The following is a 93663-nucleotide window of genomic DNA, read 5'->3' on the forward strand; positions in this document are numbered from 1 at the left end:
CGACGCGTCGGGCCGTCCCCGCAAACCGGCCACCTGACGACCGGTTCCACCGGTAGTCACCGACCGAGCACGCCTCCACGTGAGTGGCAACGCTGTCGCGTCGGCGGCTGACCGCCGCCGACAGCGAACGCTTCCTCTTTTCCCAGCGTTACTTGCTCGCTACCAACGGCTCATCAGGACAGACTGGTGAGCTCAGATCGGGTTAGCTGACGACGCCTTGTGAGGTACTGAGACTGAGTTCGTCACTACTTCTTGTCTGTTGGGGACTGACTTTTCACAGATTCCGTAGCAGTTTCCAGTACGTCCAGCTACAACAAAAACGTTCGATTGGTCATCCAGACTGGCCTCAATACAGTGGTTTTCTTCGCCAGAGTGTCCGCTCAACCTCCGCCTGTTCGCTCCTTGGTTCCGACTGGAGTCGGAACACTCGTCACTCACGGGAAAGCAGGGGTATGCGCTCGTATCTCTATCACTATCTCAATTTCGTGCAGTCGTAGTCGAAGGTGACTTTGCTCGAACCGCATACACACTTGACGTACGATCTATGCGAGTCATCATAGTTGGCGCGGGACGCGTCGGTCGTAGCCTCGCCGAACAACTGGTGGGCCGGGGCGAAAGTGTCGTTATTATCGATACCGACCAGCGAACCGTTGAAACAGCGCGGAGTGCTGGGTTCACTACCCATCACGGTGATGGAACTGATACGAGTGTCCTTCAGAGTGCTGGAATTGAGAATGCTAAAACTGTCGCCGCAACGACGGCCAACGACGATGTGAACTTGCTCATCGCGCAGCTCACAAACTCTAAATTCGATGTCGAGACTGTCATTGCTCGCGTGAATACGCCAGATAATGTCGAAGCGTTCGAGGAGCTTGGCGTCCGCGCAATCTCGGCGAGCGATGCGATCGCTCAGGAGATGGATAACGCGATTGAGCGACCTGCACTATCGGAATGGATGACTGATCTCGGCCGGGATAAAGACGTTCAGGAGATCGAAGTTACGGCGGAGTGGTTGATTGGGAAATCAATCCGTGAACTTGATGAGTTCCTTCCGGATGGTGTCCTGGTCGCGCTCGTCAGCTGTGATGGTGATGCACAGATTCCCAAACCAGATCTGACGCTGCAGCACGGTACCCGCTTAACATTCGTTGGTCAACGGGATACTGTTCGCAGCGCGATTGCACAGTGCCACCCTCAGTGAGCGTTCGCTGAGGATGGAAACACAACGAGGAGTCTCCCTTTTCGCTTTACTGGACCCCTCGATAGAGGATGTACACGACGAACACCCCGAGATATGCAATCGCAAGCGTCTCAGTGACGAGAGACCGATTCAGAACGATAATCAAACCAATAATGAGGGGACCAAGCAACAGCAGCGAATCGAAGATGCGGTCATCGGCACCAGCTTCGAACACAGAGGAAAGAACCGGAAGACTGTCCAGTTTCATTGGTAGAGTCCTCCACGCTTGAAGATTGTTCGGAGCATCACGAGTACGGGAATGATCTCGAGCCGCCCGATCCACATATGGAAGAGAAACACGATCTTTCCAATCGTCGGGAGTGACTCAGGCCCCGTAATTCCCGACGAGAGACCCACGTTCCCCTGTGCGCTAGCTACCTCGAACACGACGTTGGCGAGTGAATACTCTCCTGACGGGAGCGTGAGAAGTAGTATGAAGGTACCGACGACCAGGAAGGTAATCCAAAGGACGACGATGATTGCTGCCTCCATAAATTCGCGGCTCGCTTCATCCTCATTCAGTCGCCGGCCGTTAATTTGCAGTCGGCGCACGGCAGTCTCGGGGTAGAAGACATCCGCAATCTGATACCGAATTCCCTTCGCGAGCGTCAGTCCACGAATGAGTTTGATGCCGCCGGCAGTTGATCCAGCAGCACCACCAACAAACATCCCGAATGTGACCGTCAATTGAGCGTACGAGGGCCACCGGCCAAGTGCAACATTGGTCGAATCGACAGCCGTCTGGAATCCGGTACAGGTGGCAGCCGAGACGAACTGGAACAGGCCATAGCGCAAAGCAGCGAAGGGTGTCCCATAGGGACCAGCGTAGTAGAGGAAGCCCCACAACAACGCCGACCCAATACTCATATAACCAAATACCCACCGCGTCTGAAGATCCGAATAGAAGTTTCGGAGATCCCCTCGGAGGATGAGATAATGTACCGGAAACGCGATGCTGCCCAGCAGCATAACCGGAATCAACACGAAGTCGATCAGGGCGCTATCGTAGGTCGCAATCGAGTTGTCTGTAATTGAGAACCCACCGGTTGCGAGGCCGGTCATCCCGTGATTGATCGCTCCCCAGATCGGCATCCCCGCGAGCCACAGCGCGAGGATAGAAACGAACGTGAACAGAATGAAGATCCACCAGATCGTCCTAACCGTCGAGACAATGCTTGGGTGAATCTTCTCCGAGCGAGCCTCGCTTTCATAAAGCGTCAGTGACCCGCTCCCAGGGCGTGAGAGAATCGCTGTCGTCAAAACGATCACTCCGACCCCACCGACCCATTCGGTGAACGTCCGCCACCACTGGAGTGTGCGTGGGAGCACTTCCTCATTGTCGGTCATCGTGAGTCCTGTACCCGTGAAGCCACTCATACTCTCGAAGACGGCGTTGAGCGGCTCGGTAAACGCTGCCAGAGTCGCTGTCTGAGCGGGTGTTGTAAATCCTGATACGCCGAGTTGGACGCTCCAGGCAATCAACAGGAATGGCAACGAGCCGAAGAGGCCAACGGAAAACCATCCTAACGCGGCGACAATCATCCCGTGGAACCGGCTCGGTGCTTCAGCGTCCTTGAATCGTCGATAGAGCAGCCAGCCAATTCCTAACGGAATGATAGCGGAGACCAGCAATGCCGGGAGCGCATAGTACTCTCCCCAGAGGAGAGGTACAGCGAGCGAGACTAGCATCAGCCCGCCAAGCGCTTCCAAGATGCGACCGATATCTCGGCCGACAGTTGCAATGGCTCCGTTCATTCGTTCTCCGTATTTGCGATCAGAGTTTCCGAGATGTTCTCGGAATTCGACATTGTCAGCCTACTGGGAGTGATCTTCATAGTGTCCAAAGATGTCCGTAATCTCTGGATCAGCACCGACACCAGAGTACACTGTCAGCAGGTCGCCTTTCTTGATGGTTGTATTCCCGCGAGGAGTGATCGGTTGATCATCGCCTTCACGTTCGATCGCAACAACGAGCATCTCGGCAGTAATCAGTCCCTCCTGTGTAGCTTCTTGGAGCGTCTTCCCTGCGATAGGTGCCTCTTCGGTGACCTCGATTTCGAACACCTCTGCATTTTCACCAATACGCATATAATCGACAATTGCCGGCCGCGCTACAGCCCGGTAGAGATACTCAGCAATGAGCTGTTGAGGGTTTTCCATTGTGTTGACACCAATCTGTTTGAACAACCCCATATGCTCCGGGTTGTGGACGACCGAGAGGATCGCAGGAATTTCGAACTCTTTTGCGAGCAGGCAGGTCATCACGTTCGTTGCATCTTGATCAGTCGTCGAGATGAGTGCGTCAGCCCGCTCAGCACCAGCATCCTCTAGCGTTTCTTTTGTTGTGGCGTCAGCATTCAATACCAAGCAATCAAACTGATCTGCAGCCTGATTCGCGCGCTTTTCATCGCGCTCGATAGCGACGACTTCGTTTCCAAACTGCGTCGCAATATCAATAAGCGGTGTGCCAATATCTCCGGCGCCGATGACGATGATGTACATAGTGGTTAGACCTCCAATCTCCGCATCAGTGCTTCACGAATTGACATCGGAGATTCCTCCTCTCCGCGTGCCATCACGACCGTTTGCGATAGTTCTGCGCCGATTTTCTCCGGGAGCGATCCAAATACAGCCTGCGAAACCGTCCCCGAACGTGTCGCACCGACGCAGACCGTGTCGTATTCCTGAGCGACCTCGATAATAGCCTGTTCGGTATCTTCGGCAACTTCCACTTTGGTATCGTACGACATATATTCAATTCCGGCGCGTTCAGCTAACTCGGCAATCACTGCTTCACCACGCTCAGTTGGCGAGAGGTCTTCATCACTGTCGTTCTCGGGAGATTGCACATTAAGCAGCGTCAGCGAGGCATCATCAGCTGCAGAGACGAATTCGGCAGCACGCCGGGCTGCGACCGGCGCGTGTGGGCCCTCGCCAGCGAGCGCAATAATATCCCCTTCTCCGCGCCCACCTTCGGATCCGAGCTTTACCAGCGTCGCATCACACGGGGCACGTCCAATGACAGGATCGATTGTCGATCCGAGGACGTGCTCACGCCGACTTCGCGTCCCTTGCCAGCCAAGAAGGACGTGATCGGCGTTTTCTTCTTCAATCACATCCAGAATGACGGACCCAGCACTTCGCCCCGCAATTGCCCGGGTTCGGAGCCCGATATCGAGTTCAGATGCGATATCGCGGGCAGAATCAAGCAATGCCTGCTGTCGCTCAACCCGTTCCTCCTCGAATGTTAGATCCTGAGAGAGCGACGTCTGGGGTGGAACCTCAATGACGTTCACGGCGATTACCTCGGCGCGTTCGTCTTCGTGAGCGTGTGCGCTCGCTGCTGCCATTTTGAGGAGATCGCGTTCGGTCTCCGGATTCGCGACCGGGACGACGACGCGATAGCGACCTTCGCCGCCTTCCATTGCTTCTGGTTCAGGAGCAATTGCTTCACCGACCAAGCTCGCACTGAGTGCCCGATTGCGTGCATATCCGAAATACCAGAGCACACCGAAGACGACGATAACAGTACCGATAGCCTGGACAATAAAGTTCATTTGTACCAGAATCACAAGACAGGACACGAATCCCAGAATTGGCACAATAGGATACAGACCTATCGGGATCTTGAACGACGGATCGTACGCATCTGGGTTTGCCCGGCGCAACACGACGACAGCAACGTGGACGAGGGCGTACGTCACGAGGTACATAAAACTCGCCACCTCGGCGAGTGTTCCGACCCCAACGCCGACCGCGATCAGGACGAGCGTGATAATTCCCGTAACCGTAATCGCCCGGTACGGCGTCCGGAACCGTTCGTGAACCTCGTTGAGCCAGTTGACGAGGATCCGATCACGACCCATCGCGAAGTTGACTCGAGCAGCTGAAAGAATGCTGGCATTCGCACTCGAAACCGTCGCAAGCACAGCTCCGACGATCATTACCAGCGCTCCGATTGCCCCCATAAATTCGGTCGCAACGTCGGCAACCGGAATCTGGGATGTCGCAAGAGCTTCAATCGAAAGCGTTCCCGTCGAAACGAACATCACGCCCACGTACATCAGCGTCGGCGTTACCACGGCTGCGATCATCGCGAGCGGAAGGTTTCGGCTCGGGTTTTTGATCTCCTCGGCACTCGTCGCAATGACCTCGAAGCCGATGAACGAAACATAGACTGTTCCGATCGTCGCTGCAACTGCGGGCCACCCATTAGGGTTGAATTCACCGAGCGTCGGCCCACTGATGATACCCAGAGCGAGGAAGGCGAGAATAAGTCCAACAAGCGATAGGACGATGACGTTCTGGAGCGCACCGGTTTCTTTGACGCCATAGTAGTTGACGCCAGTCAGCAACGCTGCCATTACGAGTGCTGCGACAGTAATGCCGATCTGCCCCCAGCCAGCAAGGAACCCAATGTACTGGCCGAGTCCCGGCAGAAGGTATTGGCCGAAGCCAATCATATAGAATGCTGAAGCGAACGTCAGCCCAGCCCACATCCCCCAGCCGACGATACTTCCGAAGAATGGGCCGAGCGCTCGATTGACGTAGTAGTAACTGCCGCCTGCTTTCGGCATTCCGGTCGCCAATTCCGAGAGGGAGAGAGCCGCTAACAACGACACCAACCCTCCACCGAAGAAGGAGACCATACTAGCGGGACCGGCCTGCTCGGCAGCGATGCTTGGAAGAACGAAAATCCCTGCACCAATCATTGTCCCGAGACCGATCGTGTAGGCCTCGAGGAAGCCGAGATCACGGGCGAGTTCTTGCTCGGTCTCACTCATACGATACCACCAGTGTTACGCGCGTCGCTACGTGTATGCATATTCAAATTAGCTCTCCGATCATTTGTTTTCGGTCTCTTCTGGGAGTGCAATAACGGGCAGATCTGCCTCCGTAATCAGTTTGAGCGCCGTGTCACCGGACAAGAACTGGACGAGACGGTTTCCACCACGAGGACGAAACGCGATAGCGCTGGCATCCACATCCGCTGCGACGTCGAGGATCGCAGCAACGACATCTCGACGGTATGCAGTTTCGGTGTCAATCTCCGGGATGGTTCCACGAAACGCACCATATGCCTCCGAAGCCCGTTGTTCAGCCTGTTCGAGAGGGAGCTTGTCGGGAACTCCTTCTCCTTTCTCGATTACGTGGACGACGGTTACGTGGCCATAGTCATAGTCATCGAGTATCTGGGCCGTTTCACGTGCATCCTCTTCGTCTACAACCGGGACGAGAAGACGCTTTGTCAGTGACTTTGTCATCGCTTACTCCTCCGTCTCAGACTGGGTGATGTGCTTATTGCCACAATGAGGGCAGACAGATGCATTTTTATCGAGGTGGGCCCCGCAGGAATCACAGCGAATTTGTTCCGAATTATGGACATCTCCGAGGTACGCCCAGTGCAGTGATTCTGTTCCATCTGGCTGCGGTTCTCGGTGGACGTGGTATAGTGAGACAATATCCGTGTTAACTCCAGGACCATCCGGATTCGGCGGATGCTTACGCACGAGTGCGTACACTCCATAGTTCTCAATTTGGAGGACCTCTCCAGCCGCGGTCGCCTCAATTTCCTCTTCGATGGGGACACGAAGCGCGTCAATACGGCGTTCAACGTACGAGAGAACGGCTTTCAGCTCAGGGGGTTCTAACGAGTCGATCCGTTGGATTAGCGCCTCAGGTAAGGTATCCGGTACCTCTGGTTCATCGTGCGGATCACTCATACTTACATCACCATTGTTCAAAAGCAACCTGGTACTTGTCTAGTGCACGACGCAAACCATATGAGTACTGCCATAAGTACGGTATGGACGTACTTTCGGTGAAGGATGCAAGTTGGCGGATGGTTCTGTGGCTCGGACTAGCCCGTGTACCGATCCCAATTGACGTTGCAGCAAGCGTGAACTGTGAGACCATATTGGTTGCCATACTACGATAAGATAAATATTCTCCGTTTTTACAAACGATTCAGTAGGTGAAGTGGAGAAATGTTTCTATTCGTTCTTCTAGTGTGTTACGGATTCTATCGCGGGTATAGCGGACTTCTGGCTATCAAATTCTTGCTAGAATCGGAAACTGTACCAGAAATTAATCAGACACCAAACAGTAACTTAAAAGACGATACGGACCTAATCCTAGCGTATAAGTATGTCTCTTCAGATCGATACCGTCGACGAACGAATTCTGTATTATCTGTCGCAGGAGGCCCGCCACACATCTGCACCTGATATCGCGGAGAAAGTCGATGTTTCAGCGCCGACTGTGCGGAATCGAATTCGTCGTCTCGAAGAAGCGGGCGTAATCCAAGGATATCATACCGATATTAATTATCAGAAGGTTGGAGGACGGCTCACGAACCATTACGTCTGCAGTACGGGATCTCGTGACCGGGAGGAGATGGCCCAACGAGTCCTCGATATACCAGGCGTGATAAATATCCGCGAGATTATGTCTGGCAAAGGCGATCTCCGGATTACAGTTGTTGGGACAGATACCGACGATCTCACGCGAATTGCACAGGAAATTACATCACTTGGTATCGAGATTGACGACGAGGATCTAATCCACCGAGAGTATTTTCGCCCCTATTCCCCCTTCGGCCCTCGTGATGAAGAGTTGGCATCACCAGTCACTGGTGTCGCAGGGCTTGCTGGCGATGCAGATGTCATTGAAGTTATTGTCAGAAAAGAAGCGCCAATTGCGGAAAAGACGCTCCAAGAAGCGAACGAAGAGGGACTCATTCCTTCAGATGTGTTGGTCGTCAGAATCAATCGTGATGAAGGAACTATTACGCCAACAGGACAGACCGTGATCAAAGAGAACGATTTTGTTACAATCCACTCCCGGTCCGGGGTTACTGAAGAGACGTTGACTACGTTCACTGGCCAGTGATCCGTTACAGTGGTAGCGAGGCGAAAGCCCATCCCTTCACAGTAGATGCCGAAGTTCGGAAGGGAGTCACTCGGTGACCTCCTCCACGGCCTTCAGGCCGTGGCATCCGGCCACTGGATGACCGGCCTGCCGAAGCAGGACGTTACGGTTCCAACCCGCACTCAGAGGGAACCGGCAGCATACCGGCGAAACTCTCGTTTTCTCTCTCGCTGTAGGGCTGTGGCCCGGTCACGCAGGTCGTTCGAAAATCGGAGATTTTCGTGATCACGAGAGACGGAGTCTCTCGGACGACCCCATCGGAATCGACGTCATTGCCGTGTGACGAACAGACCGCGTTCGTCACCGCCCCTTGTCTGTTGGGGGCCAGCGTCTCACCGATTCCGTAGCAGTTTCCGGTATGGTGGGCCACGGCAAAACTTTCGGTCGGTCACCCAGTCCGACCACAGTCCGGTGGTTTTTCCCACAGAGTGTCCGCTTGATCCCCGCCTGTTCGCTCCTTGGTTCCGACTCGGCGTCGGAACACTCTCGCCTCGCGGAAAGGGCGGGGGTTTCGCCTCGAATAGCAGATAAGTGAGGTAACGCTTGGAGAAACAAATAATTCAACTCTTGCGGTATTTTACCTGTCTTAAGAGAAAGGTAATATGGAACCTTCGTCATCTCGTACTGCCCGAACTGCGGGTGCTCTAGAGAGAGGCCTCAAAAGATCCGTCTTCATCGGTATCCGAGGGATGCTTGTGGCCGGGACAGTGGCGGTTGGCTACCTATTCATCGGCAGTGTACTCACTGTTATAAATAGCCCGCTGGCACCAGATTCCTTTTTATCTATCGAGAGTGATCCATATTATATCTCTCAGCAGCTATCGTCTCGATGTTCATCGTCCAAGCGTTTCAGACGGACCCTTGTGGGGTCGAAGCCTCTCGCGGACGCTCCCGCAGTACGCGGAGAACGAAGTTTCAGACGGACCCTTGTAGGGTCGAAGCCTGCTCGGCTGAACCGCAGTTCGGCGCGATCGAGGGTTTCAGACGGACCCTTGTAGGGTCGAAGGCGAACCACGACGCGATGATGGAGTGGGTCAAGCAGGTTTCAGACCCTTGTGGGGTCGAAGTGAGTACGACGCCGACGACGGAACTGTTAGAATGGCGACCACAGTACCGGGCACGCAATGATCGTGGCTCGCTCCCGTCGATGTTCCGCACCGAGCCTGGCAAACGGTTCAGCTACGTGCCCGAGCATCGTTGTGATCTGCCCGTGTTCGGCGGCATCTATCGGATTTTTCGTGAACTCAACGGGCTGTCCAAGAGTGCTCTAGCTGCCGGAAGAGACACGTCCCGACGACGAGGATCCCGGCGATAGCCATCAGCACCCCCAGGGCGGGACGATCAGAAAGAGAAGTCCAGCGAGTCCGATATCAATCAGACCAATGAGTGCCGGATAAGTGACTGATGCATCATCCTAGTTGATAATAGTTGTAGGATCACCAAAAGGCATACAAATCTCAAACAAGCGTTGTATCTATCGAGCGCGCTGGGTGGACTCCGAACAGAACTGGGTGGCGGACACAACGGGTTGCTGACTCCGTTCCACTGATGGAGACCACAGAGCGAATACTGTCTGTAGAGAATTATAATATCTTATATACCATCATTCAGACGTGTAAATGATAGCCACGTCACACGGGAGTGGAAACCCTCCATCCAACCACAACACGGCGTGGCATCGCAGCTATGAAAAGGAAGCTTTGCACCGCCCTGATAGTCGCATCGCTTCTCGCGAGCGCAGTTCCTGCGGTCGCGTTGACGTCGAACCCAAATATACAGACGGTCACGCCGGACCCGTCTCTCCAGCCCGGCGGCGTGAACGAACTCGCCTTCCAGTTGGTGAACGACGGCGAGGGTGCCGAAGACGGCACGCGCGCGGCACATAACGTTCACATCCGACCGCGAGATGCTGGTCCGATCGAAGTCGAGACCGAACAATTGTACGTCGAACAGTTGCCGGACGGGACGCCCGCCGAACTCTCGTTGAAGCTGAACGTGCCCTCGAACGTCAACAGCGGTACCTACCGGATTCCGCTCCGCCTCTCTTATGAGTATGATAACGGCGCGGGCAATGACGTCGAGCGGGAGACCACGATTTACCTTCCAGTTCGTGTCGAGTCCGGTCCCCGGTTCGACGTCGTCGACACCGCTTCTACGGCCACCGTGAGCGGGCAGGGAACGCTCGAGGTGACGGTCAAGAACGTCGGCGACGACGCTGCCTACGACTCAGAGCTGACACTCTCGTCGTCGGCACCCGACGTCTCAGTCGGCTCCAACAAGTCGAGCACGCAGTTCGTCGACGTCTGGGAGCGCAACGAGAACCGTACGTTCGAGTTCGACATCGGACTTCGGGACAGTGCTTCTGCGGGGAGCTATGCGCTCTCGTCGCAGATCGACTTCGAGAAGTCCGACGGTACCACCGGATCGACCCCCTCGCTGACTGTGCCGCTTCGCGCGCACTCCGAGATGACCTTTGAGATATCGAACCTCAACAGTTCTCTTCGTGTCAGCGAGGAGGGGGCCGTCACGGGGACGATCACTAACACGGGCCCGATGCCCGCCGACAACGCGGTCGTGACGTTACAGGATCCCGGTCCGACGATCACGCCGGTCGAGGACTCCGTCGCTGTCGGCTCGCTCGACCCGGGCGAGTCAGCGGCGTTCTCGTTCGAGGTCGAAGTCGCGAGTAGTGCCTCCGCAGTGCCGCAGCAGTTCGATTTCGGCGTCAGCTACCGCGATCAGGACGACACCGCGCGGCAGGCCGAGGCAGTCCCCAAGCGAGTGATGATCAGCGAGCAGTCGCCCGAGTTCGACGTCGAACCGGTCAACGGGACGTTCGGCGCGGGCTCCGGCGGCGAGTTCGAGGTGACGGTGACGAACACCCGCGACTATGCGGTCTCGGACGTCTCCGCGAAGATCTATATGAACTCGCCGCTGTCGTCGTCCGACGACGAGGCGTTCATCGGTCGCCTCGAACCCGGTGAGTCCGAGACGATGGTCTTCCAGCTCAGCGCCGACGGCGACGCGACAGCGAAGACGTACCCGGTGAAGATGGACTTCCAGTACGACGACGAGGACGGCGATACGATCATCTCCGATACGTATCAGGTCCCCGTCGAGGTGATGAGTAGCTCCGGCGGTGGACCGCCGATCGTTCCGATCGCCGGTGTCGTGATCGTGCTCGTCGTCGCCGGCGGGGGCCTCTACTACCGCCGACGGGGGTGACCAATGATAGTCGACTTCCAGCGCTTCATCGACTGGGCGGATTACAACATCGTCAACCGCCCAAAAAAGGTAATGCTGGTGTTCCTCGTCGTGACGCTGGTCTTCAGCGCTGGGCTGGGAAGCATCTCGACGGAGTCGGGGACACAACAGTTCGCCGAGGACATTCCCGCCGCGAATGCGCTCGATCGCATCGAAAATGAGTTCATCCCCGTGTTCGGGCCCGAACCGGGAAGCACCCAGCTCGTCCAGCGGAGCACGAACGTCCTCTCGAAGCAGTCGTTGCTTGCGATGCTGCGATCCCAGGCGGCACTCGAAGAGCGTGACGATATGCACGTCTCAGAGACGTCCTCCGCCGCGGCCACGATTGCACAGACCATCGACCCGTCGGCGACGACGCTTGACGAGCAGATCTCGGTGCTCGAGCACGCGACGCCGACCGAAATTCGGCGGGCCATCCGTGACAATGCAGACAACCCGGAATTCACTGGCACGCTGAGCAACGATTTCAATCGAAAGGCGGCGTCGGCCTCGGCGACAATCGGCGTCGTCACGCACGATCTGCCACAGGACGTGGGTGGCGGCACTGGCCAGTCCGGCGAAAGCCCGATGACGTCGATCCAGAATCAGGCCCAGCGGATCATCGACGCCGAACTGTCGGCAGACGTTACAGCCTTCGGCAGCGGGACGATCGCCGACGAGTTCAGCACGGTCATCTCCGACTCACTGTTGATCGTCACGCCGGCGGCCGTGATTCTCATCGTCGGATTCCTGATTGTCGCCTACCGCGACCTGCTGGATCTCTTCCTCGGGGTAATTTCGCTCCTGATGGCGGTGATCTGGACCTTTGGATTCCTCGGTCTGGCGGGGATCCCGTTCAACAATATTATGATCTCGGTCCCGCCGCTGCTTCTGGCGGTCGGGATCGACTTCGGAATTCACGCGATCAACCGCTACCGGGAGGACCGCGCAACCGGATTAGACGTCGAAGAAGCGATGACGGTCGCGACCGATCAGTTGCTGGTTGCGTTCTTCATCGTCACCGGCACGACAGTTATCGGCTTCCTCTCGAATCTGGTCTCTGCACTTCCGCCAATCCGTGACTTCGGTCTCGTCGCGGGCGGCGGCATCATCTTCACCTTCCTGATCTTCGGTATCTTCCTGCCGGCAGCGAAAGTGTGGCTCGATCGGAACCGCGACAGTTGGCCAGTGCCAACCTTCAGCCAGAAGCCCCTCGGCGAGGAAGGCTCGAGTCTGGGACAGGTGCTCTCTGTCGGCGTCCTGTTCGCGCGGAAGGCTCCGGTCATCGTCCTCGTCGCCGGCTTGATATTCAGCGCAGGCGCGGCAGGCTACGCAACCGGCGTCGACACCTCCTTCTCCCAGGAAGACTTCCTGCCGCCGGAAGAGGTCTCTCCGTTCCTGAAGTCACTCCCCGAACCGTTCGCGCCCAGCGAGTACAGCGTCGTTGCGACGCTGAATTTCCTTGAGGACGAGTTTACGCGGTCACAGGGGGGGTCGGTAACGATATATGTGGAAGGGCGATTGGAGAACGACGCCGCCCTCGAGCGCATCTACCGCGCAGGAAAGAACCCACCGGAGGAGTTCGTCAGCGCAACTGACCGCCGCCCGGAGTCGACGAGCATCGTGACGATCATCCAAGACTACGCGGACCAGAATCCCGAGTTCGCCGCGCTGGTCGAGCGGAACGACCGCAACGACAACGGCGTGCCCGACGATAACCTCGCGACGATCTACCGCGAACTCGAACAGTCGCCGGTCGGCGATCGGGCTTCGCAGTATCTCGCCGGCGACCACCGGAGCGCCCGCATCGTCTACTCAACGACCGCTGACGCCTCCGATAGGGAGGCCACCGCGGCCGCCCGAGAGGTCGCAAAGCGGTTCCGATATGACGCGACCGCGACAGGCAACACCATCGTGTTCCAGCAGGTCTCGGACCTGATATTCGAGTCCGCGATCACTAGCCTCTCGATTGCGCTCGGTGCGACTGTCGTCTTCCTCGTCTTCGTCTACTGGATCCTGGAGGGGTTGCCGTCGCTTGGGGTCGCGAATCTCGTTCCGATCGTCGTCGCGGTCGCAGCCGTTGCCGGGACGATGCGAGTGCTCGGGATCTCGTTCAACTCGTTCACCGCGACGATCCTCTCGCTGACGATCGGTCTGGGGATCGACTACTCGGTGCACGTCGTCCATCGCTTCATCGACGAGCGCCGCGAACGGCCGTTGTTCGAGGCGCTCGAGCGCACCGTCGTCGGAACCGGTGGGGCACTTCTCGGCAGTATGGCGACGACGTCGTTCGGTATCGGCGTCCTTGTCCTCGCGGTGCTCGCAGTGCTCGGTCAGTTCGGCGTGCTGACGGCGATTTCGATCATCTACTCGTTCCTCGCCTCGCTGCTCATCTTACCGTCGGCGCTCGCGGTCTGGGACTACATCGTCAACGACGATCCCAACACGGCGCTTGGGCCCCGAACCGACGACAGAACTGCGACCACCGCAGATGAACCGCTCGACGGGACCGAGGGCGCGGGAGGAACAGTATGAGCACGGCGGTCGACACTGACATCTCCGAGCACGAGGCGGTCGAGTCGCTCGAACGACTTGGGTTATCGAACTACGCGGCGCAGGTATTCGTCGCGCTTCAGTCCCTCAACGTCGGCACGGCGAAACAGATCCACGAGGAGACGGATGTGCCGCGCTCACAGGAGTATGGCGCAGCCGAAGAACTGGCCGACTTCGGCCTGGTCGAAATACAGAAGTCGACGCCGAAGCGCTACCGACCGGTGAGCCTAGACACCGCACGGGGGCAGTTCGCCGAGCGGCTGAAACGCGAAGCCGACCGTGCCTTCTCGTTCCTGAAAGCCCAGCGCGAGACACAGGTCGACGGCGAAATGCGCGGCGACGTGTGGATCACCCACGGCCGCGATCCGGTCCACCACCGCGTCGGCAACTTGCCCGTCAGGCGACGGAGACGGTACTCTTCGCTGCTCCATCGCCTGCACTGGTCCCGACGGAGCCCCCGGCGACCCTCGAGTCGCAGGCCGTCACCGCTCCGGTCCGCGTCATCTGCGAGAGTGCGGCCGTGAGAGAGCAATTCTCCGAGATCGACGAGGTCAGTGTCGCGAAGGCGATCGAGCGTCCCGTCGATCATTCCGGCCGAGTCCTCATCGTCGACGACCGCGTCGTGTTGCTCTCGGCGAGGCCACTCGATTCAGAAGGTGAAGAGACCGCGATCTGGTCGGCCGACACCGCGATGGCGAAGATCCTCTCTCGGGCCATCGAGAGTAGCATCGACCCGTTCATCGAGGGAGCGTTCAGTGAGGAGCAGCGAAGCGCCAGGGGCGACGCTCACAGCCCCGCTCGGGAATGAGACACTAACGCGAGACAAGTTCGCCGAACACACGCTCTTCGACTTTCCGGAGGTGTTCACCGACCGTTCCGGGAGAGATCTCGACGGCCTCACCGACGTCTGCAAGTGACGCCTGCCGGGGTGCAGAGTAATATCCCAGCTCTACGGCTGCCTCAAGCACTTCTTCTTGCCGGGAGGTGAGCACCCTACTGAGCGAGGACCCGTCCGCCTCATACGTTCCCATACTGAGGATTTCGAACGTGATTGAGTCCATTTCAGCAGCGTAGTCGGACAGAGTTCTGAATGTCTTCTCGGTTCCGAGGTACGTGATCTTCAGGTAGTCTTCGGGCGTGAAGCGTATCGGCGTGTCCATCAGCACGAACGACTCGCGTTGGAGTTCCAGTGCCCGACGAATCTCGTCGGTCGGTTCAAATTGGCTCACCGCCATCCAGCGGTTGTCGCCGGCGGTAAGATAATTAATCACGTATGGGGACGCCGCCATAATTTCCTCGTAACGCTCTTGACTGCCGCTTGCCTCGGCCAGCAGCAACACGGTGTCATCAGCGAGAAGATCGACGCGATGAATGGCCTGCCGCTTGATGGACGGTTCAGCTGTCAGTTCGTCTCCAAGCGGATGGAAGGCACCGCCATCATCCGGTTTGACTAACACCGTGAGATAGCGCATATGCTGCGTTCGAGAACGGATACCTAAATCTTCACTCACACCGCCCCGTGAATCGCCTCGGGGTCAAGCACCGAGGAACTCGCCTTGCTTATAAACACCAAGGAGAATGCCCGCGCCTTGTGTGGTCACTGTAACTGCTGAATACGAGCAAGTACAGTACTTGCTGGATATGCACGCTTTCGAGACGATTGAAACGGGGTTACGGCACTGCTTCACTCGCCGTCCGTTGGCTCGGCTATTGGATATTTACAACTAGCGCAGACCACTCTAGCCGGAGGAGGATGTCAACTGTAGAGTGCGGACGCTGGATCACAGTACCTCGACCACGACCCACCGGCAGGGCCGCCGGATAACCGCGCGGGTTGAGCACCGACGGCCGCTCTAGAGATCGGCGTTTGCGGGCGGAGCCTCCGTGGCGTACTTATATGGCCACACAGATGAGGCAGAGTGCCTACCGTCCTACACCGAAAACTGACGTCCGTGAACGATGCAGCAACAACAGCGCGTGACCGCCGACTCGGTCGGAGACACAGCGGTCACTGTTCTCCCCGACGACGCCGTCGTCAGCCGTGAATCGCACGGGAACATATCTGCGATCGTGATCCGGGCCGACCGCGTCCAGGCGGTCCTTTCGACACTTCGCTCTGCGGCGGGGTTCGACCACTGTTCGTGCGTGACCGCTCAAGAGTACGAAGACCGCTTCGAGACGATTTATCACCTCACGAGCTACGACGACAGGACCCGCGAGCTGGCAGTCGTGGTCCCTGCTCCGAAAGATAATCCGGTCAGCGAGTCGGCCGCGCCGGTCTACCGCACAGCAGAGTGGCACGAGCGGGAGGCCTACGACCTCGTCGGAATCGAGTATGCAGATCACCCAGACCTGCGACGGATTCTCCTGCCGGAGACGTGGCAGGGCCACCCATTGTCGATGGAGTACGATCAGACCCAATCACAGATCGTGACGCTGCGGGAGCACGTTAACCCGTTGCAGGAGGATCATCGCGAGGACGGAGCGGCGGAAACGATGCATATCAACATCGGGCCACATCATCCCTCCACTCACGGGGTGTTGCATTTAGAGGCGAGGCTCGACGGAGAGACAGTCGCCGAGGTCGAGCCAGATATCGGGTATATCCACCGGTGCGAAGAACAAATGTGCCAACAGGGCACCTACCGTCACCAGATTATGCCCTACCCCGACCGCTGGGATTGGGGAGGTGCGGGCTTGCTCAACGAATGGGCCTACGCTCGCGTCATCGAAGACTTAGCCGACATCGACGTCCCGGAGTACGCACAGGTCATCCGAACGATGAGCGCCGAATTGTCGCGGATCCTCTCGCATCTGCTCTTCACCGCTATGTATGCGTTGGATGTCAGCGGTGAATTCAACGCTACATTTATGTATGGCTTCCGGGATCGAGACGTCGTCCAAGACCTCCTAGAGGACCTGACAGGCCAGCGGATGATGTTCAATTACTTCCGGGTCGGCGGTGTCGCCTGGGATCTCCCCAAGCCCCGCGCGAAGTTCTTTGAGGACGTACGCGCCTTCACCAACGGACTCCCGCGGAAGCTTGCGGAGTATCACGACCTCCTGACCAGCAATGAGGTCTTCCAGATCCGCTGTGTCGACACCGGTGAGTTGCCACCGGAGGTGGCAAAGCAGTACGGGGTGACTGGGCCAGTCGCTCGCGGCTCCGGTATTGAGTACGACCTTCGGCGAGACGATCCATACGGGTACTACGACCAGCTTGAGTGGAACGTCGTCACCGAGGACGGCTGCGACAACTTCTCTCGGGTACTCGTCCGACTGCAAGAGATCGAGGAATCCGCCGCAATCGTTGAACAGTGTCTCGACCTTCTCGAGGGCTGGCCGAAAGCCGATCGGATCTGTCAGGCCAACGTGCCGCGGACGCTAAAACCATCTGGCGAGTGTTACCGGGCCGTCGAAGGCGCCAAGGGCGAACTGGGAATCTATATCCGCGCCGACGGCACGGAAACCCCTGCACGGTTCAAGATCCGCGGCCCGTCGTTCTCGAACCTGTCAGCACTGCCAGCAATGGCGGAGGGCGAGTACGTCGCCGACCTCGTCGCGACGCTCGGCAGCCTCGATACCATTATGGGGGAGGTGGACCGGTAATGCTAACTGCTCCGACGGTAGGGAAAGACGGCACCGACCAACAGGTGACCTGCATCGCGTGCGGCGAGACAGTCGCGCGTGACGACGCGCGGGAGTACGATAAACACGGAGACCGCTGGAGCCGTAAGGGGAAGGACTTCGAGTACCTCTGTAAGCCCTGCCACCGCGAGTGCTGTCACCAGAACCGCGACGGACTGGAGGAGACGCTCGTGGCGGCCGGCGCCGGCCAAACGGACCAGAAGACGTTCCTCCGACAGTTCTGCGAGCAGATGTCCGACGGCGCGGACCCGAACTGGAAGAAGTCATAAGGAAAACCACTCGCCCGAAAGAACGAATGCGGATGGGGCATCTCCGGAGTCCAGCGTCAAGGGCTATAGCACGAGGTGTTTGGGAAGCAGCCTCAGCGGAGAGCGCCGGTCACGCCAAGCACCTCCGCAATGATCCAGGCGACGAACAACAGATAACTGACGATCAGCGCGTACGCTTCGAGTTTTGTCAGCGAGAGGTCAGTTCGAAGGGCCGCAAAGAGCAGCACGGTCGCGAGGGTGAGCACACCCATCATCGGGACGGCCGTCGCAAAATCGATGACGACGCTGCCTGCGATGAGCACTCCGAGCGGGATCGCGACGAGCAGATCGAACGTGTTCGAACCTAATACGTTCGCGAGGCTCGTGACGCTCTTCCCCCTGCGGGCGGCGCGAACACTCACGAGGAGGTCCGGCAGGCTGGTCGCCGCAGCGACGATCGTCACCCCGGCGAGCAGTTCCGGAATCCCGAACGTGGTCGATAACGACTCGACGCTACCGACCACCTGTTCGACGGCGACGAGGATGACGGCGAGACCGGCGACCAGCGTGAGCCACTGTCGTTCGATCTGAATGTCATCCGTGAGATGTTCGGCATCGTGGTCGTTGACGTCTTGCCACTGGATGAACAGGTACAGGCCGTACAGGAGCAGCGGGAGAATAGCGAGCGGTCTCGTGATCCGTCCGAGGAGCGGCGGGCCATCGGGAACGGGAGCGTAGATAACAGCGAATGCGAACGTGACCACGAGCACCGACACGGCGATCATATAGAACTGCGCTTCCTTGTAGACGAGCGTCCGGTTCGTTTCGAGCGGTTCGTCCGACACGAGCGCCGAAAAGGCGGGGATCGCAAGGATGTTGAAGATCGCAGAGCCGACGATCGCGCCGACACCGATGTCGAAAACGCCCGAAAGGGCAGCGAAGACGACGCTCGAAAGTTCGGGGAAGCTCGATCCGACAGCGACGACGATCGACCCCTGAACGACCGCCGGAAGCCCGTAGTACATCGAGAGCCGCTCAGCCGACCCCTCGAGCCAGCCGCTACCCATCCAGATGAGCCCAGTCGCGACGAAGACGACGAAGACATCCACGACCGGCGTGTGAGGGAGGAGACCGAACAGTGCCATAGCGTCCGAACGAATTCCCGAGAGAGCGACGTGAACGTATCGGTCCGCGGTGGGAGCCCCTCCGCAGGGAGTCCCGCTCTATGGAGCGCGATAGAGCAGGTCGTACTGGTGGGCGACGTAGAGGAGTTCGCCGGCCGCGAGCTGGTCGCGCCGCGCGTCGAGCCAGACGTCGAGGGCGGGCACTGTCTGGTCCGAATCAGAGATCGTCTCCTCGACGAACCGGAGGATCCGCGAGAGGAAGTACCGCTCGTCGGCCGGGTACACGGCGTCGACGGGGCGAACGATCCAGTCGGAGCTTTCGATCGCGAGCAGATCACCGTCCCGTCGGCGGAGCAGATCCGCGAGGTGGCGACCGGCCCGGACATCACGTCCGGATCGCTCGTCGATCGCGGCGTGGTACGCGCGTTCGACCGCGTCGTCGGCGGGATGGTCCGGCTGGAAGATCGTGCCGCCGTCGAACGTGATCGGGAAGTAAGCGAGTCCCCCCGGGCTGAGCGCCGACTCGACGGCTGAGACGAGACGCGGTAGTGGAACCAGGTCGGCGAACGCCTGGGCGATGACGAGGTCCAGATCCGACGCGCTGTCGAGTGCGTCGAGCGCGTCGCCGGTCTCGAAGGAGACGGCGAGATCCGAGACGGTGAAGTCGGCCGCAGCGGTCATCTCGTCGCGCTCGGACACCGACGACACCGGTGACGGGCCAGTGACAATCCCGTAGCCCGCCCGCTGGAGCGCGGCCGGGCGGACCCGACGGGCGAAGGCGACGATGCACTCGTCGCTGTCGACGCCGCGATACCGGCCGGAGTCGAGCCCCCACGAGAGCAGGCGTGGGACGGTGACGCCCGTCCCACACCCGGCTTCGAGGATCCGCGGCTCCGCAGGAAGCGCGTCCAGTAACCGGTCGCGGACATACCGAGATAGCGCCCGCTCGTCGACGGACCGCTTCGATTCGAGATACCGGGGAAGCGCGTGCGTCATTCCTCGAGGACGCGGCTGTGACTCGCCCACGAGACGTCGTCTTCCCAGATCCGCACAGTCAGACTCGTTGGCGTGGGATCGTCGAGCGCCGCCGCGACGCGGTCGCCAAACAGGCGCGCGAAGTGCTCGATGCTCGGGTTCAGGCCCTCGAACTCGGGGAGGTCGTTGAGAAGCGCGTCCCCGTACCGGTCTTCGAGGTCGTCGAGGATGGCCTCGACGGCGTCGATGTCGACCAGGTACCCGTAGGCGCCGAGTTCCGGGCCTGCGAACCGGAGTTCGACCGTGAAGTGGTGGCTGTTGATCTCGCCTTCGGGCCCGGGGTCCGGGACGGTGAGATAGTGCTGTGCGATGAACTCCCGCGTGACAGTCAGTTCGTACGTGTCGTCGGTGGGTGGGGCCATTCGTGGAAGTGAGAGCTGCGGTTGTTACTGAAAGCCGTTCACGGATACGTGAGCAGTACCTGGAGGACGCCGTCGGCGCGCTCGTCGAGGAGGCGATACGCGTCCGGCGCGTCGGAGAACGGGATCCGGTGTGTGATGAGCGATTCGACGTCGAGGTCGCGAAGCCGGGACAGCGCCGTCTCCGCCCGTCGAGCGCGCGTCCAGCGACCGCGGGTTTCCGGCGCGAGCGTGCTCACCTGGCTCGATTCGACCGAGATCCGATCGCGGTGGAACGACGCTCCGAGATCGACCGTCGCCGGCTTGTCACCGTACCAGGAACCGACGATAACGCGGCTGTCGTAGCCGGCAGCCCCGACCGCGTCGTCGAGCGTCTCCGGGTGTCCGGAGAGTTCATAGACCAGGTCAGCACCGTCGCAGTCGGGCCCACGATCGAGGACGTCGTCGAGTTCGTCGGGCGCGACTGCGACGTCCGCCCCCAGGTGTCGAGCCCGCTCTCGCCGGCCCGGGATCGGCTCGACGGCAACGAGCCGCCCGAGTGGGAACGACGCCAGCACGCCGATCGTACAGAGGCCGACGACGCCCGCACCGAAGACGACGACGTCCTCACCGACCCGCGGTCGTCCGTCGAGAACCAGCGACGTTGCCGTCTCGACGGAGGGAAACAGCACCATCTCCTCGACGGACACGTCCTCGGGGACTTCGATGAGTTGCTCGGGCGCGATCGAGAAGTGCGTCTCGTGGGGGTCGAACGCGAAAACCGTTCGCCCGAGCCAGTCGTCGTCGACCGCCTCGCCGACCGAGACGACGTCTCCGACGGAGGCGTACCCGTACCGCAGCGGGAACGAGAGGTCGCCGTCGATCGTTTCGAGCGTTTCGTCGGCAGGGAGCTCTTCGGGGGCGTCGCCCCGATAGATGAGCAGTTCCGTTCCGGCGCTGACGCCCGAAACGCGCGTTTCGACTAGCACTTCGTCGGCGGCCATCTCGACGGACGTCTCCTCAATCGCCGTCTCGAACGGGCCGGTGAAGTAGAGAGAGCGTCGGTTCATCGTTGAGCGAGCAGAGAGGACACGCCGCATCGCCGGCTCACAACCCTGTCAGAGGTCCGGGAAGCCGCCCGACAGCCGGGCCGTCGGGAGAGATCGAGTGGGGTGATACCAGCAGATGCGAGCTATACGATTATCATACTATCGGCCGGGGAGAATCGCGTCACACACCGGACGAGCCGTAGCGATTCACCCGCGGCGGGAACTCGTCAGGGCCAGGAGAGCGGAAGCTACGAGGAGAACAGCCAGCAGTCCAGGGACGGCGCCGAAGCCGTCGCCGAAAGCGTCCGACCCGCCGGTCGTGGCTCCAGTTCGGTCATCTCCGTCAGCACCGAGGACGTCGCTCCCGCCATCGGCTGCCTCGATTGCCGGCGTGGTCTCGGTAGTGACGCGTGGGGCTGTCGTCGGGGTCCTAGAGCGAGGATCCGAGGTACCGGAGGGAGTCATCTGGGATTGCTCGACGACGACCAGTCCGGCGGCTGTCTCTTTGGTGCCCAGCGCGTCGCCGACGCTGAGTTCGTAGCTCCCGGACTGCTCCAACGAGACGGTCATCGTGACGTGCTCCGTCTCTCCCGGATCGAGCGTGACAGTCGGCCCGTCGGCGGTCCGTGATCCGTTGACCAAGAGTTCGAGCGACGTACTGCCCGTCGCGCGGCCGCGGTTCTCGATCGTGGAGGTCACATCGACGCTCGCGTTCGGCGCCACTGAGCCATTCGACACACTGGCGTTGGTGAACGTGATATCCGCTCGCGACGAATCGGAGGAACTGCCACCGCCGCCACCGCCACTGCTACTGCCACCGCTGCTATCGTCGTTATCGTCGTTATCGTCGTCACCGTCCGAGGAGTCAGGAGTCGGCGTGGTGGTCGCTGTCGTGGTCGAATTCGGTGTGGGGGCCGCTGTCGTGGTCGAATTCGGTGTAGAGGTGGCCGTCTCCGTCGGCGTTGGTGTTGCAGTCTGAGTCGGCGTCCCCGTCGAATCCTCGACGATCTGCACAGCTGACGGCGACCGGTACGTGGCCGGTGAGAAGGTGCCTCCGTCCCCGTCCGCGAATTTCGTATCGGCCGCGACGAAGGCGACCTCGCCCTCGGTGTCGGCGTTCTCGGTGAATTCGAACGTGATGGTGGCGAGGACCGGATCGTCGGTCGCCGCCGACCGGTACTGATTGAACGCGACCCAGCCTTGCTCGTCGTTCACGGTCGAGACGGGATCCTCGAAGTCGGACGTGCCCGCAACGTCCTGGACCTGGAGCACCGCAGGGTCGTAGGTGAGGTTCGTCTGGTAGCCTCGAACGTCGGAGGCGGAGGCCCACACAGTGAGCGTGACCGTCTCGCCGGGCTCACCCGTGATCGAGTCGGCGGGCGCATCGCCCGCTTCCTGACCGAGCGTCACCGACGAGTCGGGAGCCGATGCGGCGGGGGTGACGCCCGCCGCGACGATCAGGAGCCCAGCGACGCACACGACGACAACCGACACAGAGAGCGAGTCACGCATCCGCGATCAGCCCCCTCCGGCGCTGTCGGCAACGGTAACGATGTCCCCAATGTCCACGTCACCGTCGTCGTCGACGTCGGCCGCGTCTCGGTCGATAGTGACGTCGTCGCCGTTGACGTACTGTTGCATCCGATCGACGTCGTCGCCGTCGACGTCCCCGTCGCCGTCGGCGTCACCTGCGAGCGATCCGTCGGAGCCGTCGGCGGGCGGCCCGTCAGCGTCGTCTACGTACCGGACGGTCAGTGTCGGCGGCGTCTCGCCCTCCGCCGTCTCGAAGTCCCAGCCGTCGTCGCCGAGCGGGAGGAACGCCCAGCCGTAATTGGCGGCCCCGTCGGCCCAGCGCTCGACGCTGTCGGTGACGTCGATCCGTGTCGAGCCGGACGCGACGCTACCAGTTTTCGCATCGGGCGTCGTCGCGGCCTCGCTTCCGTCCGCCTGTATGCCGCCATCCATCGAAGCCCACGTGTCGTCTGCACGCCACTCCGAGAGCATCCGATGGACCGCTGCGCCGTCACCCTCGTCGATCGTCTCGACAGTCAGCGTTGCTGATTGGACAGTCGCCTGAGACGGAATCTGTCCGTCAGCGTCGCCGACGATGTCGTCGAATCGAAGGAGCGCCTGCGCTCGATTCTCCGAGTTCTGCGGGTCGTTGGTGTCGACAGTGATCGTTGACGCAGTCCGATCGCTGCTCTCAGGGTCGGCTTCACGGAGGTTCGTATCGACCGTGCCGTCGTAGCCGTCGACGCCTTGCTGGAACGACGTGCGCGTGTCCTCGCTGGCAGACGGATCGAACCGAGCGTCGAAATCGAGGTCGAACGCGAACTCGCTGTCGCCGCCGGTCTCGTACTCGCCGAGGCTCGGCGAATAGGTGCGGAACTGAATTCGGTCGGGTGTTTCATCGCCGCCTCCGGGATGAAACTGCACGAGCCGGAGCCACCCGGTGCCGCCGTCGCTTCGATCCTGGTAGTCCGCGACGACTTCGTAGACTGATTCGCCGGCCGCGTTCTCGGAGACCTGGTGGTACTCCCCGTCGTCTTCGTGCCAGTGGCCGTTCAGTACGAGGAATATCTGGGGATTCGGCTCGATCAGATCCTGCCACACCACCTCACCCGGGTTCCCTTCGCCGCCGTCGTCCTGGGAGTTGGTCGCGCGGCTACCGTCGTCGCGGAGGTACGAGTGCGTCGTGAGGATCGTCGGGCGGTCGGGGTAGTCGTCGAGGACAGACTGTGCCCACCCCAGCGGCGTGGCGTCGTCGTCGACAGTACCTGACGGTTCCCACTCCAGGGCGAGGTGAAGGAAGTCGTAGTCGCCGGCGGAAAACAGTTGATAGGAGTTGAGGCCCTCCGCTCGCGGCCCCGACCCGCCGTACCACGAATAGTCGTCGAACCGTGCCGGGCCGAAGTACGCGGCGTAGTTCTCGACCGAGGAGGATTTGTCGTTCGTCTCGGCCCAGTCGTGGTTGCCGGGCAGCGTCGAGTACGGGACGACGCCATCGAGTGTCGACATCGCCCCGTCGATGCGGTCCCACTCGTCCTCCTCGGAGCCGTTTTCCACCAGATCGCCCTCGTGTGTGACAAATCGGATGGACTCGCTGTCGACGTTGTCGGCGATCCAGTCCGTCTGATCGGTCGCATACGAGATCAGCCGCTCTTTCTCGGCGTACTTCTGGGTGTCGGGGATCGCGACGACGGTCCAGTAGTCGTCTGTCTGTCCCGCGGCTGGCGTCGGCTGGAGGGCCGCGAGTGCGCCGCCCCCGAGAGCGCCGAGAAGCGTCCGTCGCGAGATGCTGAACCGATCGGACGCGTTCGAGACGACACCCGGGCGAACGTCTGGACCGTCTACGGGGGGATCAAAATGGGACATACTGTCGCCACCAAACGAGAGAGAGACCCGTCGCTTCGCAAATAAGTATAGACCAGTTGTGTGCCCAGTAGGAACGCGTTATCGAGGAACGGAGACGTTACCGTGTGGTGTGGCGCTCGTTCCACGCGTGAGGTCGGTGCGGGAACACGCGTTTAGTCGGTTGCCTCGACCGTCCGGGCGGATTCGAGCGATCGGACAGTCTCGACGATAGCCCGGTCCAGCCCGTGTTCGGTCCAGTCCCGTTTCCGTGGGATCTGTGCCCGGTACGTCACCACGTCGTCGAACAGTTCACGGAAGATGTCGCGCTCGCTGCGGACGACCTCGTCGAGCGTTTCTACCATCGTGCCGCCCTCGACGAGCGAATCGTACGCGTGGAAGTACTCTCGGAGCCGGCCGTCCCACTCGTAGTTGCAGATGGCCGACGTCGCGGCCATCGCCGCCTCGGTCGAAATCCGCGCGGCGGAGACCGTCTCGGCGTTCGGCGCCGCCTCCAGAAACAGCACGTTGTCCACACTCGCTCGCTCGACGTCGTTCGCAGCGGAGTACAGCGTCGTGACGTCGACGAAGTCCCGGTCGTTATCGGCGAGATACGCGTTGTTCAGATACCCGATAGCAGTATGCGGGAGCGAATGGCCACGGCTGACACGCTTGTCGATGAACGCGTGGACGTCGTGGCGGAGCCGGTCCTGGAACGTGTCGTACTCGGGCTCGATCTCGGTGAACGAGTCGAGATTGTAGGGCTGGAGATTCACGCCCAGAGGGTACCCGCGGGCTGAACCATCCGCGCCGACCCAGAGGCGGTCGTCCGAGAGGAAGTCCGCCCCGTTGCGGAGCAACGCCAAGAGCGTGTTCGTCTTGCCAGCGCCGCGCCAGGCCGGGAACAGCGTGGTCTGTCCGTCCAGTGTGACGCCGGACGCGTGAATCAGCGCCTGTCCCTGTTCGATGCGTCGCCGGCGAATCTCGAACTCCATCGGATAGATCGAGTAGAACGGCTCGAACCCGGGCGTCACGCGGATTTGCTCCCAGCCCGGTTCGACCGCCATATAGTCACCGCGGTTGTAGACGAGGAACTCCTCGCCGGTCCACCCGTAGTGATCCGTCGGATCGCCGAGAACGGTCTCGGAGTCGACCTCCACGGGTGCCTCTTCGATGACGAGGTCGGGGTCACGGGACGGCGAATCGGTCAGGAACTGGTCGTACATCTGGCGGTACTGGGTCGATGTACGTCCACCGTCGCCGACGACGGCTACCAGCAGGTCGCCGAAAAAGTCGTAATAGCGACGTGTTCTGTGTGGTCGGGTCGCGCGTGAGTTTCTGTTTGAGTTGGTCATATGAACGTGCCTGTGGCGTCGGACGGTTCCACAGGGCCTCCCAGAAGGGGACGTACCTCACGGAATGGCATTGTTAAATGGAACGTAGTTCGTTCCAGGGAGGGTACCAGAAGACGGCGCTTTCGGCCGCCGATAGAGCCGGTAACAGCGGTCTCGAAGCGGGCGTATAAGCAAACCGTACCGTAGCCTTCGCCGATCCAACCAGAACGGTTTAGACCGAGCTTTCTGTACACTGTGACGTGGTCCTGGGCGTTTCCGAGTCGGTGATTCGAACACTCGCACTCGTGCCGGCAGAGTGGGTCGACCGGCAGTACGCTGTCTTCCTCTTCGCAGGCATTCTCCTGGCCGGGATCGGCACGGTCGTGGTGTTCGCCCTGGGCGTCGCCGCCTACGCGCGCCGCAGAGAGTTTCACTACCTGCTCATCACGCTGGCGCTCGGTGCGCTCGTCGTCCGGACGGGAATCGGTCTCGCGACGGTGTACGGACTTGTGCCGATGACGATGCATCACCTGCTCGGCCACGCGCTCGACTTTCTCGTCTCCGCGCTCGTGCTGTACGCCGTCTACAGCACGCGGTAAGCGGAGCGACCGACGAATCCCAGAGAGTGAGATTCGGCGACTGCGTTTTGTACGTCGATTCGATAGCTACGACGTCCAGTAATCGGTATCCGACGACGGCCATCTCGACTCACTACCTATGCAACACCAACGCCAGCGGATCGAACGCTACGTTACGGATCATCCCGGGACCCACTTCAGCGAACTCAGCCGCGAACTCGACCTGGCAGCAGGGCAAGTCCAGTATCACGTCCGGAAACTGCTGAAACGCGACACACTCGTGCAGAAGCAACTGTACGGCCGGACGCACTACTACCCCCCGACGTACGACGAGTGGGAACAGAGCGCGCTCGCGCTGCTCCGACGCGAGACGGCGCGGGAGATCCTCGTCACACTGTTAGAACGCGGGCCGTCCCATCCCGACGAGGTAGCTGCGGCCGTCGGCGTCGCGAGAGCGACGCTCGAACACCACGTCGACCACCTCACTGAGCAGGAAATCGTCGAGAAGGAGTACGGCCGAAACAACCGCGTGACGCTCTCGGTCGTCGATCCCGAAGCGACAGCGGACCTGCTCGTCGCGATCGAGCCGTCGCTCCCCGATCGGCTGGTCGATCGGTTCGTCGTCCTCCTCGACGACATCTTCGGTGAGTAAGCGGGGCCGAAGGGGCTCCGATTCTCGCGAGCGATCGCGACCAACTACAATGGCTGATAATGCGGGAGGCTGAACAGATGCGGGACCGCGATGCCGAACAGACGTAATCCCGCGAGGAGCGTGTGTGCGCCCAACAGCAGGAAAACGGCCCCCAAGAGCCGGTGAACGAGGCGTCGGCGTCGCGAGCCGATAGACTGGAACAACGTCCCGTAGAGGAACAGCGCGGGGAAGGTTCCGAGCCCGAGTGCAGCGAGCGAAATCGCGCCGAAGGCGGGGTCGGCCTGGCTGAACGCATAGAGGAACGCGGGATACAGCAGCGGACACGGGAGAAATCCGTGGACGAATCCCAACGCGAAGATGCGTTCGGAGCCGACCCACCGGTCGATGCGGGGAGACAAAAACGCGTGAATCCGTCGAAACAGTCGATCGAGGAGCGGGAGGTGATCGACGATCGCCGTGCCACTCCCAGTAAGATAGCCGACCCCCGCGGCGACGATTGTGAGTCCGACAGCGACGCCCGCGACCGCCCGGATCTCGTCGCCGAAGGGTACCGTCGTCGCGGCCGACGCGAACAGTAGACTCCCGAGCAGTCCAAACGCCGCGCCCAGGATCGTGTAGATCGTGACGCGCCCTGCGTTGAAAAGCAGGTGCTGGCGGACCGCATACAGCGAGAGGAAGTCGTCGTCGCGGGCGCTAGTGGGTCCGCCAGCACCGCCAGCGCGTCCACCGTCCATCCGATCGGCGTACATCGACACGAGCGGTCCGCACATCCCGAGACAGTGGCCGGTTCCGAACAGGCCGACGAGCACGAACAGGCCGAGTTCGACCGTGCGCGTCGTCGGCGGTTGGGCCCCCGGGGCGACGCACGTCCCCCCGGTCTGCAGGAGCGCGTCGACGATCACGCTTGCAGGACGGTCTCCAGATCCGACCACACGCGGTCGCCCGCCGGGTCGTTGCCGGTGTAGGCCCGTTCGACGTAGCCGTCGGCGTTCGCCAAGAGCAGGAGGCCGAGGTGGTTGTACATATACATACTGCTCTCGGTCTCGCTCGTCTTCTCGAAGGTGACGCCGTAGGTCTCCTGGACCACCTCCTTTGCGTGGTCGTGATCGTCGGGGCGGAGGAAGTGCCAGTTGCCGGCGTCGAGATCGACGTTCATCATCTCGGCGTACTCTTCGAGCCGCGCCGCGTCGTCGCGCTTCGGATCGAAGGTGACAGGGAGGAACGTGACGTCGTCGCCGTAGCCAGCTTCGATGGCGTTCGTCTGGACTTTTCGCATCGAGGAGATGAGGAACGGGCAGACCGTGTTGCAGTGGCTGTAGAAAAACGTCATTACGACGGCGGTGTCGAGGTCGCCGACCGAGACGCTTTGATCGGTAGTGGCCGCCGGGAGGGTGACGTCCGGGAGTTCCTGGCCGTAGGCCGGATACGGGAGGTTCGCACTGCGGATAGTCTGGTCGTCCGGCTTTCCGAGGACGGTGTTCCCACCGCCGCCGAAGACGCTTGAAACCCCGCCGAGACAACCAGCGCTCGCAGCGAGGCCGGCCCCGCCTGCCGTCGCAAGAAACGTGCGTCGTCGCATTGGATGCTACCACGTACTGTCCGATGAAAGGCCGTCTGGTACGTTCCTCGAATACCGGAGAGAGTCGCTGTGACACGGTATCACTGGGCCTGTCGAAGCAGGCCAGACCTGACAGAAGACACTTACGTTGGTCTGGAAATAGCAAATATATGAAACGTCGGAGCGTTCTGACCACGGCAGGGGTCTCCTGGCTCTTTCTCTCAGGGTGCATCGCGAGGAGTCCCGGCAGCTCTCGGCAGTCCGATTCATCCGAAGCGCCCACTGGGACCGCTCGCTCGGCTACGTCGTCCGCGGACACGACGGACGAGGAGCCGCCACCGATTATGGAGGGACAGGGTCCGGCCCGTGGCGAGAGCGACGTCGAACTCGAGGTCGAGGAAGTCGAAGACGACGAGGAGGTGACGTACGTCGAGGACGAACACGCGGTCCGGTACGTCGCCGCGTGGCGCTACACGAATCGAGACGAAGTCGACGAAGGCGAGCCGCCCGAGCGTGAACCCGTCTACGAGACGACGCCGTTCGAACAGTGGGCGAAGACGCAGTGTACCAGCGCCGCCGCACGAACGGCCGCCGAACACGTCAACGACCAACTCGAAACCGACGAGGTCGGCGGCGGCATCACGAGCGCCGTGGAGGGTAAAGACCTCGTCGCGGTCATCTCGGTCCAGACGATCCTCGATCGAGACGGCGATCCAGTCAGTGAGACCGCAGTTACGTTCGATGCACTCGTCGCAGCGACGCCCGCGAACGTCCGCGGGACGTACCGCTTGGACGCCGAAGAATACCAGATGACCGTACCCGTGTACGCACAGTACCGCGTACTCCAGCAGGAATGACGGACGGATTGGAGGGAAAGAAATGTCGACGAAATCGCATTTCAGGGGCCGAATCCGAGGAGGCCGAGGACGATGAGCGTGATCCCACCTAGTATCGCGAAGAAGGCGGTCATAACACACGAATCGTTCCTTTACAGGCTGCCAAGGCGAATGCCACGGGGATTGGCTCCCGGGCAATTCACCAATCAGCACGCTCGCTCTAGTGGTTGCTCCGCATACTCAGGCCGCGAAAGGGACGCCGTAACAGAAGTTCCGTGACGACCGCGTCCGAAAACTCACCAGAGCGCGTAGGCAGCGACAGCGAGAGCAACGACGGTCCAGCCGACGAGTGAGAGCACTCCGACCACTGGTTCGACCGCGGCGGTCGCCTCGACCGTCGCCGCGTCGAGGACGGTCGCGAAGACGAGTCCTCGATACGCGCCGCCAGGACCGAGTGCGACGGCCGTCGGCAGGCCGCCAACGTCGAGAAATCCCCGCTGCAGGGCCGCGAGCGCCCCGACGTCAGCGCCGACTGCCAGGACCGCCCAGAGACCGAGCGCCAGGCCGACGGCGCTCTTGGCACTGCGAGCGACTGCAGAGACGGCGAGTGCACCGGCCAGCGCGGCGAGGCCCAGAAGCGTCGCGACGGCGACGAACCGAGCGAACAGAAGCGGCGAGTCCGCACCGCGCTGGGCGGCGTAGATCGGCGACGTGCCGTCACCCGAGAGCACGACGAAGACGAGCGCGGGGAGCGCTGCTGCGGCGACGCCGAGCGCGAGGATCACGCCACGGCCGAGAAACGTCCCCAAAACGATCGACGACCGCGACGGCGGGAGCGTGGCGTGAACGGCCAGTTCTCCGCGTTCCCGATCGGAGACGAACACGCGATAGCCGATCGCGAATGCGAGGACGGGGACCAGCAGTTCGACCGGCGTGAGGAGGTCGACGACGGTCGGGACGTAGCCGGACGCGTGGCCGCCGCCGGCCCACGTGAATCCGAGCAGGAGGAGCGAAAAGCCGACGAAGAGGACGATCGTGCCCCGGTTTCGCGTGACGGTCTTGACCTCTCGACGGGCGATAGCGGCGACGTGGACCCTGTTGAGGGCGATTGCGCGTAGCGGGTCGACCGCACTCATACGGGTTCACCACCAGAGGCGCGACCGGGGTCAGCCGTCTCTCGACCGCTCCGAACGGTCGTCTCGCCGTCGACAGCGTCGTCGTAGGCCGTCGCGAACGCTGTTCCCTCGATCGGGAGTGTTCGGTCGGCCTGCAACCGCCCGCGGTCGAGGAGCAGCGCGCGGTCGGCGACGCGCTCTACGGTCGGCAAGTCGTGTGTGGCGACGACGACGCCGCAGTCCTCGCCGGCGAGCGTCGCACAGCTCTCGAAGACCCGTCTGGTCATCGTGCGATCGAGGCCGCTCGTGGGTTCGTCGAGGACGACGAGACCGGGGTCGCCGACGCCCGCGACCGCGACGCCGAGTAAGCGCAACATACCGCCGGAGAGCGCGCCGACACGTCGGTCGGCGACGTGCGCCAAGCCGACCCGATCGAGCAGTTCCTCGGGCGTCGGCCCGTCACCGACGAGCGCGTCGTAGTACCGGACCGTCTCGCCGACCGTCAGGTCGTCCCGAGGGCGGAACGACTGCGGGAGGTAGCCGACCGCGTGCGTTCCCTCCGTCACCGGATACGCGACCGTGCCGCTCGTCGGGGTCGCGACGCCCGCAAGCGTCCGTAAGAAGGTCGACTTGCCGCCGCCGTTCGGGCCGACGACAGCCGTCACCGATCCCGGATGGATCGACGCGGAGACACCGGCGAGTGCCGAGACAGGGCCGTACTCGCAGGCGACGTTCGAGGCGGTCACCACTGGGTTGTCCGTCATCTATCGAAGTTCGTGGTCACGAGTGAGTCGTTCATCATACGTTGAGAGTCATTTCGCGCGACCGCCAGCAGGTCGGGGTTCACGGGCGTGGCGGCCGGCCGCTGGTCGACAATGCCGCCGCTGCGCATCCCGGGGACGGTGCCGCGAAGTTCGCGGAGGGCGAGGAGACCGGGCGACTCCGAGAGGAGACGAGTTCCCGGCGCACCGTACCGTGCGTCGACGGCGCTCGTCGGGCGATACGGGCGATCGACGGCGTCGACTGGGCCGCCCGCCGCTCGCGCCCAGTAGTTCCCGCCCCCGGCGCTCGACCAGACGCGCGTCGCGCCACCGGTTGCATCCGCGGGCCGGTCGTTGTCCACGAAGTCGTTGGCGAGGACGCGGTTGGAGGCGACGATCCCGGTCGCGTCGGCCCCGACGCCGTTCCGCAGGAGGACGTTGTGTTCGTACAGCGAGCGCCGCGTTCCGATCTCCAGGCCGACCTCGTTACCGACGAGTCGGTTTCGCGCGACGTAGGAGTCGCTGCCGGCCGTGACGATCCCCCGACCCGAGTCACGAACGTCGTTGCCGACGAGCGCGTTCCCCGAGGGACGAGTCATCACGACGAGACCAGTGTCGGTATCGCGGGCGACGTTCTCGGCGAGCAGCGTCTCGGAAGTGAACATCAGGTGCGTCCCAAAGCGGACGTCCCGCATACGGCTGTCACGGACGACGAGGCCGTTCGACCGGTGGGAATAGACGCCGTCGAGCGTCCCGCTGAACGTCGAGTGCTGTACGACCGCCGACGTCGCTTCCATCGCCATCACGCCCATATAGCCCGCGCCGTCGGTCGCGGTTCCGTGAACGGTGACGTCCTCGACGAGCGTCTTGTTCGTCTGCCGGAGCAAGACGCCGTTCGACGGCGTCCGCACCGTGACGTCGGCAACCAGAGCCCCAGAAGTGTTCACGAACGCGACGCCGGCGTCGCCGCGGCCGTACGTCTGCTTGACGTGCGTGTCCCACGCCTCGCTCCCGTTACCGACGTCGATGGTCTCCGTGCCGACCTCTGTCACCGCGAGGCCGACGACGGCGACGCGGTCGCTCGTCACTGTAACGCCGGTCCCGTTCGACCCGGCCGAGACAACGGTTTCTGGGCCCGCCCCACGGAGCGTTATGGGGTGGTCGATCCGAACGCGTTCTCCATACGTTCCGGGTGGGACGTAGACGGTCGTATTCGGTGGCGCGGCGTCGACGGCGCGCTGGATGCTGGGTGCGTCCTCGCCGACGACCTGCGAGACGGGGCGGTCTGCGAGTGACCTGACCTCCGTAGCGGTCCGATTCGCCGCCTGGTCCCTGGATTCGACGGTCTCGGGCCACGAGCGTGTGCGAGACGGGCCGTCGATTCGATCGCGGACGGTCGCCCACGACCAGACTGTCGCGTCGGAACCGACGCGGTCGGCGAACTGCCGGGCGCCCGCCGCGTCGCTGAACGGAACGATGGCGCGCCCACGCGACTGCCCGGCCGAAGCGGAGCGCTCGGGGACGATCACGTAGTGTGCATCGGCCGCTGTGGTCCACCCCGGGCGGCCCGCAGTGGGGACCGGATACCCGGCGTCGCTCACCGTCGGCGACGTCCCGGCGAAGTCGCTGACGAAGACGCCGAGCGGCGGACCGAACCGCTGAGTGTGGCCCTCGCGACCGAGCGCGGCGACGAGCGAGCCGATACCGTAGTAGCCGACGACCGTCTCGAACTGGGCGTAGGAGACCTGCGCTTTCGGGACGACAGCCCCCGCAGCCTGTGTCTCACGGACAGTCTCCGCCGTCAGACCGGAGCTAGCTGTGGTGCCGAACGAGACGGGCTCGGGGTCGTGGGTCGCGTCCGCCACGAACGCGCCGCCGTACGCGGTCACAAGGATGAGCACAGCGGCGGCGAGGGCGGCGTCCCGACGCATCAGTTTACTCGAAGAAACTCGCGCGGTACTGCTCGGCGAGGTCGCGGTCGAAGGCGTCGAAGCCGACGACGTCCTCGGCCGTCAAGTCGTCGTACTGCTCGACGTACGCCGTCGCGTCGGCCTCAGTATCGAACGCCAGCGGATTGATCCGCATCGGGTCGTCGACTCGCTCTGAGTCCATCTCCAGGACGTAAGAGGCCGCGAGACCGTCGATCCAGTCGGTGGTGTCGTGGTCGTGGACGAACGCCGCCGCGATCGACGCATCGGCGTACGCCTCCTCGAAGTGCCCCGGATCGGCCGCGAACGACGCCATACAGCCGTTCGAGCAGAAGAATTTCGGCTCGGCGGACTCGTACTGGAGTTGGGCGTTGTAGTCCGGGAACTTCGCGGGCTTCATATTACAGACCGCACAGTTTGCGTCCTCGGGAACTTCGAGCGCGCTGAGTGAGGCTTCGCCGGTCTCGGTCGTCGTCGGTTCCGCGGTCGGCGTCGCCGTGTCCGTCTGCGTCGTGGTGGCCGTCTCGGTCTCCGTCGTCCCGCCGTCGCCAGTGCCGCTACAGCCTGCAAGCGCGAGTGTGAGTACCGCCCCGCCCGCACCGAGCGCGCGGCGACGAGTCAGTCCGTCGTTGTCGTGTGAATCTGACATAGACGAACGTAGCGTCGCTGCCCTGAAAGCCGATGTGGTAGGATCGTCGAAGACCGCCGGACGGAATCCGAGACGCCTATGTCGATGCAGTACCGAAGCGAGATATCGAAGCTGCTGTGCAGAAGTGTTAATCTATCTCTTATTTTTTAATAATCACTGTGAATTTAGCCCGGGTAAATAGCAGATGAATTAATAAGACGTGGATCCCACCGATCTAGTAATGACAGGTTCGGCGCGCGGCGGCCGGGACGCCGGTCGTCCGGATTCGCAGGACGAAGGCGGCGGACGAGAGGGTGGGGCGTCCGCGGGCAGCGACGGTGCGGCCGCGACGTTCGACGTCCCCGATATGGACTGTCCCTCCTGTGCGGGAAAGGTCGAGCGTAGCGTATCGAAACTCGACGGGATCGAGGACGTAGACCCCCGTATCGCGAGCGGACGCCTCACCGTCACCTACGACGCGGGCGCGACGACCGCAGACGACATCGAAGACCGGATCGAGAAAGCGGGCTACCGCGTCGAAGGACGCAGCGAGGCGACAGTCAGCCTCTCCGTGCCTGGAATGGACTGCGCCTCCTGCGCCGGAAAGGTCGAAAGCGCGCTCGACCGCGTCGAAGGAGTCGAAACACACGAAACCCGACCGACGACCGGGAGCGTGAGCGTCGCCTACGACGAGCGCGCGGTGTCGCCGGACGACCTCGTGAGCGCGGTCGAGGGTGCTGGCTACGAGGTCACTGACGCGAAGGGACAGGGCGGAGATACTGACGGTAGCGTGAGCGGCGACGAGCGCGGTCGAGACTCGATCTGGACGAGTTCACGCGCGGTGAAAACGTGGATCAGCGGCGTCTTCCTGACGATCGGCCTCGTCTTCGAATTCTTCCTCCCGGGATCGAACGCGCAAGTCGCGAGCGCGCTGGGAACGGAGTTGCTGCTCGCGGACGTGCTCTTTCTCCTGGCCGTCGCCACCGGCGGGCAGGCGATTCTTCGGAACGGCTACTACTCCGCGCGGAACCTGAATCTCGACATCGACTTCCTGATGTCGGTGGCGATTGTCGGCGCGCTGCTGGCGAGTCTGGCGTTCGGCGAGGCGCTGTACTTCGAGGCGGCGACGCTCGCGTTCCTCTTCAGCGTCGCCGAGTTGCTGGAGCGGTACTCGATGGATCGCGCCCGCAACTCGCTCAGAGAACTGATGGACCTCTCGCCGGACGAAGCCACGGTGAAGCGTGGGGACGGCACCGAGACGGTGCCCGTCGAGGCCGTCGAACCCGGCGACGTCGTCGTCGTACGCCCGGGCGAGAAGATCCCGATGGACGGCACGGTAGAGACCGGCGGAAGCGCCGTCAATCAGGCCCCGATCACGGGCGAGAGCGTGCCGGTAGACAAGACCGTCGGCGACGATGTGTACGCCGGGTCGATCAACGAAGACGGCTACCTGGAGATCCGCGTCACGGCGGCGGCGAGCGACAACACGCTCTCGCGCATCGTCGAGATGGTCGAGGACGCCCAGTCGAAGAAGACCGAGCGCGAGCAGTTCGTCGAGCGCTTCTCGGCGTACTACACTCCGGTCGTGGTCGCGTTCGCGGTCGTCGTCACGCTCGGGACGCCGTTCGTCTTCGGCGTCGGCTGGCCGACGGCCGTCGTCTACGGCCTGACGCTGCTCGTACTCGCCTGTCCCTGTGCGTTCGTCATCTCGACGCCTGTCTCCGTCGTGTCTGGAATCACGAGCGCGGCGAAAAACGGCGTGCTCATCAAGGGCGGGTCACACCTCGAAGCGATGGGCGCGGTCGACGTCGTCGCGTTCGACAAGACGGGGACGCTCACGAGCGGCGAACTCACCGTCACCGACGTCGTCCCGCTGAACGGGAACTCCGAGGCGGAGGTCCTCCGGTGCGCTCGCGGACTCGAAGAGCGCAGCGAACACCCGGTCGGGGAAGCCATCGTCGCCGCAGCGAACTCGGCTGGCGTCGACGGGCGCACGGTCGACGACTTCGAGAGTCTCACTGGAAAAGGCGTCCGCGCGACGCTCGACGGAACGCCCCACATCGCCGGCAAACCGGGGCTGTTCGAGGAACTCGGCTTCGACCTCGAACACGTCCACGCGACCACGGACGGCGGCGTCGTGACCCAGACAGCCCAGGAGATCTGCGAGCGCAACGACTGCGTCGACCTCCTCCACGGCACCGTCCCCGAGCTCCAGTCTGAAGGAAAGACCGTCGTTCTCGTCGGAACAGCGGACGAACTGGAGGGGGTCATCGCCGTTGCCGACGAGGTCCGACCCGAAGCCGAGCGCGCCGTCGCCCGACTGAAAGAACTCGGCGTCTCACGGACGGTGATGCTGACCGGCGACAACGAGCGGACTGCGCGCGCGATCGCCGAGCGGGTCGGCGTCGACGAGTACCGCGCCGAACTCCTGCCCGAGGAGAAGGTGGATTCGGTCCGGGAACTCATCGACACCTCCGAGGACGGCGGCGTAGCGATGATCGGCGACGGCATCAACGACGCGCCGGCGCTGGCGACGGCCACGGTGGGAATCGCGATGGGCGCAGCGGGGACGGACACGGCGCTAGAAACCGCCGACATCGCGCTGATGGCCGACGACCTCGCGAAACTTCCGTACCTCTACGAACTCGCGAACGACGCGAACGGCGTCATTCGACAGAACATCTGGGCCAGCCTCGGCATCAAGGCGCTCCTGGCGGTCGCCGTGCCGTTCGGCTACGTTCCGATCTGGTTGGCAGTGCTGGCGGGCGACGCCGGGATGACTGTCGGCGTGACCAGCAACGCGATGCGGCTCGCGCGGTTGCGGCCCGAAGGCGAGTAAGATGCTCCCTGGCGGCGAACACCGCTCGGATCGCTATTCCACGCGGAGACGGATGCCGATCCCATCAGTGTCGGCGATTTCGACACCGTCAGAGCGGTCGGTGACGGCGACACCTGCGTCCGCGAGACGCTCTCGAAGGGCCGCAAGCGCGTCACTACTCGGAACCACGATCTCGAACCACGCCAGTCCGCGGCCGCCCGCTGGCTCGGACCGTCCGTTCCACGTGTTGATCCCGACGTGGTGGTGGTAGTCGCCGGCAGCGACAAAGAGCGCGGCGTCGCTGTCGATCTGGACGCCGAGGCCGAGCGTCTCGACGTAGAACTCGCGGGCGGCCGAGAGTGACGTTGTCTCCAGGTGCACGTGGCCGAGATCGGTTCCAGCGGGTGCGTCCGCAGCGCTGTCGGACTGGGTGACGATGGCGTCGACGTCGAGAGGCAGCGTCGACATCTCGACCGTACCGTCGTCCGAACGCGGCCACTCCTCGCGCGGACGGTCACAGTAGATTTCGACCCCGTTGCCGTCCGGATCACTGAGGTAGAGCGCCTCGCTCACCAGATGATCCGACGCGCCCTCCAGCGTCCAGTGGTCGCGGACCCGTTCGAGAGCCGCACCCAGCGCTGTGCGCGATGGGACTCTGAACGCGGTGTGAAAGAGGCCGGCCTGCCGGTCAGTTCGCGGCGCGGCGTCGGCGTCGCGGAGCAACACCAAAAGCGGCGTGTCGTCGGCGCCGAGGGTTGCGCGCGTCTCGCCGCGGGACTGGACGGAGAGACCGACGACTGTCCGATAGAACTCGATCATCTCGTCGAGGTCGGCGACGCGAAGTGCGGATCGGCCGAGTCGGGTCGCGTCCGGGAGAGGTGTGGGTGAGGCGGTGTTCGTCATTCGGTATCAGTACGTCGAAGATGTGGCGCTTGAAGCGTTTCGGTGTCGGCGACACCACCCGAGAAGTTTCGTGCCGGGACGATCGATACGTGCAACCGCGTTCGGCACGTGGTACACCAGCGTTCAAACCAGCAGGGAGCCTACACCGAGTATGGCGACGCAGTTGACCGACGACGTGTGGCAGTTCGCGTTGCGCGGCGTCAACGCATATCTCGTCTTCGACGACGTGCCCACGCTGGTGGACGCGGGGACGCCCTTAGACGGGTCCGCGGTCCGGAGCGGACTCGATTCGGCTGGCGTCGAGGTGAGCGATATCGAACGAGTGCTACTCACCCACTACGACCTCGACCACATCGGGGCGCTCGCCGCGTTGACGCCGGAGTTAGACGCGACTGTGCACGCGGGACCGTTCGACGCAGACATTCTGACGAACCGGCGGTCGCCGCCCGTCACGAATCACAAGGGCGCGTTCCAGCGGCTCGCCAGCGTCTTCACGACCCATCCGTCACTCGACGTCGCCGCCGTCGACGACGGCGAGGAGGTCGGGACGTTCACCGCCTACCACACGCCCGGTCACACGCCGGGACACGTGGCGTACGTGAGCACCGAGCTCGACGTGGGATTGCTCGGCGATCTGGTCGCGGAATCCGACGGCGCGCTCGAAGCGTCCGGCTGGGCGATGAGTTACGACACGGCCCAGGTCCGCGAGAGCATCCGACGGCTTGCATCGGACGCACCGCCGTTCGAGGTCGCGTGTATGGGACACGGAACGCCGCTCCGGAACGGCGGCAGCGACGCGCTCGAGGCGCTCGCACAGCGGTTGTGAGTTCCGAAGCAAGACGTCACGGTGTGAGACACGAAGTGAGACGTGGCGTGACCGCCAACTTCAGAGCACGTCGAGGACGACGATAGAGAGGTACAACTGCCCGAGACCGGCAAGGACGAGGAGTACCCCGGCGGCCTGCTTCAGATAGCCCGCGTACCGGCCCGCCCCGCGCCAAGCGGTCACGCCGGCGTCGGTGAGCAGCGTCACGCCGACGAGCGGGATCGCGACGCCCCCGGCGTAGGCTCCGAGGACGACGAGGCCGCGCGCGGGTGAGAGCGCCGACGCCTGCGCGATCACGCCGAGGAACAGCGGAACGACGCACCCCGCCGCGGCGACCGCGTAGACCGCGCCGAAAACACCGAATCCGAGCAGCGACTCCGGGCGCTTCGGGAGTGGGATCGTCGGCGGCGTCCACCCCGAGAGGACCAACAGACCGAAGACGACCAGCATCGCGCCGATCAGCGGTTCGAACAGCGGCAACAACGAGGTGAGTCGCTGGCCGAGGGCGAACGCGAGCATCGCGATAACGCCGAGCGCGACGATTGCGCCCGCAGCGGCCGCGAGTCCCGAGACGAGCCCGGGCGTGTCGTCGTTCCGGCGGACGTAGTACCCGACGTATCCGGGCAGCAGCGGGAAGGCACAGGGCGCGAAGAACGTCGTCACGCCCGTGCCGGCGGCGAACGCGACGGTTCCGAGGAAGGCAGCCGACGTCACGTCTCTGAGAGGACGGCGTCGAGTTCGGTTCGGAGGTCCGGTGCGCGGGTCAGACCGGCGTCCTGCCAGCGAATGGTGCCGGCGGCGTCGGTGACGACGAGATACGGGATCCCGCCGGCACCGAGCGCCGCCATCAGGTCACTGTCGGGGTCGAGAGCGACGGTCCACTCGCCGTGGTGTCGTCGCCACCACGCCCGGATATCGTCGGCCGACAGTGTCCCGCCGATCCGCTCGTTGGTGACGGAGACGAACGCGACGCTGTCGCCGTACTCCTCGTAGACGGTCGAGAGTTCGTTCATCTGCTCTTTACAGGGCGCACACCACGTCGCGAACAGGTCGATTACCGTCGGCGTCTCGGGGACGGGAATCGCCGTCTCGCCGGCCTCTGATCCGCGAGCGTCGAGCGTCTCGAGGCGCATCGGGAGCCCCGAGTCGTCGCCACCTGTGCCCGGCAGGTCGCCGCGGAACGCCGCGACGCTGGCACCCGTGAGCCCGAGCCCGCCGAGCGCGGTCAGGAGCTGTCGGCGGTTCATCGGTTTCTGACGGTTTCGAGGTCGTCGATGATCTGTTCGGGGTCCGGCGAGTCGGTTCGGTAGGCCCGCTCGACGTAGCCGTCGCTGTTCACGAGGTAGGTCATCGCCGAGTGCGCGAACATATACATATCCATATTATCGGGGTGTGTCCGCTGGAAGTTCACGCCGAACTGCTCCTGCACCACGGCTTTCGCCCGCGCTTTCGACTCGGGCCTGAGGAAGTGCCAGTTGCCGGCGTCGAGCGCGACGTTCATCTCCTCGCCGTAGGTTCGGAGGCGTTCTGCGTCGTCACGCTGCGGGTCGAACGTCACCGGGAAGAACGCGACTGCGTCGGCGTACTCCTGTTCGAGAGAGTGCGCCTGGACGTTCCGCATCGACTGGATCAACACCGGACAGACCGTGTTGCAGTGGCTGTAGAAGAACGTCAGCAGTTGAGGTTTCCCGACGGACCGAACGGAAACTTCGCCGCCGTCGATTGGGTCCGGAAGCGTCGCGTCCGGGATGCGCTGCCCCCACGCAGGGTACGGGAGTTCCTCGCTCGTGTACTCGCGGTCCGGTTCAGGCAGGGCGACGTCGGGGTTCGAGTCCCCCAATCCGAGACAGCCCGCTGTGCCAAGCACGCCGGCGGTGGCCGCGCCGCGAAGGTAGGTCCGTCGCTGCATACTGATTGTCGTATCTCAGCGATACGGAGGCATAAGGCGAGTGGTCGTTCTCCGGCGCTGAAAACGGAGGGCTCGGGCTCCCGAGGAGGGCCGTGCGCGGCCGCTACTGGACCGACAAGTCGGTCACTGCAGCGCCGACGACGCCGACACCGTAGCCGGGGATCGACGCGTCGCCGACCTGCCATTCGGCGTCGTCGGGGGCGTCCACCTCGATGGGGTCGCCGCCGAAGTTGAGCACCCACGTGTGGCCGTCGCGCTCGGCGGCGCGGACAGTCTCCGGGAGCCGGTCGCTGTAAGCGACGCCGCCGCGGTCGAGGAGGTCGGTGACGAGCGCGTCCGCCAGATCCGACTCGGGACAGACGCCGCAGTAGGTGACCGAGCCGTCGCCGACGACGTGGTCGAGTACGGCTGGACGCCCACCGGCCGTTCCGGAGGTGTACTCACCGACCGCATCCGCTGTCTCCGGGCGGAGCCACTCGGCCCACGTCCGGTAGTCGTACGCGTCGCCGCGGTAGGTCAGCGTGGTGTCGACCGACTCGGGGAGACTCTCGTGTTGGTCGACGTGGCCGCCGACGAGCGACGCGAGCGGACCGGGTGCGAGGTCGGACTGGAGTCGGTTGCCCGGCAGTTTGTACCCCGAGCGCGGCCCCAGAAGCAGGTGTCCGCCGTCGTCGACGTACGATTCGAGTCGGGTCGCAAGCGACTCGTCCGCGAGGTGGAGCGTCGGTGCGACGACGGCCTCGTAGCCGTCGAGGTCAGTCGCGGGCTCGACGACGTCGACCTGTACGCCTCGCGCTCGGAGGGCGCGGTAGAACGCGCCGACGAGCCCCCAGTAGTCGAAGTCGGGGGCGTGGGGTTGCTCGGCGAGCGCCCACAGGTCGTCGTAGGAGAACGTGAGTGCCACGGGCGCGTCGACACCGTCGAGGTCGCCGAGCGACTCGAACTCCGTGGCCGCGCGAGCGGCGTCCTCGTAGCCGCGGTCGGGCGAGCCATCGTGCTTTCGCAGGCCGGCGTGGTACTGCTCTTGGCCCTGCCGACAGCGGCGCCACCGGAAGTACGAGACGACGTTCGCGCCGTGGGCGACCGCCTGGTGGGCCCACAGGCGCATCGCTCCCTCGCCGGGTTGCGGGCAGCGCGGCGGCCAGTTGACGTCACCAGGCTGTTGTTCCATCACCCAGAAGCCGGCCGGGCCGCGGTAGAGGTCGTGGTTGAGGCTCACCTGGTCGGGGTCGCCCGCGCGGAGGCGGTCCTCGGTGACTGATTCGGTATTTCGGTCCTGTGCGAAGCCAGTCGGATAGGAGTCCCAGGTGGCGAAATCTAGCGATTCAGAGACGCTGAAGGCGTCGAGGGTGTCGAAGTGGCCCATAAAGTTGTGCGTCACGAACCACTCGTCGTTCGCCTCACGGAGGACGTCCGCCTGCATCTCGTTGTAGTCGACGACGCTCGCGTTGGCGAAGCGCGCGTAGTCGAGCAGTCGCGAGGGGTGGTGTTCGGCCGCGGTGTGTCGCGGCGGCTGGAGTTCTGCGAAGGAGCCGTACTGCTGGCTCCAGAAGGTCGTGCCCCACGTCTCGTTGAGGTCGTCGACGCTCTCGTAGCGGTCGCGACACCACTCGCGGAACGCCGCGGCGCAGTCGTCGCAGTAGCAGCGGACGGTGTGGTGACAGCCGTACTCGTTGTCAGTCTGCCAGCCGACCACCGCGTCGACGTCCGCATAGTGCTCGGCCATCCGCCGAGCGACCCGTTTGCTCTCCTCGCGATACACCGGCGAGTTGAAGCAGTAGTGACGGCGACTGCCGAACTCGCGGGTCGTCCCGTCGGGCTCTTCCTGCAGGATCTCGGGATACTCGTCGATCAGCCACTTCGGCGGCGTCGCCGTCGGCGTACAGAGGACGGCATCGATGCCGGCGTCGCCGAGCAGCGAGACGGCGGTGTCGAGCCACTCGAAGTCGAACGCGCCGCGTTCCGGTTCGAGCCGCCCCCACGAGAACTCGGCCATCCGCACGACTTCGATGCCGGCCTCGGCCATCTGTTCGACGTCCGTCTCCCAGCGCTCGCGCGGCCAGTGCTCCGGGAAGTAACAGACGCCGATGCGGGGCGTCGCCGTCGCCGACGCGTCCGACGCAGTGAGTGCGGGTGTCGGGCGGGCGGCCTCGTCGCTGTGCTCCTCGGAATCTCCGTCTGTGTCGTCAGTCATTCTCGTGTCTCGAATTCGAACTCGTTTGTGCCCGGTGCGGCGGTGAATGTGATGGTATCGACGCCGCCAGCGGCGCCGGCGCTGGTGCACTCACTGTCGGAGTCGTTCCGGTCAGACTCACACAGTCGCCACGGCTCCGGCACAGCAACGACCAACTCCATCGGCCTGTCGGCGTCGAGCCGCACCGACAGCGTGCCGTCGGCCCAGGTGACGTCGGTCACTTGCGATCCGGCGTTCGCGAGGTGATCCGCGCCGACGACCGTCGGGCGAGGATCGGTTGGGGCAGCCGTACAGTGGACGAGCAGGCAGCCGTGCGGGGCGACCTCGCGCTCGACTGGCCCACGGGCGAGACCGTTCGGCGAGTCGGTCGGTCCAAGCGCCGTCCAGGTGAACGCCGGTCGGTCCGAGTCCTGTGAGTCACCGGAATCGACGTACGCTGAAGGGTCGACGCGAACCCGACGCGGCTCGTCGCTCCAGTTGAACGCCGCGACGGCGACCGCCCCGTCAGCGGGGCGCTCGCAGACGACGCGGTCGGGGAACTCACCGTCGCCGACGCCGTGGACGCGGCCGTCCTCGACTGGTGGGAGCGTGCGCTCGAACAGCCGCCGGCCTGCGTCGTCGATCTCCGCGACGGCGTCGCTGAGGAAGTTCGACCCGCCCGTGAGTGCGACGAGCGCGGCGAAGGATTCCTGTTCGGGAACGGTGAGTTCCGTGGTTTCGCGCACGAGCTGGCAGTCGGGATCGTTCACCCACAGCCGGCGGTGACAGAACTGCCGATTGAGGACGTTGCGGACGGCGTTCTCGTGGGCGGGTTGGCTCGCGCTGTCGCCCTCGCGCCGCCAGTAGGGCGCGGTGTCCGGCCCGATCCGCATCGCGTCGGCGAGGCCGACGCTGGGGAAGCCGGGTGCCCCGCAGCCGAGGATGAAGGCGTCGCCGACGGCCTCGCGAATCGTCCCCAGACCGTGCCGATACGCTTCGGCTCGCGTCACGTCGCCGTGTCTGTCGCCGGGAAGGGCCGCGGCGTAGAGGAAGTCGAGTTTGAGGTACTCGAAGCCCCACTCTTCGACGACGGTCGCGAAGGTCTCGCGGAGCCAGGCGGTCACCTCGGGGTGCGTCGTATCCAGTGCGTACATCGGGCCGTGGCGCGCGCCGGCGTCGACGGGGTCACCCTCGTCGGTCAGCAGCCACTCGGGATGTTCGCGTGCCAGTCGTGAGTCGGCCTGGACGTAGAACGGTGCGAGCCACAGTCCGGGTTCGTAGCCCGCGGCCGCGACGTCGTCGCGCAGGTCGCGCATCGACTCGAAGCCGTCGGCGAGCGTCCGCCAGTCGCCGAAGGCGGTCTCGTAGCCGTCGTCGAGTTGGACGACGTCGAGGTCGACGTCCCACTCGTCGAGGTCCGCGACGTTCGTTCGGACGTCGTCTGCAGTCACGTCGGTGAAATAGTGGTACCACGAGCACCAGCCAGTGGGTACCGTCTCGGGGACGCGCGCGTCCATCCGCTCGCCGACGTCGGCCGCGAGCGATTCGAGCCCCGCCGAGAGCGACTGACCCGCGTCGATCCGGAGCGTCGCACTCTCGCGTCGCTCACCGGGGCGGATCGCGACCCCGTCTAGCGGGCAGAGCGCCGTGAGCGCAGTCTGGTCTGCGTCGCGGTCGGCGCAAAGGTCGAACCGCGTCAGCGACGCGTCGTGATCGAGGAAGCCGAGCGTCAGCGTCCCCGGATCGCCAGTCAGCGCCGTGACGGCGTGGCTCGTCAGCGCGTCGTCCGGCGCGGCGAGATCGACCATTTGCGGGCGGCTCTTTGGAGTCTCCGCGGGGAACCGCTCGTCGATCCGGAGCGTCGCCGTCGGCGACCACGACTGGTAGCCGTGGACGAAAACGCGGTCGGCGGGGCCGAACGGAACGGTCCCGTCGAGCACCTCGATCGCGTCGAGGCGAACGGGCTCTCTCGTGCGGTTCTCGACCGCGACAGTCAGGTCGATAGCATCGCCGCCGTGATCGCCACGATCTCGATCCGCGGCTTCGACCGACACGTCGACGACGAGTCCATCGCGGTCGCCGTCGCTGTGGGCGTCCTCGTTGTCGGCGAGTCGGATCCCGAGGGACCCCGAAAAGAGCGTTTTCGGAGTTACGTCCGAATCCAGGGCATCGGCACCAGCTTCGATCGTGAGCCGACCAGTGTCGGGATCGTACGCGACCGCGGAGTGTCCGAGGTCGACCCGCGTCACTCCTGTCCCTCCCGGCGAGCGCGATAATCAGGTAACGTATTGTCCTGCATCACGGCCGTGCGACCGCCGTCGACCAAGAGGTTCGCGCCGGTGACGAAGCCGGCCTCCTCGCTCGCGAGGAACGCCACCGCGGCGGCGACGTCTTCGGGTGTACCGATTCGGCCCACGGGGTGGATCGACTCGATCTCGCGGCGGTCGGCGTCGTCCATCTCCGCGAGCGTCCGCTCGATGGCGACCCAACCGGGGTTGACGGTGTTGACCCGGATGTGCGGGCCGAGATCGAGCGCCATCGCGCGCGTCATTCCGTTAATGCCCGCTTTCACGGCGTTGTACGGGAACATCCCGGGCATCGTCAGGAACGCGTGATTCGAGGAGGTGTTGACGATCGCTCCCTCGTCCATCCGCGCGGCCGCTTCCTTGGCACACAGCCAGAACGACCGGAAGTCCGTCTCGACGACGAACTCCCAGTCCTCGCGCGTCGCCTCCGTGACGCCGGTGTTCGTCTCGACGCCGGCGTTGTTCACGAGCACGTCGAGGCCGCCGTAGGTGTCGACCGTCGCATCGAACAGCGCGGCGATGTCGTCGGGGTCGCGCATATCGGCGCGGACGAACGCCGCCTCGCCGCCGTCGGCCTCGATTTCGGCGACCGTCGCCTCGCCGGCGTCACGGGTGCGGCCCGTGACGACGACCTTCGCGCCTTCGCTGGCGAGTCGCTTCGCGACGCCCGCGCCGATACCGCGGGTCGAACCGGTGACGACGGCGACGCAGTCGGTGAATCGCTCCATCACCACGGTCACCACTCCGCGACGCTGCCGTCCTCGTGCCGCCAGACGGGGTTGTGCCAGTCGACCTCGTCGGCGAGGTCGCGGACGCGCCGCTCGTCGATCTCGATCCCGAGGCCGGGATCGGTCGGCAGTTCGACGTAGCCGTCGCGGTACTCGAACACCGAGGGGTCCGCGAGGTAATCGAGGACGTCGCTCTGCTCGTTGTAGTGGATGTCGAGGCTCTGCTCTTGGATGAGCACGTTCGGCGAGCAGGCGTCGACCTGCACGCAGGCCGCGAGCGCGATCGGTCCGAGCGGGCAGTGCGGGGCCATCGCCACGTCGTAGGCCTCGGCCATCCCGACGATCTTCTTCACTTCGGTGATGCCGCCGGCGTGTGAGAGATCCGGCTGGATCACGTCGACTGCGCCGTCCTCGAAGACCTCCTTGAAGTCCCAGCGGGAGTACATCCGCTCGCCCGTCGCGATGGGCGTCGTCGTGTGCTCGGCGAGCTCCGGCAGACAGTCGTTGTGTTCGGGCAGTACCGGCTCCTCGATGAACATCGGATCGTACGGCTCAAGCGCCTTCGCGAGACGCTTGGCCATCGACTTCGAGACGCGACCGTGGAAGTCGACGCCGATGTCGACCTCGGGGCCGACGGTCTCGCGGACGGTGGCGATCCGTTCGCGCGCGGCGTCGATCGCGCCGGGGGTGTCGATCCGGCGGAGTTCCGCCGTCGCGTTCATCTTGAGCGCGCTGAACCCCTCGTCGACCTTCTCCTGGGCGGCCTGTGCGACGCCTTCAGGCCGGTCGCCGCCGACCCACTGGTAGACGCGTACGCGGTTGCGTGCGCGACCGCCGAGCAAGTCGTAGACGGGCGCACCGAACTCCTTGCCCTTGAGGTCCCACAGCGCCTGGTCGATGCCCGCGATGGCGGACATCAGGACCGGCCCGCCGCGGTAGAACCCGCCGCGGTACATCGTTTGCCAGTGGTCCTCGATCGGCGCGGGGTCCTCACCGAGGAGGTAGGTGTCGAGGAGTTCCTCGACGGCGGTCTCGACCGTTCGCGCGCGGCCCTCGACGACGGGTTCGCCCCAGCCGACGCGGCCGTCGCTGGTCTCCAGACGGAGGAAGAGCCACCGCGGCGGGACCTGATAGAGATCGTAGTCGACGATGCGGGTCATTCGATCGCCTCCTCGAGCGCCTCGTCGGTCTCACTCGGCCGGGCGTCCGTGTCGGCTCCCCGGTCTGGAATCTCGCCGTCGTCTTTCGTTTTCAAGGCATCGCCGGTGTCGGGATCGAACAGATACAGCGCCGATTCCTCGAAGGCGAACTCGACCGTCTCGTCGGGTTGCGGCCGCTTCGTGGGGTCGATACGGGCCGTGATATCGTGATCGCCGAGCGTGGTGTAGAGGAAGTTCTCGTTGCCCATCGGTTCCAGAACGTTCGCGACCATCGGGATACCGTCGTCGACGAGGGTGATGTCCTCGGGTCGGATTCCCACGCGGACCGTATCGAGGTCCTCGACTGGCGAGGCATCCGAGAGGTGGTAGGTGAACCCGCCCGGGCCGTCGAGGCGCGAGCCGTCGACGGTGGCGTCGAAGACGTTGATGCTCGGCGAGCCGATGAAGTCCGCGACGAACTCGTTGACCGGGGACCGATAGACCTCTTCGGCGGTCCCGACCTGCTGGAGTCGGCCATCGTTCATCACGGCGATCCGATCGCCCATCGCCATCGCTTCGGTCTGGTCGTGCGTCACGTACACCGTCGTCACGTCGAGATCGTGCTGCAGCGTCTGCAGTTCCGTCCGCATCTGCGAACGGAGCTTCGCGTCCAGGTTCGAGAGCGGTTCGTCCATCAGGAACGCCGCCGGATCACGGACGATCGCGCGGCCGAGCGCGACTCGCTGCTGCTGGCCGCCGGAGAGTTCCTTCGGCTTGTCGTCCAGCAAGTCCTCGATACCGAGCATCGCGGCGACGTCTTCGACCTGTTGGTCGATCTCGGCCGCCGACTGCTGGGTCGACAGTTTCAGCCCGAAGCCGATGTTGTCGCGGACGTCCATATGGGGGTAGAGCGCGTAGTTCTGGAAGACCATCGCCACGTCGCGTTCGCGGGCCCTGAACTCGGTCACGTCGCGGTCGCCGAACAGAATCCGACCGCTCGTGACGTCTTCGAGCCCCGCGATACAGCGCAGTGTGGTGGTCTTCCCGCAGCCGGACGGCCCCACGAGGACGAGGAACTCGCCGTCCTCGATCTCTAGATCGACGTCCTCGACCGCGAGGACGGCCTCCTCGCCGGAACCGAACTCCTTCCGTACCGTGTCTAATGTGATGCCTGACATAGTTTACTCCTTGACAGATCCTGCGAGAATCCCGCTGACGAACTGTTTCTGTAGGAACAGGAACAGTACGAAGATCGGGATGATCGAAAGCGTTGCAGCGACCATAATCTGGTCGTAGTAGACGCGCTGGGCGCCGACGAGCTGATTGATCGCGACCGGGATCGTGTACTTGCCCTGATCGAGGATGACGAGCGGGAACAGAAAGAGGTTCCACTGGAACAAGAACAGAATGATCGACAGGGCCGCCAGCGACGACTTCATCGTCGGCAGCGCGATCTTGTAGAACAGTTGGAACTCGGTCGCGCCGTCCATTCGCGCGGACTCCAGGAGGGCATCGGGGATCGAGCGCATATTCTGGCGCATCAGGAAGATCCCGAGCGGGTTGGCCGCCCACGGGAGGATGATCGCCCAGTAGTTGTTCGTCAGCCCGAGTTGGCTCATAAGCAGGAACAGCGGGATGACGAGCAACTGAATCGGGAGGATCAGCGTCGCCAGGATGGCGTAGAAGATCGGCTTCTTGAACCGGAACTCGTACTTCGCGAAGGCGAAGCCGGCCATCGAACAGAGCAAGAGCGACAGCAGCGTGTAGACGCCCGCGACGAAGATACTGCTCTCGATCGCACCCATATTCCAGAGGTTCCAGAAGTCGTAGGCGATGTAGAACGGTCCCAGATCGATATAGTGCGTCATCTCGCCGACGTGGCCGACGAACTGGACGTTCTCGCGCGCCTGCAACGACTGGAAGTTCGCGAAGAAGCTATCGCCCGGGGCGAGCCGCGGCGACGTCGACGAGAGGAACTGCGACTCCTTGAGCGTCGACGCGACGAAGATCCAGTACAGCGGCACGAGCGTCAGGATCGCACCGAGGAGGATGAACGCGTACGTGAGGAACTGCCAGACCGCCTCGCGGCGAGTCTCTTCACGCATCGCTCTCACCTCCGACGTTGAGCTGGATCGCCGAGAGGACGCTCACCACGCCGATGAGGACGTACGTGAGCGCGCTGGCGTACCCGAGACGGAAGTCGATGAACGCCGTCTGGTAGATGTACTGGACGATGGTGATCGTCGAGTCCAGCGGCGCGCCGCCGCCGTTGATGATGACCGGTTCGCTGAACAGTTTGAACGTCCCGATCGTCGACGTCACGAAGACGAAAAGCAGGACGGGGCGCAGTTGCGGGACGGTGACGTACCGGAACTTCTGGATCCGGGTCGCGCCGTCGATTTCGGCCGCCTCGTAGAGCTGCTGGGGGATGTTCTGCAGCCCCGCGAGTAGGATGATCATATTGTAGCCGGTCCAGCGCCACGTGACCGCGCCGACGATCGTCATTCGCGACCAGAACGAACTGGTCAGCCACGGGATCGCCGGGAGGCCGATCGACGTCAGGACGTAGTTGATGAGTCCCGCATCCTGCATCATCAGGAGGAACACCGTCGAGTACGCGACGAGGTTGGCCGAGACCGGCAGCGCGAGCACGGTCCGGAAGACGCCGCGGAGTCGGACGAACGAGGCGTCTAGCGCGACGGCGAAAAGCAGCGCGAGCGCCACCATCAGCGGGACCTGGACGACGAGGATGAACGTCGTATTGAAAAGCGCCTGGTGGAACAGCGTGTCCGAAAACATCGCGATGTAGTTCTCCAGACCGATGAATCGCAGGTCCGCGATGCTCGTCAACCGGTAGCTGAAAAAGCCGGTGTCGATCCACAGGAGCGTGTCGTTGCCGACCCCCTCGAAACGGAAGAACGAGAGGTAGAACGTGTAGACGATCGGGAACGCCAGGAAGATCCCGAAGAGGAGAAACGCCGGGAGCAAGAACAGGTACCCGACGATTCCCTCTCCCGGCGTTGGCAGTCGCTCGCCGACCGACTGGCGGGCGAACCGCAAGCGGTCGCGTAACGACGGCTCCGTCCCCGAGAGAGAGTCGCGAGTGGCCATCGGTCGTCCTCAGGCGAGGTCGCGACCAGTTCGGTCAGCCACCTGTGACGCCGCGGCGTCGACGGCCTCTTTGGGCGTCTTGTCGCCGGCCATCATATCTCGGAAGTGCGTGTTGATCGCCTTGGTGACTTCGGGCGTGTCGATCGTGTAGCGGTAGGGTTTGATGTTCGGCGCGATCTCCGCGAACATACGGCCCGCAGGCTGTCCGTCGAGGAACGCGTGCGGGTCGTCGTAGGCCTCGGATTCGTAGGTCGTCTCCAGTGCCGGGAAGAGACCGTACTCGCGGTACATCGTAAGCTGGCTCTCCTCGCGACCGAGGGCGTAGGCCATATAGTCCCACGCGCGCTTGGCCTTCTCTTCTGAGACCTGCGCGGGAATCGTGAGGTTCGAGCCGCCCCAGTTGGTCGCGCGGGAGCCACCGGATTCGACCGCCGGCGGCTTGAAGACGCCCCAGTTTCCGGACGTGTCGCCGAGTTCGGCCTTCAGCGTGCCTTCCATCCACGCACCGGCGGTCAGGCTCGCAGTCGTCCCGTCGCCGAACGCCGTGAACCACGACGACGACCACGAGGCGAGGTCGTTTGCGACGCCCGAGTCGCGGATGCGCTTGAGGATGCGGGCCACCTGCAGGCTCTTGTCGGAGGCGATGTTGACCGCGCCGTTCTGCGTGAACGGCTGGCCGCCGATCTGCCGGAACATCATCCGCCAGAGGCCGTCGTAGTCGTTCGACGGGAGGTTGAGCAGATACTGATCGTCTGGGAGCTTCTTGCCCTCCTCGATGTACTGGTCCCACGTCTCGACGCTCTCGACGTCGATGCCGTACTCGTCCATCACGTCGCGGCGGTAGAACGTCCCGACCGGGCCGATGTCCCACGGGAGCGCGTACGTGCCGCCGTCCTTCTCCAGCGGACCCCACTTTCCGGAGACGAAGTCGCCCTTGATGCCCGACTCCTCGAGCCAGCCGGAGATGTCGCGGAGGCCGCCCGTGTCGACCCACGAGGCGGCGTCGACGCTCTCCATCATCGAGGCTGCCGGCGCGCCAGAGCCGGAGAGAAGGGTCGATTTGAACTTGTCTTTCAGGTCGGACCGACCGATCTGGTTGATCGAGACGTCGCCGCCGTTGGCTTCCTCGTAGGGCTCATCGAGGAGGTTCAGCGCCTTCGCCGCGACGTCCCAGCCCCACACCTCGGCCGACTGCGCTATCGCCGACTGAGCGGCCGTCGTCGTCGACCCGCCCGCGTCCGTGCTACCGCCGCTCGTCTGCGTCGCCGTCGAGTCGGACGAGGGATCGCCCGTGCCGACGCAGCCCGCCAGGCCCGCGAGACCCGCGAGGCCAGCACCCTTGAGGACGTTTCGACGACCGACCGATCTTCTGTCATCATTTGTCATACTGAGTCTCACCTCACATATGGGAAATTATAGACTTAAACCTTTGGTATATTGGTCTACAAAACCCCGTTAGGAGGCTTCTAAAGCTGTTTTTACATAGGTAGAGGAATGTATTCATAACAAACTTGTTTATCTATAGTGAACGGAGAGCAGGAGGTGGTGAAGTCTAATTATGGGAGCTTGAGGCGTTCTACCCGGTCGATATCGCAAATTATGCCGCCGAGCATAACCTTCACTATCTATCATAAATCCGCCCGTTTCGTTTTTCATCGCTGAACAGTATTTAAGTAGTTCCGGAACTGAGACGGAGTCGTGACCGAGTATCCAGTCGGCGCAACACACACCACGGCTCGGATCGTGAACGCACTCGCCGGCGGGCGGGAGGCCGGAGTAACAGAGCTCGCAGAGGAATTGTCGGTCTCGAAAGCGTCGGTGCACAACCACCTCGCCACGCTGGAACGGCTGGGTATCGTGCTTTCATCGAACGGCCGATACCGACTCGGACTGCGGTTGTTGGACCTCGGGATGGGTATCCGAGACGGGATGACGCTGTACCAGACGGCGTCTCCGGAAGTGAACGGGCTCGCCGAATCAACCGGTGAGTCGACCGCACTCGTCGTTCCCGAACACGGGGAGGCCGTCCACGCGGCCGTCGAAGACGCCGAACGCAACGATCGCCGGATCAGATTGGGAAGCCGACTCCCGCTGCACGCGACCGCCGCTGGAAAGCTGATTCTCGCGTACCGATCGCGGGACGAGGTCGAGGCGTACGTGGAGACGCACGGGCTCGACAGACTGACCGACCGGACGGTCCAGTCGCCGTCGGACTTGCGCGACGAACTGCGGTCGATCTCCGACCGCGGGCTCGCGTTCGATCGCGGCGAGGTCTGGGAGGATATGCGCTCTGTCGCCGCACCGATTCGACAGGGGGAACGTGGTGACGCATTCGCCGGCGCAGTGGCGGTCCTCGGCCCCGCCGAGCGGCTCTCTGGCAAGCGCCTCGAAGAGGACCTTCCCGGACTCGTCCTCAGCGCGGCCAAACGGATCGAGCTCGATCTCGCTGACTAGAGAACATTCATCGATGATGAACAGTGAGCCGCCTCTATTTTTTGTTCACCAATTCCAAACAGGGAGTGGGCCGAACGCGCCGTTCGTCGGTCAATTTATCACTGTCACTCGTCAGTGAGGCATATGAGCCAACACCGACATAGCGACCTCGCGCGCCTGCTCGACACCGGAATCGTGGGGATCCTCCGGGGCGTGCCGGCGCCGAAGACGGTCGACGTAGTCGACGCGTTCGTCGCTGGCGGCGTCGACGTGGTGGAAGTGACCGCCGACACGGACGGTGCGCTGGAGACGATCAGCCGTGTGAGCGACGCTTTCGACCGGTCCGAGGTGCTCGTCGGGGCGGGGACCGTCCTCGACGCCGAAACGGCGGGTGCAGCGCTCCGGGCGGGGGCGGAGTTCATCGTCACACCGAGTTTCGATCCCGAAGTCGTCGAGACCTGCAATCGGTACGGCGCCGTCGTCGCCCCCGGCGTGATGACGCCGACGGAAGCCGTCGACGCCTACGAGGCAGGCGCTGACCTGCTGAAGATCTTCCCCGCGTCGACGCTCGGGCCCGGCCACGTCAGCAGTCTCAAGGGACCGCTCACGCACCTGCCGCTGCTTCCGACCGGCGGCGTCTCGCTGGACAACGTCGCGGACTTCATCGAGGCCGGCGCCGACGGCGTCGGGGTCGGCAGTTCCCTCGTCGATTCAGACGCCGTCGCGGCGGGCGACTACGAGGCGATCACCGAGCGCGCTGCGACATTCCGCGAAGCGATCGAGGACGCACGCGCGGAGTGAGATCTGGACCGACGGACGCGACGGGGACGACGGACGCGACGCGAGAGCGTGAGACAAGCAGGCGAACGCTACGCGTCGGCCGTCGACTGGATCTTCTTGCGGGCGACGCCGCCGAGCACCACGAGCACGGGCAGAAAGTGAACCGCCGCAGTGAGCGACGGGAGCGTGAACTCCGAGACGGGGATCTCGCTCGGGAGCACGCCGCGCAGGACCCCCGAACGATACCGCTTGCGCTGTGAGCGCGCGTCGGTCCCCGGGAGCAGGCGACCGCCCCCGTCTTCCCTCAAGCCCGAGTGAACGCGACAGCGACGAAGACGGCGAGACCGCCGAGGAAAAAGAGCAGCCCCGGTTCGGCGAGGAGGAGGACGCCACGGAGCAGCACGTTCCCGTCGGCGACACCGAGGCTGGCGGGCTCGAAGAGCGACGAGGCGGGGCCGCTGAGGAAGCGTTCGGCAGCGATCTGTACGGCGAGGCTCGTCAACGCGAGAACCGAGAGTCCAGTCGCCCAGTCCGCGAGCGAGCGTCTGAGCGTCCCGCGCTGTGCGGGCGAGGAGTCCCCGACGAAGACGATCGGATCGGCCGCCGGCCCGTACACGGTCATCTCGTTGCCTTTCTCCGAGAGACGCGTCCCGACCGACTCGACGACGCCTGCAGACTGGAGTTTCGAGAGGTGGTAGTGAACGTTCTGCACGGAGGTATCGAGGTCACGGGCCAGTTCGGACGGTGGCGCGGGGTCGTCGTGAAGCGCACTGAACAGTTCACGCGCCGTTTTTGAGCTCAGTGCGTCGACGAGTTCGCCGGCGTCCTCGTCGGCGACGTCGACGACGGCCGGCGTGGCGTCGGGCGAGCGAGTCCGGTCGCCCAGTCGCGCGATCGGGGAGGACATCCTTGAGTAGACGTACGGCGACCGGGTGCATCAATGTCCGCGTAACTTAAGCGGCTCTTTGAGTCGTAGAAAAGCAGGGGCGAGCGATTCGGTCCTCGCCGTTACCGAGCGCGTACCCGCTGGACGGCGGCGACGACGTCGAGTCGGCCCCAGCCGCTGGAGAGATCCCGACCCGAACGGCCGAGATCCCCGGCCGAGCGACGCAGCACCTCGGTGACGTCGCGGGGCGAGAGCGCCGGGTCGATACCGCGAAGCAGCGCCGCCACGCCGGCGGCGCGTGCCGCCGCCGCCGACGTTCCCGGGCGACCGTCAGCGACCCACGGGCGCGGCGGCGCAACCACGTCGACGCCGACACCACCCTGGGGCGTCGGTCCACGGCCGCTGTACGGCGAAACGGGGTCAGAAAGCGCGGCGTCCGAGGCAATCGCGGTCGCGTGCCCCGGAGGCGCTGCGTCGCGATCGGTCTCAGTGACGCCGACGCCAACGACGCCAGGGACGCTCGCTGGGGCGGCGATGCTCCCGAGCGGTCGCGCGGGGGAGAGCGCGTGCGTGGGCGTCGTCACTTCGACGCGACCGGTGCCGGCCGCCGAGTCCCCCGCTGCAGACGGCGAAAACGAGGACGTTCGGCCAGCCGGACGGACGACGAGCGCGTACTCGGCGTGCGAGAGGTCGGCGACGAGTCGCTGTCCCGCCCGCGACGCGACGGGCTGGGAGACGGCGACGAGGTTCCAGCGCTCGCCGCCGTCGACGGCGCGCAAGAGTGCGAGCGTCAGATCGACGCCCAGCGAGGGGTCGGTGACGAGCCACGCGAGGAAACGGCCCGAAAGAGAATCGGCGGCCGAGAGCGCCGTGATTCGAAGTCGCCGGCGGCTGTCCGGGCTGTCGCCAGCCAGTGCGGCGTACGGCCCGCGCCAGTGTCCGAGCGCAGCGTTGCCGGTCGGAGCCACGACGACGGTTCCCGAGTCGATCGCCCGTTGCGTCGCACGGTACACGTCCGATTGTGGCGTCGCCGCGGTTCCGTGGGCCGCAACCGGCGCGAGAACGACATCGACATCGCCCGTGCGGCACCAGTCGATGGCCGCGACGAACTCCTCGGGCGTGCGGAACGAGGCGAGGAGGACGCGCGCGTCGGGCGCGAGGTGAGCAACCGACGCCGCCGCGGCAGTGCCGTGTGTCGTCCGGTCGACGACGGCGCGTTCGGCGCCGAACTGTCTGATGTCTGCGACTGCGCCAGCGAGCGCCGCGTGCGTGGGGTCGAAGCCGGTCGGATCGAGAACGGCGACGCGAACCCCCGAACCGGTGACGCCAGCGTCGTGAACGCGGCGGATCGGGTCGGCGTCGTCCCCGGGCGCACCGCGCTCTGGGCGGTCATCCGAACGGTTCGCTGAACTTGTGGCGACGGACAGTCCGCGCGCGCTCAACAGGCTCAACGCCGCCGCACCGCCGACCGTCAGCGCGCGGCGGCGGCTGACGCGAAACCCGGGTCCGTCCCGTCGGTCACTCGTCACGACGTCAATACTCCAGTCCGCTGACGTTTGAATCTCCCGGAACCACGGGTAGCGTAAATAGCTCTCGAAGCAATCGGGCGTTCTTAATCGGATGCACTCGTCAGTGGACCTGTATGCCCTCCAGATTAGTGCGAACGGACGTTGCAGTGCAGTCGATCGAGCCGTCGAGCGGCGAGACGGCCCGACCAGCGGAGGTAACGGATGCGTAGCACCCGGCCGATACTGCTCGCGCTCGTCGTTCTGACAGCGGCACTCGGACCCGCGGTCCTCGCGTCGCCGGCCGCCGCGGAGTCGACCGCGACGGCGTCTGCCACCGCGGACTCGGCGATCACTGTCGAGCACGACGGCGACCGCGTGACCGTCGCGAACGGAACGTCACAGGTTGTGCGCGGAACAGCGGACGCCCCGGTGGGGACCGAAGTGCTCGTTCGCGTCCGCTCGTCCGGCGACACCACGCCGCGATTCCTGAAGACGGCGACCGGCGTCGTGACCGAGAACGGGACGTGGGCGGTCGCGTTCGACTTCTCGGAACAGTACGCCGGTAACACCTTCGCGCTGAGCGCCCGCTTTGAGGACGGCTCCGCCGAGGCAGCGGTCGACGGCGATGTGGTCGCCTGCGAGGGTGACTGCGCCGAGACCCCGCCGAGCGGAACGCCGACGCCGATTCCCGAACAGACGCCGACGCCGACGCAGACGGCCCAGGCGACGGCTCCGGTCGCGTTCGGTGAGAACATCTTCGTCGTCGACGCTGGCGGCGTGGCAGCGGTCCCGCTCACCTTCGACGAGCGCGACGAAGCGGTCGTGGTGCTCGGGAACGAAACCAAATCCAACTACGAACTCGAAGCGCTCGTCCGCGACGAGGACGGCGACGGACAGGCCGTCCTCTACGTCGACACCTCGCTCGCCGGGCGCGGCGGCGAGACGCTCAGCACCTCCGGCGGCGATAGCGTAGAGGTGCGCTCGGAGACGTCGCTCGATTCGATGCTCGACCCGGCGACGTACGACGTGTCCCTGTACGCCGGCGGCGAACGGACCGCCCGACCCGCCGACGTGGGGAGTCTCGTCGTTCAGGCGGCCGACACACCGACGACGTCGGCAGCAGACACCGCGGACGCCTCGCCCGCGACGCAGACGCCGGCCGCGACCGGAACGACCGGCACCGGCTTCGGCTCCATCGCGATGGGCGCCATCGTCAGCGGCGCGTTCCTCGTCAGTGGCGCGGTCCTCGCCGCGGTGCTACTCAAGAAGTAGAGACATCGTGTGATCCAGATATCAATCTGCCGCTGGGGCGAACGTATTTATCTCACGTTCGAGAATTTCCGGCTATGGGTCTCCGCCCCTCCCTCCAGGGCGTCGCCCGCGGTGCGGGCGTCGCCGCCGCCCTCAGCGGTCTCGCTGGCGTACTCAGTATGCTCGGCGCGTTCGGTCCGATCTACTGCCGGACCGAACGAATGGCATCGAGCGACGGGACGAGCGCCGTCAGCCGCACCTGTGGCTCCGGGATCGACTACCTGCTCGGAAACGGCGGCGGCAACGCCGCCACGTTCTTCGCGTGGGCGATGGTGCTCCTCGCGGTTGTGGTCGTCGGCGTCGGAGCGGTTTGGACCGGCCGTCGTCGCCTGCTCTGGGGCACCGCCCTCGTCGGGACGGTCGTCTCAGTCATCGGACTGATGAGCATCGGCTGGTACTTCGTCCTCCCGACGGCGTGTCTCCTCCTTGCGGCGACGGCGCTCACGGGTCGAGCGCGACGCGCCCGCGACGACCGGTCAGCGAGCGCGTAGTGGTCGAAGGGCGCGTAATTCGCCCTCGAAAAGAGCCGTCAGCGGTGGCCGCAGTGCCTCATAATGATTACTCTCGTCTCTTACCGCCGACCATCGCCACCGGGAGTGGCGCTCGGCGGTCAACAGTGAGAGTAATCACTATCAGTGATCGCCGTAGATGTCGGCCGGGAAGTCGCGTTCGCCGGCCTCGACCGGCACGTCGAGCCAGTTCGACGACGGCACGAGCGGGCACTCGTACGCCGGGTTGTACGCGCACGTCGGGTTGTACGCCCGGTTCAGGTCCAGCACCCACGTGTCGTCGCCGATCTTGTTCTCCTCCGGTTCGAGATCGATGTACCGGCCGGCGCCGTAGGTCTCGTCGCCGCTCGTCGCATCGCGGAACGGCACCCACAGTCGGTCGCTCCCGTCTGTCGGCTCGAAGGCGTCGAGCGATACCTCGTTGCCGTCGACCTCGAAGCGGAACTGGCCGACGCGGCGGTACGTCTGCTCGCCGTCGGCCGTGGTCTCGACGGTGACCGTCTCGGGGTCGTCGTAGCGTTCGAGTTCCAGTTCGTACCGATAGTCGGAATCGACTTCGTAGTAGTCGAGGCCGGGGAAGTCCGCACCGCGAAGTTCCGGCGGAATCGGCGAGCGCTGATTCTCACGGAAGTACCGCTCCTTCCGCTCTCGGTTCTGCTCTACGGCCTGCTTCCACGCGCGTTCGTCTTCTGGGTCCATTGATTTGAGTGAGAGAGGGTTGGTCGGTCGCGCAGTCACGTCGATATTGTGTGCACCGAACAAAAACACTTGTGCGGCCTGCGGTCGTCGGCGCACGACCGTGAGACAGGAGTGGGACACGACCGCGACGCCGAAAGATGACACGACCGCGACGCCGAAACCAACTCCCCGCGCGAGCGCGTCGAGGAACTGGAGTTCGAGCGCCAATAACGGTCTGTCTGTCGGCAAGCGCTACTATAATAGGCACCTGGCGACAATCGGCACTATGGAATACCGGTACGCCGGCGACGCCCACGAGCGGTTGTACGCCTCGTATCACGACGACACGGACCCGTTCCCGTCCAGCGTGACGGCGTGCTTCCCGGAGCGCGATCACTCCCGACGGGAGATCTCGCTGCTGCAGGAACTGTTCTTTCCGACCGCCTGGAACGCACCCGAACTCGTCCGCGACGAACTGGCGATCGTCGATCGGCTCGACGAACTCGGGAGCCTCGTGAAGTCGGGCGTCTGCCCTTACTCGGACGGCCGACCGAACGAGACCGTCGCGGCGCTGCTCGACAGCCTCCCCGAGATCCGCCGACTGCTGAAGAAGGACGTCGAGGCCGCGTACAAGGGTGACCCGGCAGCGAAGACGTATATGGAGATCATCCGGTCGTACCCCGGATTCCAGGCGATTATGATCCAGCGGGTCGCTCACGTGCTCTACGACATCGGCGCGGCCGAGTACGCCCGCGAACTGACCGAGTACGCGAAGACCCAGACGGGGATCGACATCCACCCCGGCGCGGAGATCGGCGAGTACTTCTTCATCGACCACGGCACCGGCGTCGTCATCGGCGAGACCGTGACCGTCGGCGAGTGGGTCCGCCTCTATCAGGACGTCACGCTCGGCGCGCTCCACTTCGAGGAGGAAGAGGGTGACGAACACGCGCTGAAGAAGGGCTACAAGCGACATCCCGACATCGGTGACCACGTCGTCATCGGCGCCGGAACCAAGGTACTCGGCGCGATCGAGGTCGGCGACCACGTCAGCATCGGTGCGAACTCCTGGATCACCGAGGACATCCCCGACCAGACGAAGGTCTACATCAAAGACCATCCGACGCAGGAACGCAAGCGCTACGACGATTGACGTGGCGGCGCCGAGGCGTCGCCGCTGAGGTGGGAGAGTGCTCTGGACGCCAGCGAAACCACGTGGGTAAGAACCACCGAAACCGGTTTTTCCCGTGAGTGACATATTACGGCAGACCGCCGATGACTCTGTCCGACGATCCCGACCTCCGCGCGTTACAGCCCGACCAACCGTTCTTCGAGACGGTGTACACAGCGTCGCCCCTCGTGATCGTCGGCACGCGCGAACCCGATGGTTCAGGCGACCTCGCGCCGAAGCATATGGCCTTCCCGCTGGGGTGGTCGGACTACTTCGGGTTCGTCTGTACGCCCGCGCACAGCACGTACCAGAACGCCAAGCGGACGGGAGAGTTCACCGTCAGCTATCCCAGACCGGAGAACGTCCTCGAAGCCAGTCTGGCTGCCGGACCCCGGGACGACGACGGCTCGAAGCCCTCGCTGACCGAGATCGAGACGGTCGACGCCGACGCCGTCGACGCGCCCGCAGTGAAAGACGCTTACGCGGTACTGGAGTGTGAGCTGCTGCAGACCGTCGACGAGTTCGGTGAGAACGCGCTCGTGGCCGGCGAGATCGTCGGCAAGTACGTCCACAGCGACGCCTACCACGCCGCCGACGAGGAGCCCGAATCGGTGCTCGAACGCGCGCCGGTGATGACGTATCTCTATCCCGACCGCTTCGCGAGCGTCAGCGAGACGCAGGCGTTCCCGTTCCCGGAGGGATTCGAGAAATGACTGCATCTGCATCAAACCACGACGGGCCCGTCGAGCAACGAATCGAAGACTGGGTAGGAGGCCACCGCGACGACGTCGCCGAGCACCTCCTCGACCTGGTCGAGATCGAGACGCCGAGTGAGAACCCCGAGACGTTCGACGCGTTTTTCGACCGACTCGGGGACGACTTCCGGGAGGCAGGCTTAGAGACCGAGCGCTCCCCCGGCGGGGAGACAGGCGGGCGACTGGAGGCGTGGACGCCCGACCGAGAGCCCGCCGACGAGATCCAGCTCGTGCTCGGGCACGCGGACACGGTCTGGCCGCTCGGGACGATCGACGAGGACCCGCCGGAGCGTCGGACGGACGTGCTCGAAGGTCCGGGCGCGCTGGATATGAAGGGCGGGCTGACCCAGGCGGTGTTCGCGCTGCGCGCCCTCGATTCGCTCTCGCTGGAGCCGTCGCTGCCGGTGCACGTGCTCGTCTCCAGCGACGAGGAGATCGGCAGCCCCGAGTCCAAAGCGCGCATCCGCGAACTCGCAGAGCAGGCCAACCGGGTTTTCGTGCTCGAACCCGCGAGCGGTCCCGAGGGCAAAATCAAGATCGCGCGGAAGGCAGTCGGCCGCTTCACGGTGACGATCGAGGGCAAAGCGGCGCACGCCGGCATCGAGCCCGAGGAGGGCGCGAGCGCGACCGAGGAACTCGGGAGCGTCATCCACCGACTCCACGAACTCACCGATATCGACTCCGGAGTCACCGTGAACGTGGGCCAGGTGGAGGCCGGACTCCGCCCGAACGTCGTCGCGCCGGGAGCGAAGGCCGTGGTCGACGTGCGTGCCCCGACCGAGGAGGCCGCCACGGCTGTCGAGGAACAGATACGGTCGCTGGAGGCGTCGACGCCCGGCACCACGCTCACGATCGATGGCGGATTCGGTCGGCCGCCGATGGAGTTGACGCCGGGCAACCGGTTGCTCTGGGAGCGCGTGCAGGCGATCGGGCGGCGGTTCGGATTCGATCTGGAAGGAACTCGCTCGGGCGGAGCCAGCGACGGCAACGACGCCAGCCAGTACGCGCCGACGATCGACGGCTTCGGGGCCGTCGGCGACGGCGCCCACCAGACGTTCGAGTACGTCGACCTCAACGCGCTCGCGGATCGGGTCGCGCTGCTGACAAGTTGCCTGCTCGACGAGCCGCTTCCTGACGACCCTGCAGAGTACATAGACGGGAACGAAGGGGCCGCGAAAGGAGCCAGCGAGAGCGACGACGGGGGCAACCGATGAACGCAGACGTGCACGCGTCCGTGACGCGGATCGCGGACCTCGAAGACCGAGAGTACGACGTCGAAGAACGGCCACAGTCAGCGTGGGAGACCGGCGACTACGTGCTCGCGCGCGTCACCCGCCGGCCCGCGCCCGAGGCCCGACTGGAGAATCCACAGGGTCGCCGCGTCGAGTTGATAGAGGGAGAGACCATCGTCGGCGCGCTCGGCACGCGACGGGCGACCCGCGGGTTCGTCGGCGGCTGGGAGGACGTCGGCGACGACGGACAGATGGACATCTTGACCGGCGGCGGCGTCCTCGGGCGTGCCACGTCCGTCTCGGCGTACGTCCCGACGCCGATCGAGATCGAATACGAGGGCCACGTCGTGATCGACGAGGAGGTCGTACGAATGCGGGACTACCGGATCGACGCGCCGCAGGCCGAACTCGACACGCCCGTCATCCTCGTCCTCGGGACGAGTATGTCCGCGGGCAAGACGCTGAGCGCCCGCGTGATCATCCGCGTCCTGATCGAGCAGGGATACGAGGTCGCAGGCTGTAAACTGACGGGCGCGGGGACGTACAACGACGCGCTCTCGATGAGCGTCGCGGGTGCGGAATCCGTGTACGACTTCGTCGACGCCGGCCTCCCGACGACAGTCGTCCCCGAGGAGACCTTCCGGGAGTCGATCCAGTCGGTGCTGAGTCGCATCCAGGAGCGGCAGGCCGACGTGATCGTCGCGGAGGTCGGCGCGAGCCCGCTCGAACCGTACAACGGAGCAGCCGCGGTCGATCTGCTCGACGACCAGGTCGCGTTCACGCTGCTGTGTGCGTCGGATCCCTACGCCGTCGTCGGAATCGAGGAGGCGTTCGGACATTCGCCCGATCTCGTGGCGGGCATCGCGACGAACACGACCGCAGGCATCAACTTAGTCGAGAAACTCACCGACTGCCCGGCGCTGAATTTACAGAACGAGACGGCCAAGGGTCCGCTCCGGCATATGCTCTCGGACGCGTTGCCCTGAGCGGGATCGGGGGTGAGAGACCGCCAAAACGTGGCGCATCTGTGACGAAAGGTCAAAATCCCCGGTGGTCGTTTGGAAGGGTATGGCAACTGGGCAGACGCTTGTCGAAGACGTGATGTCGAAACCGATCGAGACAATCAGTCCGGACGCGACGCTGGTCGAGGCGGCCAAAGCGATGCGCGAGAAGGATATCAACGCGCTGCTCGTCCCGACGACCGAAATCGCGATCGTCACGAGCACCGACGTTCTGGATGCGATCGCCAACGATCACGACCCCGCCGAAACGTCCGTTCGTGAGGTGATGACCGAGTCCGTCGAGACGGTACCGCCGGAACTTCGCCTGACGGAGGCCGCGGCGATGATGGAGAACTTCGGCATCAGTCACCTGCCGGTCGTCGACGACGACCCCGTTGGGATGGTCTCCTCGACGGACATCGCCGCACAGCTTTCGTAACCGGCCGAAGCGTCGCTGGGGTGGGGGCGTGCAGCACTACAATCCAGCCGTCGATCCCGCGGCCGACCGAGCGAAGCGCACGATTGATCATCCCACACCGAGAGAACCGCGTATGGACATCGTCACGGCACTCGACGCGGCAACGGGGACGACCTGCGTCGTCGGCGCAGGCGGTAAGAAGACGACGATGAAGACCCTCGCCGATCGGCTCGATCGATCGATCGTCACCGCGACGGTTCGCATCCCGATTTTCGACGAGTGGGTCGACCGCGTCGCGGTCACGCCTGATCCGGTCGACGCCGTCCGCTCGCAGATCGAACGCGAGGGTGACGGTGAGTGGGCACTCGGCGTCGTGCCCGAACGGGAGCGCGAAGACCGATACTACGGCTACGACCCCGAAGAGATCGACCGCCTAAGCGAGTTCGACCTTCCCGTGTTCGTCAAGGCCGACGGCGCGCGGATGCGGAAGTTCAAAGCGCCCGACGAACACGAGCCGCGACTGCCGAGAACAGCGGACACGGTGGTGTCGATCGCGAGCGCGCACGTCGTTGGCGAACCGCTCTCCGAGGAGATCGTCCACCGGGTCGACGAGGTCGCCAGGCTCACCGGACTGGAGCCCGGCGATGAGATCACCGCGGCCGACGTCGCGACGGTGCTCGCGAGCGACGAGGGCGGACGGAAGGGGCTTCCGGACGGCGCGACGATGATTCCGCTACTCAACATGGTCGACGACGAGAGCCTCGAAGCGACGGCCCGCGAGATCGCCGCGGAGATCCACGAACGAGTCGACGTCCCGCACGTCGTGCTCGCGGAGATGCGCGCCGACGAGCCCCTCGTCGACATCGTCTGATAGGGATTATCGTAACTGTTCGGAGATTCTCGCCGTACCGCCCAGCGAGAGATCTATGAGGACTTACGATAGTCCCTATGAGAAGACCGTTAGACCGTTCCGCCGAGTTAGCCGGGACCTCGGAGTCACTCCTCGCGCAGGCGTTCGGTCGCCGCCGCGAACTCTTCGGGCGTATTGACGTTCTCGAAGGTGTCGAGCGACGCGACCCGTTCGATCTCGGTCGCGTCGATGACGACGTCGTCGAGTTCCGAGAGCGGCGCGACGATGCGGTGCTCGCCGCGGTCGAGCGCGCGTCGACAGGCGGCGGCCATCGGCTCGGTCCGGTAGACAGCCTGGGTCGTCTGATACCACTCGTCGGGACGCGGGACGGCGGCGTCGCGTCCTGCGGCCCGCTCGAAGAGGTACGCGGCGAAGTCGGGAGCGACGAACGGCATATCGCAGGCGACGACGAACGCGTACCCGGCCGAGACCGCTTCGAGACCGCGCGCGATGCCGGCCGTCGGCCCCTCGTCGGGGTCGCGGTCGACAGCGAACGTCGCGTCGAAGTCGCTCCCGGCCAGCGCGTCGGCGATCGGATCGACCTGCTCGGCGCGGCAGTTGATCACCACCTCGTCGACGACCGGCGCGATCCGATCGACGACGCGGCGGATCATCGGCGTCCCGGCGAGGTCGGCAACGGCCTTGTCGCGGTCGCCGAACCGCGTCGAGCGACCGCCGGCGAGAACGAGTGCTGCGGGCATACGCGGCAGTATCCGGGCAGGACTGAAGAAGGTGGCGCGGAAACAGTATCAAAGACAGACCGGAGACCGACAGCGGAGCGCATATATCCGCCCAGAAAGTCCTCTCGGACGATGCGGGAGGACGAACTGGCGACGGCCCTGATCGAACACTTCGAGGCCGCCTTCGACGACCCCGAGGTCCGCCTCGAAGAGCCCTACGACCACTACGGCAACCGGGGCGTCGTGGACGTGTACGCCCGCACGTCGCCGCCCGAGCGCGTCTCGTACCTCGCCGAGTTGAAGGCCGATCCGGCCGTTCGGATGGCGTCGGGAGCCAACGAGATCCTCAGACAGTACCGCCGGATGGAGCGGTACTTCTACGCCGACGAGACCCACGACCTCCGGACGCGACTCGGTCGCGACGGTCCCGGCCTCCACCTGCTTTTGCTCTTTGCCCCCACGAAACGGTGTGTCGAGCACGTCTTCGAGAACCGCCGGCTCTACGGCTCGATCGATCCCGACCTGGCCGTCGACGGCGTCGCGGCCGAGCGGAAAGTCGCGTTTCTCGTGAACTTAGACGCGGCCCCGACGGGCGGTCTCGGCTTCCTCTCGGTCAACGGCGAGGTCGAGATCGACGATCCCGCGTTTCGTCGGGCCGTCCCGACGGAGTCGCGACTGGCCGACGCGTTCCGCGAGGCCGAGATCGAATCCGACGCCACCCACGGAACTGAGGACAGTTGAGCGCGACCACGCGCACGACAGCGGACTACCACGCGCGTTCGAGAATTGCTGCGATTTCAGCGACGCTCGGGTCGACGCCGTCGGGCGCGACCGCCAGCAGGTCGTCGGCGTGGATCGCGTCGGCGATCTCGGGGAAGTCCCCCTGCGCGACGCCCTCGACGTCGCGGAGACGGCCCGGCAGGCCGAGTTCGTCGCGAACGGCCGCGACGGCGTCGACGATCGCCTCGGCCACGACGTCGGCCGGCCGTCCGGCCACGTCGAGACCGAGCGCCTCCGCGATGAGGTCCCGGCGACCGTCGACCTCGCTGAAGACGTAGCGCAGGACGTGCGGGGCGACGATGCCGTGGATCGTTCCCTGGTGGACGTCGTAGCCGTGCGAGAAGCCGTGGCCGAACGCGTGGACGATCGACGCCCGGTAGCCTTCAGCGCCGGCGAGGCCGTACTGGACGGCCACGATGCCGGCGAGAGCGTCGGAAAGGCGGTCAGCGTCCATCGGGTCCTCGCTGATCGCCCCAAGACCCGAGCGGAGCAATCGAAGTCCGCGCGCGGCCGTCCCGTCGGTGATCGGAGTCGAAAGCGGGGAGTAGAGCATTTCGAGTCCTTTGTCGAAGCCGTTCATCGCCGACGACGCGAGGACGGACTGTGGAGTCGTCCGGTAGAGGTCGGCGTCGTAAAACAGCGCGTCAGGCATCAGCCGCGGGTCGCGCACGCCTCCGCTCGGAGGGCCGTCGTCCGCCCGTTCGCTGTCGAGGTCGGCGTCGCGATCCAGAGAGAGTGTCACGCCAGCGAGATCTGAGAGGTCCGCGCCGGCGAGTGTCGTCGGGACGGCGACGATCGAGAGGGGATCACCGTCGGTCGCGACAGGCAAGTCCCCGGTCTCGACGGCGTCCCGAGCGACGGCAGCCGCTGAGTCCCCGTGCGACGAGAGCGCGGCGAGGACTTTCGCCGTGTCGAGCGTGCTCCCGCCGCCGACGGCGACGACGGCGTCGACGCCCTCCGTTCGGGCTCGTTCGAGGCCCGCGAGCGCCGTCCCGAGCGTCTTCGCGGGCGTCGTCTCGGGGAACTCCGCGACCAGGCGGTGGCCGAGACCTTCCCGGATCGGATCGACGACGGCCGGCGTCGTCCCGACGGTCCGCCCGCTGACGAGCATCGCGCTGTCGATGTCCTGGCGTTCGAGTTCCGTTCCCAGTTGGTCGACACAACCCGCGCCGACGGCGATTCGACCGGGGCGAAAGTCGAACGTGAATCCCGCTGCGTTCATAGCTTGAGAGTACGCAGCGGGCGCAAAAATACCTAGTCGAACTGGTCGTCCGCGCCGGCGTCGCGGCCGAGGTTGATACTGTCGGACGAACTATGTGGAAGTTATCGGCACCCCTGGGTGCCAACATCACTCGCGAACTGCCGTCCGGCAGTATAATAGACGGCTCACGTCACTCCGTGTCCAGCGTCAGCGACGCCAGTACTAGTAGCATTCCACTGGAGACGATGAGCGCCTGCACGAGGGCCGCCGAGAGGAGAGACGTGTCGAACATACGATAGATGAGGCCCTCACAGATCGCGCCGATCCCGATGAACACGAAGCCGGCCGAGACGTAGAGCATCGGACTGCTCGAACTGCGCTGATAACCGTGATACGCCAGGTACGCGACGAGCAGGCTGAGCACGAGGGTGATCAGTTTGACGACCAGGATCGGCGGGTCGATCATTATCTGCTGTCCCGGATGTCGTTCCACAGCGACGTGAAGTTGTCCGCGAGGTCGTCACGCGTCTCGATCGACAGCGAGAGGTCGCCGTCGACGACTTCGACGTGGATCGATTCGAGCGTCGTCTCGAAGCGGCGTCGGTGTGAGCCGTCCGCGCCGACGGTCGACTGCTCGTCGATGAGGTCGTGTTCCTGGAGCGTTTCGAGCCGGCGATAGACCGTCGAGAGGGAGGCGTCACAGACCTCCCGGAGTTCTTTGGCCGTTCGCGGCTCCCGATCGGCCGCGAGGAGGATTCGCCGCGCGTACTCGTCCGCAAGCAGCTCGAAGATGGGCGCGTCCGCGCTCTTTCCCCACTCCATATCGGCCGTATTTCGGCCAGATGCAAAGCATCGACGGTTCGGCGTGTCGGCGGTGACGAGCGGGGACGTCGGCCGCGGCGTTTTCTCCGGCGGTGCAAAAAGCCGGGGCGTTTTATGAGGTCCGTATCAGAGAGTGGGTGATATGAACCGATCGCGAACGCGGATCGCCAAATCGGCGGTGGTCGGCGCCGGCTCGTTCGTCCTCTTCGGCGTCGTCACCGGGCTGATCCCCAATCCGCTCTACGTACGGATGGTCCCGCGGACGGCGCTCGATTACCTGTTTCTCGCCCTCACCGCAGGCTTTCTCGGCCTCTACACGTTCCAGCGGACGCCCGCCAGCCAGCGCGAGGACGGGGCCGCGACCGCGAGCGCCGTCCTCGGGTTTCTCGCCTTCGGCTGTCCGATCTGCAACGCCCTGCTGCTCGCGCTGTTCAGCAGTTCGGCGCTGATGACCTACTTGGATCCGCTCCGGCCGCTGTTGGGCGCTGTGAGCGTCGCGTTCTTCGGCGGGCTACTGTACGTCCGCTCCCAGCGGACGTGTGAGGTCTGCGTCGACCAACCGTCGGGGTCGCCCTCGGAATGACCGGGCCGTCGTGTGAGGCCAGCGAAGACGAGAGCGCCGAGTCGGACTCTCGCTGGTCGCTCCTCGGTCTCGGCGGCGCGGTGAGTCTCTGTTGTCTCTTCGCGGCACCGGCGGCCGGTGGCGCGGTGGGCGGGACGGTCGCCGGCGGCGCGACGGCCGCGCTCGGCGGTGGCGTCGTTCGGATTCTCGTCTCGGCGCTAACGGTCGGGCTCTTGGGGCTGGCCCTTCGATATAGAGGCGGCTCGTGCGCGTGCGACCAGAACGCCGGCGGTGAGTGACGAGTGCGCGACAGCCCAGCGTCGTACAGGGGCCGACGCCGGCGTTATTCTGACCCCGACGCAGCAGGGATCGAGCACTGCCGCGGATCGCCGATCCGCGAGAGGTAGCCGAGAAGCAGTACGAGACCGCCCAGACGGAGCAAATTCCCGTGGAACGGCAACGTCGCGAGGGCGCCAACGAAGCCGAGAAGTCCGAGGACGCCGGCCCCACAGCTGGCACAGCCCGACGCGACGAGCCCCGGGAGGACGCTCGACAGCCCGCGAGCGCCGCGGATGCCGACGTAGCGAACGCGCCCGATCGCAGTCGTGAGCGCGATCCCGGTCACGACAGCGTAGACGACGATCAAGCCGAGTCCGAGCGCGCCGATCGTCTGGTAGGTGTTCGCGGTGAGCGCGAGCAGCGCGTCGTCGGCGTACGCGAGGTCGGCCCCGAGCATCTGCATCGTGTACGTCGGAAACGAACTCAACACGAGCAGGCAGTACGTCGCGGCCGCGACGGCGACCGTCCCGACCGTTCGCGCGGTGGACGTGAACGGATACGCCATCGCGGCGACGAATCGGCCGAGATGCGTGTCTTGTGGTGTCTCGGACATTTGTTAGGCGTTTCTGACCTTCGAGATGGCCTCGTCGAAGCGTTCGTACGGCTGTGCGCCGACCATCTGGCCCGCCGCGTTCGTCTGTCGGTTGTAGATGATGAACGCGGGCGAGCCCTGGATCCCGTACTGTCTGGCCTGCTGGACGTCTGTCTCGATGGACGCCTCGATATCGTCGCGGCGCTCGCGCATACACGCGTCGACGGCGTCGGCGTCGATCCCGTCGACCTCTCGGGTGATGTCGAGGAGGTTCGCCCGCGACGCCCACTCGGAGTTCGAAGACGACTGCGCGTCGAAGACGGCCGAGTGCCACTCCCAGTAGCGGGCGGGCGTCTCCTCGCGGACGGTTCGCCAGACGCAGCGGTCCATCACGGCGGCCGTCATCGACGCCTCGCCGAGATAGGGATACTCGATGAACACGAACCGGATCGAGCCCGTCTCGATGTGGTTCTCGATCAGATCCGGCAGCGTATTTTGCTCGAAGCGCCGACAGAACGGGCACTGGTAGTCGCTCCAGTAGTACATATCGACCGACGCGTTCGACTCACCCATCACCGGGTGCCCCTGGAGGTCGATACCGAATCCGGTAGTCTCTGAACTACTGTAGAGCGGAACGTCGGGCGGCGGCGACGACGCCGAATCGAGACGCGACGCCCCGTAGACGACTCCGCCGCCGGCGAGAATCGTCCCGATCCCGCCGAGGAGGGCGCGCCGCGTGGTTGGAGAGTCTGACAGATCCATACTGCCAGTTCGGAGGACGAGGCATAAATCGCGTACGGCAATGTGCTGAGTCTGCAAACGAGGCACGCCAGGGATTGACAGGCCAACGGACGGTCGAGTCGAACAGCGTAAAACGCTCTGTGGACTCGACCTTCGTATGGAGGTCCTCGGCCGACTGCTCGGACTGCTCGCGCTCCTCCTGGTCGGGACCGGACTGCGTTTGTCGGGCGTCCTCGACACTCATCGCACGCAGCGCCTCAACGACGTCGCCTACTACGTCGCGTTGCCGGCGCTCATCTTCGTCTCGACGTACGACCGCGCGATCGACGAACTGCTCACGCCGGGACTGCTCGCCGGCTTGCTCGCAGTACTCTTCGCGACCGCCGGGGTCGCGTGGGGGATCCACCGAAAGCGGTCCGCAGGCGGCCGCCAGAGCGTCGCCATCGTGCAGTCGTATCACTCGAACATCGGCTATCTGGGACTCCCGCTCGTCGCGGCGACGTTCGACGAGCAGGTCACCGCGATCGCGAGCGTCGTCCTCGGCGTGATGTCGCTGACGCAGGTGCCGCTCACTGTCGTCGTCCTCACCGCGATCAACGAGGCGGACGCCTCCCTCGGCGACGAACTGAACCGCCTCATCCGCAATCCCGTCCTCGCGACGCTCATCGCGGGCCTGACGATCGGATCGCTCGGACTGTCGGTTCCAGCGCCCGTCACCGGCGGCCTCGACGTGCTCGGGACGCTCGCGCTGCCAATCGCGCTCCTGTGTGTCGGTGCGTCGCTGCAGATCGATATGCCCAACGTCGATCTCGGCGCGACCGGGAGCGTCGTCGCACTGAAAATCGCACTGATGCCGGCGCTCGGTTGGCTCGTCTTCTCGCTGCTGTCGGTCGACGCCGCCACGTTCACGGCCGCGATCGTGATGCTCGGAACCCCGACCGCGGTGTCGACGTACGTGTTCGCGACGGAACTCGGTGGCGACGCGGAGTTCGCCTCGCTGAACGTGTTTCTCACGACGCTCGCGTCGGTCGGCTCGCTGTTCGTGCTCATCCGGGCCGTCGGATAGCGTAGCGCCGCATCGCTATAGTGGCGTTTGCAAGTCTTCACGCACCGAATCGCACGCAGTCGTGCGATTGGCTGTGTGATCAGTTGCAAACGCTACTATAGATAGCGCCGCGTGGCAGCCGCCCGGTAACGACCAGGTAATCCCGGACGAAGACGGCGAGCGAGGGCGCGAGAACGGCCGCCGCGAGTGGACGGACGAGCGCGAACGAGAGCAGCGGCGAGAGCGCGAGCGTGATAAACGCCATCTGGAGACCCGCGAGCGGCCGGCGAACGACGCTGTCGGGGAGATCATAGACGGGCTGGCTGCGCCGACGACGCAGTCCGCGACCGAGTTTGAACAGATACCGCGCGGCCGACAGCGACAGGTACCAGATCGGGAGTTGTCCCCACAGTACCGCGACGACGGGCGCGACGAGGAAGCCCGTCGTGTCGAACGCCATATCGAGTTTTGCGCCGAGCAGGGTCGTCCGGCCGGTCCGCCGGGCGAGGAAGCCGTCGACGAAGTCAAGCGCACAGCCGGCGCCGTAGAGGAGCGCCGGCAGCCACGCGACCTGCGGCGTGGGCGAGACCGTGCCGAAGCCAGCGAGCGCCGCGAACAGCACGCCGCGGGCGAGCGTCACGAGGTTCGGCGCACCGAGCGACTCGTACACTGATTCCCTGCCTGCGGTTTCGTCAGGTCGATTCGCGTCCAGGTGCCGGTAAGTGAACCACAGTTCGAAGCCCGCGACGGTCGTCGCGGGGACGATCCACTGGATCGCGGCCGGCGGAAGCGCAGCGAGCGGCGCCGCCAACAACACTGCCGCGTCTTCGATACCGAGTGCGAGCGCCGCTGCGCCGCCGGCGGTGAGGACGACGGTCATCACGGCGACCGCAGCCCACTCGCGCTGGAGCGCCGCCGGGACCGTCCGCGCGTCAGTCACCGTTCGAACTCCGGATCTTCGAGCGTCGCCAGGCGGTCGCGGTCGGCGTCGGTGAGCCGGAGCCGCGCGGCCGCGAGGTTGGCGGCGACGTGGTCGGGGTCGTTGCTGGCGGGGATCGGGACGACGCCGCGGTCGACGTGGTATGCGACGGCGACTGCCGCGGGCGAGACGTCGTGTTCGTCCGCAATCTCGGCGAGAACGGGCTCGTCGAGCAGTCCCGGCGCGGACAGCGGCGAGTGCGCGAGTACCCGGATGCCGCGGGCGTGACACGCCTCGATCAGGTCGGTGCGGGGGCGATACGGGTGCGATTCGACCTGTACGATGGCTGGGGGCACACGCGCGGATCCGAGGATGGTCACCAGTTGGGGAAGCGAAACGTTGCAGACGCCGAGCGATCGGGTGAGACCACGGTCGTAGAGGCCCTCCATCCGTTCCCACGTCTCCGTGAGCGACACGTCGGCGGTTTCGGGAGCCCCGTCGGCGTCGGTCGGGAACGTCAGCGCTTCCTGTTCTGCTGGCGGCAGCGACGCGAGGTCCGAGAGCGGCCCCTGATAAGCCCACGCGTCGGGCCAGTGGAGCAGATACGCGTCAAGTGCGTCGATACCGAGTTCCGCGAGCGTTCCCTCGCAAGCCTCCGCGACGTGCTCGTGATTCGTGTTCCAGACCTTGCTGAGGAGAAAGAGCCCCTCGCGGTCGGGCGCGCCGGGCGAGTCGAGAAGGTCGCCGATCCGCGATTCGTTGCCGTACAGCTCGGCCGAATCGAACAGCCGGTAGCCCGCATCAAGCGCGGTCGCGATCGACTCGATTCGATCGACGTACTCGCCGTCGCGGTAGCGAGAACAGCCGAAGCCGACCGGCGGCAGTCGAATCGCGGCGTCACGGGTCGTCGGGGACGAGTCGGAGTCTGCCTGTCGGAATCCGGGAGTCAGAGCGTCAGTGCGCCGCGTCCCGGACGTCGAAGTGTCAGCGCGTCGCGGCCCGGACATTGAATCGAGAGCGCCCGCGTGGCGCGCGATCGGCCGGACCGGCGGAGCCGAGAGTGCCTCGGTCTCGGGAGGTGCGGTCCACTCGCCCGCGACGGGAATCGGGCCGCCGTCCTCGGCCGCGCGCTCGATGGCGTTACAGACAGCCACCACGTGAGCGGCACGACGGGCCCCTGCAGTCGAGCGGTCGCCGCGTTCGACACCCGCAGCGAGCCGTTCCGGCCCCGCGAGGTACCGCCGTTCTCGACGGGGTGACGGGTGCGGGGCCGCGACGTAGGAGCGACCCGCGCCACCGACGGAGACGGTGCCGCGCTCGGCGGCGAGCGCGCCGCTGTCTGCGAGATACAGCGAGCCGTCGTCGCCGTGGAGTTCGAGGCTGTTGAACTCGCGGCTTCGATGGGGCGCATACAGGCTCGCAGTGAGGCGGATCACGGGACCGGACTCGAAGGCGACCGTCGCCTCGACGTGCGCCGGTCGGGAGGGTTCGCGCTCCTCACGGTCGGGCCAGACGTCGAGTGCGTCGGCGCGCCGAACGCGCTCGACTGGACCGAACCAGGACACCAGGAGCGACAGCGGATAGACGGCGCCGTCGTACAGCGGGCCGACAGCGAGAAACGAACCGGGCGAGTCGTGCCACTCGGTCACGCGCCCGACGTGGGCGTGGGCGTACCCCAGTCGGATCGGCCCGAATCGGCCGTCGCCGAGGAGCGACCGAGCGTGACGCTGGGCGTCACAGCGGTGATTGATCGGCGCACAGCCGAGCGCCACCTCTCGCTCCGCGGCCATCGCCACGAGGTCGGCGGCGCGGTCGGCGTCGAGTGCGAGCGGTTTCTCGCTGAAGACGTGACGATCTGCGCGGAGGCAGTGTTCCGTCACGTCGGCGTGGGCGGCGTGGCTCGTGAGGTTCACGACGAGCGGCACTGACTCGGCGGCGAGCAACTCTCCGACGTCGGCGTACGGCGTGGCTCCGTGGACGCTCGCCAGCGTTTCGGCCCGGGAGTAATCGAGATCGCAGACGGCGGCTAGCTCCAGTGACGACTCCGCGAGACCAGCGGCGTACTTTCGAGCGACTGCGCCGGCGCCGACGAACGCGCACTCCATCGACGGCCGTTCGGAGGGAGGGGTCAAAAGCGCGCTGGCGATTCGACGGGCGGCAGCGGGAACTGGGCCGCCCAGCAGGCGGCCGGAAACGGTACTTCGGCCCAACGGATTATAACGGAAGCCGAGCCAAGGTGGCCTATGGCCCGGATCGCCGTCCTGCACAACACGCTCGACTTCCAGGGCGGTGCCGACGTCGTCTGTCTGTCCGTCTGTGCGGCACTCCAGCGCGATCACGACGTCACGCTGTATACGCTCTCGGAGACGGCCCCGAGAGCGCTCGCAGAGCGGTTCGAGATCGATCTCGACGCGGACGCGCTCGACGTGCGGGTGCCGCGCGGGGGCGTCACCGTCGCGCGCACCCTATCGGCCGCCGCACCGGCGATCGGTCCACAGCTCGCGTTTCGGAGCGTGCTGCTGCGTGCGGTCTTCGAGCGCGACGCGGCGCAGTTCGGTCTCGCTGTCAGCACCGCGAACGAACTGTCGCTGTCGATCCCGTCGGTCCAGTACGTACACTACCCGCAGTTCGGCGCACACCGATCGAGAGATGCGGCTGCGGGCCCGCTCGACCGGCTCTGGAGCTATCTCGCCGGCCCCGAACGCGCGGGGCTCGTCGACCGAGAGCGTGCAGCGTTCGCCGGCAACGTGACGCTGCTCGCGAACTCGGCGTGGACGGCCGACGTCGTCGCCGATCGCTACGGCGTCACGCCGACCGTCCTCCACCCGCCGGTCGATCCCATCGACGCCGACCGCGACTGGCACGGCCGGGAGGACGGCGTCGTCGTGGTCGGCCGGCTCGCCCCCGACAAGCGGGCGTTGGCGGCAATTCGGGTCGTCGACGGCGTCCGCGAGCGGGGCCGCGACCTGCATCTCCACATTGTTGGGTCCGCACCGCGCGCCTATCGGCAGTACGCCAGGCGGGTCGCGGCCGCCGCGGCCGAGCGGCCGTACGTCACCGTCGAACGCGACGCGTCCAGAGAGCGGCTCGAATCGTTGCTGGGGACGCACAAGTACGGGCTGAACCTCAAACCCGAGGAGCACTTCGGGATGTCCGTCGCGGAGTACGTCGCCGCCGGAATGGTCGCGTTCGCCCCCGATAGCGGCGGACAGCGGGAGATCCTGGACGAGCGCGACGATCGGCTGTTCGGGTCGGAAACTGAGGCAGTCGACCTGCTCGTCGCCGCGGCCGACGTCGACGACCCGCCAGCGCTGCCAGCAGATCGCTTCGCTGCAGCCCGATTCCGTGGTGAAATCCGCCGTGTCGTCGACCGAGCCCTACATTGAAGTCCATCTGCGACCATTGTGAAGGTATGGCAACACAAACAGCGGGAGCGACTTCACTACACACCGACTCGCTCACCGGTATGCACTGGCTCGGCATCGGACTGGCTGCGGTGACCGGCCTGCTCCACCTAGCGCTGGGTGTGGCGTTCCTCGCCTCCGATTCGCTGACGAATCCGCTCGCCTGGTCGTTCATCATCGCCGGCATCGGCTTCGCGGGCGGCATCGCGGCCGTATTGACGGACTTCCATCGACGGCAGATGTATCTGCTCGGCATTCCGTTCACCGCAGGACAGATCGTCGCGTGGTACTTCGTCAACGCCCCGGACTTCTCACCGCCGGGACTGTTCGATAAAGTCGTTCAGTTACTGTTGATCGCCGTCCTGGTCGTGCTGTATCGCCGACCGGAATCGGCGCCAGGGCGGTAACTACTCGATGTGGCCTTCTTCGCGGAGCTGCTCGGCGTCCTGCTCGGAGTAGCGCCACTCGATGTTGGCCTTCTCGTCCTGCCAGTCCCAGGGTTCGACGAGGACGACGTCGCCCTCGTTGATCCACGTTCGGTACTTCATTCGGCCGGGAATCCGGCCCATCCGATTCTCACCGTCGGCACAGCGAACGCGAACGTGGTTGCCACCGTTGTGTTCGGTGACGACAGCAAACAGCTCCTCTCCGTGGGGCATCCGTAGGTTGCGACGCCCTGATTCTTCAGTCACAACGGGGGTACGACGGGAGGACGGATAAATTACCGGTTCCAGTGTGCGAAATGCTACACTGCAGGGTGGGATGAGTTACCTTACCGGTCGTCGGCCGCTCCGGTAGAGAAGTCGAACCCGCCGTCGGACACCGCTGGATCGGCGCCACCCCCCACCGACTCGTCGCTCCCGGCCGACGTCGCATCGTCGATGCGAGCCGAGACGTCGGCGTCCCCGGCGCTGCTGTCGCTCCGTTCGTCACCGATAGTGAACTGCGAGAGCAGGTGCTGGAGTTCGTCGGCCTCCTGTGCGAGCGTCTGGGTGCTCTGTGCGACCTGCGTGAGCGAGGAAGCCTGTTCCTCGGCAGCCGCGGAGACGTTGGCGGACTCTCCGCTCACCTGTTCGGCCCGCTCGGCGACGTCGTCGATCATACTCGCGACTTCCTCTGTCGAGGCCGCCTGGTCGTCGGTGGCGTCGCTGATCTCCTGGATGCTTCGGTTCACTTCCTCGACGTTCGCGGCGATGGCGTCCAGAGAGTCCAGCGCATCCTCTATCGTCTCCGTCCCCGAGGTGACGCGCTCACCCATCTGTTGGATGTCCGTCACCGCATTCGTGGTCGAAGACTGAATGCCGTCGATGAGCGTTTCGACTTCGTCAGTGGCGTCGTCGACCTCGCCGGCTAACTGCTTGATCTCGTCGGCGACGACGGCGAAGCCCTCGCCGGCCTCGCCGGCCCGCGCGGCCTCGATCGACGCGTTCAGCGCCAGCAGGTTGGTCTGTTCTGCGATGTCTGTGATGAGTTCGACGACGTCGCTGATCTCCGCAATCTCGTCGGCGAGCGACTCGATCTCCTCGATCGTCTCTTCGGACTTGGACTCGATCGCGCTCATCTCTTCGACGGCTTCGACGGCGGCCTCCTGGCCCTCCTGACCGAGGTCGGCCGTCTGCTGTGACGTCGCAGAGATTTCGTTCGCCGAGGAGGCGACCTCCTCGATCGTCCCCGAGAGGTTCTGTGTCTCGCTCGCGACTTCGTTGAGGTTCTCCGACTGCGCCTCGGCGTCTGCGGAGATCTCCTGAATCGACTGACTGACCTGTTCGCTGGCGCTCTGGCTCTCTTCGGTGCCAGCGGTGACTTCCTCGCTGGAGGTCGCAACCGCGTCGGCGAACGAGCGAATCTGTGCGAAGGTGTCTTCTAGATCCGCCATCATCGCGTTGAACGTCTCTGCGATGTCGCTCATCGACTCGTTGCGGCTCTGGGGGTCCATTCGTCGCGTGAGATCGCCCTCGGCGGCGTCCTCCATCACCTGCTGGTACGCCGTCGCTTTCGCTTCGAGGTGCGTGTTGAGTTCGTTCGCCTGCGAACGCGCCGATTCGGCGTCCTCAAGCGCGTCGACCACGTTGGTCTTCATCGACTGGACGGCCTCGGTCGCCATCTGAGTCTCCGTGCTGTACTCGGAGATTCGGATCTCTCGGTCCATATCGCCGTCCGCCACGGCGTTCGCGTCGGTCGCGAGCCGTTTTATCGGCCGGGAGAGGCGACGAGAGATGAAGGTGCCGCCGATGAGTACGCCGAGGGCGGCGATTCCGGCGATGCCGAGGATCGATTTCGTGAGCGTCCGTGAGGCCGCGACCATCTCCGCTTGCGGGACGGCCTGCAGGACGTAGTACTCGATGCCGCTGGCGAGTTGGACACGCTGGTACTGCGCGATCCAAGTGTGGCCGTTCCGCTCGAAGCTGACCGAACCGGACGCACCCTGCACAGCGTCCATCGGGACCGTCAGATTGCCCGCGATCGACGTGTTGAACGCGCGCTCGGAGTCGCGGCCGTTCGCGACGTACGCCGCGCCGATGTTCTCTCCCTCGGCGTTCGTGTACGCCGGGTCGATCATCATTCCGTACCCGGAGCCGTTAGTTCCGAGGCTACGGACGGGTTGGGTGATCTGTGTCGCCTCGTAGTTGATGATCACGAGGCCGACACGTTCGCCGTCGACAACCAGCGGGGTGGCATACCGGATCGCCGGCGATTCTGTCGCGCGGGCGATGTTGATCGACGAGACGTACACGCCGTCGCTTTCGACAGTCTGCTCGACGACGATGTCTTCGAACCACTGCTTGTCGCCTTTGTAGTCCGACGCGTCCTCCTCGCCGAGTTTATAGCCCGAGAGGACGTTGCCGTCCTTCCAGAACACGCGGATCATATCGATATTCGGGTTCTGTGAGGCGACTTTCCCGAAGAACTGCTGGGTGTTCTGATACGACTGCGTGTCGCCCAGTAGCTGTGGGTAGACTTCCCCCCGTTCGAATGCGTCAGTGCGGCCGTCGATAGTGTCATTCTGATACCGATGCCGCGCCAACTCCCGGACGTACGGGTTCGTCGCGACCACCCGCACCTGTCGCTTGTAGAACTCAGAGCGCGTCTGGAGGTTGTTCGAGACGCCCTCCAGTTGCTCTTGTTGCGCCGTCGTGGATTTCTCCGCCAGTGCGTCCGATGCCTGCGTGTGAGCGATCGCAGTCGTCGCGCCCAGCGGAAGGAGACTCGCGACGAGGATGACCAGAACGATTTTGAACTCGAATCGGTTGGTGATACCGCGAACCTTATCGCGCATTCTCTATCTGATTCCTCGGAAAGAGCGATGTGCTCTGGATGGTTGCACGTCGATTCATTTTCGAACTGTGAGGCTTGGCACTGACGACATCCCCTGCAACGTCGCCGGCTGCCGACTGCGAGTCGAACCAGGCCGGATGGCTCCCCCAAACCTCGCTGTCGCCGTTTCGAGACACGATAATAGGAAGGGAAAGGTACCTCTATTTATCAATTGATCCCTGGTTACAGACTTTGATAATTTTGGGAGTGGTGCGGAAATCTAACACAACAGGTCGGAGAGTCCGATATTCAGGGCAATGGAAAGCGCAGTCGGACACGGATCTCACGCTGACTCGAAAGGAAATCAACTCCGATAGCCAGATCCGGCAGTCAAGAGGGGGTTGTCGAAGCAGTCGAAGCGTACTACAAGAGAAATCGATCGCGGGCGAGAGACCGTGGCTTCGGGCAGTCGTTACAGTTCTTCGTACGGTTGGACGACGACGAAACCGTCCGGCCCCTCGAAGTTCATCTGGTACCGTTCGCCCGACTCCTGCCCGATCATATCCGAGAGGCTCCGGTTCACCTGCACGTTCGGGGACGTTTTGCTCCACGCGACCGTCGCGCTCGGGTCGGTGGCGACCGGCGGTTCGAGCACGATGGGGTCACCGTGCGTCGTGATCGCGACGTAACCCGGACCCTGGAGGAAGACGTTGGTGAAACCGCCAGCGAGCGACCCGGCGAGGCTGTCGATCGTGCTGATCTCGTAGGAGACGCGCGACTCGAACGCGAGGACGTCCTCGCCGTTCACAGTGATCGCGTCGTCGTCGTCCAGTTCGAGTACCTGGACCTTCTTCTGGCTGTCTGCGAGGTAGACGTGACCGTCGCCCTCGACGGTCATCACGGGCGTGCCTTCGCCGGACGCGGCCTCCTTGAGGAAGCCCGTGATGCCGCCCTCGGCGGAGGCGCGGCCGGTGAACGAGAGATCGCCAGTGTAGGCGACCATCGATCCGGCTTTCGCCATCACGTCGTCGTCGACGGTGACGTCGAGCGTGTAGCTGTTTTCGAGTTGGAACCGTTCGTCGGACGTTTCGGGGACGTGTTCGGATTTGAATTGTTCGACGTTCATCGAATCACTGAGCCGAGTTCAGGGCGGCTCAGGTTCGATGTTGAATCGATGGCAAAAGAAGGTACGGGAAATCGGGGGGAGCGACGGAAACGGCGTGGTGCGGCAGCGTGTTTTATACATTGGGGGAATGACATAACAGCCGATGTCAGAGCTACGTCGGGAACTCGGCCTCTCGGAGACGGTCGTGTACGGCGTCGGGTTGATCCTCGGCGCCGGGATCTACGCGATTCTCGGCGAAGCGACGGGCGTGACCGGCGGGTCGATCGTCTTCTCGTTCTTGCTCGCTGCCGTGATCGCCGCGCTGACGGGATTGAGTTACGCCGAACTCGCCTCGCTCTTTCCGAAGGCCGAAGGCGACTACATCTACGCCCGTGAAGCGTTCGATCGCGAGTTCGTCTCCGACGTCACGGCGGCAGGGCGGCTGTTTATGGGCGCCATCTCCTCGGCGGCGGTCGCGCTGGCGTTCTCGGGCTATCTCTCGAGTTTCGTCGAAATCCCGGCAGTGCCAGTTGCCGTACTCTTGGTCCTCGTGATGGCCGCGGTCAACTACTGGGGGATCGAACTCTCGACGAAGATCAACGTCGTCTTCACCGGCATCGAGGTGCTGGGGCTGCTGATAATCATCTGGATCGCGCGGGGCTCTTGGGGGGAGGCGCAGGTGTTTCAGGCGCCTAACGGGCTATTCGGCGTCGTCCAGGCGTCGTTCCTGATCTTCTTCGCGTATCTCGGCTTCGGCTCGATCGTGAACCTCTCTGAGGAGACCGAGAACGCGACGGTGACGGTTCCGCGCGCGATCGTCCTCGCGATCGGCATCACGACGGTTCTGTACGTCCTCGTCGGGCTGTCAGTCGTCTCCCTGGTCGACTGGCAGGTTCTCGGCCGCTCTACGTCGCCGCTCGCGGAGGTCGCTCAGGTCGGCTGGGGACCCGTCGGCTCGACGGTGCTCGCGGTCATCGCGCTCTTCTCGACGACGAACACGGTGTTGATCCTCCAAATATCGACGTCGCGGCTGCTCTACGGCGTCTCGAAGTCCGAGTATCAAGTGTTCCCCGAGGTCTTCTCGCGCGTTCATCCCGACCGACAGACGCCCCACTACGCGGTCGGGCTGGTCGGCCTCGGCACGATCCCGTTCGTCTTCCTCGGCGACATCGGCCTCGTTGCGGGACTGGCGAACGTGATGCTGCTCGTCGTCTTCGTGATCGTGAACGCGGCGCTGCTGAAACTCCGGTATTCGCGGCCCGAGGCCGAACGGGGATTTCGGACGCCGTTCAACGTCGGAAAGCTGTCGTTGACCGCCGTCGGCGGGCTCGTGTCGAGTCTCGGACTGATCGTCTTCTACGTCACGACCTGGTAGGTCCGCTCACAGGCCGGCGTACGGGCCGGGTTTCGCCGTGGTCAGTCGATCGACCTGGTCGGGCGCGAGATCGATCGACGCGGCGGCGAGGTTCTCGGTGAGTTGCTCGACCGTCCGCGCCCCGACGATGGGCGCGGTGACGCCGTCGCGGTGCATCAGCCACGCGAGTGCCGTCTGTGCCGGCGTCGCGCCGACTTCCTCGGCGACGGCGTCGAGTTCGTCGTGCACGTCGAAGTTCGTCTCGGTGAGGTACGTCTGGCGGAATCGGCTCGATTCGGCCGACCGCGACTCGCCTGTGAGCCCCTCCTCGCGGTTGTATTTGCCCGTCAGGAAGCCCTGCCCGAGCGGACTCCACGGACAGATCGCCGCCCCGTAAGAGCGCGCCATCTCCAGGTAGTCACCCTCGATCTCGCGGTCGACGAGGTTGTACCGCGGCTGAAGGACGGTGAACGGCTCCCAGCCCTCCGCGCGGGCGATCTCGTTGGCCTTCGAGACCTTCCAGGCGTTCGGTCGCATCGTCGACGCGCCGAGGTAGTGGACTTTGCCGTCTTCCACGAGGCCGTTCAGCGTCTTCAGCAGCTCTCGGGTCGGCGTGTCGTCGTCCCAGCGGTGGATGTACAGCACGTCGACGTAGTCGGTGTCGAGTCGGTCGAGGAGGGCGTCGATCCGGTGGCGGACGTTTTTACGGTTCGTCCCCCGGCTGTTGGGGTCGCCCGCGCGGATCTGCCAGTAGATCTTCGAGGCGATAGTGAAGCGTTCGCGGTCCCGTTCGGCGAGCCAGTCGCCGATCCACCGCTCGCTCGCGCCGCCGCCGTAGACGTCCGCGGTGTCGATGAATCGCCCGCCGGCGGCTTCGTAGGCGTCCAGTAGTTCGTGCGCGCGGTCCGCGTCGATTTCGACGTTCCCTTCTTCGGTCTCTTTGCCGAAGCGCCACGTGCCGAACTGGAGTTCGCTCGTCTGCAAGCCGGTATCGCCGAGTGGGACGAAATCCAGGTCGATGTCTTCGAGAGCACTCATACCCGACGATGATTACGGTGCGGCGGATAAAAGCGCTCGTACCGAGATCGCGAACGGGGGCGCTACATCTGTTCGATGAGCGCCTCGTCGGGCGGGAGCACACGGACTGGCTTCCGCTGAGTTGCGAACGACAACGCCTGGTCGAGTTTCTCCTCTTTCTCGGCGTAGACCGTCAAGAGCGGATCCCCCTCCTGGACCTCGTCGCCGACGCGGTGCTCGAGATGCACACCGGCGCGGTGGTCTTTCGGGGCCCCGGCCCGACGCGCGAGTTCGTTCACGTACCGGTTGTCGATGTGCGTGATGACACCGCTCCGACCGGCGAGGACCGTCGAATCGTGTTTCCCCGGTTCGAGATCCTCGACTGCGACGTCCGGGTCGCCGTTCTGCGCGGCGACGATCTTGCGGAACTTCGCGGCCGCCCGTCCCGACTCGACGATGTCGGCCGCCGTCTCGTCAAGGCTTGCCGCGTCGAGGAGGACCTGTGCGAGGCGCTCGCTCTTCACGCGGAGGTCCGGCGGGCCGGAGCCTTCGAGTACCGACAGGACGTCGCGGGCTTCGAGCGTCGGCCCGATGCCGCGCCCGATCGGCTGTTCGCCGCGCGTGATCGTACAGTCGATCTCCATCCCGAGGTTCGTGCCCACGTGACTGAAGTCCTCGGCCATCTCGCGCGCCTCCGAGAGGCTCTCGACTTTGGCACCTTCCCCGTACGGGATGTCGATGACGACGTTCGTAGCGCCGGCGCTCTTCTTCTTCGAGAGCACGGAGGCGATGACCTGTCCCGGAGGATCGAGCGACAGCGGCGTCTCCGCGCGGATGATCTTGTCGTCGACGGGCGAGAGGTTGACCGCGCCGCCCCAGACGACACAGCCGTTCGTCTCGCCGACGATCGATTTGATCTCTGTGACCGAAAAGTCGACGTCGCAGAACACCTCCATCGTGTCGGCAGTTCCGGCCGCGGACGTTACCGCCCGGGAGGAGGTTTTCGGGATCGTGAGCCCCGCAGCGGCAACGATCGCGACGACGATGGGCGTGACCCGATTCCCCGCCACGCCGCCGATCGAGTGCTTGTCGACGACCGGGTCGCGGTTCCACTCGATCGTCTCGCCGACGTCCACCATCGCATTCGTGAGACACATCGTCTCCTCGCGAGAGAGGCCGTGGGTGTAGACGGCCGAGACGAACGCGCTCAGTTCGACGTCGTTCAGGCGATCGTTGTTGATGTCGCGGACGACGGCATCGAGTTCGCCCATCTCGAGTTCGACGTCGTCGAGTTTCTTCATCAGGTACGCAACGGAGTCCGGCCGCGGCGCGATCGATACTTCCACGGCGCCGGTGATGTGGCCGAGCGGGCGCGTCACACCGAGTGATCCCGGATCGACGAGTTCGTCGGTGACCTCGACGATCCCGGTCGTGACCCGCCCGTCGTGTCGGATTCGGATCCGATCGAGCGGGTGCACACCCAGTTCGCTCGCGTCGATCGAGTTGAGCAAAACCGTGGGAGACCGCGTGCCGATGTCGATTTCGTCAGCGGTGAGTTCCATACTCCCAATTTGCGTACTGGACTGTAATAGCGTGGGGCTCCCGCGCCTCGATCGGTATGTCTCCAAGCGGGATAATAAATCGCTAATTGGTGTATCAGCAGTTTCGAGGCGGAGCCCCCGGCCTCAAGGAGCGAGTGCTTCCGACCAGTCGGAAGCGCGAAGCGAGTAGGCCGGGGAGGAAGCCGACAACTCCGGGACAGCCCACGGACTGTAGCCGCCCGCTCTCCCCAACGTTAATAAACTACCGGCCATACATCTGACGTATGGAGGTGCGGCGCACTGTTCCGGTCAAACTCGACGTGGACAGCCACGACGCCGCCCTTCTCCGCGAAACAGTTGATGAGTTTCTGTTGGCTGCCAACTATGTCGTGGACCACGCTTGGCAGGGCGAATACAAGACGACCAGCAAGGCTCAGTTGCAGGAGGAAACCTACGACGAGGTACGCGACCGGACACGGTTGCACGCGAATCTCGTCCAGAACGCCCGCAATAAGGCCGCCGACGCCGTACAGGGCGTCGTCGCTCGCTGGAAACAGGGCGAGTACGCCGGGAAACCACACTTCTCGCAACCGACTGCCGTCTACGACAAGCGGTGCGCCACGTTCCACGACGAGTACGTGTCGCTGGCGACCGTAGATGGACGTATCGAAGTCGAGTACGTTCTGCCAGACGAGGACCGTGACACACCTCACAGCCGGTATCTCGACAACGACGACTACGAGGTGACGGGCGCAGAACTCCACAACACGGACGGCGAGTGGTTCCTTCATCTTCGCACAAAGGCGGAGGTGGAGTTCGACACGCCGGAGCAGGCAACGACCGAGCACAGCACAGTCCTCGGCGTTGACCTCGGCGTGAACCAACTCGCGGTCACTTCGACGGGCACGTTCTGGAGCGGTCACGAGTTCGACCACTGGCGGCGCGAGTATGAGAACCGGCGGGCGTCACTCCAGCGGTGTGGGTCACGCCACGCCCACGAGAACATCCAGTCGGTCGGGCGCAAAGAAACGGGCCGGTTCACGATGATGCTCCACCGGATTGCCAACGGCATCATCGAAGAAGCCGCCGAGAACGGGTGTACAGTCGTCGCGTTCGAGGCGTTGACCGGCATCCGTGACCGACTGCCCGGCGCATCGTGGGGGCACAAGTGGGCCTTCAAGCGGTTATACGAGTACGTCGCATACAAGGCTGAGATGCACGGCATCGATGTAGAGCAGGTGGACCCGAAGAACACCTCACGGCGTTGTTCACACTGTGGATTCACGCACCCGTACAACCGCGACGGCGAGGAGTTCGAGTGTCTGAAATGCGGCTACGAGAACCACGCCGACTACAACGCGGCAAAGAACATCGGACTGCGGTATCTCCGCCGTAACCAAACTGGGGACGGCGGAGGCGCACCCGTAGGCGTGCGCTTGAATCGCGGGATGATGAACGCGAACGGAGAGTATGAACCTCCTGCCGAAGATTCCGGCCAGAGCGGGAGTCCACGCGAAAGCCCCACCCTCAACGAAGCGAACGGCCAAGCCGTGAGCGAGTAGGGTGGGGTAGTTTACATCCCCCGTGAGGTTCGTCCGCGTAGTGGCAGTTCTGTTGCCGAGAGTAAACTTTTCACCGCGGCGACCGTCGGTCGGTACGTATGACCGCGGACGAGACCTGCGAAACGCACGCCTGGGCCTCGGTCGGAGTGGTAAACCGCGAGGGGTCGATCGGAAGGGTGTGGAAGTGCGAACGGTGTCCAGCGTGGTCGGTCGAGCCGTTCGACCCTGATCACGAAACGCCCTGGGTAGACACTTGGCTGGCCGAGCGTTGAGATGGCAGTCGCAGGCGACCTCCTGACGCAGGTCTCGATCGGGGCGGTCGCGCTGTACACGCTCGTGACGGCAGCGAGTCGCGCGATCGATCGATTACTCGCGCTCGCCGAATACTACAACGTCGACGAGGTCCTTGTGGGGCTGACTGTTCTCGCACTCGGGACGAGCCTACCGGAACTCAGTGCACACCTCATCGCCTCGCTTGGGATCCTCTCGGGCGTCCTCGACTATCAGGTCACCTCGGCAGTCGTCCTGTGGGACCTGCCGTTCAAGATCGCCGCTGGGGTGGGACTGCTCGGGAGGACGAGCTACCGACGAGGCCGCGACCTCACGCGGACCGAAGCGGCTATCTGTTAGGTCTGTACTTCGCCTTCGTCCTGGGGCGACTGTTGTGTTTTCTCGGCCAGTGATCGGCGGCGGTGGACACGGCCTCCGATTCGGAACGTGGGGGGAGACAATGTAACCCAACAGTGAATGAACGTCTCCCTGCTCACTCGTCGTACACAGTCACTCCCTGAACACGTCGAATGCAACAACCACAGTCTGTAACGACTCACAGTCAGCGAAACAGTTCACGACCTGTATTCGTCGTATGTGTTCAGTGAGAGCATCTATAACAGATGTCCAAGAATTGCATTCATTGGTTTTGTACACTGTTCTAATTCATTGGTTGTGTTCACTAACTGTATTCATTGAACACATTCAAGAGTGTTATTCAGAGGTTGTATTCATCAAATGCAATCAAGACGTGTATTCAGTAACCACATTCTGGAACGCGTCTGACGAACATTCAAGACGAGGCCACACAATGAACACGATATGCTCGCGTATTCGACGTATAGCGAGGCTGGCGGGGTCGGCAAGACGACGACGGCCGCGAACCTCGCCGTCGCACACGCACGGGCGGGACTGAAGCCTCTCGTCGTGCCACTCGACCCGCAGGACGGCGACCTCTCCCGTCTTTTCGGCGTCGACGATCAGCGTACCGAGTCGGTAGACAACATCGTTCGGCATATGATCCGGCGGCCGAAGGGCGAGTTCGGAGAACTGATCCGAACCGTCGAAGGTGTCGACATCGTCCCCGAGCACAATATGCTCTCGGACCTCGCGGAGTACCTCCAGCGAGAGAAAGACCAATCGGAAGCGATGGGCGAAGCGTTCGGGATTCACGCGCAACTTCTTCGGGTGCTGCGAGAGGCAGGCGTTCCAGACGAGTACGACGTCCTCATTTGTGACCCGCCGGCGACGGAGGGGCCGCACCTCTATAACGCGATCAACGCGACGCGATCGCTCGTCATCCCGGTCGAACCGAGTGCGAAAGGCGAGGCCGCTGTCGAGGGTCTCGAAGAGCTCGTTTCTGGATTCGAAGAGCAACTGGACGTCCAAGTCGGCGTTCTGGCTGCGATCCCGATCGGATTCAAGAACACGCGCGATCAGCGGTCGATCCTCGAGGGCATCGACTACCCGGTGCCGGAAGTCGTCGGCGAGCGCGCGTCGTTGATGGAAGGCTGTTGGATGCAACAGTGTTCGGCCTTCGAGTACGTCCGCGAACACCGCGACCGGCGCCGCGACTACGAGATCGAGACGCTCGCGAAGTTCGATCGGCTGGCGCGACACCTCGAAGCGGAAGTCGGCATCGACGCACCGAACCCACCAGAGCCCGGTGACGTCGACCACGAGGTGATGACCGTATGACGGGAATGAAGCGCGGAGCCGGCGAAGACCCCTTCGCCGACGACGGCGGCGACGACGCCACGACCGATCAAGCTGCCGAGCCGGAAGCCAGCGGATCATCGGAGTCCGCAGCGAGCGAGGAATCGTCGCCTGCGTCCGAAGGCCGAGACAGCTCGTCGCAGCGGTCGATGCAGATTCCGTACAAATTCCGCCGTGACGGCGTTCAGGACGGTCGGAACCGCGTCCCACTCTTTCTCCAACCGGAGACGAAAACCGCAGAGCGCGATACGCTTCGCGACCTGGAGGACCACTTCGACGACGACGTCTCGCTGACGGACCTCCGCGAGGCACTCGTGATGGTTGGACTCGACCACCTCGACGAGGTCGAGGCCAAACTGGAGGAGTGGGGATACGGGATGACATTCGAGTAAGCAGGAAGAGCAGTTCTGCCAGAGTCGCACTGTGCTGTGGGCTCTGTATTCGCGCATTTGTCAGATATAGTAGTACAATAGATATCCGAAACGAGCCCGTCGAGTCGTTCAATCGAAGCCACGAGTTCTCACTCCGGTGATCCAGCACATCGGTAAGGTGCCGACCGGCCATCCATCCGAGCCGCTGCGCTGTCGCTAGGCGCAGTGGTGCAGTCTCGTCGCCGGGCGAAACAGCCCTGTCAGCGAGCGATATCGACGCGATGGGATTTTGACGGCCGCGGCCGAAAGAGGAGTTATGTCGGAAATCGACGCCGGCGACCTACTACCCAACGACCGTGTACAGCAGTCCGTGCTGAACGGCGACGTGACGCAGCTGACTCGTGGCGCGAGCAACCGCTACGCCAGCGAGGGCGATACCTTCGAGATCGAGGGCGATACCTTCGAGGTGACAAGTGTCGAACGGCGGACGTTGGGCGACTTCACCGACGCCGACGCCCAGCGAGAAGGCTCAGAGTCGCTGGAAGCCTACAAACAGCGAATGAAGCGAGTCCATCCTGGCGACTTCGAGTGGGACGACAGCGACGAAGTACTGACCTACCAGTTCGAGCGCCGGGACTGACGCCCGAACGGCTGCGACACTGACTGACGAGTGCTGACGGAAGTCGATGCCATTCTGGAGACTGGACTACGTCTACGATCGAGGGCATAGATCTTCCACACTCGATACAATTGCTCAGAAATGACGGGATTAGTACTCATAGTTTCGCCGCCGTAACGAGTGTGTCACTGCCAGGACAGGTCAACCAGTATCCGGCCTCGAACACGAAGACGCGCACCGGAACACAACGAACGAAGGTTGTGAGATAGGTCTACCCTCCGGCAGGCAGAGGTGTTAGACGTCGGTGTCTCCCTCTTCCGTGTCCGAGCTGTCGCTTGCGGTCGTTTCACGAACTGCGTCGACCCAGCCATCGATGTTCTCGGCGACGTAGTCCTGCCCGCCAAGGCCGACAGCGAGACCGATACCGATTGCCAGCGCGATCGCCAGTGCGCCGAAGAACGCCGCCACAAAGGCGGTAAAGAGGTTCGTCAGTACGGACACGTCGAAGCCGATCGTCGCCACGGCGATCGTGACGGTAATGTAGTAGATGAAAACCTTCACCACGAGGCTCACTGCGTGAATGGTGCGCCCATCGCCCATTCCACGGACCAGATCGGCGACTCGTTCGGCGATCCAAATACCGACCAGAAGCACCAGCAGGCCACCGATCAGCGCCGGGAGGTAGCTGGCGAAGAGATCTAACAGCGACGAGAGCGCGTCGATCGCGAGAATATCAGCCACTGCGAGCAGAGTGAGCAAGTAAATGTAGTACGTGACCAACTGACCGACGATGCGGCCGAACTCGCCCTCGGTGTCGCCGAGTTGTTCGAGCGGCGTTTCGTCGAGGTACGACCCGATACCGAATCCGCCAACGACGTCAGCGACGATGTCGCCGATGACTCGACCGGCGACAAAGCCGATGACCAAGACGACGAGTGCACCGAGGACTACCGGGAGGAATGCACCGAGTTCCGACAGGAGTTGCGTGAGTTGCGGGATGCGTAGCACGTCCGCGGCCGCGAGGATCGCGACGAAGTAGACGTAGTACGCGACGATGGTTCCCAGCGCACGAGCAATGCCATCACCATCACCCACTTCCCCATCGCCGTGCCATCGGTGTACCGGTCTACCCCGAGTCGGCGAACGATGCGAGTCACGAGGCCACCGAGGATTCGTCCGATGAGATACCCCACCAGGAGGATGACGAGCGCGGCCACGACCGTTGGGAGATAGGCGATAGCGTCCGCGACTGCCTGTTCGACTGCGCTGCCAATCTGTAATACAGTTATGGTATTTTGAATTACCATATCGAAAGGTGGTTACTTTTGAATATTGTTACTAAGAGGATACTTCGGTAGGCGATACATTATCGGTCGTCTGTTCGACACGACCGGAGGCGACTCCGAGAGATAGATACGGCCGAACGGCGAGGTCTATCGTCGACACCGCGAAACATAGCGGGGACTTTCCGTGTTCCCAACTCGTGCCGTGCGTGTACGAACGACGAAGGAAGGAACTGTTTCGGATATGTCGAAGTTGTTTGCGCAAGAAACCGAAGCATCAATCGTTCGCGTGAGGGCTCGTGCACGCCGTTCAACGGTGTTTCAGGGGTCAGTTGCCACGGGAATACAGCAAAGTATTTTATATAGTATCTCACAATAGATCACGTATGGGATCGTCAACAGAGCAGCTAGATCCTGAGGCAGAAGTACCGGAGCAAGCCTTCGAGGATTACATCATCGACCTGGACTTCCACGTCAACCCGATGACGGACGAACTGATGTCGTACGTGGAAGACGACGTCATTCGAGACAAACTCACGACCGAATTCGGCCCGACGCCCGTCGTCGGGAAGTGGGACGCAGCCTACGCGATCAAGGAAGGCACAGAAGGACTGTACACGCAGGGACGCGCCGAGTACGCCGAGGACGTGCGAGAAGCCTGCAAGAAGTTCGCGATCGACGAGCCGATCGTCAACCCGGGGATCAACAATCTGAATCAGCAGCACCATCCGCTGCTGAAGAACGGCGTCACCCAGGCGGCGAACGACTATATGCTCGACAACTTCGCCGACGAGGGGATGTACACCTCGATGATGGTCCCCAAGTGGGACCCCGAATACGCCGTCGAGGAGATCGAGCGCGTCGGGAGCGAAGACAACATCGCGGCCGCGTACTCGTGGTTCGATCCGAAGGTCCCGTGGGGCGCAGAGCAGTTCGACCCCGTCTTCGAGGCGCTCGTCGAGCACGACCTCCCGCTCTTGCTCCACGGTTCGCTGGCCTACTGGCCCCAGCACACCCACATCGGCGACGAGATGATGACCTGGACCGAGGTGCTCGGCTTCGACTGGCCGATCCACGGAATGGTCAACGTCGTCAACATGATTATGCGCGGCGTCTTCGACCGCTTCCCGGATCTGAACGTCGTCCTGCAGGAAGCCGGTCACTGGTGGGTACCGTTCCTCCGATACCGGATGGACGAGTTCTACGAGATGCACCCCGAAGACGTGAAGATCACGCCCCGGAAGCACGAAGCAGGCGAGCGGTATCTCGACCGCACCCCGAGTGAATACCTGCGCGACAACTTCTATCTCTGCACGCAACCGTTCGCGATGCCTCGCAACGCGGGCGAAGCCGAAGGAATGCTCAATCTAAGCCTCGCGGAGGATATGTTCATTTACTCCAGTGACTGGCCGCACCAGACGCTCGACCCGCCGACGTGGTTCTACACCTCGCGCGCGTTCGACGACGACACCCGACAGGCCATCCTCCACGAAAACGCAGAGGACATCCTGCGACTATAACAGAACAATGAGCACTGAATCCCCAGTCGGCGACAACTTCACCAAGGTTGCAGCCGCCGACGAGATCGAACAGGGAACTGGAATCGCCGTGGACGTCAAAGGCATCGAGGTCGCCGTCTTCAACACCGGCGACGACTTCTATGCGATTCTCAACCGGTGTGCCCACCAGCAGGCACCGCTGTACAAGGCAGGCGAAGAGAAGATCAACGCCGAGGACACGTGGACAGACACACGCGGCGGCGTCGACGCGGAGAACGCCACCGTCAGCTGTCCGTGGCACCTCTGGGAGTGGGACCTCGAAACCGGTGAACACGAAGTGACCGGCAAGTGCATCAGCACCTTCGACGTCGAGGTCGCCGACGGCGACGTGTACGTCAGTATCTGACGCACACCACCCTGCGGGCCCCACTCTCGAATCTGTTCTCGCTTCTAGTCGAATTTCGGTATATCCGAAATTCTATACTGAGGTCTATTCGACACTCGAACGCGACGAGCGCCGCGAGTCGCGTGCGCGTCAGTCGATCCGGTAGGGTGGACAACTTCCGTTTGGATACAGACCGGCGCAGCCCGACGTCGTCGAGTACGGGTCTACTTCGTCATATCCGAAATAGGTGTGAATAACGGCATAGGATAACAATCGTACCTATGTTATCGAAAGGAGCCGAAAAAGGGAACTCACGGGACCCAGCCAGTCCGAATCAGTATTAGGGGTTCCAATTACTCGTAGGTCAGTTTGAGTTCGATTTCGTTCGTCGCCGTCGTGACCAGTTCGATCAGTTTCTGTCGGCGCGTCTCGTTACGCATCCGAGCGACGGGTTCCGCGACGGCGATCGCACCGTAGACACGGTCGTTCGCGACGATCGGGGCGGCGATCGCTGAGACCCCTTCAGCGGTCTCGTGTTCGTTGATCGCGTACCCCTGTTCGCGGATTTCGGCGAGTTCCGCGTCGAGTTTCGCGCGCGTCGTAATCGATGCGGGCGTCTTCTCCGGCAGCCCGTATCGCTCGACGACGTTGTCGACGTGTTTCTCGGGAGCGAACGCCAGCATCGCCTTCCCCGACGCCAGGCAGTGCATATACTCGTGTTTCCCGAGCCGTTCGTGCGTCTCGATCGACTGTTCGCCCATCTCCCGGGCGAGGTAGACCGCCTTGCCTGCTTCTTCGACCATCAGCCACACCGCCGCACCGCTCTCGTTTGCGACCTGTTTGAGTGCCGACTGGGACTTCTCGAAGACGGGGAACTGCTTGCGGGCGGAGATACCGAGATCGAAGAACTGCAGCGAGAGCCGGTAGGTGCCGTCGTCGTTCGAGAGATAACCGAGATAGGTGAGTGTCTCCAAGTAATCGTAGAGCGTGCTGTCGGAGACGTCAATTTTCGTGGAGAGTTCGGTGAAGGTCGCGCTGTCCAGTTCCTGGATCGTCTCCACGATCGTGAACGCCCGCACCGCCGAATTGATAGCTCGGTTCGGAGGATCAGCTCGGTCCATACGGGAGCGTTGGGTTCAACCGTCTTATACCTGATCGCTTCGGTCCGAACATACCCGTGAACGCCGACGGTAGGGGTTGCACGTCTTCACACAGCCGATTTCACGCTGTCGCGTGATCGGGTGCGCGAGGGTATACAACAGCGACGATAGCCACCGACAGATTTCAGCGTAACGTATTATTATTAGGCGTCCTGAACGCACTATAACGCAGTGACCGAACGCGCTGAGGGAGTATTCTTCATAATCAAACAAAATCGTACATTTTTGATAAAGACGGATACTGGTGTAAGTCGTCGACAAACTATCAAGAACAAGACCTATTCTTGAAATCGATTCGTCGACGGGAGTACTGACAGAAGTAGTAGTGAATTTTCCCCCAAACATTAGACTGGTGGCCAAAAGTTTCTGACGACCTTGGCATCTATTCCCTCTGAAAACAGCGCAACGCTGTTCTCGATCCGGAGCGACTGGCGGTAACAATAGTACGCCTGTTATAGGCCGTCGACCCCGCCGCTGTCAGCGGATTCGACGCGGGAAACGACCGTTCGCCAACATACACTACCCGTAGCGACCCGGTCTCCGTGGTTGCTCACTAACCACGAAGTCTCCGGCGGGACTCAATGTGATATATGTGAATGCCGTCGGTGATACCGCCGGACCTGTATCTGTACGCAAATGTTGCGGGTAAAAAGATGGATTGGAAGTAGCCACGATATTTTTGTTAAAGCTACTGGCCGAGGTCGCGGGAAAGTTGCGTTCTGTTATTTGATATACCGGCGGCCGATCGGTGTGAACGCTTATAATCGATGAGTCTTACCTGAGAGTATGAATGATAACGATAAACCCCGCACGATTCGGGCCGTCGAGCGGGCGTCTCGGATAATCGAGGAACTCGAAAACGAGGGGGCAATGACCCTCTCGGAGATCTCGAACGATCTCGATATATCGAAGAGTACGGTCCACACGTACCTCTATACCCTCTCACAGGAAGGACTGATCACCAAGCACAACGACGGCTATCGGCTGAGTCTTCGGTATCTCAGCCTCTCTGAACGGGTGAAAAACCGAATCGGTATCTACGATTTCGTAACGCAGGAAGTAGACGAACTGGCCGAAAAGACCAAAGAACGCGCGCAGTTTGCGATGCTAGAAGACGACAGCGTGATCTACATCTATCGATCGAAAGGCGAAAACGCGATTCCGACGACGCTCTCGATCGGGCAGTACGTCTATCCGCACAGCGTCGCCTCCGGGAAGGCGATCCTGGCATATCTCCCAGATCATCGCGTGGACGAGATCATCGACAAGCACGGGCTGCCAAAGCAGACCGAAAACACGATCACCGACCGCAAGACGTTCAAGCAAAATCTCGATACGGTACGCGAGCGTGGGTACGCGATGGGCAACGAGGAACGTCTGCGTGGCGTCCGGTGTATCGCGACGCCGATCCGAAACGACACGGGTCGCGTGCTGGGTTCGATCAGCATTTCGGGGCCAGTTCGCCGGATGAGCGATGATCGGATCGAGAACGAACTCCGCGATCAACTGTTGCAGTCGACCAACGTGATCGAGGTAAACGCGAAACTCTCGTGAGTGCAATCACCGGTCGTCCCCTCACCTCAGCGTCCGACACACAACTGCTCGCAGCGGTGCGTTCCTCTGGGCGCTGACCGATATCTGTCACAATTTAACCAAAACTTTATTACCGATGGTAAATTTTCCCGATATATGGGTATTGCAACCCTTGCACATGCCGAGTTGTACTGTCCAGACCTCGAAGCGTCGCTCGAACACTTCCGCGACACGATGGGAATGTACGTCCGCCACGAGGAGGACGACGCCTACTACCTCGCCGCCTACGGCGACTGGCAGGACTACACGCTCAT

The 93663-nt window shown here is 63.7% G+C and carries 91 protein-coding genes and 1 pseudogene; 40 read left to right on the forward strand and 52 right to left on the reverse strand.

All coding sequences use genetic code 11. The annotated features are described in order from the left end of the window. Positions 1–412: 412 nt before the first annotated feature. A complete protein-coding gene (locus NO347_RS16050; protein ID WP_425492403.1) occupies positions 413–1201 on the forward strand; it encodes a potassium channel family protein in 789 nt (262 codons plus the stop codon). 46 nt (positions 1202–1247) lie between these two features. Here the strand turns inward: NO347_RS16050 and NO347_RS16055 are convergent, their stop codons facing one another. The 6 genes from NO347_RS16055 to NO347_RS16080 are packed head-to-tail and all read right to left on the reverse strand — an operon-like array spanning position 1248 to position 6963. Further along, positions 1248–1448, reverse strand: coding sequence for a hypothetical protein (locus NO347_RS16055; protein WP_256290690.1), 201 nt, complete (start codon positions 1446–1448; stop codon positions 1248–1250). Further along, complete coding sequence (locus tag NO347_RS16060; RefSeq protein ID WP_256290691.1) at positions 1445–2995, reverse strand: TrkH family potassium uptake protein; 1551 nt, start codon at positions 2993–2995, stop codon at positions 1445–1447. Before NO347_RS16060 ends, NO347_RS16055 begins: the two co-directional genes overlap by 4 nt. Before the next feature lie 60 nt (positions 2996–3055). Beyond that, positions 3056–3742 carry a potassium channel family protein gene (locus tag NO347_RS16065; RefSeq protein ID WP_256290692.1) on the reverse strand — a complete coding sequence of 229 codons (687 nt, stop codon included), beginning with the start codon at positions 3740–3742 and terminating at the stop codon, positions 3056–3058. A gap of 5 nt (positions 3743–3747) precedes the next feature. After that, on the reverse strand, positions 3748–6024 hold the full coding sequence (locus NO347_RS16070) for an amino acid permease (protein ID WP_256290694.1): 2277 nt from the start codon (positions 6022–6024) through the stop codon (positions 3748–3750). Between the two features lie 60 nt (positions 6025–6084). Beyond that, positions 6085–6504, reverse strand: coding sequence for a universal stress protein (locus NO347_RS16075; protein WP_256290696.1), 420 nt, complete (start codon positions 6502–6504; stop codon positions 6085–6087). Positions 6505–6507: 3 nt separating this feature from the next. Further along, positions 6508–6963 (reverse strand): zinc ribbon domain-containing protein, encoded by a 456-nt coding sequence (locus NO347_RS16080; RefSeq protein WP_256290697.1) that lies wholly within the window; start codon positions 6961–6963, stop codon positions 6508–6510. Positions 6964–7387: 424 nt separating this feature from the next. Here NO347_RS16080 and NO347_RS16085 point away from each other — a divergent pair, with 424 nt between their 5' ends. The 5 genes from NO347_RS16085 (at position 7388) to NO347_RS16105 (ending at position 14774) form a co-directional block, all read left to right on the forward strand. Further along, the gene (locus NO347_RS16085) at positions 7388–8131 is read left to right on the forward strand and encodes an Lrp/AsnC family transcriptional regulator (protein ID WP_256290698.1); all 744 of its coding nucleotides are present in this window, start codon (positions 7388–7390) and stop codon (positions 8129–8131) included. Positions 8132–9856: 1725 nt separating this feature from the next. Next, complete coding sequence (locus NO347_RS16090) at positions 9857–11395, forward strand: COG1361 S-layer family protein (protein WP_256290699.1); 1539 nt, start codon at positions 9857–9859, stop codon at positions 11393–11395. A gap of 3 nt (positions 11396–11398) precedes the next feature. Continuing rightward, positions 11399–13948, forward strand: a complete 2550-nt coding sequence (locus tag NO347_RS16095) for an efflux RND transporter permease subunit (RefSeq protein WP_256290700.1) — start codon at positions 11399–11401, stop codon at positions 13946–13948. Next, positions 13945–14490 carry a TrmB family transcriptional regulator gene (locus NO347_RS16100; protein ID WP_256290702.1) on the forward strand — a complete coding sequence of 182 codons (546 nt, stop codon included), beginning with the start codon at positions 13945–13947 and terminating at the stop codon, positions 14488–14490. The genes NO347_RS16095 and NO347_RS16100 overlap by 4 nt, the downstream gene beginning before the upstream one ends. After that, complete coding sequence (locus tag NO347_RS16105) at positions 14487–14774, forward strand: hypothetical protein (RefSeq protein WP_256290703.1); 288 nt, start codon at positions 14487–14489, stop codon at positions 14772–14774. The genes NO347_RS16100 and NO347_RS16105 overlap by 4 nt, the downstream gene beginning before the upstream one ends. A gap of 4 nt (positions 14775–14778) precedes the next feature. Here NO347_RS16105 and NO347_RS16110 read toward each other — a convergent pair whose 3' ends face one another. Next, positions 14779–15438: a helix-turn-helix domain-containing protein gene (locus tag NO347_RS16110; RefSeq protein WP_121570167.1), complete on the reverse strand. Its 660-nt coding sequence runs from the start codon at positions 15436–15438 to the stop codon at positions 14779–14781. A gap of 487 nt (positions 15439–15925) precedes the next feature. Here NO347_RS16110 and NO347_RS16115 point away from each other — a divergent pair, with 487 nt between their 5' ends. Together NO347_RS16115 and NO347_RS16120 are read left to right on the forward strand one after the other, a co-directional pair. Then, on the forward strand, positions 15926–17575 hold the full coding sequence (locus NO347_RS16115) for an NADH-quinone oxidoreductase subunit D (protein WP_256290705.1): 1650 nt from the start codon (positions 15926–15928) through the stop codon (positions 17573–17575). Next, positions 17575–17883: a DUF7562 family protein gene (locus NO347_RS16120; RefSeq protein ID WP_256290706.1), complete on the forward strand. Its 309-nt coding sequence runs from the start codon at positions 17575–17577 to the stop codon at positions 17881–17883. The genes NO347_RS16115 and NO347_RS16120 overlap by 1 nt, the downstream gene beginning before the upstream one ends. Positions 17884–17975: 92 nt before the next feature. Here NO347_RS16120 and NO347_RS16125 read toward each other — a convergent pair whose 3' ends face one another. The 7 genes from NO347_RS16125 to NO347_RS16155 all read right to left on the reverse strand — a co-directional run bounded on the left by NO347_RS16125 (position 17976) and on the right by NO347_RS16155 (position 25985). Beyond that, entirely contained in the window at positions 17976–19007 is a 1032-nt protein-coding gene (locus NO347_RS16125; protein WP_256290708.1) for a sodium:calcium antiporter, read from the reverse strand. A 78-nt stretch (positions 19008–19085) separates the two neighbouring features. Next, positions 19086–19982, reverse strand: a complete 897-nt coding sequence (locus tag NO347_RS16130; protein WP_256290710.1) for a class I SAM-dependent methyltransferase — start codon at positions 19980–19982, stop codon at positions 19086–19088. Further along, positions 19979–20383, reverse strand: coding sequence for a 6-pyruvoyl trahydropterin synthase family protein (locus NO347_RS16135; RefSeq protein WP_121570162.1), 405 nt, complete (start codon positions 20381–20383; stop codon positions 19979–19981). Before NO347_RS16135 ends, NO347_RS16130 begins: the two co-directional genes overlap by 4 nt. 38 nt (positions 20384–20421) lie before the next feature. Continuing rightward, positions 20422–21429 carry a zinc-dependent alcohol dehydrogenase gene (locus NO347_RS16140; protein WP_256290713.1) on the reverse strand — a complete coding sequence of 336 codons (1008 nt, stop codon included), beginning with the start codon at positions 21427–21429 and terminating at the stop codon, positions 20422–20424. 186 nt (positions 21430–21615) lie between these two features. Next, positions 21616–22920 carry a cohesin domain-containing protein gene (locus NO347_RS16145; RefSeq protein WP_256290714.1) on the reverse strand — a complete coding sequence of 435 codons (1305 nt, stop codon included), beginning with the start codon at positions 22918–22920 and terminating at the stop codon, positions 21616–21618. A 6-nt stretch (positions 22921–22926) separates the two neighbouring features. Further along, on the reverse strand, positions 22927–24783 hold the full coding sequence (locus NO347_RS16150; RefSeq protein WP_256290715.1) for a DNRLRE domain-containing protein: 1857 nt from the start codon (positions 24781–24783) through the stop codon (positions 22927–22929). A gap of 152 nt (positions 24784–24935) precedes the next feature. Beyond that, positions 24936–25985 carry a hypothetical protein gene (locus NO347_RS16155; protein ID WP_256290716.1) on the reverse strand — a complete coding sequence of 350 codons (1050 nt, stop codon included), beginning with the start codon at positions 25983–25985 and terminating at the stop codon, positions 24936–24938. 368 nt (positions 25986–26353) lie between these two features. Here NO347_RS16155 and NO347_RS16160 point away from each other — a divergent pair, with 368 nt between their 5' ends. Then, a complete protein-coding gene (locus tag NO347_RS16160) occupies positions 26354–26692 on the forward strand; it encodes a DUF7471 family protein (RefSeq protein WP_233560640.1) in 339 nt (112 codons plus the stop codon). 118 nt (positions 26693–26810) lie between these two features. Further along, the gene (locus NO347_RS16165; RefSeq protein WP_256290717.1) at positions 26811–27323 is read left to right on the forward strand and encodes a winged helix-turn-helix transcriptional regulator; all 513 of its coding nucleotides are present in this window, start codon (positions 26811–26813) and stop codon (positions 27321–27323) included. A 44-nt stretch (positions 27324–27367) separates the two neighbouring features. On the opposite strand, the gene NO347_RS16170 is transcribed toward NO347_RS16165, so the two are convergent. Together NO347_RS16170 and NO347_RS16175 are read right to left on the reverse strand one after the other, a co-directional pair. Beyond that, positions 27368–28255, reverse strand: coding sequence for a sulfite exporter TauE/SafE family protein (locus tag NO347_RS16170; RefSeq protein ID WP_256290718.1), 888 nt, complete (start codon positions 28253–28255; stop codon positions 27368–27370). After that, positions 28222–28902: an SCO family protein gene (locus NO347_RS16175; protein ID WP_256290719.1), complete on the reverse strand. Its 681-nt coding sequence runs from the start codon at positions 28900–28902 to the stop codon at positions 28222–28224. Before NO347_RS16175 ends, NO347_RS16170 begins: the two co-directional genes overlap by 34 nt. Before the next feature lie 323 nt (positions 28903–29225). Between NO347_RS16175 and NO347_RS16180 the strand changes: the two genes are divergently transcribed. Continuing rightward, positions 29226–29738, forward strand: a complete 513-nt coding sequence (locus NO347_RS16180; RefSeq protein ID WP_256290720.1) for a hypothetical protein — start codon at positions 29226–29228, stop codon at positions 29736–29738. A 275-nt stretch (positions 29739–30013) separates the two neighbouring features. On the opposite strand, the gene NO347_RS16185 is transcribed toward NO347_RS16180, so the two are convergent. From NO347_RS16185 to NO347_RS16200, 4 genes are read right to left on the reverse strand one after another with little or no spacing between them, the layout of a single operon-like run. Continuing rightward, a complete protein-coding gene (locus NO347_RS16185; protein WP_256290721.1) occupies positions 30014–30853 on the reverse strand; it encodes an ABC transporter permease in 840 nt (279 codons plus the stop codon). After that, positions 30850–31596, reverse strand: a complete 747-nt coding sequence (locus NO347_RS16190; protein ID WP_256290722.1) for an ABC transporter ATP-binding protein — start codon at positions 31594–31596, stop codon at positions 30850–30852. Before NO347_RS16190 ends, NO347_RS16185 begins: the two co-directional genes overlap by 4 nt. Continuing rightward, positions 31593–33524: a NosD domain-containing protein gene (locus tag NO347_RS16195; protein ID WP_256290724.1), complete on the reverse strand. Its 1932-nt coding sequence runs from the start codon at positions 33522–33524 to the stop codon at positions 31593–31595. The genes NO347_RS16190 and NO347_RS16195 overlap by 4 nt, the downstream gene beginning before the upstream one ends. Before the next feature lie 4 nt (positions 33525–33528). Next, entirely contained in the window at positions 33529–34170 is a 642-nt protein-coding gene (locus tag NO347_RS16200) for a nitrous oxide reductase accessory protein NosL (RefSeq protein WP_256290726.1), read from the reverse strand. Between the two features lie 220 nt (positions 34171–34390). Here NO347_RS16200 and NO347_RS16205 point away from each other — a divergent pair, with 220 nt between their 5' ends. After that, on the forward strand, positions 34391–36988 hold the full coding sequence (locus NO347_RS16205) for a heavy metal translocating P-type ATPase (RefSeq protein ID WP_256290728.1): 2598 nt from the start codon (positions 34391–34393) through the stop codon (positions 36986–36988). Positions 36989–37021: 33 nt separating this feature from the next. On the opposite strand, the gene NO347_RS16210 is transcribed toward NO347_RS16205, so the two are convergent. Beyond that, positions 37022–37870 carry a VOC family protein gene (locus tag NO347_RS16210; protein WP_256290729.1) on the reverse strand — a complete coding sequence of 283 codons (849 nt, stop codon included), beginning with the start codon at positions 37868–37870 and terminating at the stop codon, positions 37022–37024. Between the two features lie 151 nt (positions 37871–38021). Here NO347_RS16210 and NO347_RS16215 point away from each other — a divergent pair, with 151 nt between their 5' ends. Beyond that, entirely contained in the window at positions 38022–38696 is a 675-nt protein-coding gene (locus NO347_RS16215; protein ID WP_256290730.1) for an MBL fold metallo-hydrolase, read from the forward strand. A gap of 60 nt (positions 38697–38756) precedes the next feature. On the opposite strand, the gene NO347_RS16220 is transcribed toward NO347_RS16215, so the two are convergent. The 11 genes from NO347_RS16220 to NO347_RS16270 form a co-directional block, all read right to left on the reverse strand. After that, on the reverse strand, positions 38757–39410 hold the full coding sequence (locus NO347_RS16220; protein ID WP_256290731.1) for a cytochrome c biogenesis CcdA family protein: 654 nt from the start codon (positions 39408–39410) through the stop codon (positions 38757–38759). Next, entirely contained in the window at positions 39407–39943 is a 537-nt protein-coding gene (locus NO347_RS16225; RefSeq protein WP_256290732.1) for a TlpA family protein disulfide reductase, read from the reverse strand. The genes NO347_RS16220 and NO347_RS16225 overlap by 4 nt, the downstream gene beginning before the upstream one ends. Continuing rightward, positions 39940–40605, reverse strand: a complete 666-nt coding sequence (locus tag NO347_RS16230) for an SCO family protein (RefSeq protein ID WP_256290734.1) — start codon at positions 40603–40605, stop codon at positions 39940–39942. Before NO347_RS16230 ends, NO347_RS16225 begins: the two co-directional genes overlap by 4 nt. A 103-nt stretch (positions 40606–40708) precedes the next feature. Further along, on the reverse strand, positions 40709–42799 hold the full coding sequence (locus tag NO347_RS16235) for a beta-galactosidase (protein ID WP_256290735.1): 2091 nt from the start codon (positions 42797–42799) through the stop codon (positions 40709–40711). Further along, positions 42796–45027 carry a glycoside hydrolase family 36 protein gene (locus NO347_RS16240; protein ID WP_256290736.1) on the reverse strand — a complete coding sequence of 744 codons (2232 nt, stop codon included), beginning with the start codon at positions 45025–45027 and terminating at the stop codon, positions 42796–42798. Before NO347_RS16240 ends, NO347_RS16235 begins: the two co-directional genes overlap by 4 nt. Further along, the gene (locus NO347_RS16245; RefSeq protein ID WP_256290737.1) at positions 45024–45812 is read right to left on the reverse strand and encodes an SDR family NAD(P)-dependent oxidoreductase; all 789 of its coding nucleotides are present in this window, start codon (positions 45810–45812) and stop codon (positions 45024–45026) included. The genes NO347_RS16240 and NO347_RS16245 overlap by 4 nt, the downstream gene beginning before the upstream one ends. Before the next feature lie 8 nt (positions 45813–45820). After that, on the reverse strand, positions 45821–46972 hold the full coding sequence (gene dgoD / locus NO347_RS16250; protein ID WP_121570139.1) for a galactonate dehydratase: 1152 nt from the start codon (positions 46970–46972) through the stop codon (positions 45821–45823). After that, complete coding sequence (locus NO347_RS16255) at positions 46969–48129, reverse strand: ABC transporter ATP-binding protein (RefSeq protein ID WP_256290738.1); 1161 nt, start codon at positions 48127–48129, stop codon at positions 46969–46971. The genes dgoD and NO347_RS16255 overlap by 4 nt, the downstream gene beginning before the upstream one ends. A 3-nt stretch (positions 48130–48132) precedes the next feature. Next, positions 48133–49056 (reverse strand): carbohydrate ABC transporter permease, encoded by a 924-nt coding sequence (locus tag NO347_RS16260; RefSeq protein WP_256290739.1) that lies wholly within the window; start codon positions 49054–49056, stop codon positions 48133–48135. Next, the gene (locus NO347_RS16265; RefSeq protein ID WP_121570136.1) at positions 49049–50062 is read right to left on the reverse strand and encodes a carbohydrate ABC transporter permease; all 1014 of its coding nucleotides are present in this window, start codon (positions 50060–50062) and stop codon (positions 49049–49051) included. Before NO347_RS16265 ends, NO347_RS16260 begins: the two co-directional genes overlap by 8 nt. A 9-nt stretch (positions 50063–50071) precedes the next feature. Continuing rightward, positions 50072–51448, reverse strand: coding sequence for an extracellular solute-binding protein (locus NO347_RS16270; RefSeq protein ID WP_256290740.1), 1377 nt, complete (start codon positions 51446–51448; stop codon positions 50072–50074). A 312-nt stretch (positions 51449–51760) separates the two neighbouring features. On the opposite strand from NO347_RS16270, the gene NO347_RS16275 reads away from it, so the two are divergent. Together NO347_RS16275 and NO347_RS16280 are read left to right on the forward strand one after the other, a co-directional pair. After that, complete coding sequence (locus NO347_RS16275) at positions 51761–52516, forward strand: IclR family transcriptional regulator (protein ID WP_256290742.1); 756 nt, start codon at positions 51761–51763, stop codon at positions 52514–52516. A gap of 123 nt (positions 52517–52639) precedes the next feature. Continuing rightward, positions 52640–53296, forward strand: a complete 657-nt coding sequence (locus tag NO347_RS16280) for a bifunctional 4-hydroxy-2-oxoglutarate aldolase/2-dehydro-3-deoxy-phosphogluconate aldolase (protein ID WP_256290743.1) — start codon at positions 52640–52642, stop codon at positions 53294–53296. A 68-nt stretch (positions 53297–53364) separates the two neighbouring features. Here NO347_RS16280 and NO347_RS16285 read toward each other — a convergent pair whose 3' ends face one another. The 3 genes from NO347_RS16285 to NO347_RS16295 form a co-directional block, all read right to left on the reverse strand. Further along, on the reverse strand, positions 53365–53583 hold the full coding sequence (locus tag NO347_RS16285) for a hypothetical protein (protein WP_256290745.1): 219 nt from the start codon (positions 53581–53583) through the stop codon (positions 53365–53367). Next, a complete protein-coding gene (locus tag NO347_RS16290) occupies positions 53580–54182 on the reverse strand; it encodes an ArsR/SmtB family transcription factor (RefSeq protein ID WP_256290747.1) in 603 nt (200 codons plus the stop codon). The genes NO347_RS16285 and NO347_RS16290 overlap by 4 nt, the downstream gene beginning before the upstream one ends. A gap of 101 nt (positions 54183–54283) precedes the next feature. After that, complete coding sequence (locus NO347_RS16295) at positions 54284–55690, reverse strand: S8 family serine peptidase (RefSeq protein ID WP_256290749.1); 1407 nt, start codon at positions 55688–55690, stop codon at positions 54284–54286. A 201-nt stretch (positions 55691–55891) separates the two neighbouring features. Here NO347_RS16295 and NO347_RS16300 point away from each other — a divergent pair, with 201 nt between their 5' ends. Both NO347_RS16300 and NO347_RS16305 read left to right on the forward strand, forming a co-directional pair. Further along, positions 55892–56941: a BGTF surface domain-containing protein gene (locus NO347_RS16300; protein WP_256290751.1), complete on the forward strand. Its 1050-nt coding sequence runs from the start codon at positions 55892–55894 to the stop codon at positions 56939–56941. 74 nt (positions 56942–57015) lie between these two features. Beyond that, a complete protein-coding gene (locus tag NO347_RS16305; protein ID WP_256290753.1) occupies positions 57016–57471 on the forward strand; it encodes a hypothetical protein in 456 nt (151 codons plus the stop codon). A gap of 141 nt (positions 57472–57612) precedes the next feature. Here NO347_RS16305 and NO347_RS16310 read toward each other — a convergent pair whose 3' ends face one another. Then, on the reverse strand, positions 57613–58188 hold the full coding sequence (locus NO347_RS16310; protein ID WP_256290797.1) for a DUF1684 domain-containing protein: 576 nt from the start codon (positions 58186–58188) through the stop codon (positions 57613–57615). 265 nt (positions 58189–58453) lie between these two features. On the opposite strand from NO347_RS16310, the gene epsC reads away from it, so the two are divergent. The 6 genes from epsC to yqeC all read left to right on the forward strand — a co-directional run bounded on the left by epsC (position 58454) and on the right by yqeC (position 63615). Next, on the forward strand, positions 58454–59320 hold the full coding sequence (gene epsC / locus NO347_RS16315) for a serine O-acetyltransferase EpsC (RefSeq protein ID WP_121570127.1): 867 nt from the start codon (positions 58454–58456) through the stop codon (positions 59318–59320). A gap of 122 nt (positions 59321–59442) precedes the next feature. Then, on the forward strand, positions 59443–60051 hold the full coding sequence (locus tag NO347_RS16320; RefSeq protein WP_256290755.1) for a flavin reductase family protein: 609 nt from the start codon (positions 59443–59445) through the stop codon (positions 60049–60051). Further along, on the forward strand, positions 60048–61307 hold the full coding sequence (locus NO347_RS16325; RefSeq protein ID WP_256290757.1) for a M20 family metallopeptidase: 1260 nt from the start codon (positions 60048–60050) through the stop codon (positions 61305–61307). The genes NO347_RS16320 and NO347_RS16325 overlap by 4 nt, the downstream gene beginning before the upstream one ends. Beyond that, on the forward strand, positions 61304–62311 hold the full coding sequence (locus tag NO347_RS16330; protein ID WP_256290759.1) for a DUF1611 domain-containing protein: 1008 nt from the start codon (positions 61304–61306) through the stop codon (positions 62309–62311). Before NO347_RS16325 ends, NO347_RS16330 begins: the two co-directional genes overlap by 4 nt. A gap of 82 nt (positions 62312–62393) precedes the next feature. Continuing rightward, the gene (locus NO347_RS16335; protein ID WP_199723070.1) at positions 62394–62765 is read left to right on the forward strand and encodes a CBS domain-containing protein; all 372 of its coding nucleotides are present in this window, start codon (positions 62394–62396) and stop codon (positions 62763–62765) included. Between the two features lie 112 nt (positions 62766–62877). After that, complete coding sequence (gene yqeC, locus NO347_RS16340) at positions 62878–63615, forward strand: selenium cofactor biosynthesis protein YqeC (RefSeq protein ID WP_256290762.1); 738 nt, start codon at positions 62878–62880, stop codon at positions 63613–63615. 125 nt (positions 63616–63740) lie between these two features. On the opposite strand, the gene mobA is transcribed toward yqeC, so the two are convergent. Beyond that, on the reverse strand, positions 63741–64355 hold the full coding sequence (gene mobA, locus NO347_RS16345) for a molybdenum cofactor guanylyltransferase (RefSeq protein WP_256290764.1): 615 nt from the start codon (positions 64353–64355) through the stop codon (positions 63741–63743). 111 nt (positions 64356–64466) lie between these two features. Between mobA and NO347_RS16350 the strand changes: the two genes are divergently transcribed. Further along, a complete protein-coding gene (locus NO347_RS16350) occupies positions 64467–65075 on the forward strand; it encodes a hypothetical protein (RefSeq protein ID WP_256290765.1) in 609 nt (202 codons plus the stop codon). A 25-nt stretch (positions 65076–65100) separates the two neighbouring features. Here the strand turns inward: NO347_RS16350 and NO347_RS16355 are convergent, their stop codons facing one another. The 3 genes from NO347_RS16355 to NO347_RS16365 all read right to left on the reverse strand — a co-directional run bounded on the left by NO347_RS16355 (position 65101) and on the right by NO347_RS16365 (position 67137). Next, entirely contained in the window at positions 65101–66336 is a 1236-nt protein-coding gene (locus NO347_RS16355; protein ID WP_256290766.1) for an iron-containing alcohol dehydrogenase family protein, read from the reverse strand. Positions 66337–66505: 169 nt separating this feature from the next. Continuing rightward, positions 66506–66781 (reverse strand): DUF7521 family protein, encoded by a 276-nt coding sequence (locus NO347_RS16360; protein WP_256290767.1) that lies wholly within the window; start codon positions 66779–66781, stop codon positions 66506–66508. Beyond that, complete coding sequence (locus tag NO347_RS16365) at positions 66781–67137, reverse strand: ArsR/SmtB family transcription factor (RefSeq protein ID WP_256290769.1); 357 nt, start codon at positions 67135–67137, stop codon at positions 66781–66783. Before NO347_RS16365 ends, NO347_RS16360 begins: the two co-directional genes overlap by 1 nt. A gap of 142 nt (positions 67138–67279) precedes the next feature. On the opposite strand from NO347_RS16365, the gene NO347_RS16370 reads away from it, so the two are divergent. Both NO347_RS16370 and NO347_RS16375 read left to right on the forward strand, forming a co-directional pair. Next, positions 67280–67720, forward strand: a complete 441-nt coding sequence (locus NO347_RS16370) for a hypothetical protein (protein WP_256290770.1) — start codon at positions 67280–67282, stop codon at positions 67718–67720. Further along, on the forward strand, positions 67717–67998 hold the full coding sequence (locus NO347_RS16375) for a hypothetical protein (RefSeq protein WP_256290771.1): 282 nt from the start codon (positions 67717–67719) through the stop codon (positions 67996–67998). The genes NO347_RS16370 and NO347_RS16375 overlap by 4 nt, the downstream gene beginning before the upstream one ends. A 44-nt stretch (positions 67999–68042) precedes the next feature. Here the strand turns inward: NO347_RS16375 and NO347_RS16380 are convergent, their stop codons facing one another. Both NO347_RS16380 and NO347_RS16385 read right to left on the reverse strand, forming a co-directional pair. Continuing rightward, the gene (locus tag NO347_RS16380) at positions 68043–68591 is read right to left on the reverse strand and encodes a hypothetical protein (RefSeq protein ID WP_256290772.1); all 549 of its coding nucleotides are present in this window, start codon (positions 68589–68591) and stop codon (positions 68043–68045) included. A gap of 3 nt (positions 68592–68594) precedes the next feature. Beyond that, positions 68595–69332, reverse strand: a complete 738-nt coding sequence (locus tag NO347_RS16385; RefSeq protein ID WP_256290773.1) for a DsbA family protein — start codon at positions 69330–69332, stop codon at positions 68595–68597. Positions 69333–69468: 136 nt separating this feature from the next. Between NO347_RS16385 and NO347_RS16390 the strand changes: the two genes are divergently transcribed. Beyond that, positions 69469–70377, forward strand: coding sequence for an AEC family transporter (locus NO347_RS16390; RefSeq protein WP_256290775.1), 909 nt, complete (start codon positions 69469–69471; stop codon positions 70375–70377). A 79-nt stretch (positions 70378–70456) separates the two neighbouring features. On the opposite strand, the gene NO347_RS16395 is transcribed toward NO347_RS16390, so the two are convergent. Continuing rightward, positions 70457–71296 carry a CDP-alcohol phosphatidyltransferase family protein gene (locus NO347_RS16395; protein ID WP_256290776.1) on the reverse strand — a complete coding sequence of 280 codons (840 nt, stop codon included), beginning with the start codon at positions 71294–71296 and terminating at the stop codon, positions 70457–70459. Further along, entirely contained in the window at positions 71293–73380 is a 2088-nt protein-coding gene (locus tag NO347_RS16400; protein ID WP_256290777.1) for an aldo/keto reductase, read from the reverse strand. Before NO347_RS16400 ends, NO347_RS16395 begins: the two co-directional genes overlap by 4 nt. Positions 73381–73518: 138 nt before the next feature. Between NO347_RS16400 and NO347_RS16405 the strand changes: the two genes are divergently transcribed. Both NO347_RS16405 and NO347_RS16410 read left to right on the forward strand, forming a co-directional pair. Then, complete coding sequence (locus NO347_RS16405) at positions 73519–74661, forward strand: glycosyltransferase (protein WP_256290778.1); 1143 nt, start codon at positions 73519–73521, stop codon at positions 74659–74661. 26 nt (positions 74662–74687) lie between these two features. Then, positions 74688–75086 (forward strand): DUF7475 family protein, encoded by a 399-nt coding sequence (locus NO347_RS16410; RefSeq protein ID WP_121570110.1) that lies wholly within the window; start codon positions 74688–74690, stop codon positions 75084–75086. Here NO347_RS16410 and eif1A read toward each other — a convergent pair whose 3' ends face one another. From eif1A to NO347_RS16425, 3 genes are all read right to left on the reverse strand, one after another. Continuing rightward, on the reverse strand, positions 75087–75371 hold the full coding sequence (eif1A, locus tag NO347_RS16415; RefSeq protein WP_121570109.1) for a translation initiation factor eIF-1A: 285 nt from the start codon (positions 75369–75371) through the stop codon (positions 75087–75089). It abuts the gene before it with no gap. An 80-nt stretch (positions 75372–75451) separates the two neighbouring features. Further along, positions 75452–77956, reverse strand: a complete 2505-nt coding sequence (locus tag NO347_RS16420; protein WP_256290779.1) for a methyl-accepting chemotaxis protein — start codon at positions 77954–77956, stop codon at positions 75452–75454. A gap of 450 nt (positions 77957–78406) precedes the next feature. After that, a complete protein-coding gene (locus tag NO347_RS16425) occupies positions 78407–79060 on the reverse strand; it encodes an AIM24 family protein (protein ID WP_256290780.1) in 654 nt (217 codons plus the stop codon). 142 nt (positions 79061–79202) lie between these two features. On the opposite strand from NO347_RS16425, the gene NO347_RS16430 reads away from it, so the two are divergent. Beyond that, on the forward strand, positions 79203–80414 hold the full coding sequence (locus NO347_RS16430) for an APC family permease (RefSeq protein WP_256290782.1): 1212 nt from the start codon (positions 79203–79205) through the stop codon (positions 80412–80414). A gap of 6 nt (positions 80415–80420) precedes the next feature. Here the strand turns inward: NO347_RS16430 and NO347_RS16435 are convergent, their stop codons facing one another. Then, positions 80421–81431: an aldo/keto reductase gene (locus tag NO347_RS16435; RefSeq protein WP_256290783.1), complete on the reverse strand. Its 1011-nt coding sequence runs from the start codon at positions 81429–81431 to the stop codon at positions 80421–80423. A gap of 62 nt (positions 81432–81493) precedes the next feature. Then, entirely contained in the window at positions 81494–82972 is a 1479-nt protein-coding gene (locus NO347_RS16440) for an AMP phosphorylase (RefSeq protein WP_256290785.1), read from the reverse strand. 263 nt (positions 82973–83235) lie between these two features. Here NO347_RS16440 and NO347_RS16445 point away from each other — a divergent pair, with 263 nt between their 5' ends. The 6 genes from NO347_RS16445 (at position 83236) to NO347_RS16470 (ending at position 87510) form a co-directional block, all read left to right on the forward strand. Continuing rightward, entirely contained in the window at positions 83236–84513 is a 1278-nt protein-coding gene (locus tag NO347_RS16445) for an RNA-guided endonuclease InsQ/TnpB family protein (protein ID WP_256290787.1), read from the forward strand. A 98-nt stretch (positions 84514–84611) separates the two neighbouring features. Beyond that, a complete protein-coding gene (locus NO347_RS16450; protein WP_158599357.1) occupies positions 84612–84785 on the forward strand; it encodes a hypothetical protein in 174 nt (57 codons plus the stop codon). A 1-nt stretch (position 84786) separates the two neighbouring features. Next, on the forward strand, positions 84787–85143 hold the full coding sequence (locus tag NO347_RS16455; protein WP_256290788.1) for a hypothetical protein: 357 nt from the start codon (positions 84787–84789) through the stop codon (positions 85141–85143). 462 nt (positions 85144–85605) lie between these two features. Then, the gene (locus NO347_RS16460) at positions 85606–86481 is read left to right on the forward strand and encodes a ParA family protein (RefSeq protein ID WP_256290789.1); all 876 of its coding nucleotides are present in this window, start codon (positions 85606–85608) and stop codon (positions 86479–86481) included. Beyond that, positions 86478–86891: a DUF7970 domain-containing protein gene (locus NO347_RS16465; protein WP_256290790.1), complete on the forward strand. Its 414-nt coding sequence runs from the start codon at positions 86478–86480 to the stop codon at positions 86889–86891. Before NO347_RS16460 ends, NO347_RS16465 begins: the two co-directional genes overlap by 4 nt. 295 nt (positions 86892–87186) lie before the next feature. Next, positions 87187–87510 (forward strand): ASCH domain-containing protein, encoded by a 324-nt coding sequence (locus tag NO347_RS16470; RefSeq protein WP_256290791.1) that lies wholly within the window; start codon positions 87187–87189, stop codon positions 87508–87510. 273 nt (positions 87511–87783) lie between these two features. Here the strand turns inward: NO347_RS16470 and NO347_RS16475 are convergent, their stop codons facing one another. Continuing rightward, entirely contained in the window at positions 87784–88584 is an 801-nt protein-coding gene (locus tag NO347_RS16475) for a mechanosensitive ion channel family protein (RefSeq protein WP_256290792.1), read from the reverse strand. An 86-nt stretch (positions 88585–88670) separates the two neighbouring features. Further along, a pseudogene (locus tag NO347_RS17420) lies at positions 88671–88796 on the reverse strand (mechanosensitive ion channel family protein); the annotation flags it as partial. A gap of 362 nt (positions 88797–89158) precedes the next feature. Here NO347_RS17420 and NO347_RS16480 point away from each other — a divergent pair. Beyond that, positions 89159–90292 (forward strand): amidohydrolase family protein, encoded by a 1134-nt coding sequence (locus tag NO347_RS16480; protein WP_256290793.1) that lies wholly within the window; start codon positions 89159–89161, stop codon positions 90290–90292. Positions 90293–90299: 7 nt separating this feature from the next. Further along, positions 90300–90677: a Rieske (2Fe-2S) protein gene (locus NO347_RS16485; RefSeq protein WP_121570097.1), complete on the forward strand. Its 378-nt coding sequence runs from the start codon at positions 90300–90302 to the stop codon at positions 90675–90677. A gap of 332 nt (positions 90678–91009) precedes the next feature. On the opposite strand, the gene NO347_RS16490 is transcribed toward NO347_RS16485, so the two are convergent. Then, positions 91010–91777 carry an IclR family transcriptional regulator gene (locus NO347_RS16490; RefSeq protein WP_256290794.1) on the reverse strand — a complete coding sequence of 256 codons (768 nt, stop codon included), beginning with the start codon at positions 91775–91777 and terminating at the stop codon, positions 91010–91012. A gap of 825 nt (positions 91778–92602) precedes the next feature. On the opposite strand from NO347_RS16490, the gene NO347_RS16495 reads away from it, so the two are divergent. Then, complete coding sequence (locus NO347_RS16495; RefSeq protein WP_256290795.1) at positions 92603–93370, forward strand: IclR family transcriptional regulator; 768 nt, start codon at positions 92603–92605, stop codon at positions 93368–93370. Positions 93371–93505: 135 nt separating this feature from the next. Beyond that, a partial coding sequence (locus NO347_RS17425) for a VOC family protein (RefSeq protein ID WP_425492405.1) occupies positions 93506–93663 on the forward strand: 158 nt, incomplete at its 3' end.

Source organism: Halobellus inordinatus, from assembly GCF_024464655.1.
Lineage (GTDB): Archaea > Halobacteriota > Halobacteria > Halobacteriales > Haloferacaceae > Haloquadratum > Haloquadratum inordinatus.

Coding starts and splice junctions, on each gene's coding strand:
- NO347_RS16200 (WP_256290726.1), bottom strand. CDS start 34,170: ATGTCAGATTCACACGACAACGACGGACTGACTCGTCGCCGCGCGCTC.
- NO347_RS16380 (WP_256290772.1), bottom strand. CDS start 68,591: ATGTCCGAGACACCACAAGACACGCATCTCGGCCGATTCGTCGCCGCG.
- NO347_RS16385 (WP_256290773.1), bottom strand. CDS start 69,332: ATGGATCTGTCAGACTCTCCAACCACGCGGCGCGCCCTCCTCGGCGGG.
- NO347_RS16150 (WP_256290715.1), bottom strand. CDS start 24,783: ATGTCCCATTTTGATCCCCCCGTAGACGGTCCAGACGTTCGCCCGGGT.
- NO347_RS16215 (WP_256290730.1), top strand. CDS start 38,022: ATGGCGACGCAGTTGACCGACGACGTGTGGCAGTTCGCGTTGCGCGGC.
- NO347_RS16440 (WP_256290785.1), bottom strand. CDS start 82,972: ATGGAACTCACCGCTGACGAAATCGACATCGGCACGCGGTCTCCCACG.
- NO347_RS16490 (WP_256290794.1), bottom strand. CDS start 91,777: ATGGACCGAGCTGATCCTCCGAACCGAGCTATCAATTCGGCGGTGCGG.
- dgoD (WP_121570139.1), bottom strand. CDS start 46,972: ATGACCCGCATCGTCGACTACGATCTCTATCAGGTCCCGCCGCGGTGG.
- NO347_RS16400 (WP_256290777.1), bottom strand. CDS start 73,380: ATGGAGTGCGCGTTCGTCGGCGCCGGCGCAGTCGCTCGAAAGTACGCC.
- NO347_RS16145 (WP_256290714.1), bottom strand. CDS start 22,920: ATGCGTGACTCGCTCTCTGTGTCGGTTGTCGTCGTGTGCGTCGCTGGG.
- NO347_RS16120 (WP_256290706.1), top strand. CDS start 17,575: ATGCTAACTGCTCCGACGGTAGGGAAAGACGGCACCGACCAACAGGTG.
- NO347_RS16095 (WP_256290700.1), top strand. CDS start 11,399: ATGATAGTCGACTTCCAGCGCTTCATCGACTGGGCGGATTACAACATC.
- NO347_RS16185 (WP_256290721.1), bottom strand. CDS start 30,853: ATGAGTGCGGTCGACCCGCTACGCGCAATCGCCCTCAACAGGGTCCAC.
- NO347_RS16430 (WP_256290782.1), top strand. CDS start 79,203: ATGTCAGAGCTACGTCGGGAACTCGGCCTCTCGGAGACGGTCGTGTAC.
- NO347_RS16310 (WP_256290797.1), bottom strand. CDS start 58,188: ATGGACCCAGAAGACGAACGCGCGTGGAAGCAGGCCGTAGAGCAGAAC.
- NO347_RS16425 (WP_256290780.1), bottom strand. CDS start 79,060: ATGAACGTCGAACAATTCAAATCCGAACACGTCCCCGAAACGTCCGAC.
- NO347_RS16360 (WP_256290767.1), bottom strand. CDS start 66,781: ATGATCGACCCGCCGATCCTGGTCGTCAAACTGATCACCCTCGTGCTC.
- NO347_RS16455 (WP_256290788.1), top strand. CDS start 84,787: ATGGCAGTCGCAGGCGACCTCCTGACGCAGGTCTCGATCGGGGCGGTC.
- NO347_RS16355 (WP_256290766.1), bottom strand. CDS start 66,336: ATGAACGCAGCGGGATTCACGTTCGACTTTCGCCCCGGTCGAATCGCC.
- NO347_RS16465 (WP_256290790.1), top strand. CDS start 86,478: ATGACGGGAATGAAGCGCGGAGCCGGCGAAGACCCCTTCGCCGACGAC.
- NO347_RS16140 (WP_256290713.1), bottom strand. CDS start 21,429: ATGAACCGACGCTCTCTCTACTTCACCGGCCCGTTCGAGACGGCGATT.
- NO347_RS16190 (WP_256290722.1), bottom strand. CDS start 31,596: ATGACGGACAACCCAGTGGTGACCGCCTCGAACGTCGCCTGCGAGTAC.
- NO347_RS16405 (WP_256290778.1), top strand. CDS start 73,519: ATGGCCCGGATCGCCGTCCTGCACAACACGCTCGACTTCCAGGGCGGT.
- NO347_RS16055 (WP_256290690.1), bottom strand. CDS start 1,448: ATGAAACTGGACAGTCTTCCGGTTCTTTCCTCTGTGTTCGAAGCTGGT.
- NO347_RS16450 (WP_158599357.1), top strand. CDS start 84,612: ATGACCGCGGACGAGACCTGCGAAACGCACGCCTGGGCCTCGGTCGGA.
- NO347_RS16435 (WP_256290783.1), bottom strand. CDS start 81,431: ATGAGTGCTCTCGAAGACATCGACCTGGATTTCGTCCCACTCGGCGAT.
- NO347_RS16155 (WP_256290716.1), bottom strand. CDS start 25,985: ATGTACGACCAGTTCCTGACCGATTCGCCGTCCCGTGACCCCGACCTC.
- mobA (WP_256290764.1), bottom strand. CDS start 64,355: ATGCCCGCAGCACTCGTTCTCGCCGGCGGTCGCTCGACGCGGTTCGGC.
- NO347_RS16365 (WP_256290769.1), bottom strand. CDS start 67,137: ATGGAGTGGGGAAAGAGCGCGGACGCGCCCATCTTCGAGCTGCTTGCG.
- NO347_RS16335 (WP_199723070.1), top strand. CDS start 62,394: ATGGCAACTGGGCAGACGCTTGTCGAAGACGTGATGTCGAAACCGATC.
- NO347_RS16350 (WP_256290765.1), top strand. CDS start 64,467: ATGCGGGAGGACGAACTGGCGACGGCCCTGATCGAACACTTCGAGGCC.
- NO347_RS16280 (WP_256290743.1), top strand. CDS start 52,640: ATGAGCCAACACCGACATAGCGACCTCGCGCGCCTGCTCGACACCGGA.
- NO347_RS16330 (WP_256290759.1), top strand. CDS start 61,304: ATGAACGCAGACGTGCACGCGTCCGTGACGCGGATCGCGGACCTCGAA.
- NO347_RS16445 (WP_256290787.1), top strand. CDS start 83,236: ATGGAGGTGCGGCGCACTGTTCCGGTCAAACTCGACGTGGACAGCCAC.
- NO347_RS16470 (WP_256290791.1), top strand. CDS start 87,187: ATGTCGGAAATCGACGCCGGCGACCTACTACCCAACGACCGTGTACAG.
- NO347_RS16130 (WP_256290710.1), bottom strand. CDS start 19,982: ATGACGCACGCGCTTCCCCGGTATCTCGAATCGAAGCGGTCCGTCGAC.
- NO347_RS16195 (WP_256290724.1), bottom strand. CDS start 33,524: ATGCGTCGGGACGCCGCCCTCGCCGCCGCTGTGCTCATCCTTGTGACC.
- NO347_RS16090 (WP_256290699.1), top strand. CDS start 9,857: ATGAAAAGGAAGCTTTGCACCGCCCTGATAGTCGCATCGCTTCTCGCG.
- NO347_RS16165 (WP_256290717.1), top strand. CDS start 26,811: ATGCAACACCAACGCCAGCGGATCGAACGCTACGTTACGGATCATCCC.
- NO347_RS16265 (WP_121570136.1), bottom strand. CDS start 50,062: ATGGCCACTCGCGACTCTCTCTCGGGGACGGAGCCGTCGTTACGCGAC.
- NO347_RS16270 (WP_256290740.1), bottom strand. CDS start 51,448: ATGACAAATGATGACAGAAGATCGGTCGGTCGTCGAAACGTCCTCAAG.
- NO347_RS16115 (WP_256290705.1), top strand. CDS start 15,926: ATGCAGCAACAACAGCGCGTGACCGCCGACTCGGTCGGAGACACAGCG.
- NO347_RS16070 (WP_256290694.1), bottom strand. CDS start 6,024: ATGAGTGAGACCGAGCAAGAACTCGCCCGTGATCTCGGCTTCCTCGAG.
- NO347_RS16060 (WP_256290691.1), bottom strand. CDS start 2,995: ATGAACGGAGCCATTGCAACTGTCGGCCGAGATATCGGTCGCATCTTG.
- NO347_RS16325 (WP_256290757.1), top strand. CDS start 60,048: ATGACTGCATCTGCATCAAACCACGACGGGCCCGTCGAGCAACGAATC.
- NO347_RS16420 (WP_256290779.1), bottom strand. CDS start 77,956: ATGCGCGATAAGGTTCGCGGTATCACCAACCGATTCGAGTTCAAAATC.
- NO347_RS16390 (WP_256290775.1), top strand. CDS start 69,469: ATGGAGGTCCTCGGCCGACTGCTCGGACTGCTCGCGCTCCTCCTGGTC.
- NO347_RS16255 (WP_256290738.1), bottom strand. CDS start 48,129: ATGTCAGGCATCACATTAGACACGGTACGGAAGGAGTTCGGTTCCGGC.
- NO347_RS16180 (WP_256290720.1), top strand. CDS start 29,226: ATGGAGGGACAGGGTCCGGCCCGTGGCGAGAGCGACGTCGAACTCGAG.
- NO347_RS16370 (WP_256290770.1), top strand. CDS start 67,280: ATGAACCGATCGCGAACGCGGATCGCCAAATCGGCGGTGGTCGGCGCC.
- NO347_RS16135 (WP_121570162.1), bottom strand. CDS start 20,383: ATGGCCCCACCCACCGACGACACGTACGAACTGACTGTCACGCGGGAG.
- NO347_RS16410 (WP_121570110.1), top strand. CDS start 74,688: ATGGCAACACAAACAGCGGGAGCGACTTCACTACACACCGACTCGCTC.
- NO347_RS16080 (WP_256290697.1), bottom strand. CDS start 6,963: ATGAGTGATCCGCACGATGAACCAGAGGTACCGGATACCTTACCTGAG.
- NO347_RS16110 (WP_121570167.1), bottom strand. CDS start 15,438: ATGCGCTATCTCACGGTGTTAGTCAAACCGGATGATGGCGGTGCCTTC.
- NO347_RS16100 (WP_256290702.1), top strand. CDS start 13,945: ATGAGCACGGCGGTCGACACTGACATCTCCGAGCACGAGGCGGTCGAG.
- NO347_RS16075 (WP_256290696.1), bottom strand. CDS start 6,504: ATGACAAAGTCACTGACAAAGCGTCTTCTCGTCCCGGTTGTAGACGAA.
- NO347_RS16300 (WP_256290751.1), top strand. CDS start 55,892: ATGCGTAGCACCCGGCCGATACTGCTCGCGCTCGTCGTTCTGACAGCG.
- NO347_RS16320 (WP_256290755.1), top strand. CDS start 59,443: ATGACTCTGTCCGACGATCCCGACCTCCGCGCGTTACAGCCCGACCAA.
- NO347_RS16460 (WP_256290789.1), top strand. CDS start 85,606: ATGCTCGCGTATTCGACGTATAGCGAGGCTGGCGGGGTCGGCAAGACG.
- NO347_RS16290 (WP_256290747.1), bottom strand. CDS start 54,182: ATGTCCTCCCCGATCGCGCGACTGGGCGACCGGACTCGCTCGCCCGAC.
- NO347_RS16260 (WP_256290739.1), bottom strand. CDS start 49,056: ATGCGTGAAGAGACTCGCCGCGAGGCGGTCTGGCAGTTCCTCACGTAC.
- yqeC (WP_256290762.1), top strand. CDS start 62,878: ATGGACATCGTCACGGCACTCGACGCGGCAACGGGGACGACCTGCGTC.
- NO347_RS16205 (WP_256290728.1), top strand. CDS start 34,391: ATGACAGGTTCGGCGCGCGGCGGCCGGGACGCCGGTCGTCCGGATTCG.
- NO347_RS16375 (WP_256290771.1), top strand. CDS start 67,717: ATGACCGGGCCGTCGTGTGAGGCCAGCGAAGACGAGAGCGCCGAGTCG.
- NO347_RS16495 (WP_256290795.1), top strand. CDS start 92,603: ATGAATGATAACGATAAACCCCGCACGATTCGGGCCGTCGAGCGGGCG.
- NO347_RS16230 (WP_256290734.1), bottom strand. CDS start 40,605: ATGCAGCGACGGACCTACCTTCGCGGCGCGGCCACCGCCGGCGTGCTT.
- NO347_RS16235 (WP_256290735.1), bottom strand. CDS start 42,799: ATGACTGACGACACAGACGGAGATTCCGAGGAGCACAGCGACGAGGCC.
- NO347_RS16480 (WP_256290793.1), top strand. CDS start 89,159: ATGGGATCGTCAACAGAGCAGCTAGATCCTGAGGCAGAAGTACCGGAG.
- NO347_RS16305 (WP_256290753.1), top strand. CDS start 57,016: ATGGGTCTCCGCCCCTCCCTCCAGGGCGTCGCCCGCGGTGCGGGCGTC.
- NO347_RS16245 (WP_256290737.1), bottom strand. CDS start 45,812: ATGGAGCGATTCACCGACTGCGTCGCCGTCGTCACCGGTTCGACCCGC.
- NO347_RS16225 (WP_256290732.1), bottom strand. CDS start 39,943: ATGAACCGCCGACAGCTCCTGACCGCGCTCGGCGGGCTCGGGCTCACG.
- NO347_RS16065 (WP_256290692.1), bottom strand. CDS start 3,742: ATGTACATCATCGTCATCGGCGCCGGAGATATTGGCACACCGCTTATT.
- NO347_RS16485 (WP_121570097.1), top strand. CDS start 90,300: ATGAGCACTGAATCCCCAGTCGGCGACAACTTCACCAAGGTTGCAGCC.
- NO347_RS16210 (WP_256290729.1), bottom strand. CDS start 37,870: ATGACGAACACCGCCTCACCCACACCTCTCCCGGACGCGACCCGACTC.
- epsC (WP_121570127.1), top strand. CDS start 58,454: ATGGAATACCGGTACGCCGGCGACGCCCACGAGCGGTTGTACGCCTCG.
- NO347_RS16125 (WP_256290708.1), bottom strand. CDS start 19,007: ATGGCACTGTTCGGTCTCCTCCCTCACACGCCGGTCGTGGATGTCTTC.
- NO347_RS16085 (WP_256290698.1), top strand. CDS start 7,388: ATGTCTCTTCAGATCGATACCGTCGACGAACGAATTCTGTATTATCTG.
- NO347_RS16175 (WP_256290719.1), bottom strand. CDS start 28,902: ATGCGACGACGCACGTTTCTTGCGACGGCAGGCGGGGCCGGCCTCGCT.